This is a genomic window from Blautia sp. AF19-13LB, assembly GCF_003479105.1.
Classification (GTDB): domain Bacteria; phylum Bacillota; class Clostridia; order Lachnospirales; family Lachnospiraceae; genus Fusicatenibacter; species Fusicatenibacter saccharivorans.
In genome coordinates, this window is record NZ_QUGO01000007.1 from 1 (window position 1) to 115343 (window position 115343).

The following is a 115343-nucleotide window of genomic DNA, read 5'->3' on the forward strand; positions in this document are numbered from 1 at the left end:
AGTGCCAGCCTTCGGGCTGGCATATCTTTTTCGGGAGGACGAGTTATTTACCATATACTCTTGTTCTGCAAGACAGAACAAAAATGAACCATAAAAAGAGCAATGGTGGAGGAGAATGTTATGAAAAAGGAAAAGTATGCGTATTCATCACTGAAAAGCCGTATTCAGGCTGAGTGGAAGATCTATGTTCTGGCATTTGTGTTCATTCTGATCGCAGATTCCATCGGACAGGTCAAGATCCCGCTGGGACCGGGAAACTTTATTTTGTTCCCGATTTTTTATGCATTGATTCTTGGTGTGCTGTCCGGTCCGCAGGTGACTAAAATCGTAAAATCGAAGGAAGTAAAAGCAGCATCAAAACTCGTTATTGTGGCAATCTGTCCGTTTATTGCAAAGCTTGGCATCAATGCGGGAGCCAGCATTGAAACGGTCATTTCTGCTGGTCCTGCACTTCTGTTACAGGAGTTCGGAAACCTTGGAACTATTCTTCTTGCAATGCCGCTGGCACTTCTGCTCGGCTTAAAGCGGGAAGCGATCGGAGCCACTCATTCGATCAACCGTGAAACAAACCTTGCTCTTATCACCGATATGTTCGGACCGGATTCCCCGGAAGCGCGTGGCAGCCTTTCCATTTACGTGGTCGGCGGTATGGTCGGCACCATCTATTTTGGATTTATGGTTTCCGTAATCGCAATGTTGAATATTTTCCATCCGTATGCTCTCGGTATGGCCTCCGGCGTTGGAGCCGGCATCATGATGGCGAGCGCCACCGCTTCACTGACCGAGATTTATCCGACGATGGCGAACCAGATCTCTGCACTTGCCAGCGCCAGTGAAACGATTTCCGGTATCGACGGAATTTACATGGCTATTTTTGTCGGTATTCCGCTCTGCAACTTCCTGTATCGAAAACTGGAACCGACGCTTGGAAAATTTGCAGACAGAAGAGCAGAAAAACGTGCCGCAAAAAAGAAAGGGGAAGCATAAGCGATGAGATATATTGAATGGGGATTCTTATTTTTACTGTCCGGTCTTGGAATCGGACTTGCCAATCTGGTTGGATTTCAGGTAAACTTTCTGGATTCTCTTCCGGGGATTCTGATTCTGCTGGCGATTTCTTGTGTCGGTGTTGTGGTAAGCAAACTGATTCCGCTGAAGCTTCCGATTGTAGCATACGTTTCCATTCTCGGCCTGCTTGCTGCATCTCCAATTTCACCGGCAAGACAGTTTGTGATCGACGCAGTCGGCAAAATTAACTTTACAGCTCCGCTTACCATGGTAGGTGCGTATGCCGGAATTTCCATCGGCGACCAGGTAAAAACCTTCGCAAAACAGGGATGGAAAATGATTCTGATCGGCGTCTTTGTTATGACAGGAACCTTTATCGGTTCCGCTGTGATTGCACAGGTTGTCATGATGCTGACAGGAACGATTTAAACACTACGCAAGAGAAACAGAGCCCGGCTCTTCCCAGACAGAAAATGGGATGAGGCAGGCTCCTGCTGTTATAGAAAAAGAAAGGAAACCAGTTATGGGAAAACTGATCGTAACGAATACCTCTGTGCTTCTGCACGATATGACAATCGCCAGAGGGCAGATCGTCGAAACAGAGAACGGGATCATTTCTGCCATCCGTCCGTATCAGGAAGGAGAAGAAATAACGCTCTCCGGAAATAAGGAAACTGAGCTTCTTGACGGAAGCAGAAAGCTTCTGATGCCCGGTCTTTGCGACAGCCACATGCACACGGGGCAGCAGCTTTTAAAGGGACAGATTCTCGACGCGCTTCCGATGATCTGGACGCGCATTATGCTGCCGTTTGAGAGTACCCTGACGCCGGAAAAGATGGAACTTAGTGCCGAACTTGCGGCATTGGAGATGATCAAATCCGGAACGACGTCGTTTGTGGACGCAGGAAGCTACTTTATGGAGAGCGCAGCAGATGTCTATCTGCAGTCCGGGCTGCGTGGCCTGTTATCTGCATCTACCATGGATGATGCGTCACTGCCGGATGTTATCCGCCATACCGCCGATCAGAATGTGGCGCAGACAGATGCGCTGTATGACGCGTACCATGGAAAAGGGAACTTAAAAGTCGCCTATTCTCTTCGGTCTTTGATCAGCTGTACAGAAGAGCTGATTTTAAAGGCAGCCGGTCATGCGAAAGAGCGTGGCGCCCTGCTGCAGGCGCATATGAACGAATATCCGAACGAGATCAATTTCTTTCTGCAGCGTTTTGGAGTGCGGCCAATCGAGTACCTGGAAAAGCTTGGTGTGCTGGATGAGCGTTTTCTGGCGGCGCACTGCATTCTGCTCTCGGAAAATGAGAAGGATCTGCTGAAGAAGTATGAGGTAAAAACATGCCACTGCCCGTTCAGCAACTGTGGAAAAGGAGTACCGGATACGCCGGCTCTTTTGCAGCGCGGCATCACCGTCGGCCTTGGAACGGATGGCGCGGCGCATGGAGGACTCAGTCTCTGGAATGAGATGAAAATTTTCCGTTCCGTGATGAACGTCGGACGCGGTGTCGGTATCAGCGAGGCGGCAGTCATGCCGGCAGCGAAAATCCTCCGCATGGCGACACAGGGCGGATATGACTATCTGCATGAAAACGGCGGAAGTATCGCTGTTGGAAAAGAGGCGGACTTTATCACGATTTCGCTTCGCCAGCCGCATCTGTATCCGACCGGAAATCTTGTCAATACACTGCTCGAGTGCGTGACAGCAGCGGATGTCTGCGACAATGTAGTACATGGGAAGACTTTGATGAAAGACCGTGCCGTGCAGACTCTTGATGAAGCACGGATTCTTGCTAAGGCAGAGCGGTATTTTGAACAAGCTGAAAAAATTACACCATAAGGAGAATCTATAGTTATGTTAAATCTGATTCTGATGATCCTTCTGAATTTCGTGGTCGGCGGTTGTATCGGCCTGACGGGAATCGCAGGATTTCTGCTTCCGATGTTCTACGCCGGATTTCTGGATATGCCGTCCTACGCGTCCCTGGCACTCAGCTTTGCGGCATTTCTGATTTCCGGCATTCTGGGATCGGTAAATTATTATAAGAGCGGGAACCTTGACCTGAAAACGGCAGGTGTGCTTTCGGCCGGAAGTTTTGTCGGCGCGCTTGCCGGTGTCAAGATCAACCTTCTGATTCCGGCGGACACGATGAAAATAATTCTATATCTCGTTGTTCTGCTCTCCGGAATTTCCATCCTGCTTCGGAAAGACAAGCCGGGAAATACAGAGAAAAAAGCAGTCCAGAGCGTTCCGTTTTTCCTGGTACTTGGTGCTGTAACCGGTGCTGTCTGTGCCGCCTCCGGTGCAGGCGGGCCGGTGCTTGTAATGCCGATTCTGACACTGCTCGGTATTCCGGCGCACACCGCGGTCGGTATTTCCTTGTTTGATTCGATTTTCATCGCCGTACCGTCTGCGGCAGGCTATCTGATCGCGGCCGCCGGAAACAAAGAAGTCTTTTTGCTTTTACCGGTACTTCTGGTCGCACATGGCATCGGTGTCTTTGCCGGAAGCAAAAATGCAACGAAAATCAACCAGACGCTGCTGAAACGGATCGTGGCTGTGGCTTCGATTGCGATCGCGTGCATCAAACTCTTTCTCTGATTGAAAAACTAGAGTGTGTTTGAAAAACCATTTCCGCAGCCTGCACGCCCCAATTTGCGGTATATTTTGCCCTCATTCAGTCGCCGTAGCCCGCTACGCCTCCTTCATTCAGACAAAATCTCCCACAAATTGGAACATGCAGACTACGAAAAGCCTTTTTCAAACACACTCTAGCGCTTTGCACACAAACTTTAGTTAGAAGCGTATCCCAATTGTTCTTATTGACTAAATATTTCCTCAGGGAATACAATATAGAAAAAGTAAAAAGGAGGGATACCATGCAGGCACTTTCAAAGAAAAAAACCGGTGATATCTGTACCATCAAATGGATGTTTGGAATCCCTGATGTTCTGGATTTCCTCCGAAGCCGTAAAATCAAAGAAGGCAGCACCGTACAGGTCATCCAGAGAATAAACGGTGGATTGATCCTTGGCATGGATGGAAAACGGATTGCAATGTGTGATGCAGCTGCAGACCGGATTCAGGTATGAAAGGAAGAAAAATCAAAATGAGCGGAACCTTGGAAGAGGAGCCGCTCATTTTGATTTTCCAAATACCCACAAAAGAATTTTCGTAGATAAGTGTGCAGACTGCGGAAATGATTTTTAATAAATATGCGCCAGGAAGTTTTCAAACTTTTCTTTACATAGAACCGTTGCGAAACAGCCGCCAGATAGAGTAAAATAGAGCAGATCTTAAGAAAAAGGAAGTTGGAATTTTATGACATTATTAGAACAGATACAAAAAGAAAATGCCGCTGCTTTTACGCACGGCGGAAAATTTCATGCGGATGATGTGTTCTCTGCGGCACTGCTTCTGCATTTTAATCCGCAGCTTACCATCCAGCGCGGAAATCGTGTGCCGGAGGATTTTGACGGGATTGTTTTTGATATTGGGAGAGGAGAATACGACCATCACCAGAAAGACAGCCGGATCCGGGAAAACCAGGTTCCGTACGCGGCGTTTGGCCTTTTATGGGAGGCACTTGGCACAGAAATTTTAAGTCCGGAGATGGCCGCGCGGTTTGACGAGAAGTTTGTACAGCCGCTCGATCTCAATGATAATACAGGAGAAAAGAATGAACTCGCCAGTATGATCGGCATGTTCAATCCGGTATGGGATGATAACAGCGGAAGCGATGCTGCTTTCCTGGAAGCGGTGGCAGTGGCCGGACGGATTTTGGAACATAAATGGGAGCGTTTTCGTGCGGATGAGCGGGCGGAGCAGCAGTTTGCAGCTCTTCTTGCCGAACACAGGAAGCGGATCGCAGCGGAGAAAAAGGCAGGAACAATGGATGAAAAGATTCTGATTCTGTCGGAATTTTTTCCATGTCAGAAACAGCTTTCCGCGACTGAAATTGCATTTCTGATATTCCCATCGAATCGCGGCGGTTACTGCGTGCAGCCGGTTCGAAAAGAAAATTCATTCAATTACAAGTATGATTTTCCGGAAACATGGCTTGGCCTGGAAAAAGAAGCACTGCAGGAAGCGACGGGGCTTTCCGATGTGTCTTTCTGCCACAAAGGAGGATTTCTTCTCACCGCAGAAACGCTTGACGATGCCGTCGCTGCCTGTCGCATCAGCCTTGCGGGAATGCCAAAAGCACCGGTTCTGATCCACATCGGTACCGATGCGATTGATGCGGATGACGCGCTTTTGCGGCAGATGCCGGGCATGGAGCATGCAGTTATTCTTCATAAACCGCTGCCGGAGGCCCCGGAACTGAACATCTGTGGCAGTTATGCCGTGTCATCACTTGAAAAAGCAGAATGGAAGATACGCCTGCGGGAATACCTGTCGGACTTGTTAAAAGAAAAGCCGGAGGCTGTCTGTGTCAGCGGTGATCTCTTTGCGGCCTATCCGGTCATGCACCAGCTCCGCAAGAAACATATTCCGGTTCTGACGGTATCAGAGCAGAATGGAAAACGGCTTCTGATCCGCATTCCGTCCGGTTCCTGAGAATTTACAGAGAATCTCTCTCAATTTCACGCGTTAAACAGAAAAATTCCTCAATATGTGATTTGTTTCTTTGCATCTGCTGTTGTCTGTGATACAATATAGAAAATACGTGAAATTTTTGCACAATGAAAATGAATGATATCATTTTTGGTTTATCTTCAAAAAAAGAGGCCAGACTTTACAGGAACGATACATTTTCGTGATTTCATTCGAACGGCCTCAAAAGCAGAAAATGGCAGGCAGAAATCGACAAACAGCAGAGAGGAGAGCAAAACATATATGATTTCAAAGAAAAAATTTGGCACAACGGTAACAGCGTTCGGCGTGGCAGCCGGAATGCTTCTCGGTTCGGCTGCACCGGCGCATGCAGAGGAGACAGCGAAAACGGTGCAGGAAACGCAGAAAGATCAGGCGGATGCACCGGCCACGCAAAGTGAAACGGAAAACGGAAACACAGAAGAAGCCGTTGTTCCGGCTGTAGAAACACAGGAAACCGAGACACCAGCAGAAGAACCGTCCGTACCATCTCAGGATGAAAATGCCGCTTCCACAGAGGAGCCAAAAGTACCGGAAACGCCAGAACCGACAGAGGATCCGACTCCAACGGAGACACCGGAAGACCCGAATCCAGGCGAGATGCCGGAGCCATCTCCAAGTGAAACCCCGGAACCAACTCCAGGCGAAACTCCAGAACCGTCGGTAACGCCATCCCCAAGTGAAACGCCGACTCCAGCCCCGTCCGAAACCCCGGAACCAACAGAAACACCGGTGCCAACCGAGACGCCTGCACCAGCACCGACAGAAACACCGAAAAATGATGAGACACAGGCGGATGACTGGATTCAGACGATTGATTACGGAAAATATATCAGCTCCATGAAAAAAGATCTCCGCGCAGGTTTCGCACAGGTCGACAAAGCGTACGCCTACGCAAAGGTCGATACCAGATTAAACGTCCGCGAAAGCGGTTCCACCAGCGCACGGATCGTGGGAACACTTCCGGCAAAGGCACTCTGCTTTGTGATCGCCGATGCGGATCAGGAGTGGGTTTATATTGAATCGGGCGACGTCCGCGGTTTTGTCCGTACGGATTATCTGCAGCAGGGAAAAGAGGCGCTGGAATATGTAACCGGCACCGGAGAGGATCAGATGAAACTGGCGGATCAGGTGATCGATCCGTCTGAAAATGAAGCCTTTCCCTATAAAAAAGAAACGGTTTATGAAGTAAAAACCTCAACCGGAAACGGTATTATCACATTTGCAAAACAGTTCGTTGGCAGACCATACGTCTGGGGTGGAAACTCCCTGACGGACGGTATTGACTGCTCTCATTTTGTATGGCAGATTCTGACCCGTTGCGGTGCGTACGACGGTGAATATACGACCTCCGGCGGATGGCGCAGCCTTGGAACGGAGGTTGCAAGCCTGGATGAGGCACGCGCAGGCGATGTTATTTGCTATAATGGCCATGTGGCGCTGTATGACGGAGAAGGAAAAATCGTAGAAGCGCTGAATGAAAACGCCGGTATCACCTGCGACCGCCCGGTGGACTGTGACACGATTCTGACGATCCGTCGTTTTGCAGCCGACGATGAAATCGGCGGAACGAACGCAGAAAAGATCTGGAATTACTTCCTGATGCACGGATTTACAAAAGAAGGAGCCGCCGGTATTATGGGAAATATTGCAAACGAGGCATCCACAGACCTCAATCCGACACTGCTTGAGTATGGCTCTACCAGCCGCACAAGCCTGAGCGGAGAGCAGTACACGAACCTTGTTGACGCCGGAATCATTTCCCGTGACGAAGTGATCCGAAGTTCCCGTTTTGGCCTTTACAGTGGCGGAAGATATGGATATGGTCTCTGTGGTTTTACAGATCCAACGATCAAAGAGTATCTGTGCCGATATACCATTGATCTTGGAAAGAGCCTTGGAAGCCTGTCCGGCCAGCTCGACAGTCTGATGGCCTACCTTTCCGACTACAATCCGAATCTGCTGGACAGACTGAAAAATGCCGAAGATGTTGACACCGCAGCAACTGCCTTCATGCGTGAATACGAAAAATGCGCAAACCAGAGCACACAGCAGAAACTGCGTACAACAGCAGCAGAACAGATCTACAATGTTATGGAATCGTATGATTCGCCGGTAGATGTAGAATAAACGAACAGATGATGAAAACGTGTTAAAGAAAGTCCTCCGCAGCAGAAAGATTCTGTGTGGAGGACTTTCTTACAGTAAAATAATTGAATTTATGTATGATTTTTTACTTCCAGCTTTTCAGTTTGTCCGCTTCCGGAGTCTGCAGCAGAATTTCTTTACAGGTCAAAAGAGAAGGACTCACATAATCACAAAATGGAAAAAGCTCTTTTGTATACGGTGTCAGATCCGGGATCATGCAGGAGATGGCGCCAGCTGCACGCGCGGCCTTCAGACCATTGATGCTGTCTTCGGCTACCATGCATGCAGCAATCGGAACTTTCAGAAGAGACGCTGCTTTTAAGAAAATTTCCGGATCCGGCTTGCTGTTGATTACCTCATCCCCGCAGACTGAAGCATCGATATACTGGTCAATGCCAGACTGTTTCCAGTATCCTTCCGCAACGCGCCGTGTTGTGGAAGTGGCAACCGCAACTTTAATCGAATGTTCCTTCAGCCAGGAAAGAAACTCGTGAAGTCCCGGCTTTTCCGGTACACCATTTCGCTGAATATAATCATTCAGATACGCCGAGCGGATCGCGCGTCCCTCATCGTATGTCACCTTTCCGTGAAACCACTCCTCAAACAGCTTTCTGCTCCGTGGAAGCGCGCTGCCGCGCATCTGTGAGAGATGTTCCTCCGTGAGCGTAAAATTCAGCTCCCGGGCAGCTTTTTGCCAGCCCTCTTTCATTACAATCTCGGTGTCAAACAGGATACCATCCATATCGAATAATACTGCCTTTATCATAAATGCGACCTCCCAGGGAGTAAAAGAAAACAGACGGTTTTCGTTTACTCTGTACTCTGATTTTTTTAAAACTACCTTCAGTATACGAAAAATCCTGAAAAAAGACAAGTGCATGAACTTTACAGAATACTACAAATCTTCCTTTTACGAAGCAAAACTTTCTATGAGGACTGCAAATATTACAGATTGCTGGGTAGCAGTAAACTGTAACATTCGGGCATGACTGGATCCATGCATATTACAATCACACTTGACTTCAAGTAAGCTTAAAGTGCTATTCTGATAAAAAAGGACAAATTAGGAGGAATAACAGAATGGAAAAGTCAACGGTTTATTTTACCGACTTTCGATGTCCTGTGGGAACGAGTCAGCTTGACAAGCTGAAAAAACTCTGTATCGCTGCTGGCGTCAAAGACATTGATATGGAAGGTAAATTTGTTGCAATCAAAATGCATTTTGGCGAACTGGGAAACATGGCGTTTCTTCGTCCGAATTATGCGAAAGTGGTTGCAGATCTCTGTAAAGAGCAGGGAGGTCTTCCGTTCCTGACAGACTGCAATACGTTATATCCGGGCAGCAGAAAAAATGCCCTGGAGCACCTTGACTGCGCAAATCTGAACGGATTCAATACCATTACCACAGGATGCCAGATTATCATCGGAGATGGACTGCGAGGAACCGATGAAATTGAGGTTCCGGTTGTCAACGGAGAATACTGCAAAACAGCATTGATTGGCCATGCGATCATGGACGCAGATATTTTTATCAGTCTGAGCCATTTCAAAGGCCATGAAGCAACGGGCTTTGGCGGTGCACTGAAAAATATCGGTATGGGATGCGGAAGCCGCGCCGGAAAGATGCAGCAGCATGCCAGTGGAAAACCGGCGATCAATACGGATGTCTGTCGTGGCTGCCACCGCTGTGCAAAAGAATGCGGAAGCGATGCAATTTCCTATGTGGATAAAAAAGCAGTCATTGACTATGACAAATGCAAAGGATGCGGCCGCTGCATCGGTGCCTGCAGTTTTGATGCGGTTTATAATCCAAACAGCAGTGCAAACGAGCTTCTCGACCGGAAAATGGCTGAGTATGCACAGGCTGTCTGTCATGGACGTCCGTGTTTCCATATCTCTCTGGTACAGGATATCAGCCCGAACTGTGACTGCCATGGGGAGAACGATGCTCCGATCCTGCCGGATATCGGAATGTTTGCAAGCTTCGACCCGGTTGCCATTGACCAGGCGTGTGCCGATGCCTGCCTGAAGGCAACTCCGATCGAAAACAGTCAGCTTGGCGAGCATCTTGCAGAGCCGGGATGGCATTGCCACCACGATCATTTCAAGGATTCCAATCCGAATATTGAATGGCAGGCAACCCTTGACCAGGCAGAGAAAATTGGTCTTGGTACGAGACAGTATGAACTGAAACGTATCAAATAATAATACAAAAAAATGCTTTAGGGCAGATGAACAACAGCGGAAAGCTCCAGCTTCTCGAATGAAAAATCAACGAGAAGCTGGAGCCTTTTAAGGCCAGATTGTATTTTCTTCAGAAATAACAACGGTTTTTTTCATCCATTTGCGTGATCGCCACCGGATCAGATAATTTACACCACGGAACGCCTCATCCATGCCAAAAGCGATCCAGCATCCGAATAATCCGAATCCCATTTTTACACCAAGCAGATAGGAGAAGAATACACTCATCAGCCAGCAGGAGAGAATGGAAACACCCATAGGGAAAACCACATCGCCTGCTCCGCGCAAGGAATTTTCCTCAATGTGATTAAAGCCTCGAAAAATTTCCACGAAAATATCAAAAAACAAAATGGTATGTCCGATCGAAAGGATCGCAGGATCGTCTGTAAAGATCCGCAGCAGCACGGAACCAAAGCAGGCAAGGAGCGTGGATAGGCAGGCATTCAGCAAAATTGTGATTTTTAAATTCTGCAAATTCAGCTGATAAGCCTGTTCGTATTTTCCGGCGCCGGTAAGCCAGCTGATCAGCAACGAGGTCGAAAGACCAAGGGAGAGGCCTAGGACATACACGTAAAAAACAAGTGTGGAAACATAAATTTTGGCGGAAACAGCCTGCACACCGACAAGTGCAATAATGGAGGTTGTCACTACCTGGGATACAGAATAGGAAAGCGTACTGATACCGCCTGGAATTCCGATTTGAAGCACTTTTGGTAAAATCCGGAAACTGCTGCGTATGGACTTATGACGGAAGTCAAGGCCAAGCGGAAGAACCAGGAGCAGCAGAAGCATGGTAAAAGCGGCACAGCCCTCACTGAAGGCATAGGCACAGGCAATCCCTTCTACGCCGTGAAGCGGCAGTTCGACCGGCTGAAAGACGATCAGATAATTTAAAAGGGCATTCAGCGCATTCATTCCAAGGGTAACAAATACCGATATTTTGGGCTTTCCATAGCTTTTAAATATGGCACTGCAGATGGACACGAACGCGGCAAAAAAGGAAACACGAATGCAGATTCTCAGGTAAGAAGAGGCATATGTTAATACCTGGCCGGATAAATTCATCTGCCGCATCAGGGGCATGGAAAAGAACGAAAGTGTAGCACCAAGGAGAACGCTTAACCCGGCACCTGCAAACAGCGCACAGAAAGCAGCATCGGATGCATTTTTTTCCTTTTTGGCACCAAGATTCTGGCTGATTACGATGGACGCACCGGTACTGATTACGGAATAGAAATTCAGAATCATGCCCATAAACTGTCCGGCGGAACCAACGGCAGCAACTGCTTCATCGGAATAAAAGGACAAAGTAAAAGTATTGACGGTGCTCATCAGATTCATCAAAAACATTTCCAGAAACAGGGGAAGAAAAATCTTTGGGAGAGTCATCGTTCCCTGTGGCGTTTCTACTTTGCCCAGATCTGGATTGTAAAAGGATTTCCACATAAAGTCTGTCGTTACTCCTTTCAGAAAATAGTAACAGAATTGGATTTTAGCAGTTCTGAAGAAACCTGCACGGTAACCGGGTGATCTGCAAAAGAGCGGCGGACATAGAAAATCAGTCGTCCATGGTACAACCGGCGGCAGGAAGAAGCATACTCGGTGCAGTCTGCAGCATTTCCGTTTTCAATTCCAAGAAGGACGCCTCCGTCTGTCGTTACCTGAACCATGGAGGAATCTCCGAAGCAGAAAGCACCATCTCTGTCGGCGGCATAAACTTCGAACTGCAGAAGCGGATTTTCCGGTAAAACAGCGGAATTTTCTTTGGACGGCTTCCAGGGTCGGATCTGCAGGGCACAAGGCATAGAAGTCGTTTTCAGCTCATCCTTTGCTTCAAAAGTACAGGAAGCCCCGCCCTTTTGTGCCGCAAGCTTTCCAGAAGCAAGAACCATCAGCGTGCCCGGCTGAAAGGGAACGATCCAGCGAATCGAATCTTCAGTATAGGAAGCCTCCTTTTTGCCGAGACTGATTCCGTTTAAGAATAATTCCGCTTCGGAAAGGTTTGTGTAGCAGCGGACTTCGATATCTTCTCCATCACAGTAATTCCAGCTTTCGAATAATGGCTGCCAGCTTTCTCTCATGGAGTCTGCCCGCTGTGTGGAAAGATGGCACATCGGTTTGGATGACCAGAAGCTCATCCGCCGGTAAAACCCGGATTTTTCAAAGCCAGCCATCGTAAGAAGCCCGGCTTCAGAAGCTCGAAGCGGCCATCCGTGTGCCTCTCCCATATAATCAATGCCTGTCCAGAGAAACTGTCCGCTGATATATTCGTTTTCGGTTACCGCATGCCAGGCAGCAAGATCATGTCCGTTTTCGCTGCCTAAAAATGGGAGCGAAGGAAAATCACAGTGGCTTTCCTCGTATAAATGTTCTTTATAATTGTATCCGGCAACATCGAGGGCATCCAGAAAACCGATCTTTGCAGAGAGCTCCGGAAAAGCGGCAGCCAGTGTAACCGGGCGCGTAGGATCCACTGCGCGTACTTCGTAAGCAAGCATGGAAGCCAGTGCTTTTAATCGCTCTGCATTCGGCCGATCCGGATTGTATACGCGCTCTGCGGCAGGCTTGTTTGCATCATTGTTTCCGGTCATGGTCTGAAACAGAGGATGGCAGTAAGGATCATTTGGATAATCAATTTCATTTCCAATGCTCCAGAGAATTACACTTGGATGATTTCGGTCGCGCAATACCATAGCAGACAGATCTTCTTTCTGGTACTGAGGAAAGTACTTGTAATATCCCTGATGCTTTGGAGGATAAACATTATGACCGGTAGACCATTTGTTTTTTGGCCCTTCCCACTCATCAAATGCTTCATCCATAACAAGAAAGCCCATTTCATCACATAGATCGTACAGTTCCGGCATATGCGGATTATGGCTCATACGGATGGCATTGCAGCCCATTTCTTTGAGCTTTTCAAGGCGGCGTATCCAGATTTCTTTTGTAACGGCGGCACCGAGTGCACCGGCATCGTGGTGAACGCAGACCCCCTTAATTTTCATGGGGATTTCATTCAGAAAGAATCCATAATCGGCATCAAAACGGAAGGTGCGGATACCTACACGGAACTTGTCTGCAAGAAAGGCGGAGTCATCCTTGGCTTTGTGGAGCCATGTTTCGAGTGTATATAAAGATGGATGTTTCGGAGACCACAGTGTTGGCTGTGCTACCGTTCCTTCAGTCTTTAGTTTTGCGGTTTCTCCAGGAAGAAGAGTGGCTCTCTGCTCGGCGAAAAACACCGTGTTTCCATTTTGATCACGCAGATACTGGACCAGTGAAAAAGAGGTTTCCTGATCTTCCATATTACAGATCTCTGTTGTGATAGAAAGATCCGCTGAGATTTTATCTGCCCTGTTTATGGAAAAGCAGGTGCCATATGGTGTAACGTGAAGAAGATCTGTAACAAGGAGCGTTACCTTTCTTGTGATTCCGGAACCGGTAAACCATCGGGAATCTGAAATCTCTGTCCGGTCTACACGGACGCTGATTTCATTGATACCATCTGTACCAAAAACAGCCTGGGATGTTATGTCATAGAAAAAAGGTGTGTATCCATTGGGATGAAAGCCGTGATAATAACTGTTGAACCAGACCTGGCTTTCTTTGTAGACACCGTCAAACAGCAGCACGATGCGTTTTCCACGATACTTCTCAGGCAGGGAAAAGGTTCCACGATACCATCCGATGCCGCCGGCTGCATATCCGGTGCCGCTGGAATAGGATCTGGAAAATGGCATTGCAACAGACCAGTCATGTGGAAGCTCGACAGCTGTCCAGCCAGTATCATCATAGTCTTTTTTCCAGGCATCCGGCTCTTCGCCATAGTGAAATTTCCAGGAATGATGGAGATAAATTGTTTGGGTATTCATAGATTTATAACCTCCTGTTTTTATCATGATATTTCAATTTTTATACGTTCCTATGGTTTTTATTATAAAGAGTTCATCTGAAAAATCCATGGAAAAGAGAGGGATTTTTTGTAAAATAGCGACTTTAGGATTGACTTTTACGTGCAAAAAGTCTATCCTTGAATTTGAAATGAAAAGGGTTTCAAAAAATTGGAATAGAGTAAGAGTTTCAAGAGGGCGATTTATGAAAAAAGAAAAAAACATTTATACTATTGCAAAAGAAGCAGGCGTTTCGCCGGCGACGGTGTCTCGGGTCATGACGAAAAATGCCCGGGTAAGCGAGGAAAAAAGAAAAAAAGTGGAGGAAATCATACAAAAATATGATTATCGCCCCAATGCGCTAGCACAGGGGCTGACAAATGCAAGAACAAAAATCATTGGCATTCTTGCAGCGGATATGATGAATCCCTTTTATGCACAGCTTGTGGACGAATGCGTAAAGGAAATTGGTGCAAGTGGATATGTTCCCATGATATTTTCATCTCAGAGCAGTTATGAAATGGAAGAACAGTATTTGCAGAAGATGTTTGACCTGCGTGTGGATGCAATTATTTTAATGGGAGGAAAATCAGACCAGCTCGTTACAGATTTGGAATATGTGGATTTGCTTGATCGAATCACAGACACTACACCGATTATTACAACTGGAAAAATAGAAGGATCTCTTTGTTATCAGGTATGCATTGATGAAATGGCGAGTGTAGACCTTGCCATGGAGCATCTTTTTTCGCTTGGCCATCGGCATATTGCACTGATCGGCGGGAAAAATCACATCCGGTCAACATATGATAAACGAATGCGGTATCGTATGCTGCTTCGTAAAAATGGAATCACATACAGAGAACGCTATGTAACGGATTCGGATTACAACATCGAAGGGGGGTACCAGTGTATGGAAAAGCTCTTTCAGGAAAATCGTACGATGCCGACTGCCGTAATTGCAATCAATGATTTCAGCGCAATCGGAATTCTTCGGTGTATTGAGGAACATCATTTGTCTGTTCCGCAGGATATATCGCTTGTCAGCTTTGACGGAACCTTTCTGTCAGATATTGTTAACCCGAAGCTTACCAGCGTTTGCTATGATTATGCTTCTTTTGGAAAAATGCTGGCTGCGTCTGCGGTAAAACTTCTTTCAGGAGAAGAGATTCCGAAAATTCAGCAATGTGTGTCGCGTTTAATCGTACGCGAATCCACGATATTGCAATAATATCACATTATCGATTCAGAAGCATGTAATTTCATATAGCCAGATAATTCTTCTCTTTGATTTTAAAAGACCATCAGAGAGAAGAATTTTTTTGCACTAATTTTGGAATGTTTGCAGACATGGTGATATTGATCCTGGAACAGATTTTGGCTTTTGTAAGAGAGATACCGACAGATCAAAATGGCGGTAAATAGCGCGTTTTCAGAAAGAAAAAAAGTGGATATACATAGAGGAATAAAGGGGTGATTTGTCAAATTGTCAACTAATTCAGATGGCTTTAAAAAAAAGAAAGCAAATTATACAAAAAACAAGTTGACAAATCAAAGCGGAAGGAGTATAGTACGAAATATGAAAAGGGTTTCACGAAAGTGCCAATTAAAAAGATATGTGATTTGGAAAGATGTATAAGTTAAGTGCTTTTTAGATGGAATTATCGTTATAATATACAGGAAAAGCAGTAAAAACAAAGATACATTCATCATGATCACTTTTATTTTTGGAAAAACGTGAAAACGGTTTCATATAAAGGCTGCAAATTATGTGCAGACAAATTTTCACAAACTGCAAAATAGGAGGAACGCAACGTGAAAGGAAAAAGGAACCAAACGACAGCAGCTCTTCCGGCTGTCCCCAGTAAAAAGAATCGAGCATGGAAGACTTTTCGCAACAACAAAACACTTCTTCTGATGTGTTTGCCAGCAGTCATCTTTTTTATCGTGTTTAACTATTGCCCATTGCCGGGCGTATGGATTGCATTCACGAGTTACAATTTTCGGGATGGTATTTTTGGAAGCCCTTTTGTAGGATTATCAAACTTTGAATTTTTGATTTCTTCCGGTGAATTGTGGACTTTAACGAAAAATACAATTTTATACAATCTGGTTTTTATTCTTCTTGGAAATGTTTTTCAGATCGTAATTGCTCTTATGCTGAATGAAATCAGAAGTAAATTTTTTAAAAAGGTATCACAGACAATCATGTTCCTTCCGTATTTTATTTCTGCTGTACTGATTGGGGCGATCGCATTTAATATTCTGAATTATGACACGGGTGCATTAAATGCACTTCTTCGTGAAACGGGTGCTGACCCAATACAGATTTACAGCAAAGCTGGTTTATGGCCCTTCATCATTATTTTCTGTAACATGTGGCAGCAAACAGGTTATGGTTCTGTTGTTTATTTCGCGGCAATCTGCGGTATTGATTCCAGTATGGTAGAAGCAGCAGAGGTAGATGGCGCTACCAGCTGGCAGAGAATTCGTTACATCATTCTTCCTTCCCTGAAAGGAACCTTTATCATTCTGCTTCTGTTTGCGCTTGGCGGAATCATGAAAGGAAACTTTGGTTTGTTCTGGAACCTGACAGGTGGTGCGAATTCACAGTTGTTCCCGACAACTGATATCATTGAAACCTTTGTATACCGTACAATGACGACACAGAATAACTTTGCAACATCTTCTGCCGTAGGTTTGTATCAGTCTATTTTTGGATTTGTTCTGGTTATGTTCAGCAACTGGGTGGTAAAACGACTTGATCCGGACTATGCACTGTTTTAGGAGGAGAAGAAAATGAAAAATCGTAATAAAATCAAACTGGATCCAGGGACGCGAGCTTTACGAATTATCTCCTACGTATTTGTGAGTATTTGGGCGCTCATCTGCTTACTTCCATTTATCCTGGTTATTTCTGCATCTTTCAGTACCGAGAGTATTGTAGCGAAAGAGGGATTTGGGCTTTTACCCAAAGGGTTTACTCTGAGTGCATATGAACTGGTATTTCGTTCACCTAAAATGATTCTTGGCTCATACGGAGTTACCATTGCACTGACGGTATGCGGAACAGTTGTTGGTCTGTTTATCATTGCGATGACCGGTTATGCATTACAAAGAAAGGACTTTCCGTTTCGAAATGCATTGTCATTTTTTATTTACTTTACAACACTGTTTTCCGCCGGTATGGCACCAACCTATATCTGGGTTTCCAGGTACCTGAAATTAAACGGAAGTTATATGGCAGTATTTTTACAGCTGTTAATGTCTCCGTGGCTGATCATTCTGATGAAGAATTTTGCAAAATCGGTACCATATGAAATTACAGAATCCGGAAAAATTGACGGAGCGGGAGACTTTAAAATTTTCGTATCACTGATTTTCCCGATGTTAAAGCCGGCACTTGCAACGGTAGGACTTTTTCTGGCACTGGGATACTGGAATGAATGGTATCTTTCTTCTCTGTATCTGAACAGTTCTGTAACCTATAAACCATTACAGTACTACTTATATCAGATCATCAATACAGCAAATGCACTGAAAAACTCTGTAGCAGGTGCAAATGTCAGTGTGGCAGACCTTCCATCTAACACATTGAAAATGGCAACAGCAGTTGTTGCAACCGGACCGATCATCTTTCTGTATCCGTTTGTACAGAAATACTTTATCTCTGGTATTACAGTAGGCGCGGTCAAAGGCTGACCATGGAAAAAGTATGATGTGAGATTCCCCTGTGTTTTGATGGGGATTCACATAAAATTCCGAAAAAGCAGGAAAAGAAGGAGGACGCTATGAGAAAACGCGTAACAGGTAAAAAGGCAGTAGCACTGGTAATGGCTTCCCTGATGATTGCAAGTATGGCAGGATGCGGAAGCAGTGGGTCCGAAAGCAGCGGATCCGGCAACACAAGCGTAAAGGAAGATGGAAGTATTGATACTTCCAAGCATGAAGTAATTAACATGCTGGTGCTGGGAAACAAACCGACCAATGGCAGACTGGAAGCCATGCTGGACAAACTGAATCCGATTTTGACGGAAAAAGTAAATGCAGAACTCGAGTTTACGTACATAGAATGGACAGACTGGCAGACACAGTATAATCTGAAGCTGTTGAGTGGAGACAGCAGTCTGGATTTGATTTGTACGGCAACGGACTGGCTGTACGGATGGGAAAATACAAAGAAGGGCGCATTTCTTCCACTTTCCGAGGATATGCTGAAAACATATGCGCCAAAGACCTGGGAACAGGTATCCGCAGACGGAGACTGGGATATCTGCAAATATAACGATGAAATTTATTTCATACCGGAAGATCACTATACACAGTATACGAACCATGGTATGTTCTATCGTGGAGACTGGGCAAAAGAAGCAGGTCTGGAAAATGGAAAAATTACAAAATTTGAAGATCTGACGACGTATTTCCAGTATATTAAAGATAATAAGGAAGATGTTATTCCGTGGGATATCGCTGGCAAAAACCAGACGGGAGGTATTCTTGGCGGCTATATTACTTCGAAAAAGGAATATACGGCATTCAATTGCGCCAGTGTTGGTATTTACACAGACTTCTGGGGTGTTATGCAGGACGATCCGACAACCGTTATGTCTCCGTATGTAGAGGATGACAGCCTTTATGATGCGGCAGAGCTGATGAAAGAATGGAATGACATGGGTGTATGGAGAAAAGATGTCCTGAACTTTGACGGAGACACCAGAGAAGAGTTTTATGCCGGAACAACCGGTGCGGATCAGCATCATGCCCAGACCTATTATTCTACGATTGTTCCGAATATGGAGAAGAAACAGCCGGGTTCCGATCCGCAGTTCTATTACTGGGGCGAAGAAAATCAGAACGTACAGCATCCGCTGAAAGAGCATGGTGCATGTGCTATCAGTGCAAACTCCACACATCCGGAACGCGCCCTGATGGTATATGATCTGTTAAGAAATGATGAAGAGTGCTATCGTCTGTTAAACTATGGTATTGAAGGTGAGGATTATATTGTAACAGAAGATGGCAAGCTGGGCAGACCAGATGGATTTGATTCCAGTACAGATGCCCTGGATTCCAATTTCTGGATGGGACGTAATGATGATCTGGAACTGCAGGATGAAAGCTGGTGGGATGGAACCGATGATCTGATCAGTTCGCTGGATAAAATCGGTTATGATTATCCATTTGAAAACCTGATTGTTGATACAACTGCAATTGAGGCAAAGCAGGCAGCACTGGCTAATGTTCTCGCAAAATATATCCCGCAGCTGGCATATGGTCAGGTAGATGATCCGAAGGCAACTGTCGATCAGATGAGAGAAGAACTGAAAGCGGCCGGTTATGACGATGTAAAGGCAGCAATTCAGAAAGATTTAGATGCTTTTGTAGAGGAAAATGGAACACCGGATTTCACAAGAGGTGAATAAAAAAGGTGTTCACTTGACCGTAGAACAAGAAAGGTTAGCGACAAAACCTGGCAGATAATTCTGTGATTTCATGATAAGCAAGATAAGGGAGATACCGGAAAAGACATGATGCCTCTGGTGTCTCCCTTTTGCGAGTCAAATGTTTCCGTTCCGGTCACGGGAAATTTGGCAGACATATTATTTTTAACATAAAAAAGATGGAAATTTCAGAAACAGGAGGAACTATGAAGACGTTTGAAGTAAAAGAAGATTTTTATCTGGACGGAAAGAAAGTAAAAATCATTTCCGGAGGTATGCATTATTTTCGTACTGTGCCGGAATACTGGCGCGACCGACTGGAAAAATTAAAAGCTCTGGGCTGCAATACGGTGGAAACGTATATTCCATGGAATCTTCACGAAAAAGAGAAAGGAAAGTTTGATTTTTCCGGAATTCTGGATATTACCAGATTTGTAAAACTGGCCCAGGAGCTTGGTTTGATGGTGATTCTCCGGCCATCTCCCTATATTTGTGCAGAATGGGAGTTTGGCGGATTGCCATACTGGCTGCTGAAGGAAGACGGCATGCGCCTTCGCTGTTTCTATCCGCCATTTCTACAACATGTGAAAGAATATTATGAAAAATTATTTGAAGTGATCGCACCGCTTCAGATTACACGGGGCGGTTCTGTTATTCTGATGCAGGTGGAAAATGAATATGGATATTTCGGAGATGACAAATCGTATCTGGATTACATGAAACAGCTGATGATTGACTGCGGCTGTGAAGTGCCGATGGTTACATCGGATGGTCCTTGGGGAGATGCTTTTGACTGCGGAAAAGTGGAAGGTGTTTTACAGACCGGAAATTTTGGTTCCAAAGGAAAAGAGCAGTTTGCCGTCATGAAAAAGAAAATCGGCGATAAACCGCTGATGTGTATGGAATTCTGGGTTGGATGGTTTGATAACTGGGGTGTAGAAACGCATCAGACCGGTGATTTAGAAGAACATGCAAAAGATCTGGACGAAATTCTTTCCGAGGGCCATGTGAATATCTACATGTTTGAAGGTGGAACCAATTTTGGTTTTACGAATGGATCCAATTACTATGATGAGCTGACACCGGATGTTACTTCTTATGATTATGATGCACTGCTGACGGAAGACGGTCAGATTACGGCGAAGTATACGGCATTCCAGAATGTAATCCGGAAATATACCGAAATTCCGGAAGTAAAACTTAGTACAGAAATTCGCAGAAAATCATATGGAAAACTTCGTGTCAAAAGAAGCACATCTTTATTCGGAAACAAAGACCGGATTAGTAAAGCGATGGAGAGTGTATACCCGGTGTCAATGGAAAAACTGGATCAGGGATACGGATATATTTTATACGAAAGCCAGTTGAAAGATGAAGGGCCATTGGAAACACTGCGGCTGTGGGGAGCTAACGACAGAGCTAACATTTTTGTGGATGAAATCCCAACTGTTACACTGTATGACAGAGAACTTCTTGATGAAATAAAATGGGAGGAGAATAAACCGGAAGGACAGAAACTTTCTATTTTGATGGAAAATATGGGAAGAGTAAATTTCGGTCCGAATCTCGAAAGACAGAGAAAAGGGATTGATGGAAGCGTACAGGTTAATGGTCATAATCACTATTATTGGAAAGAATATACGCTTCCGATGGAACATCTGGAACATCTTGATTTTACAATTCCATCCGTTCCTGGTACACCGGGATTTTATGAATTTAGCTTCGAAGCAGATGAGACGGGAGATACCTTCCTTGATTTTACCGGATGGGGAAAAGGTTGCATTCTTGTAAATGGATTTAATATTGGAAGATTCTGGGAAATTGGGCCACAGAAACGATTATATATTCCGGGTCCGCTTTTAAAAAAAGGAACGAATACGATTCTGATTTTTGAAACAGAAGGAAAAGTGCCGGGAATCATTACACTCTGCGATGAACCGGATCTTGGCTAAAAGAATGAAGGAAAACATTTATTATCAGTATGACAGCAGTCAACTACCGGAAATTAGCCTGGCAGATACGGCGGTGATTGAACCGCCGTATATTCATAAAAGAAGAATGCCGTTGGAATACATTATTTATCTGGTGCGTCAGGGTGAGATGTTTCTTTTGGAGGATGGTGTACGGTATCATTTAACACCGGGGGATTTTTTAATTCTGGATCCGGATAAAATACATGTGGGGGAAAGAGCAACACATTGTGAATACCATTATATTCATTTCCATCAGAAATCCATAAAAAAAAACAAGATGACAAATGAGCAGACAACTGAGATAATTTTAAGAAAGAGAACGCAGTCCATGCAAAGTGATTCCTGTACCCTTTCCGGACAGGAACGCGTCAGTCTTTCGCTTCTTGCGTTGCCCAAATATATGCATCTTTCCGACACTTCTTCTTATTCTGAAATTCTGCAGAAAATCAATGATGGAATTACCTGTCAGAAAAATCGTATGGAAGGTTATTACAATTTGTGTGCCTGTCAGATTTTGGAGATGATGATTTTGGTTTCCAGACAGTTTGTAACATCGCTTGCCCAGGAAAAAACCGGAGTGGTCGGAAGCTACCGGAAAATATATGATCTTTTGGATTATCTGAATAACTGCTATCGCGAGCCAATTTCCGGAGTATTGATTGAAGAGCAGCTTGGTGGAAACTTTGATTATCTAAATCGGATTTTTCGTCAGACAACAGGAAAAACGATTTTTCAGTACCTGACGGAAGTCAGAATTTCCCATGCCAAGGAGCTTCTTGGTACAACTTCGCTTAAAATTTCGCAGGTCAGCGAAAAAGTCGGATTTTCCGATGAAAGTTATTTCAGTAAAGTCTTTAAAAAAATGACTGGAATGACACCTATGAACTATATGAAAAGCAGATAAGGAGAACAAAATATGGCAGGCTATTTATTTGTACATTTTACCGGAGAACAAAAGGATGGAGAACAGATTTATTTTTCCATCAGCATGGATGGACTTCACTGGGAGGATCTGAATGACGGACAGCCAGTCTTATATTCTCATCTTGGAATGCAAGGTGTTCGCGATCCGTTTCTGCTGCGTGATCCAAAGCAGAAGAAATTTTATCTGATAGCAACCGATTTACGGATCGAAGCAGGAGAAGGCTGGGATACGGCACAATATCGCGGAAGCCGTGATCTGATTGTCTGGGAATCGAAGGATCTGGTTCACTGGAGTGCGGAGCGTGCCAGTACCATAGGTGTTCCGGGAGCCGGATGCGTCTGGGCACCGGAAGGAATCTATGACTCAAAAAGAGAGCAGTTTCTGGTTTTCTGGGCATCTATGGTAAAACTTTCCGGTGATACGGAAGCCAAACAGCGGATCTATGCATCCTGGACATCTGATTTTCAAAGTTTTTCCGAGCCATTTATTTACATGGAGCGGAAAGAACATGTGATTGATACAACGATGGTAGAATCAGAAGGTGTATACTATCGGATTTCCAAGGATGAGACGAATAAATGTCTGCTGTTGGAGTCCTGTGACTCCCTGACGGGCAATTTTCAGGAGATCCCATCAGAAACACTTTCTTCGCTGTTTGGCGTAGAAGGACCGGAATGTTATCTGCTACCGGATCAGAAGACATGGTGTCTGATTGCGGATCAGTTTGCGGAGGGAAAAGGATATCTTCCTCTTTTAACGGATGATCTTTCTTCGGGAAAATTCCGTATTTTAAAGGAAAAGGAATATGCTCTTGGAAAAACAAAAAAACGCCACGGTGGCGTTCTTGCAGTTACTGACGAGGAGCTTGCCTTGCTGGAACGATTTTTTGATCACAAAAAGCCGGTCGTAGAAGGGCTCTTTGCAGATCCGGATCTTGCCTGTTTTGACGGAACGTATTACCTGTATCCGACAACGGATGGCTTTACCGACTGGTCCGGTACGAAATTTTCTGTTTTTGCATCGAAGGATCTGAGAAAATTTCAGAAGGCTGCTGATATTTTCGACATGGCAGATGGAGATGTTCCGTGGGCGGTAGGAAGTGCCTGGGCGCCGTGCATTGCAGAAAAAGATGGAAAGTATTACTACTATTTCTGTGGAAAGCGTGTTGATGGCAAATCCTGCATTGGAGCAGCAGTATCTGATTATCCGGAGGGAACGTTTGTGCCTGCAGCAGAACCCATGATCACCATGGAAATGATGGAAACGTATCAGATCCAGATGAGTCAGACGATTGATCCGTCGATCTATCAGGAAAACGGCGAAACATATCTCCTGTTTGGAAATGGTTATGCGGCCATTGCAAAACTGACACCGGATATGATGCATATTGTTCCGGAGACGATGAAAAATCTGGAAGGACTGTACGATTTCCGTGAGGCGGTTACGGTTCTGAAGCGGGATGAAATTTACCATTTTACCTGGTCCTGTGATGATACAGGAAGTGAAAATTATCATGTAAACTATGGAACGTCCGATTCCCTGTACGGACCGGTTCGGTTTGAAAAGACGATTCTTCAGAAAGATGTGCAAAAAGGTGTTCTTGGAACGGGTCATCACAGCATCTGTAAGGTGCCTGGAAAAGATGCATACTGGATTGCTTACCATCGTTTTGGCACACCGCTTGCGCAGTATCCGGAGGGAAAGGGATTCCACCGGGAAACCTGCGTGGCCCCGCTGGAGTTTGACGAAGCCGGAAAAATGATGGAAGTGATTGTCTAGGTTTACGGAGAAAAAATATATGAACGGAAGAACAGAACAAGAATTGCAGCAGTATCTTTTCTAATATGAAACAGAGCTTTCAAGAGAAGCCGAAACGCTTTCTCTTTTGGATTTCCCTGTTTTGACAGAGGAGCTTTTTTCTCTGTTTGAAAAGACGGGGAACCGGCTGCGGTATGAAGAAGCTTACTTTGGACGCCGGAAATACCTCGTTGCTTTTGCGTTCAATGCATTGTTTGCAAAAGAGAGGGACATTTCTATGGATCTTTCCGGCCTGGAATGGGTTCTGGAGCAGATTTGTGCGGAAACTTGCTGGGCGCTGCCGGCACATGTGAACCGGAAAAAGGATGAAAAGTGGAAGATTACATTGGATCTTTTTGCGTGCGAGACTGCACAGTCACTTCTGGAAATTGCGTTTCTACTTCGAAACGATCTGCGGCCGGAGTTACTGTGTCGGATCTGGAAGGAAAGCAGCAGGAGAGTGTTGCAGCCGTTTCTTATACAGGAAAACGGTGCATTCTGGTGGGAAACGAGTAAAAGTAACTGGAATGCTGTTTGCTGTGGATCCGTAGGAGCAGCCGCCTGCTATGCATCTGAGCTTTTTCCTGTTCTTTTTCCGAATGCGGAAAGCATCGAGAGTATCAATCAAAACTGTGAACAGATCTTGACGCGCGTGACCCGGGATCTTTCCTGCTTTCTTGCGAGCTTCGGCGAGGACGGCGCCTGCATGGAAGGTCTTGGCTATTGGGAATATGGAATGAGTTATTTTTCCATGTTCGCGGAACTTCTGAAAGAAAAAACGGGCGGGAAAACTGACTTGCTGGATGGAAAAAAGCAGCGGAAAATCATGGAATTTCAGCAGAAATGCTATTTCCCGGGCGGAAATACGTTAAGCTTTTCTGACGGAGACAGCAAAAGCCGTTACCGGATGGGACTTACCTGCCATTTTGCAATGCTGGATCCAAATGTTAAAATCCCGCCGCTGGTACGGGCAATGCATTTTGGGGAAGATCCGTGTTATCGCTGGAATGCCGCATATAGGGACTGGATCTGGACGAAGCAATATCTGAATGTGTTAAAAAGCAGGTCGGACGGTTCCGAGAATGCTGCAGAGGAACGGGTATGTTCCGGCACGTTTACTTATCTGGCGGATGCCGAATGGGCAATTGCAACTGGAAAGCATCAGACCGCATTCGCAATCAAAGGTGGAAACAACGGGGAGCCGCACAATCATAACGATGTCGGCAGCTTTCTGTATTTTATCGGGGAAGAAGAAATTATCAGTGATCTTGGAGCCGGAGAATACACGAAAGCATATTTTGGCCCCGAACGATATTCCGTACTCTGCTGTAGTTCACGTGGCCATAGCGTTCCGATTTTGGATGGAAAGGAACAGTGCAAAGGGGAAACATATCGTGCCGATGCAGTGAATTACTCCGAGACAGGAGAAATTTCGATTTCCTTTGCTGGGGCATATGAGAAAGAAAGCAGGAAAAAACTGATACGGACTGCTGTTTTTTGCAGGGAAACCGGTGAACTTCAGATCAAAGATTGCCTGAAGACCGCTCCTTTGGATAATGGCTTCACGGAAAATCTTGTCACACGGCAGAACGTAAGTCGGGAAAAAGACCGGATTCGAATCGGTGACAGGGGAACTCTGAAAATAGATGGTGTTTCTCCGGAAAAGATTCAAATTATTCCATGCATTCATAGAGATCATCAAGGAAAAATGGAAACTGTGTTTCTGATTCAATGGGAAGCTGACGGAAAAGAAAATATCTGGCGAAGCCGATTTGTACTTTGCCCGGAATAATACAAAAGCTCCTGACGTTGTTAGAAGGAAGATATTCAGTGAGGCTGCATTGCGGTACGAAAACAGAGCAAAAGACTGTGCAAATGAATTTATGATTTGCACAGTCTTTTGCTTTATACGTTGCTGATCATCGAAAGAAATGTCTTATGAATCCTCATATCCGGGTCGAGTTCTGGATGGAAGGAGAAGGCCATCTGGTTTTTATATTTTACACCGACAATCCGCTCTTCCACAACCGCGAGCACTTCCACGCCGTTCCCCACAGATGCAATATACGGCGCACGGATAAACGTCATCGGCACTGTTCCGATGCCCGCAACCGGTGCTTCTGTGTGGAAGCTGCCTAACTGGCGGCCGTAGGCATTCCGCCTGATGCACATCGGAATCGTGCCGAAATACTGTTCCGGCTGTCCCTTGATCTGTCCGTCGATCGTTTCGGCCAGAAGAATCGCACCGGCGCAGGTTGCGAGGACCGGCATGCCGTTTTCAATCTGGCTTTTCATGATATCGAACATGCCAAGCTCTTTTAAAAGCTTTCCCTGAACGGTACTCTCGCCGCCCGGTAGTACAAGTGCATCGTAAGGCTCGGCAAGATCGCGGGCCTGACGCAGTTCGATGCATTCGGCGCCAAGCTGCTCTAATACTTTTTCATGTTCTGCAAACGCACCCTGCAGTGCAAGCACTCCAATTTTCATTATTTTCCTCTTTCTGCCATCAGTAAGGCGATTTCCTGCTCGTTGATGCCGACCATAGCCTCGCCGAGATCAGCGGAGAGTTCTGCGATCAGTTTCGCATCGGTGTAGTTGGTAACGGCTTTTACGATGGAAGCCGCACGTTTTGCCGGGTTGCCGGATTTGAAGATACCGGAACCAACAAAAACACCCTCTGCTCCAAGCTGCATCATCAGCGCTGCATCGGCAGGAGTTGCCACACCGCCGGCTGCAAAGTTGACAACCGGGAGACGGCCGTTATCATGAACATACTGAACAAGATCGTACGGAACCTGCAGGACCTTGGCTGCCTCAAACAGCTCATCCTCACGCATTGAGGTCAGTTTCTGAATTTCGCTGTTCATTTTTCTCATATGGCGGACCGCCTGTACGATATCGCCGGTTCCCGGCTCACCTTTGGTACGGATCATAGACGCTCCCTCGTTGATCCGGCGGAGTGCCTCGCCGAGATCTTTTGCACCGCAGACAAACGGTACTTTGAAATTTCGTTTGTTAATATGGTAGACATCATCCGCCGGGGAGAGAACCTCACTCTCGTCGATGTAGTCGATTTCGATGGCTTCAAGAACCTGTGCCTCTACAAAGTGGCCGATGCGGCATTTTGCCATAACCGGAATGGAAACGGCTTCCTGAATGCCGCTGATCATCTTCGGATCACTCATACGGGAAACGCCGCCGGCTGCACGGATGTCTGCAGGAATCCGCTCCAGTGCCATAACGGCACAGGCACCAGCTTCCTCGGCAATATGCGCCTGCTCCGGAGTGGTAACGTCCATGATCACGCCACCCTTTAACATCTGTGCCAGTTCTTTGTTCAGTTTGTATCTCTCATTTGCTGCTGTCATAATAAGTTCCTCCGTGTCTGAAAAATTTTAGTTTCTGTTTTGGCTTTACTTTTGCTCTGCCTCACAGTATACTGGTAAAGTGACTATAAAAAAATTGCCAAAACAAATATATTCAGTAAGGTCAGATGAGAGGAGAGCGGTCGGATGCTGACGTATAATTTTTCCAATATAGGGTCAGATTCTCTGTATGAATATTTATATAAATGTATCAAAAATGACATATTGCTGGGAAATATCCGCCCTGGAGAGAAGCTGCCGTCGAAACGGACGTTCGCGAAAAATCTGGGTATCAGCGTCATTACCGTCGAGAATGCCTATGCGCAGCTTGTTGCGGAAGGCTATCTGTATTCCATGCCAAAGCGCGGATTCTATGCGGCTGATCTGGAAATTGAGGATTCCATGCGGGATGCGGTGCCAAAAGAGATCCTGCAGGTAGCAAACGGGGAGACTTCCTATTTTGCGGATTTTTCCAGTAACCAGACGGACAGCGAGATTTTTCCGTTTACAATCTGGACGCGGACGGTGCGTGCTGTCCTGAATGACAACCGGATCCAGCTCATGATCAATTCCCCGTGCGCCGGGATTTTAAAGCTGCGCAGTGCGATTGCAAAATATCTGCGAGAGTTTCGTGGAATGCAGGTGCTGCCGGAGCAGATTATTGTCGGCGCAGGAACGGAGTATCTGCATAACCTTCTGATTCAGCTTCTCGGAAACGATCTTGTTTATGGAGTAGAGGATCCCGGGTATCACAAAATTGCGCGGATTTATGAGAGCATGAAGGTACGGTACGAGCCAGTGCCGCTCGATCAGAACGGTGTTTCGGTGCAGGAGCTGGAAAAAAGATCGGTTGATATTATTCATACATCCCCGTCCCATCACTTTCCAACCGGGACAGTCATGCCGGTCAGCCGCCGTTATGAACTGCTCGGCTGGGCGGCAAAATCGGATCATCACTATATCATTGAGGACGATTACGACAGTGAGCTGCGTCTCGGCGGAAAGCCGTTTCCAACGCTGCAGAGCATCGATGTATCGGACAAGGTCATCTATATGAATACGTTTACGAAAACACTTGCCTCCACGGTACGGATCAGCTATATGGTGCTGCCGCAGACACTGGCAGAGAAATTTTACCGCGAGCTGTCGTTTTATTCCTGCACCGTTTCCAACTTTGAGCAGTACACACTGGCAGAGTTTATTGAGAACGGCAGTTTCGAAAAACATATCAACCGGCTGCGGAACTATTATCAGAACAAACGAGATCTGATTTTACGGGCGCTTGAAAAGAAGCCGCTCGGTGATTATGTGACCATCGAGGAAGAAGAAGCCGGCGTTCATTTTCTGATGCATCTTCGCACGGATTTGAAAGAAGAGTCGATTGTCACGCAGGCGAAATCCCGTGGTGTGAAATTAAAGCCGCTCTCCGGCTATTACGCGGATGCGGCGGAGGCAATAAAGCAGGAAAATACGTATGTCATGAACTATTCCTCTATCGATCCGGCTGCAATGGAGCGGGCGGCGGGAGTGCTGCTTCATATTCTGCGGGCGCATACGACGGAAAACACATTTGAGGCAGAGATGAAAAAGAGCCAGGAATAATCATAAATTGATCCACAGAAATAACTGCAGGGAATGAGCTTCTCTGATGCCCAGCAGTTTCTATTACAAACTCATAAAGGAGAAAAGCATATGACGAATCGTGAAATGATGGAGATTGCCATGAGGCAGTCTGCGGAAGATATGGGGTGCCGTGTGGAAGATCTCAAGGCGGACAAAAATGTTGTTGTTCCCATAAATTTAGGAAAGAAGGCCCGCAAATATTTGAAAGAGCCTATTACCTGCAATCTGGTTTCCTATGGAAGTAATATCATGGCGGCTTCCATACCGGAGACTATGGATCTGGTATCTGCGTATGTAGACAAATTCGAATTTTACCACTGTTTTGAGACACCAAACATGCATTGGCTGAATGAACGTTTAACTGAAAAAGGGCACAAAATATGTTTCATGGCAGAATACTATCTGCCGGACATCAGCCGGATACCGACTCTTTCCTGCGCCTATGAGACACGAGTATTGACACAGGAAGATTTTGCGGATTTGTATCGACCGGAATGGAGCAATGCGCTTTGCGAAGATCGGAAGAATCTGGATGTACTTGGCGTCGGCGCATATGATGGAAGTACGCTGGTGGGACTTGCCGCCTGTTCTGCCGATTGCGACGATATGTGGCAGATCGGTGTGGATGTCTTGCCGGAATACAGACGACAGGGGATTGCCTCTGCACTGACAAGCAGACTTACAAAAGAGATCATAAACAGGGAAAAAGTACCTTTTTACTGTACCGCCTGGTCTAATGTCAGATCTGTAAGAAACGCTGTTAAAAGCGGTTTTATACCAGCATGGGTAGAAATGACTGCAAAACCGGCAAATATTGTTGATGAGATGAATTTATGAAGGAACCTTTCCTGTCGATTCCCGCTGAATCAGCTGTGCATGCAACAAATACGTACTGATTGGGATGTGATTGAGAAGACTTGACAATGCAAAAAATCCACTTTTTCCGAGCTCCAGCCGATCTTGTCTGATGGTTGTAAGGGGCGGTGACGTACAAGCAGCAATCGGCAGATCATCAAATCCGATAATGCTGATATCATCAGGAATCTGGAATCCCAGCTGCTGACATTGCGTGAGCGTTGCACTAGCAAGGGTATCCTGGTTGCAAATAATAGCAGTGATTCCGTTTTCCAGAAAACGGGGAAGATGCTTTTCCATACATTCTGACAGATAATAAGAACAGCCGATCGCAGCAGGAGAAGTCTTCAGTCCATGCTGGTGCATGGAACGGAGAAAGGCAGCATGGCGTGCCTGGAGAACCCGGGCACCGAGGGAGCTGCTCAGATAGGCGATCTTCCGGTGTCCAAGTCCGGCAAGATAAGAGACGGCAAGCTCCATTCCCTCCTCATTATCAATACCTACATAAGCGGTGGAAGGATTCCCTACTATATAGTTGTCGAAAAGAACAGCCGGTGTGCGGCTGATTTTAAAGTCTTGAATCCAGGGATCGCTCAGGGAAAAGCCGACCACAAAAGCTCCTATATAATCATGCTCCAGCATAAAAACATCATAATGCTGGTTTCTTTGGGTCTTAATATCAACAGGCACAATTTCAACATCAAAGCCTGCTGGTTCTGCCATCTGACGAAAACCCACCAGGATATCATAGGCAAAATGATGCGGTTCCTGATACCGCATATTTTCTTTTTCTATTATAATACAGACTTTTTTCGTTGGTTTCTTATAACGCCGCAGCTTCGTATAACCCAGAGCTACGGCAGTTTCCAAAACCTGTTTCCGTAAAGCATCGCTGATATCAGGCGCGTCATTGAGCGCTTTGGATACCGTGCTCTTGGAAACTCCCATTTTATCAGCAATATCCTGAATGGTAGTCATAATCGGCAATCCTTTCACAAAACAAAAAATGTAAACTCCCAGCTATCATGATGGAGTTCTTTTAACGCTATTATATGAAGATTGCGGGAGTGCAAAGCACGTAGCAATCTGGTATCAAAGGGGTCAAAAAACCTTTTGCCCCCGTATCATTATATAAAAACATAAGATAAAAAGCAATCCATACCGTGAAAAAGAAATGTTTCGCTAAGTTTCGAAAAAAGAAAGCATCCTGCACAAAAATCATCCTGAAAATTATCTGAATTTTACGAAAGCGCAGGGAAAAATGGAAATTGATTGACGAAGAAATAAAAAAGGCTTATAGTAAAGTTACGAAACAATGCGAAACAAAAAGTGATCGTGTTTCTTACAAGGATGCAAAAAACAGCTTTAGAGCTATACGGGAGGAAAATGAGATGGAATTTAGCGGTGTATACCATAAAACTTCAGAACAGATGAGTTATGCCCTGGATGAGGACAGACTGATTGTCAATATCAAGACAGGATATGATGTAAAACAGGTTTTTATCCATTACGGAGATCCTTATGAAGCCGGAATTTTGGGCGGAAAAGAAAAGTGGATCGGAAAAAGAGAGGAAATGATATATAAAAAACGTCTGCCTTATCAGATCTGGTGGACAACAACGCTTCTTCCGGAATACAAAAGATGCAAATATTATTTCGAGCTGCGGACGGAAAAGGAAGTCTGGTATTATTTTGAGGATGGTTTCCTGACAGAAGAACAGCTCCGGATGGATGGCCGTATGCAGCAGTGCTTTATTGTACCCTGGATGAACCCGGCAGATATCAATCGCACACCGGCATGGGTAAACGAAACGATCTGGTATCAGATTTTCCCGGATCGGTTCCGCAACGGGACACCGGAAAAAAACGGAGATGATATCACACCCTGGAGAAATCACGGAACCGTAACAAACGAAGAAAAATTCGGAGGAAACCTGGAAGGGATCCGTCAGAGATTATCGTATCTGCAGGAACTTGGGATTACCGGTATTTATCTGAATCCGATCATGAAAGCAGAGTCCAACCACAAATATGACACGACCGATTATACAAAAATAGATCCGTTTTTTGGCGATGCGGATACAATGAAAGCGCTTTGCAAAGAAGCACATGAAAAAGGAATCCGCATTATGGTAGATGCAGTGTTTAATCATAGTGGAAGAAAATTTGAGCCGTGGATAGATATCCTGGAGCATGGAAAAGAGTCTCGTTATGCGGACTGGTTTATGGTAGAGGACTGGGAACAGGTTCAAAAAAGGGGAGACACCAGAGACCGACGGTTCTATTCCTTTGCATTTACAGACGGGATGCCAAAGCTGAACACAAACAACGAAGAGGTGATACAGTATTTCTGTAAAATCTGTGAGGACTGGGTACGGGAGTTTGATATCGACGGAATTCGTTTCGATGTAGGAAACGAAGTGTCGCACAGGTTCTTAAAGCGGATAAGGGAGCATTTAAAAACGATAAAGCCGGATATTTATCTTCTGGGGGAAATCTGGCATGATGCAAGCCAGTGGCTGCAGGGAGATGAATATGATTCTGTCATGAACTACCCGCTGCTGAGTGGAATCCATGATTTCTTTCTTGATAAAACAATGAAAAAAGAAGAATTTGAATATATGGTAAACCGTTGCTATACCATGTATATGCAGCAGAATAACGATGTACTTTTTAATCTCCTGGATTCCCACGATACCGAGAGGCTGATGAACCGTTTTCACGATCTGGACAAGTTCTACCAGCAGCTTGCAATCCTTTTTACGCTTCCGGGAAGCCCCTGTATTTATTATGGAACGGAGATTGCAATGGAAGGCGCTCATGATCCGGACTGCAGAAGATGTATGCCTTGGAGTGAAATTGAAAGCGAAGAGAATCAGAAAAAAATTGCAACGATGCGGAAACTGATCATGCTTCGAAGAAATGAAAAAGTGTGCAGAAGCCTGCATTTCCATTTTCCGAATGGTTATGAAAATGATCGGTGTGTAGAGTATATTAAACTAGACGAAGAGGGAAATAAAATCGAAGTTCTGCTCAACGCATCGGATGAGGAGATAAAAGTAAAAGGAGACGGGGAAGTACTTTTTGCCCGGGAATTTGATGGAGAGATACTTGGTGTAAATGGAACGTTAATTCGCAGGATGTAAGGGTTTCACCTGTTAGAAATATGTGCAGACAGGCACAAAAAAAGCATGTTTTCTGGAAAAGCCACCGGAAAACATGCTTTTTTGATCTCTTGCCTCGCCAAAAACATAAGTAAGGAGCCATTTTTCGAAGGAAAATGAGCGGATTACGAATGTTTTTGAAGATTGCGTGAGTGCAAAGCACATAGCAATCTGGTATCGCAGTGATCAGACGTTTAAAATACCGAACGACTGCAGCAGCAGTGCGGCAAGGAGCACGGGTGCAATAAACTTCACCATGACGATATACAGCCTCTTTCGACCGAACTTATATCCTCCCAGAGTCACCTCATCGATGATGACCTGCGGCTTTACAACCCATCCGATCAGAATACAGGAGAGAAGTGCGACAAGCGGCATCAGAAGGTTATTGCTGATGAAATCCATGACATCCAGGATCTGAGCCGTTGCGCCATTTGGAAGCTTCAGTTCAAAATAAAGCGCATTGTAGCCGAGGCATACGATGATACCGACGAGACATGCATAAACGGTTACAATAACCGTGCTTTTCTTTCTGCTGATGTGAAATTTGTCGATCATACAGGAAACAATGGATTCCATGACCGATACGGAAGATGTAATGGCTGCAAAGGAGACCATAAGAAAGAAAATGGTTCCGATTACGCCGCCTGCTGCTCCCATGGACTGAAAGACCTTCGGCAGGGAGACAAACATCAGACCAGGGCCGGCAGACATACCCTCTGTCCCCATAAAGGTAAATACGGCAGGAACGATCATCAAACCGGCGAGCAGCGCAACAATGGTGTCGAAAATTTCGATCTGGTTGATCGATTTCATCAGGTTTGTTTCTTTTTTTACGTAGGAACCGTAGGCAACCATGATACCCATCGCAACGCTGATCGAAAAGAAAAGCTGTCCGAGTGCATCGACAAAGACGGTGAAAAATTTCTGCGGCGTCATTCCTTTAAAATTTGGAACAAGATAAATTTTCATACCCTGCAGTCCCGTACGGACGACACCGTCTGCGTCGGTATGGGTCAGGGTCAGAGAAAAAACAGAAATTCCGATGATTAAAATCAGAAGGATCGGCATCAGAATTTTGCTGTAGTTTTCAATTCCCTTATTGACACCACGATATACAACGAATGCGGTAAGAAAAAGATAGATTCCCAACCACACAATCGGCTGCCATGTACCGGTAATATAGCCGGTAAAGTAACCATCCTCGGCAGCAGCAGTGCCATGTCCGGTGAGAAACACAGACAGGTATTTTAATACCCAGCCGCCAATGGAGCAGTAGTAAGGCAGGATGACAACCGGCACGATACTGGCGAGAAGGCCAAGACCGTTCCAGCCCGGGTGAATTTTACCGTAAGCGACAAGCGGACTTTGTCCGGTTTTTCTTCCGATGGCAATATCAGTTGTCAGCAGGGTAAATCCAAAGGTCAGAGCCAGTACGATATAAACTAAAATAAAGGTTCCGCCTCCGTCTTTTGCGGCAAGATAAGGGAAACGCCAGATATTTCCCAGTCCAACCGCGCTTCCTGCGGCAGCAAGCACGAAGCCGATCGATCCGGTAAAGCTGCCGCGCGTATGTTTCTTTTCCATATAAGATACATCTCCTTATTGATAGACTGACTGTTTTTAACAGCCGAATACTTCTATTATAAAGTTCGGACGATACTTCGTCAACCAGAAGATCTATAGATTGACAATTTCGATTAGTTGTACTATCATCTAATTAGTTGTATATGCATCTATTTGAAACAGATTGAGAATGGACAGGAGGAACAGAAAAATGGATCCAACAGAACGGAAAATAACAAAAATAGCGCGGGAAGCCGGGAAATTTACGGTTCAGGCAATGAAAGAAGAGGGCATCGGCACAGCAGAATTTGACTTTATCCATCTGGTGCGCCATCATCCGGGCATCACGCAGACGGAAGTGCGCGAACAGTTAAAGATTGATAAAGGAGCCGCTGCAAGACGCGCTGCAAGCCTTGAGGCAAAGGGATATCTGATCCGGAAACCGAATCCGTGGGACGGCAGAAGCCAGCTTCTGTATGCTACGGAAAAAGCAGAAACTTTGAAAAATTCCAAAGCAGAAATTGAAACGGTTTTTTATGAATGGCTGCTTTTGGAGCTTCCGGAAAAGGAGGCAGAAAGCTTCTGCGAAACACTGGACAAGCTGTACTGGAAATCGAAGAGAGAACGGCAGAATCATTTTGCGGAACTTTCAAAAATTTTAAGTGAAAAAGCAGATAAAACAATAAAAGCAACAGCAGAAGGAGGCAGCAGCGATGAAGGATGAAACCTTTCGCCCGAACCGGATGCTCTCTTACTTTCAGGAAGAATGGAAAATTCTCTTTTTTGTTACGGTTTCCGGTCTCATCTATAATCTGGGACTTCTTGCAGGCCCCTGGTTTGAGGGAAAAATGACAGGAAAGCTGGTTGATCTCCTCGGCGGCACAGGAACCTTCCACCAGATGCTGATGCTGGTCACGGCCTATGTCGTGAGTATTGGCATTGTGCAGGTTTCCCGCTATTTCAAACGGTTCTATGTCAGAAGATTTGCCAACAACGTCAACCGGCATATGAAGCAGATTCTTTACGGAACGCTGGTTCGCAAAAGCCGTTTGGAGCTGGAAGCGGAAGGTACCGGAAATGTACTGACGAAGGCCATTCTCGATGTAGACGATTGCGTAGAAGGAATGCGGAAATTTACAACGGAAATCTTTGATACCGGTGTTGCTCTTCTCGCCTATGCGTGTATGCTGCTCTGGTACGACTGGCGCCTGGCTCTTCTCTGCATGATTTTTCCACCCATTTCCTACGTGATTGCCGAAAAGATGAAGGTCATGGTACAGAAAACGGGCGCTGCCTATAAGGTACAGTCGGGTGCATTAAGTGCTGCAACCCTGGACCGTGCGACAAATGCCATCACGTATCGTGTCTTTGGCTGTGAGGAGGACAGAAAGGCCGCTTATGAGGAGAATCTTTCGGCTTACGAATCTGCCGCTGTGCGCGCCAATATCTGGAACACAGCTATGCCGCCGATTTACCGTATGATCTCGATGACGAGCATTCTGTTTATCCTGTATTTTGGAGGCAGAAACGTCCTGCATGAGGGTTGGACACCGTGGACCATTGCTGTATTTACCACATTTTTGTCCTGCTACACGAAGCTTGCCACCAAATCATCGAGCGCAGCAAAGCTTTTTAATGCGGTACATAAAGCGCAGGTTTCCTGGAAACGAATCAAACCTCTGTTGCAAAATTCGAAAGCCGAACCGGAGTTTCCGGCCGCAGCACCTGCAGAGCTTAACGTCGATCACCTGCATTTTGCCTATCCAAACGGAAAAGAGATCATCCATGACCTGTCGTTTCAGGCGGCTCCTGGCCAGATCATCGGTGTAACGGGACCTGTCGCATGCGGAAAGTCAACGCTTGGAAAGACTTTTCTCTGCGAGTCGCCGTATGAGGGAAGCATCACCTTCGGCGGAAAAGAACTTGGAAAAATGGAAAAAGCAGACCGGAACCGCATGGTCGGTTATCTTGGCCATGACCCGGAGCTGTTCCATGGAAGCGTGGAAGAGAATATCCGTCTCGGGGGAAAAGAGGGCGCAGAGGAGATGATCCGAGTCGTCTGCCTGGAAGATGAAGTGAAAGCAATGGAAAACGGAATCCATACTCTGGTCGGAACGGGCGGTATCCGCCTCTCCGGTGGTCAGGCGCAGCGCCTTGCCCTTGCGCGAACCCTGTACCACAAACGGCCGGTTCTGGTTCTCGACGATCCGTTTTCGGCACTCGACAAAGAGACGGAGGCACAAATTTTTTTAAATTTAAAGGAGCTGGCAAAAGACTCTATTATAATCCTCATTTCCCATCGCCTCTATCTGTTCGACCAGATGGATCAGGTCATCTGGATGGATGAGTGCCATACGAAGGTCGGCACACATGAGGAACTCCTTGCAACGGTTCCGTCCTACGCAGAGCTCTGCAGCAACCAGACGAAGGGAGGCAGCTTTTGATGCGAAAGAAAGAATCTGTATTGCGGGTAATCAAAGAAACCGTTCGAAAACACGGCGTTTTATCAGCCGCACTTTTGGGAGTCGTCTGCGGTGCGGTTATTTTCGCACTGCTCCCGCCTCTTGTGCTGGCACAGCTGATTGACCTTTTGACAAAGAAGCATACCCTCTGGATGGAAGGAATTCTGCTGTATTTCGGACTTCTTGCCCTGACGGGTCTTCTGGAGTCGGCACGAGAGAGTCTTCTGACGGTATTCGGCCAGAAAATTACACATGCACTCCGAAGCAGTCTGATGGAAAAGTTCGGACGCCTTTCCGCCAACGAGCTGAACCGCCAGGAGCCGGGCGCTCTCGTATCAAGATTTGTCGGTGACATCGACACAGTGGAAAACCTGTTTACCTCCGGGATCATCAGTATGTTTGCCGATGCGTGCAAAATCTTAAGCATTCTTGCCGTCATCTGGGTGACTAATCGTGGACTTACGATTGTTCTGATTATTTTACTCCCTGTTCTGTTCCTCTTTACCCGTTATGTTCAGAAAAACATGCTGGCCTCCCAGATTGCCAACCGCCGTGCAGTCAGCCGTGCTTCGGGTCACGTTCCAGAGACGCTGCACAACATCCGTACCATTCACTGTCTGCAGAAAGAGACGTATATGGAGCAGCAGTATGCGCACTATATTGATGACAGCTACAGCGCAATGGAGAAGACCAATTTTTACGATGCCGTCTATTCTCCGGTCATCCTGATTTTAAATGCCATTGTTGTTGCTGTTGTCATGCTGCTTTCGGCCTCCGGCAATCCGACCGTTTTAAAGCTGTTCGGCATGTCCGCCGGAACCGCCGTTGCTGTTATAAACTATATTTCCCAGATCTTTGCTCCGGTCGAAAGTCTTGGTATGGAAATCCAGACAATTCAGTCTGCGTTTGCCGGTATGGAAAGAATCAATGAATTTTACAGCCTGGAAGAGAAGAAAGAGCCGGCTGCGCTGACTGAAAATACAGATTACGGCATAGCGGCTGAGCTAAAAAATGTGACGTTTGGATATGACGAAAGCCAGGTCATCTTAAACGATGTAAGTCTGCAGATCAAAAAAGGCGAGCAGGTAACACTTTTGGGACGAACGGGTGCCGGAAAGAGTACTATTTTCAAACTGCTGCTCGGTTTATATGAACCACAGAAAGGAATGGTTCTGATTTGGGGTGTTCCATCTGTCGATCTGCCGGATGCAAAAAAACGAAAGGTTTTCGGCTATGTGGAGCAGTCGTTCCACATGGTGCCGGGATCGGTAAAAGACCAGATTACTTTGTATGATGCAAAGATTTCGGATACAGATGTAAAAAAAGCAGCAGAGCTGACCGGACTTGCAAAGACCATCGAGGCGCTTCCGGACCAATATGATACGATCTGTACACAGGATCTCTTCTCACAGGGTCAGTGGCAGCTCCTCTCGATTGCCCGTGCAGCCGCAGCGGAGCCTGAAATTCTGCTCCTCGATGAGATTACCGCAAACCTTGATGCAGAGACGGAAAAAATGGTATTAAATGCATTGCAAAGGGTTTCCAAAAACCGTACCGTAATTTCCATTTCCCACCGAACTATGGCAGAAACGGGACGCGTGATTCCAATTTCATAATTTCTTTTCGTTCATTAAATTTTTGAAACAAAGCGTGCCGGATGCATTCTGACAAAAAAAGATGCGCCGACACGCTTTCTTTGTCCCGCCAGGCAGAACAAAATAGAGCGGAGGAGCGAGTTTCAATTGACACAAAAAAGGGGAGCAAGTACAATAAAAGTAACGAAAAGAGAGGAGGCGGTATTCAGTTGAAAAAGAGAAAATGGAAATTCCGCATCGCAGGCGGCGCTGTCACGCTGCTGGGCATCTATCTGATGGCGGTCGGCTACGGAGAGACGATCACACTCACCATCGCCACGGTTGTCCTGATTTTCGGCATTGCCATCTGGTCCATGGCAACCCCGGAGAACTACAATTCCATGACGGATATGATTGCCATGATCTCCATGGAGAAGCCGCGGAAAATCGAAGAATTTTATGAGGCTTACAAGAACGTCGATACACCGTTCGGTTCTGCATGGCTTGCAAAATTCTACACGATGCGGCAGAAAGCACTCGTTTTCGGACCGGACGCCAAGGGAGAATATCTCTACTTCTGGCTGACCAAAGACGGTCATGTCGGTTATTTGGGATATTCCTTCATCGAAGGCTTTATCAAAAAGAAACTCACCACACCCGTGTATCCGATTCATGAAGATGTTGCAGAGAACCTCGCAGACCATCTAAGCTACCATTCCGATCTGATGATGTTCCAGAGCGAATTAAAAGCGAATCTGGAGCATTTCGTCAAAACCGGAACGGTACAGCCGTTTCAGAAGATTTCGGCGTCCCAGATTTACACTTTCACGGAGGATTACCGCCTGACGGGCCAGCATTTCGATCTGGAGGATACAGACGGAAACCTGGTTTACGAGATCGACAGCACCGTGCCGCTGAAAACATTTTATATCTACGATGCGATGCACACCGAAATCTTCCGCATGACGAAGGAACTGCTCCACGCGCTGCCGACCTACCGTTTTTATCTGTACGGCGAGCCGTATGGTGTGTTGAAAAAGCAGTTTGCACTCGTACGGGATCAGTTCTCGATGGAACTGCCGGAGGGAAAACTGGAACTCCGGGAATACGCCGGCTCCATCGGCCACAATTACTCGGTAAAACTGAACGGAACTATGATCGGCGCCATCGTCGACAATATGGATCTTACCGTCGGAAACATCATGTTCGACAATGCGTTTCTGATTGTCTACGATGCAAAATATCTGCCGCAGCTGACCGCACTCGCTGTGATGGCGGCAAGAGAACTGGCACGCGACAAGGACGGCGGTCTTTCCAATCGGTCCTGACAAAAGAAAGAGAGGGGAATCTATGAGAAAAACGACAAAATTGTTTTTGGGTTTTACAGCAGGACTTCTGCTTCTGTGCGGCTGCTCGGCGGCAGAAGAAAAGTTAGGGTATGAAAACGCGGATGTGGCAAAAGAAGCCCTTGCATCGGCTTCGTCCGTCCGCATGCGCTGTGATCTGGATAACGTTGACGCTTCGGGAAACATTTATGCGGATGAAAAGGCTGCCGCGTATATGAAAAACAGCGGTCTCTTTGATCAGACCTGGACGATCTCTATTTCCGGCGAAGAATGGTTCCATATGAAAATTGTGACGGACGAAGAAATCAATAAGATGACAAAATCCGCTACTACCTATGCATTCTATGATCCGGACAACAACCTGCTTGGCTATGCACAGGAGCGCGTGACGACACCGGATCAGATGCCGGAAGCGTATTACATTATTTTTCTCGATGCAGATCTGAACGAAAAACCATATTACGCATCAGAGGATGGACATACCATTTATACAGAGGGCGGAACGGTGATCGGTTCTGCGAAAAAAGAGATGGACTGGTCCGGTTCACAGTGCAATCTCTATGTGAACCTGGAGGATAACGGTACGCAGGTGATGGATTTCCAGGATAAATACGCCTTGCTCGATATGATGTACGATGAGGCAAATGAGTATTACAAAGATAACAAGTAAGGCGGAGGAAAAAGGCAGTTGAAAAAGAGAATATATACAGCCGCTGGTCTTTTTCTTGCCGCCGCTCTGGTGCTTGGCGGCTGCGGAAAAGAAAAAGTGCCGGAATCTGAGTTTGCAACTGCGGATGAGGCAAAAGAGGCGCTTACATCGGCAGAAACCATAGAAATCTACTTTGACCTGTATGGAAGTAAACGAAAGACGAAGATTGTGGCAGACGGAAAAGTGGCGGGCTATCTTCAGAAGAATACGGTCTATATCAACGAGGAGGAGTGGTTTTCGATTGACTATGTGGAGGATGAGCCCATCAATGACAGAGAAGGCTCCGGCACGACGTACGGCTATTACGACGCATCCGGTACGTGTCTTGGCTATGCGCAGGAGCAGTATGTGGATACCTCCTATGGAAAAGATACAAGACTGATTTTCCTTGATGTAGATGAAACGCCGCTCGATTACCAGAGTTCGAGAAGCGGCAGGATTCTGTATGATGAAAATGACGAGGAGATCGGCAGCGGAAAGATCGGGCGATCAGGGGTCAGTCTTCTTGACCAGTGGTACACGAATCTTTACTGTGCCGTCTTTAAGACCGAGACGGACGGCACGCGGCAGATTGATTTCATGGACCGGATGGCGATGCTGTGGCGTCTGGAGCGCGATTACCGCTCAATTGACGACAATCCTGTCAACACCGGCGTGCAGATTTATGAAACGGTTGCCGTTGTTTTTGTGCTGATCCTGTTGATTGGTTCGTCTTTCTCAAAATGGAGACAAAAAAAGAAAAATTAAAGGGAATGCTCGCTTCCTGGACGGCTGGTTTTGAGAAAAAACCACTGACAGGAAGGGGGCATTTTATACGCTTGTGAATCTTGCACAATTTCTGGTTTCATGCTAAAATTGTGCAGGTATAACGTTTGTTATACTTCTTATATTTATTTTTGAGAAAAGGTATGAAATACAAATGAACGATACAGAAACAAAAAACACAGCGGTAAAAGCGCCGGCACTGATGTCCACGCGGCCTGTGACAGCACAGGATGCGCTGGATCAGTGTGAGAAGCTTTCGCCTATGATGGTACATTATTGCCAGACGAAGACGGGCTTGACTGACCCGGCTAATACCATTTTGTTTTACCGCTTAGGTGATTTCTACGAAATGTTCTTCGAGGATGCCACCCTGGTATCCAAAGAACTTGAGCTTACGCTGACCGGAAAGGACTGCGGCATGGAGGAGCGCGCTCCGATGTGCGGTATCCCGTATCACGCTGCAGAAGGGTATATCAACCGTCTTGTAGAGAACGGCCATAAGGTTGCGATCTGCGAGCAGATGGAGGACCCGAAACAGGCAAAGGGCATGGTAAAGCGCGAAGTCATCCGCGTTGTCACACCGGGTACGACGCTGATCCCGCAGGGACTTGATGAGACGAAGAACAACTACATTATGTCGATCGTCTGCATGGAGGGATGCTTCGGTATCTCTACAGCAGATATCTCGACCGGCCAGTGCCTCGTCACGGAAATGGACAAGCCGCGCCGCCTTGTGGATGAGATCACGAAGTTTATGCCGGCGGAAATCATCTGCAATCAGTCGTTCCTGCTCTGCGGGATCGATGTGGAGGATCTTCGAACCCGCCTTCATATCTGCGTGAATGCATTGGAAGACTGGTATTTCGACGATGATATCTGCCGCCGTACGCTGCAGGAACAGTTCCATGCTGCTACGATGGAAGGCCTTGGCATCGCCGATTACAACTGCGGAACAATTGCAGCCGGTGCGCTGTTCCAGTATCTGCACGAGACACAGAAATCGGATCTGTCTCACATGAATTCGATTACACCGTATGTGACAGACAAATATATGCTGATCGACAGCTCCAGCCGCCGGAATCTGGAATTGGTGGAAACGCTGCGGGAGAAGCAGAAACGCGGCTCCCTGCTCTGGGTTCTCGATAAAACCCGCACGGCGATGGGCGCACGTCTTCTGCGAAGCTACGTAGAGCAGCCATTGATCGACGAGGAGGAAATCAACGCACGGCTCGATGCTGTAGAGGCTCTAACGGGGCAGGCGATGATCCGCGAGGAAATCCGTGAATACCTCCGTCCGGTTTATGACCTCGAGCGTCTCGTCGGAAGAATCAGCTACCAGTCCGCGAATCCGCGTGACCTGATCGCCTTTAAATCGTCGCTGCAGATGCTGCCTTACATCAAGCAGCTCTTAAACTCGTTTGACGGCGGCGCTTTGGCGCAGATTCAGGAGGATCTCGACCCGCTGGAAGACCTCTATCAGCTTGTCGATGCGGCAATCGTCGATGATCCGCCGTATCTGATGCGCGACGGCGGTATGATCAAGGACGGCTATAACGAGATGGTCGATAATTACCGTCACGCCAAGACCGAGGGAAAACAGTGGCTGAGTGAGCTGGAGGCAAGCGAGCGCGAGAAAACCGGAATCAAAAATATGAAGGTCAAATACAACAAGGTATTCGGCTATTATCTGGAGGTCACGAACTCGTTTAAAGATCTTGTCCCGGATTACTATACGAGAAAACAGACGTTGACGAATGCGGAGCGCTACATTACCCCGCGTCTGAAGGAACTCGAGGATACGATTCTCGGTGCGGAGGATAAACTGTATGCGCTGGAATACGATCTTTTCTGTACGGTGCGCGATACGGTTGCCGGTGAGGCGGAGCGGATTCAGCGCACGGCGCAGGCTCTGGCACGGCTCGATGTGTATGCATCGCTTTCCTACGTTGCCGAGCACAACCACTATGTGCGTCCGAAGCTGAACAGTCGCGGAAAGATTGATATCAAGGACGGCCGTCACCCAGTGGTCGAGAAGATGATTCCAAACGATATGTTTATCGCAAACGATACCCTGCTTGACAACGGTGACCACCGCGTTTCCGTCATCACCGGACCGAACATGGCCGGTAAATCGACGTATATGCGCCAGACGGCCCTCATTGTGCTGATGGCACAGATCGGTTCGTTTGTTCCGGCTTCGAAGGCAAACATCGGTATTGTGGACCGGATCTTTACCCGTGTCGGCGCATCCGATGACCTGGCAAGCGGCCAGAGTACGTTTATGGTTGAGATGACGGAGGTGGCAAATATTCTTCGGAATGCAACCTCGAACAGTCTGCTGATTCTCGATGAGATCGGAAGAGGAACGAGTACGTTCGACGGTCTTTCGATCGCCTGGGCTGTGATTGAGCATGTGGCGAATCCGAAGCTGCTCGGCGCAAAGACACTGTTCGCTACGCATTACCATGAGCTGACTGAGCTTGAAGGAAAGCTTCCGGGCGTGCACAACTACTGTATTGCCGTTAAGGAAAAGGGCGACGATATCGTATTCCTGCGTAAAATTGTACAGGGCGGCGCAGATAAGAGCTACGGTATCCAGGTAGCGCGTCTTGCGGGAGTGCCGGAGTCAGTGCTCTCCCGGGCGCAGGAGCTGGTGGAGCAGCTGAGCGATGCCGATATCACTGCTGCGGTCAAGGATCTGACCATGCAGAAAAAACCGAAGGCAAAGCCGGTTCACTACGACGAGGTCGATATGGCACAGATGTCGCTGTTCGATACGGTGCAGGACGATGATATCATCAAAGAGCTCTCGGAGCTTGATATCTCGAATATGACACCGATGGATGCTTTAAATACCCTGTACCGTTTCCAGGGAAAGGTGAAAAACCGCTGGAAATAGGGGAATACTGGATCAGAACATAAGTTAGAATCAATCCGAAACAGAAAGGAACAACATGGCTACCATAGCAGTACTGGATCAGAATACGATCGATAAAATTGCGGCCGGTGAGGTCGTGGAACGGCCGGCTTCCGTGGTAAAGGAGCTGGTGGAAAATGCAATGGACGCCGGTGCGACGGCGATCACCGTGGAAATCCGCGACGGCGGTATCTCGCTGGTGCGGATCACGGACAATGGAAGCGGCATTCCGGCCGAACAGGTGCCGCTCGCTTTTCTGCGCCACGCGACGAGCAAGATCCGTTCCGTGGAAGAACTCGTGCAGATTGCATCTCTTGGCTTCCGCGGCGAGGCGCTCTCGAGTATCTCGGCGGTTGCGCAGATCGAGATGATTACGAAAACGCCGGATGCGCTGACGGGAACGCGGTATGTGATTGAGGGCGGCGCGGAGAAGGCCAATGAGGAGGTCGGTGCCCCGACCGGAACAACCTTTCTGGTCCGGAATCTTTTTTACAACACGCCGGCTCGTCAGAAATTCTTAAAAACGCCGGTTACGGAGGCGAATGCGGTGACTTCCGTTGTGGAGCAGCTTGCGCTGTCGCACCCGGGGATTTCGTTTAAATATATGGTGAATTCACAGGTGAAGCTCCATACGAGCGGCAACCGGAATTTAAAAGAACTGGTCTATAATATTTACGGCCGCGACATCGCGCGGGAGCTGATCGAGATTCACTCGGAAAGCCCGCTGATGACGATCGACGGCTTTATCGGAAAACCGGTGATCTCGAGGGGAAACCGGAATTTTGAAAATTATTACGTGAATGGACGGTATGTGCGGAGCAAGCTGCTCGCCCGTGCGATTGAGGACGGATATCAAACATCGATGATGCAGCATAAATATCCGTTTACGCTGTTCTATGTCCAGATGGATGGAGAGGCGGTGGATGTCAATGTGCATCCGACGAAGATGGAACTTCGTTTTTCTCATCAGGAGGAGATTTACCGCCAGATGCGCGATATGATCTCAGGTGCGCTGAATCACAGGGAGCAGATTGTGAAGGTTTCGCTTTCTTCCGACAGGGAACGGAAAGCAGAGGAAAAAGCGGCACGGAAAGAACAGATTGTTGTTCCGGAACCGTTCGAGCAGAAACGGCAGGTAAAAGAAGGCTTTGCACGGCAGTCCCTTCCGGTGGAGCCGGTTTCCAGCCAGAGCAGAAGAATGCCAATTTTCCCGGAGGTGGAACGAAATGGATACCGCGCAGCGAAAACGTATGTGCCGGTTCAGCAGATGACGGGAATGACGCGGGAAGAGGAAGAACTGTTTGAGCCGGGGGCAGGAAACGTGCCAAAGACGGCAGACCTCTCAAACGCGGACGCAATACAGCATCAGCAGGAGCCAGATGTAGCTCCAACGGTATCTTCCATGCCGGAAGAATCCTCATCTGTATCTGCTTCGCCTGAGCCAGAAGGCCAGATGCAGCTCTTTGATGAGCAGTTTCTTACCCCGGAGGCAGAGAAATCGCACCGCATCATCGGCCAAGTTTTCGATACGTACTGGCTGATTCAGTACGGCGAGAATCTCTACATCATCGATCAGCATGCCGCGCACGAAAAGGTACTGTTCGAGCGGATGATGAAAAATTACCGGGAAAAGAACGTCACCTCCCAGATGGTGAGTCCTCCGCTGATCGTCTCCTTAACGCCGCAGGAAGCAGATCTTGTGACCCGTTACATGGACGTTTTCCAGTCCTTCGGCTACGAAATTTCCCCGTTCGGCGGAAAAGACTATGCGATCAACGCCGTGCCGCACAACCTGTACGGTATTGCGACGGAGGAGCTGTTTATCGAGATTCTCGACAATCTTGAGGAGGTCCGCGAAAAGCCGCTGGAGATTTTAAAAGACCGTCTGGCGACGATGTCGTGCAAGGCCGCCGTAAAGGGCAACAATCATCTTTCCTATGCAGAGGCGGAGCAGCTCATTGCCGAGCTTTTGACGCTCGAAGATCCGTATCACTGCCCGCACGGCCGGCCGACGATCATTTCCCTCTCGAAACGGGAACTGGAAAAGAAATTTAAGAGAATTGTGTAGGTGATTTTTTTGAAAAAACCTTTGATTATCCTGACCGGTCCGACCGCTGTCGGCAAGACGAAGCTGTCGATTTCGCTTGCCCAAGCGGTGAATGGGGCCATTATCTCCGCGGATTCCATGCAGGTCTACCGCCATATGGATATCGGATCTGCCAAAATCCGCCCGGAGGAGATGTGCGGCGTTCCGCATTATCTGATCGATGTGCTCGATCCTTCCGAAGAGTTTCACGTCGTGAAGTTTGTGGAACTGGCGCATGAAGCGATGGAAAAAATATACGCCGCCGGACAGATTCCGATCGTGACGGGCGGCACCGGCTTTTATATCCAGGCGCTTTTAAAAGAAGTTGATTTTACGGAATCGCACGGTGAACTGCCGATCCGGAAACAGCTGGAAGAAAAAGCAGCAACGGAGGAAGGCGCGGCAGAACTGTACCGGGAACTTTCCGAGGTTGATCCTGCTTCCGCGGAGACGATTCACCCGAATAATGTAAAACGTGTAATCCGGGCGCTGGAATATTATCACGAGACAGGACAGAAGATTTCGGAGCACAACGAGGAGCAGAAGCAGAAGGAATCTCCGTACTGTTCTGCTTATTTTGTGCTGAACGACGAACGTTCGATTCTGTATGACCGCATTGACAGGCGCGTCGATCAGATGATCTGCGACGGACTGGTTGATGAAGTTTTCCGTTTGAAAGAAATGGGATACACAAGAGATCTTGTCTCCATGCAGGGACTGGGCTACAAAGAACTGTTCCCGTATCTTGCGGGCGAATGCACGCTGGAGGAGGCCGTCTATATCATCAAGCGGGACACCCGTCATTTTGCCAAACGGCAGCTGACCTGGTTCCGACGGGAAAAGGATGTGATCTGGCTGAACAAGCCGGATTTTGACTACGACGAAGAAAAAATATTATCATATATGCTGGATCGCTGGAACGAAATCGTTTCGGCCGATGCAAAGGAAGAAGGAGAACAATCATGTTGACAGAAAAAGCTGCTATGTACAGCACACTTGGCATTTCCAAAGAGGTTTTCGCATTTGGAACGAAAATTGAGGAAGAATTAAAAGAGCGTTTTGCAAAAATTGATGAAATCGCAGAATACAACCAGTTAAAGGTCATCCACGCCATGCAGGCAAGCAAGGTCAGCGAGGCATGCTTATATGGAACCACAGGATACGGATACAATGACCTGGGACGTGATACGCTGGAGCAGGTCTATGCAACGTGCTTCGGCACTGAGGATGCACTGGTACGCCCGCAAATCGCCTGCGGAACCCATGCGCTTGCAACGGCGCTTTCCGGAAATCTCCGCCCGGGCGACGAACTGCTTTCTCCTGTTGGAAAACCGTACGACACCCTTGAGGAAGTGATCGGCATCCGCCCGTCCGTCGGATCTCTTGCGGAATATGGCGTAACTTACCGCCAGGTAGATTTAAAAGAGGACGGCTCTTTCGATTACGAAGGAATCAAAAATGCCATCAACAAAAAGACAAAGATGGTGACGATTCAGAGGTCGAAAGGATATCAGACCAGACCGACGCTTTCTGTTACCCGCATCGGTGAACTGATTGCATTTATTAAAAATATCAAACCAGATGTCATCTGTATGGTCGATAACTGCTACGGCGAGTTCGTGGAGACGATTGAACCGACCAATGTCGGTGCAGATCTGATGGTCGGATCCCTGATCAAAAACCCGGGCGGCGGACTGGCTCCGGCCGGCGGTTACATTGTTGGAAAGAAAAAGTACGTGGAAAATGCAGCATACCGTCTGCTCTCCCCGGGACTTGGAAAAGAGGTTGGCGCAACACTCGGTGTGAACGGTTCCTTCTACCAGGGATTCTTCCTGGCACCGACCGTTACCGCAGCGGCATTAAAAGGTGCTGTCTTTGCTGCAAATGTTTATGAGAAACTGGGATTTGCCGTTGTTCCAAACGGAACCGAGAGCCGTCACGACATCATTCAGGCGGTAACCTTTGGAAAACCGGAAGGCGTCATCGCATTCTGCCAGGGTATCCAGGCAGCTGCCCCGGTCGACAGCTTCGTTTCCCCGGAACCTTGGGATATGCCAGGTTACGACAGCCCAGTTATCATGGCAGCTGGCGCTTTCGTGCAGGGCTCTTCCATTGAACTTTCTGCCGATGGCCCGATCAAACCGCCGTACGCTGTCTATTTTCAGGGTGGGCTTACGTGGCAGCACGCAAAATTCGGTATTCTGATGAGTCTTCAGAAACTCGTCGATGCCGGTATGGTGACATTATAATGGCAAAAAATGTGGTAATTATCGGCGGCGGCGCGAGCGGACTGATGGCGGCAATTTGGGCCTCACGTCTCGGTGCCGCGGTCACCGTTCTGGAAAAGAACGATAAACCGGGCAGAAAGCTTCTTGCGACCGGAAACGGACGGTGTAATTTTACCAATCGTTATCAGGATGCATCGTGCTACCGCACGGGAAATCAGGAGCGTGCATCACGGGTTCTCGAACAGTTTACCGAACAGGACACCGAACAGTTTTTTGAACAGCTCGGCATCCGCATCCGGAGCCGTGAAGGCTGGCTTTATCCGGCCAGCGAGCAGGCACAGTCCGTTCTTGAGCTGCTGATTTTGGAAGCCAGATTCCGAAAGGTAAAAATCAAGACACGGGAAACGGCTGTTGCAGTGGAAAAAGCCGAAAATGGTTATCTGGTGCGCACCGAAGGATGGCAGTACCCGGCTGACAGCGTCATCATCTGCTGCGGAAGCTGTGCTTCCCAGATCGCCGGTTCCGACGGAGATACACTTCGATTTGCCGATCAGCTTCAGCTCGCTTCGATTCCGTTTTTCCCGGCCCTCTGCCCGCTCCGCTGCAAAGGAAACCAGTTTTCCTCCTGGGCGGGTGTTCGGGTGCGCGCGAAGATTACGCTTCTGGTTGAAAATCAGGAGGTTCTGACGGAACAGGGAGAGCTGCAGCTTACCGACTACGGTGTCTCCGGCATCCCGGTATTCCAGATTTCCCGGTTCGCTGTGCGCGCCTGCATGCAGAAAAAACGCGCTGAACTTCTCGTAGACTTCTTTCCGGAACTGACGGAATCGGAGCTTACTGCAGAATTTGTCAGACGGCAGGAAATCTGCCCGTATAAAGCGCCAAAAGAGCTTCTGATCGGCCTTCTTCCGGAAAAACTCATTCCGGTTCTGATCGGAAAGAAAAAGATTCCGGAAGAAATGGCAGGCGCCATCAAATCATATCGTTTACAGATCACCGGCCAGACCGACTTTGGAAAAGCCCAGGTGTGTGCGGGCGGCATCACGCTCGACCAGCTTACGGATTCTCTGGAATCGGTACAGCACCCTGGTATTTTCTTTGCGGGAGAAGCCCTGGACGTCGACGGCGTCTGCGGCGGCTACAATCTCCAGTGGGCCTGGTCCAGCGGAAGTGCAGCCGGAAGAGCTGCAGCAGGAGAACATTCATGATTCGGATACAGCAATTAAAGCTTCCAGTCACCCACACACAGGAGGAACTGGAACAGAAAATAAGAAAAACACTGAAAATCGGAAAACACGATCTGCAGGAAATTGAGCTCTTACGCCGCTCAATTGATGCCAGAAAGAAATCCGAATTAAAATACGTTTATCAGCTTGATGTAAAAGTAAAAGATGAGAATGCCGTACTGCGGAAGGCGAAAAATAACCAGATCGTAAAAGCGGAGAAAAAGCCATATGTGTTCCCAAAATCTGGAGAACAGACTCTTGTTCACCGGCCGGTTATTATCGGAAGCGGTCCGGCAGGACTTTTTTGTGCCTATGTTCTCGCAAAGCATGGCTACCGTCCGCTCGTTCTGGAGCGCGGCGAATCTGCAGAACAGAGAAAGAAAAGTGTCGATGCGTTCTGGAAAACCGGCGTTCTGAACCCGGAATCGAACGTACAGTTCGGAGAGGGCGGCGCCGGTACGTTTTCGGATGGAAAATTAAACACTTCGGTGAAGGATCCATCCGGCAGAAACCGTGAGGTACTCCGGATCTTCACGGAATGCGGGGCACCGGAAGAAATTCTGTACGATCAGAAACCGCACCTTGGCACCGATCAGCTCATCGGAATTGTGACAACGATGCGGAAAAAGATCGAGGCATGGGGCGGAGAAGTCCGTTTCGGAGCAAAAGTGACGGACTTTGGGATTGAAAACGGCAGACTCACTTCTGTAACCGTCAATGAAACCGAGAAGATTGCCGCGGAGACTGCAGTCCTTGCGATCGGCCACTCTGCACGCGATACCTTCTTTAAACTCTGCGAAAATAAGATCTCCATGGAAGCAAAATCCTTCGCTGTCGGCGTCCGCATTGAGCATCCGCAGAAGATGATCACGGAGGATCAGTACGGACCGGAGGCACCGGATTTCCTTGGGGCAGCACCGTATAAGCTCACCAATCAGTGTGAAAACGGAAGAGGTGTGTACTCATTCTGCATGTGTCCCGGCGGCTATGTTGTCAACGCATCCTCGGAAGCGGAACGCACCTGCGTCAACGGTATGAGTTATTCTGACCGGGAAGGTAAAAATGCGAACAGCGCTATGATTGTCACCGTAACACCGGAAGACTACCGCCCGTACCATGTAGAGGGAACGCCGGACGTACTCGATGGTGTGGCATTCCAGAGAGCGCTTGAACACGCTGCGTGGGAAGCCGGAAAAGGCAAAGTTCCGGTGCAGCTTTTTGGTGATTTCTGTGAAAACAGAGTTTCTACAGCACTTGGAGAGGTAACCCCTTCCATCTGCGGAGAATGGACTTTCGCCAATCTGCGGGAAGTTCTTCCGACGTTTATCGGAGACTCCCTTGTGGAAGGCATTCGTGCATCTGAGCGGAAAATCCACGGCTTTTCCCGTCCGGACGCCGTTCTTTCCGGCGTGGAAGCGCGTACCTCGTCACCGGTCCGCATTGTAAGAAATGAAACGCTCGAAAGTCCGTCGCTTACCGGTCTTTACCCGTGCGGAGAGGGCGCAGGCTATGCGGGAGGCATCACTTCCGCAGCCATGGACGGATTAAAAACGGCAGAGGAAATTGCAAAAAAATATATGAATTTTTCATAATTCCTATACATCTGCGGAAAGTTGTGCTAGAATGATGGGTGATTCAAACCAATGTATTCCATGAAAATTCCCGGAAGAGTGGTGGGAGGAATACATGAGAAAAAATGGATTACGAAACCTGCCGACGATGGAACAGCCATATGAAAAATGCCTGGAAAACGGCCCGGAAAGCCTTTCCGACGCGGAGCTTCTGGCTGTCATTTTACGATGTGGGGCAAGGGGAAAAACATCCCTGGAGCTCGCAAGAGAAATTCTTTCCCTTCCCGGAAAAGAGGAGGGCCTGTTAGGACTCTATCACTGTACAAGACAGGAACTTCTGCAGATCCGCGGAGTCGGGGAAGTAAAAGCGATCCAGCTCCAGTGCATCGGTGAGCTTTCCAAACGAATGGCCGCGGCCGGAGCAAGAAAAGGTCTCTGCTTTCATGATCCGGCTTCCATTGCGGATTATTACATGGAACGTCTCCGCCACGAGGATCAGGAGGTTCTTCTCTGCATGATGCTGGACACAAAAAATCAGCTTCTCGGAGAAAAGGAAATCACAAGAGGAACGGTCAATGCGACGATGATTTCGCCGCGGGAGCTTTTTCTTGCGGCACTGCAGTTCCGTGCGGTTCATATTCTGCTGGTTCACAACCATCCAAGCGGAATCCCGGAACCAAGCGGTGACGATATTACCGTGACACGGCAGATCCGGCGGGCGGGCGAAATGCTCGGCATTACCCTGCTGGATCACATTATTATCGGGGATCACTGTTATACCAGTATGCTGGAACAGGGAATCTGATCCCGAAAATCCGAGGCAGAAATGCCCAAAGGAAGGGAACAAGTTAAAGGAGCACGATGCAGATTCGAAATGTATACGGCATAGACCTTGGCACCAGTACCGTCAAAATCTATGACCTGAAGAAAGACACAATCACAAAAGAAAAAAATATGATTGCCATACGCAACCGCGAACAGGTGATTGCCGTTGGAAATTACGCATATGAAATGCACGAGAGAACGCCTTCCAATATCGAGGTAATTACCCCCATGAGCAACGGACGCATTGCGAATGTATTGATGGTAGAAGCCGTTTTGCACACGCTTCTCCATCGCTGTACGCGCCACATGGGATACCGCCCGGAGCTGTATTTTTCAGTTCCCTGCGATATGACAGAGATTGAACGGCGTTCTTATTATACGATTGCACATAAGGGAGCCTTAAAAAACTGCCGCATGTATCTTGTGGATAAACCAATCGCGGATGCGCTGGCACTTGGCATTCCGATCAACCGCACGAAGGGTTCCATGATTGTCAACATCGGAGCGCAGAGCACAGAGATTTCTGTTATCGCCAACGCGAGGGTTATTTTTTCCAGAATCATCCCGGTAGGCGGAAAACAGTTCAACGAATCGATATGCAATCTGAACCGCCGCAAAAACAATTTCCAGATTGGCTCCAAAACAGCCAAACGTGTCAAGATTGCGCTGGCGGATCTTGGAACAGACAAAAAAGAGGCGCGGAAGGTGCGCGGCGTAGATGGTGCATCCGGTCTTCCAATGGAAGGGATCATTACTTCTTCCCTCGTAAACGAAGCACTCCTTTCCGGTGTTAATGAGATCGGCGAGGAAATCAAGCATGCGCTGGAGCGTACACCGCCGCAGATCCACGATCATATCCAGAAAGAGGGTATTTACATCACCGGCGGAAGCACAAGGATTCCGAACATTGACCGCTATCTTTCGAGACAGCTCGGCTGTCCGGTGCAGCTTTCCCAGTATTATGACCTCTGTACCATCTGTGGGCTCAAGGAACTGATCACGCACGATGCGCTGCATCGCTGGGCTTACACGGTAAATAAAAAGAAGTAAATCTATCAAAAAGGACCCGCTATGAATAAGAAGAAAAAATTTCAGCTAAAAAGCAAACATTTACTTTTCATCATGACGTTCCTGTGTCTCTCCGGCATTTTAGGCAGTGCAGCAGACAAAATGCCGGTCACGCCGATCCGGGAAGCCGCAGGCTTTGTGATCATCCCGTTTCAGAACGGAATTAACCAGATCGGTGCGTATTTGACAGACTGTCTGACCGGTTTCCAGAACGTCAAAAAACTGTCTGCCGAGAAAGAGGAGCTTGAACAGAAGGTCACGGATCTGACTGAGGAAAACAATCAGCTTGTACAGGAGCAGCAGGAGCTGCAGCGTCTTCAGGAGCTGTATCAGCTGGACCAGTCCTACTCGGAATATGAAAAAGTAGCAGCACAGGTCATCTCAAAGGATCCGGGCAACTGGTATGATACCTTTGTCATCAACAAAGGATCAAATGACGGGATTCAGAAAGATATGAACGTTATTGCAGACGGCGGCCTTGTTGGACTTGTTGAGGAGGTAAGTTCCAATTCCGCTACTGTCCGCTCTATCATTGATGACTCCAGTTCCGTGAGCGCCATGACAGCATCTACCTCGGATACGTGTATTGTATCGGGTGATCTGCGCCTGATCAGCGACGGAAAGCTTGCCTTTTCCCAGCTGAATACAACCGACACGGTAGCTGAGGGCGAAAAGATTGTGACATCGAACATCAGTGATAAATACCTCCGCGGTATTCTGATCGGCTATGTCAGTGAAATCACCGAGGACTCCAATCACCTGACGAAAAAGGGATACATCATTCCTGTTGTGGATTTTCAACATATTCAGGAAGTTCTCGTGATCAAAGAATTAAAACAGCAGGGAGGAGAGTAAATGCGCAGAAAAATCACGCTTGCCTTTCTGATTCTGGCAGCTTTCCTGTTACAGACAACTGTATTTCAGTATTTTCAGATCGCGTCCGTAACGCCGAACCTTCTTCTGATTCTGACGTCCGCCTTTGGGCTGATGCGCGGAAAAAAAGAGGGACTGATGGTCGGATTTTTCAGCGGCCTGATGATTGATCTGTTCTACGGCAGCCTGTTTGGATTTTACGCACTGCTCTACATGTATATCGGTTATCTGAATGGCTTTTTCTGCAAAGTCTTCTATGACGATGATATTAAGGTACACATTGTACTGGTCGCTGCCAGCGATCTTGTCTACAGTCTGCTGATGTATGTGCTGCAGTTCCTGCTGCGCGTGCGCCTGCACTTTTTCGATTATCTGGCGCATATTATTCTGCCGGAAATGGTATACACGGTAGTGCTCTCCATTCTGCTTTACCGGCTTTTATTTATCATCAACCGTAAACTGACCGAAAATGAAATGGAAGGACAACAGTCGCCATGGCTAAGAAGATAAGAAAACTTTTCCGCAGACTCGGTGAAAACCGCACCCTATTGCTTGGTGTGGTTTTCCTTGCTATGTTTGCCGTCCTGATCGGAAGACTTTTTATCCTGCAGGTGGTGCATGGAGAAGAGTATGCGGATAATTTTGAACTGCAAATCACAAAAACCAGAACCCTTGATAGTACAAGAGGAAATATTTATGACCGGAACGGAAAACTGATCGCTGGAAATAAGGTTTCCTACTCCGTAACCATCGAGGATAACGGAACGTACAACACGACAAAAGAACGTATTCTCTCTCTGAACGCAGAACTCTATCGTCTCTGTAAGCTGATTCGTGCAAACGGAGACTCGATTGACACCAGCACCTTCCCGATTGAAGTGGATGAGAACGGTGCGTTTGTTTTTACAGGTGAAGAGGGAACAACCCGCGACCGTTTCCGTGCAGACATTTATGGACAGAAGAAAATCGACGATATGACGGCAGAACAGAAGAGTTCCAGTGCCGAAACGCTGATGACATTTCTTGCCGGACCGGACGGCTTTGGCCTGGATGCCTATTCTGACGATGAAAAATACGCATATTCTGCCAAAGATTTTGAAGAGTATGGTCTTCCATACCAGACAGACGAATCCGGAAATGCGGTCCTTTCTCTTTCCAATCAGGAGCGTCTGGAAATTCTGGTGATCCGCTATAAGATGAAACAGACGAATTATCAGAAGTATGTCCGCGTGACAGTTGCCTCCGGCGTCAGCAGCAATACAACTGCATCGATTGCAGAGAATGAAGATGTTCTGCAGGGTGTCAGCATTTCGGAAGATTCCGAGCGTGTATATTATGACGGAAAGTATTTTTCCTCTCTGATCGGTTATACGGGCCAGGCGTCCTCAGACGAGCTGACAGAACTGAATGAAGAGCTGAAGAGCCAGGGAAAAGAAGAAACGTATTCCACGGAATCCATCGTCGGAAAATCTGGTCTGGAACAGTATATGGAGACAATCCTTCAGGGAACCGACGGATCAGAAGAGATTATCGTTAATAACGTCGGAAAAGAGCTGGAAACGGTAGAAGGATCCCTGGTTGAGCCAAAACAGGGAAATAACGTCTATCTTTCGATTGATTATGACCTGCAGATTGCGGTATATAAAATTCTGGAACAGAGAATTGCCGGCATTCTGAAACAGTATCTGAGTGATGTAAAATCCGTTGATACCTCAACACTTGCCAATACGGATGCCGTTCCGATTCCAATTTACGATGTATACAATGCACTGATCGAAAACAGCACGATTGATATTTCCCATTTCTCGGCGGCGGATGCCACGGAGCGTGAGCAGCGGATCTATGCACTGTTCCAGCAGAAGCTCCAGCAGGTGCTTGCCGAGATTACGCAGGAACTGACCGTTGAAACAGCAACCGTTTACAACGACCTCAGCGATGAAATGCAGGAATATGAGACATTCATCGTGGATAAGCTGCTTTCCAGTACGATGGGTATTCTTTCTTCAACAGCAATTGATGAGAAAGACGCCACCTATCAGGCATGGAATGACGGAACGATTTCTCTTCGTGATTATCTGACGTATGCGGCAAGCCAGAACTGGATTGATGTCTCAGCACTGACGCAGGATGATGCCTACCTGGATTCTCAGGAGGTTTATCAGAAGCTGACGGAGGTTATTCTGGACCGTCTGGCAAACAATACAACATTTGCAAAAAAGATGTATCACTATATGCTGCTGCAGGATATGCTCGATGGCTATGATATCTGCAATCTGATGTATGATCAGAACCTTCTGACGAAAGAGGATGACGATTATGCCGCTTATGTTGCAGGAAATATGACACCGTTCCAGCTTCTGTCCGATAAAATCGCCAAACTGGAAATCACCCCGGCACAGCTTGCACTCGATCCGTGTTCCGGTTCTGCTGTCATTACGGACCCGAATACCGGTGCTATTTTAGCCTGTGTTTCCTATCCTGGCTACGACAACAACCGCCTGGCAAACCAGATGGATACCGCATACTGGGCAAAATTGAATACCGATGAATCCAGCCCGCTGTACAACAAAGCAACCCAGCAGAAGACGGCTCCTGGTTCCACCTTTAAACCGCTGATGGCGGTTGCCGGATTAAGCGAAGGCATAATTACTCCGACCAGTACCATCAACTGCAACGGTCTGTTCGGGGAAGGACTTGTCAACGAATCTGACTATGTCCACTGCCATCAGTTGAGCGGCCACGGAGATCTGAACATTGTCGGTGCCATCCAGAACTCCTGCAACGTGTTCTTCTGTACGCTTGGATATCGTCTGGGACTCGATGAGAACGGCACCTTTAAACAGAAGCGCTCTCTGGAAATGATCCAGAAATATGCCGATATGTTTAAGCTGGATGAAAAGACTGGAATCGAAATTTCGGAAACCGATCCGAATGTAACCGATTCCCTCCCGATCCCTTCCTCGATTGGTCAGGGTACCAACAACTATACGACGACACAGCTTGCACGCTATGTCACAACGATTGCAAATTCCGGTACGGTTTATAATCTTTCCCTTCTGCAGAAAGCAACGGATTCGGATGGCAATGACATCGATATGGGCGCAGATTTCGGCCCGACGGTAAATTCAGAAATGGATGTTGATTCCAACATCTGGGATCTGGTACACGAAGGCATGCGAAAAGTAATCAGCGTATCCAATGCGACCATTTTCCCGGAATCCTGGCCGGTAGAGCTTTCCGGAAAAACTGGTACCGCGCAGGAAGACCGTACACGTGCAAACCATGGACTGTTTATCGGCTTCTCTCACTATGAGAGCAGAGACGATATTGCTCTTGCCGTCCGCATTCCGTTTGGATATTCTTCTATGAACGCAGAGTTGGTAGCTAAGGATATCTTAGATTATTACTATGGCCTCTCAGACGATATTCTGTCCGGTCAGGCAAACTCCAACGGTGTTGCAAGCGTGAGAGCAGACTAAGGAATTTTTCCGGCAGAAACGAAGCCTGGGAAGAAAGCTGCAAAAGAGAAAGGATGCGTTTTTAAACAAAGGTTTGGACGCATCCTGCGGCATGAAAATGCAGAACAGTTTTCAACAAGGAGGTTCCAGATGAGTGAAGTCATTGTAATTACATCAGGAAAAGGCGGCGTCGGAAAGACGACAACCGCAGCAAATATCGGAATCGGGCTGGCACAGCTTGGAAAGAAAGTTGTGATGGTAGATACCGACATCGGTCTTCGAAACCTGGATGTCGTGCTCGGCCTTGAAAACCGGATTGTCTACAATCTTGTGGATGTTGTGGAGGGCAACTGCCGGATGAAGCAGGCGCTAATCCGCGACAAACGGTACGAGCAGCTCTACCTTCTCCCGTCTGCCCAGACGAGGGACAAGACAAGCGTAACGCCCGAGCAGATGAAAAAACTCTGCGATGAATTAAAACAGAGCTTTGATTTTGTTCTTCTTGACTGTCCGGCAGGCATTGAGCAGGGATTTGCAAATGCAGTTGCCGGTGCCAATAAGGCAATTGTTGTGACTACGCCGGAGGTTTCGGCCATCCGGGACGCGGACCGCATCATCGGCCTTCTGGAGGCGCAGGATCTGAGGGATATCTCTCTTGTCATCAATCGTATCCGGCCGGATATGGTAAAACGCGGTGAAATGATGTCGGTGGATGATGTACAGGAAATTCTTGCTGTTCCGCTGCTCGGCATTCTGCCCGATGATGAGCAGGTAGTAATCGCCACCAACCAGGGCGAAGCGATCGCTGGAAGCGGTTCCAAGGCAGGAGAAGCCTTTACGAATATCAGCCACAGGATCCTCGGGGAGAGTGTTCCCTACTTGGATCTTGACAGCAAAAAGGGATTTTTCCGCCGCGTATTCGGGCGATAGGAGGGAACTGGTATGGGTTTATTTTCAGGCAGAAAGCCGCACTCCGGCCTCGTTGCAAAAGAACGTCTGTCCAATCTTTTAATGGCAGAACGTCTGAACTGTTCTCCGGCATCGCTTCAGATGCTGAAAAATGATCTTTCTGCTGCTGCAGGAAAATACCTTACCGTTGAGGCGGATGAAATTTCCGTCACCATTACACAAACAACCCCTGTCATACTGACAGCGAAAATACCATTGAAAAGAAACGAGGAGTATCATGTTAAGACGATATAAGCTGAAAAATTATAATTTCCGGCTGGTCATTCTTCTGATTGCCATCAGCATTATTGGTGTGTTTCTGATCGGAAGTGCAGACAGTGCAGACCAGAAAAAACAGGCCATCGGAGTCGTATTGGGCGTAGTCATCATGATTATTGTCTCTTTACTTGACTATAGCTGGCTTCTGAATTTTTACTGGGTTCTTTACATCGGAAATCTGATGATGCTTGGCGTTCTTTATCTCGGCGGTTCTACCGCAAAAAACACGTTTGGTGCGACCCGTTGGATTCAGATCGGAAGCTTTCAGTTTCAGCCGACCGAGCTGTCAAAAATCTTTCTGATCATGTTTTTTGCGATGTTTCTGATGAAGCATGAAGAAGATCTGAATACGGCGAAAACCATTTTTACCGCGATCGGGCTTCTGATTCCGCCGCTCGTTATGATTTACCGTCAGCCGGATTTGAAAAATACGATTACGGTCATGGTTCTGTTCTGCTTTATGATGTATGTGGCGGGCTTAAGCTACAAAGTTATCGCCGTTGTTCTGGTTTCCGGTTCAGCACTGGTACTTGCGCTTCTGCTTGTCATTACGCAGGTGAATTTCCAGCTTCCGGCGGCTCTTGACAAGACGATTGGTTATCAGCTTGGGCGAATTCAGGACTGGTTAAGCGATGATGCCGACAACGCCGACGGCCGTCTCCAGCAGCAGAATTCCATTACAGCCATCGGTTCCGGAAAGCTGACCGGAAAAGGACTCAACAACAATAAAGTTTCTTCCGCAAATAAGGGAAATTTCGTTTCCCAGAACCATAATGACTTTATTTTTGCAGTGGCAGGAGAGGAACTTGGTTTCTTTGGATGCTGCGGAATCATCCTGCTCCTGTTCCTGATTCTCGTCGAATGCATCCGGACTTCCCGGAAAGCAAAAGATCTGTCAGGAACGTTGATCTGCTGCGGTATGGCAGGACTCATTGCCTTTCAGAGCTTTCTGAATATCAGTGTTGCAACCGGAATCCTGCCGAACACCGGTACACCGCTTCCGTTCGTCAGCTATGGACTGACCTCCCTTGTAACACTTTACATCGGAATGGGGCTTGTCCTGAATGTCGGACTGCAGAACCGGGATTTTGTAACCAGAAACTATGAATTACTAAGGAGGAAAACCATCAATGAACATCGGATTGATCGCGCATGATGCAAAAAAAACGCTGCTTCAGAACTTGTGTATCGCCTACCGCTCGGTACTTGCCAAGCATACTCTTTACGCAACCGGAACTTCCGGCCGTCTGGTAGAAGAGGCAACCGGACTTAACGTCCGCAAATATCTGGCTGGACACGTTGGAGGCGTTCAGCAGATGGGTTCTCAGATTGAACAGAATGATCTGGATCTTGTGATTTTCCTGCGGGATCCGGAACAGCCGAAACAGCATGAGCCGGATGTCCATCGGATTATCCGTCTCTGCGACGTACACAGCATTCCGCTTGCCACCAATCTTGCAACGGCAGAAATGCTGATCAAATCATTAGACAGAGGAGAAATGGACTGGCGTGAAATCTACCGGAGAAACGACTAATACTACAGAAAAAGAACAGAAACTGCCTGTAACGGAGAAAAACGGGACTGCTCCGGAAAAAACCGAACATATTTTAAACCGCCTGATCATCGGCGCGGGTGTCTGTGTTGCTGTTATTGCGGTTCTGATCGGTGTGAAACTGTACCGTCAGGACCGCCAGATGGACATTACAGAGCCGTTTGCGCGAAGTATGGTGCTCGCCTCCGATCCGCTTTCGGCAGAAAAACGGTTTCAGGCTGAAACGCTCTCTGCCGATCTCTGTGTCGGTGAGACGAGCGTACCGCTGAATGATATCTCGTTTTCTTCACAGGTAAAGGCCGGACTGTTTGATCTGGATCACAAAAAAGTATTGTTCGCGCAGAATATGTATGATCAGATCTACCCAGCCAGCATCACGAAGATCATGACGGCTCTCCTTGCCATGGAATACAACCAGCCGGATACGCAGGTAACGATCACAGAAGAGGATCTTGCGCTGGAAGATGGATCCCAGATGAGTGGACTGGCCGTGGGCGATACGGTAACGATGGATCAGCTTTTCCATGCATTGTTGATTTATTCTGCCAACGATGCTGCTATGGCGATTGCTCGCCAGGTAGGCGGAAGTGTAGAGAATTTCGTTCAGATGATGAACGATAAGGCAGCTTCCCTTGCCATGACCGGTACGCATTTTGCAAACCCGCACGGTCTTCACAATGAGAATCATTACACTACTGCATATGATGTTTATCTGATGCTGTATGCTGCCTATCAGCATACGGAATTCCAGAATACGATGTCAATGTCTTCCTACACGCTGAACATGACGCATGCGGACGGTACGGCGGGAACGATCTATTTAAGCTCCACGGACAAATATCTGACCGGAGAGAAAAACGCACCGGAAAATGTGACGGTGCTCGGCGGAAAAACCGGAACGACCGATGAGGCCGGTTCCTGCCTGGCACTGGTATCCCAGAATGCATACGGAGAACCGTTTATCTCTGTCATTCTTCATGCATCAACAAAAGTGGAACTGTACGAGGACATGAACACTCTTCTTTCCAATATCAACTCCTGACGTAATCTTTTTGCAATCCCCCGGACGGCGTTTTTTCTGCCTATCCGGGAGATTGTCGTATCCGTTTAGAAAAACAGAGCTCCTTTCCCTGCGAATTAGAAGATTTTTCAGAATTTTTTCATTTTACCATTGAAAACGTTGGTGAATTGTACTATAATTAAACCATGAACTTAAAGGTTTTTGGTGAAAATATCTTATTCTAATCTAAGGAGGAAACTGCTATGGTTCAATTAATTGTAGGCAAGAAGGGAAAAGGCAAAACAAAACAGCTGTTAGACAAAGTAAATGCAGAGGTAAAAACCGCAAACGGAAATATCGTGTATATTGACAAGAGCACAAAGCACATGTTTGAATTAAACAACAAAGTACGTCTGATTTCCGCAACCGACTATCCTCTGAAAAACAGTGATGAATTTATCGGATTTATCTGCGGTATCGTTTCTCAGGACCACGATCTCGCAAGCGTTTATCTCGACAGCTTCCTGAAAGTAGCAAAACTGGAAGGAGAGGACATCACAGATTGTGTTGAACAGCTGGAAGGCATTGGCAAGCAGTATAACATTACCTTCGTATTAAGTGTCTCCATGGATAAAGAAGAGCTTCCGGAAGGCATGCAGGATAAGATTATCGTTGCACTGTAACCAAAACTGTATTATAATAATTGCATAGCGACAAAACCAAAGGACGGCGCTTACGGCACCGTCCTTTTAGCGCATGGATTAAACAATAAAAGGAGCATACATTTTGTCTAAGCAGAAAAAGAACAGCCGCCGGCATTCGAGAATCCGTTTCCCTTTTCCAGCGTTGAATATTGGAAATATCATCTTTGGAGCCCTTTTTTTCTATATGGCAGTTTCACTTTTCTTTTACCTGACCGCCGATCATATCAAATCTTTTCAGGTTGTGCAGGGAACTTTATCCCGGAATGATACCTATACCGCATTCGCCATGCGGACAGAGAGTGTGCAGCTTTCCTCCGGCAGCGGATATGTTCAGTTCTATACCCCAAATGCATCGAAAATCAGCCGCGGAAGCGCTGTTTATGGGATTTCCGCAACAGAAAATGCCGATACCTCTGGTATTTCGGCAGATGCGGCAACGAGAACGTCGCTTCGTTCCTCGCTCGCACGTTTTTCTTCTGATTATGATTCCAGTTCCTTTTCCGGCATTTATCAGCTGAAAACAGAACTTTCCGCAAAGCTGCTTGCCGCTGCCGCTGAAAACGGAGATTCCTCATCACAGACGATATTTTATGCAGATCAGGACGGTGTTGTCGTCTACGGCAGTGATGGATATGAAAGCTATACGGAGGACAGCCTTACGCCGGAGCTTTTCTCTACGAAAGCCTCTGTGGTTTCCTTTGATTCCGGCGCGCAGACGGAGCCTGGAAATGCAGTATACCGTCTGGTGACAGATGAGCAGTGGGAAATTGCCGTTCCGGTGACGAATAAGCAGGTCGTTACACTTTCCAATTTCAGTACGATAAAAGTTAAATTTCTGAAAGACGGAAAAACACAGACGGGAACACTGAATCTAAAGTCCATTAACGATCAGAACTATGCTGTCATTTCGTTTACAAGCGGGATGATCCGTTATGCGGAAGACCGTTTTCTTTCAATAGAGCTGGTCACAAACACTGGAAGCGGACTGAAAATTCCAAATACTGCCATCACGGAAAAAGATTTCTATAAAATCCCGGCGCAGATGCTCGTACAGGGCGGAGACAGCAATTCTTCCGGTTTCCTGCGGGAAAAGACCGATAAAAAAGGAAATGTCATGCTGGATGATAACGGACAGCCGGTGACAGAATTTGTAAACGCCACGATCTATGAGCAGGTCAATGATGAAAATGATAATCCGGTCGAATATTACGTCGACATGGCCGCTTTTAATGATGGAGATATACTTCGTGCACAGGATTCCGCCACAACGTATCAGATTGGAGAAACGGTTCCGCTGCAGGGTGTTTACTGCATCAACAAAGGATATGCTGTATTCCGCAAAATTCAGATCATCGATCAGAATGCGGAGTATTCTATCATAAAAAAACAAACGCAATACGGCATTTCGCAGTATGATTATATTGTGGAAAATGCATCCACCGTCAGTGAAGAAGATATTGTGCATTAAATACTGGAGGTTAGAAAGATATGCTGAAAGAGAACTATGAAGAAGTCCAGAAGAAAATTACAGAAGCCTGCAAAAGAGCCGGACGGAACCGGGAGGAAGTTACCCTGATTGCGGTCAGCAAGACAAAACCGGTCGAAATGCTTTCCGAAATCTATGATCTTGGCGAACGCAATTTCGGTGAAAACAAAGTGCAGGAGCTGACAGAAAAAGAGGAAGTGCTGCCAAAGGATATCCACTGGCACATGATCGGTCATCTGCAGCGGAATAAAGTAAAATACATTGCAGGAAAAGTTGCCCTGATTCATTCTGTCGATTCTCTTCGTCTGGCAAAAACGATCAGTGAGGAAGCGGTAAAGCACAACTGCGAAATCCAGATCCTGATCGAGGTAAACGTTGCCGGCGAGAAAAGCAAGTTTGGTGTCTCCGTAGAGGAAACCCTTCCATTGATTGAAGAAATCGCAAAACTTCCGGCAATTCATGTGGAGGGACTTATGACCATTGCACCGTATGTGGAAGATCCAGAAGAAAATCGTCCGGTTTTTCGCAAATTAAAGGAATTAAGTGTTGACATTGCCGCCAAAAACATTAATAATGTACGTATGGCCATTTTGAGCATGGGCATGACCGGCGATTACGAAGTAGCAGTAGAAGAAGGCGCCACTTTAGTACGGGTTGGAACCGGAATCTTTGGCGAACGGGATTACAGTAAAAGATAACAGGAAGTCTTTCCAAGAAGAGTGACCCCGCGCATTCTGCACGGCTGTCTGGCCAAATGCCACAGGACTAAAAATAGGAGAGTATAAGAATGAGTGTTTTAGACAAATTTCTGGATGCCATCCGGCTGAACGACGATTACGAGGAAGAGGATGCTGATTCGGATAGCTTCTTCGATGAAGAAGACGATGATATAGAAGAAAAACCAAAGAAACGTTTCTTCCGTAAACTGGAGAACGAGGATGAGGACGAAGAGGAAGAGCCGCAGGCGAAACCGGTTCACACTGCACCGCGTAAACAGCCGGCGCCAAAGACCACCGCTTCAAGCCAGGCTGCTGCTGCACGAGCTCCAAAGCCAGCTGCTCCGGTTTCCTCGAAAGTTACTCCAATGAGAAAGAAAGCAGGTGCATTAAATATGGAAGTATGCGTCATCAAACCGGCTTCCATGGAGGATACCCGTGAAATCGCGGATACGCTTCTGGCCGGATGTACCGTTGTCCTTAACTTAGAAGGCATTGATGTGGATATTGCCCAGAGAATCATTGATTTCTGCTGTGGTGCATGCTACTGCATGAGCGGAAGTCTGCAGAAAGTTTCCAGCTATATTTTCATCCTGACACCGTCCAGCGTAGAAATTTCCGGCGACATCCAGGATATCTTAAGCGGAGCTTTTGATCTTCCAAATATCCGTACCGATTATTAAAGAAATTTATCTTTGCAGTAAATTAAAATGGATCTACTGGATCAATTATTGATTTACTTAGTAACAAAGGAAAAGCATCAGATGCAGGATTCTGATGCTTTTTTCATGAAAGAACATACAGGAGGCATAATTTATGAAAACACTTACCGTTAAAAGAGAAGGCACATCTACTGAATTTTCTTATGAAATTGTCTGGGACGGCAGCTACGAACGCCTCGCCGGCTGTGTGGAGAACTTAAAACTCCCTGCAAAAAAGGCCTGCATTGTCACAGACAGCACGGTTTCAGAACTGTATCTGGAAGAGGTAAAAAATGTACTGTCCCCGCTGTTTGAGACCGTAACCGCATTTGTTTTCCCGGCTGGTGAAGCAAGCAAAAATCTGGATACCGTCAAAGATCTGTACACGCATCTGATTGAAAACCACTTTGAGAGAAAAGACATTTTATTCGCACTCGGCGGCGGTGTCGTTGGGGATCTGACCGGCTATGCGGCGGCAACGTATCTGCGCGGCATTGATTTCATCCAGCTTCCGACGACACTGCTTGCACAGGTAGATTCCAGCGTTGGAGGAAAAACGGGCGTCGATTTCGACCAGTACAAAAATATGGTCGGTGCATTCCATCATCCACGTCTTGTCTATATGAATATGGCAACCTTAAAATCCCTGAACGGCGAACAGTTTGCCTGCGGTATGGGAGAAGTCCTGAAAACAGGTCTGATCCGCGATGAAAAATTCTACATCTGGACCATCAATCACATGTCTGAGATCGAAGAGCGGATTGAGCCGGTATTAACGAAAATGATCCAGAAATGCTGCGATATCAAACGCCAGGTTGTAGAAAATGACCCAACAGAACAGGGAGAGCGTGCCGTTTTAAATCTTGGCCATACGATCGGTCATGCCATTGAAAAGCTCAAAAACTTCGAACTGCTCCATGGCCAGTGCGTTGCACTTGGAACCGTTGCTGCTGCCTATATTTCCTACAAGAGAGGTTATCTCTCCGATGAAGAGTTTTACGAGATTCGTGATATGAACGTCGGTTTCTATCTGCCAATCACCGTGGACGGCCTGAGATCGGAAGATATTCTGGCTGCAACAAAATCGGACAAGAAAATGGAACAGGGTACGATCAAATTCATCCTTCTGGAGTCTGTCGGCCATGCTGTGGTGGACCGCACGGTTACAGATGAAGAAATGCTGGAAGCTATCAATTCTATTAATGGAGATCTGATCGATGAAGAGTAAAAAACTTTCTCCGCTGGCCGTTTATCTGGTTTGCGCGGCAGCGATTGTCCTTCTGCTTGCAGCAGATCAGTATACAAAATCACTGGCAGTGCAGTATCTGAAGGATCAGCCGTCGATCGAGCTCATTCCGGGGGTTTTGGAGCTGTTTTATCTGGAAAACCGCGGTATGGCATTCGGACTTCTGCAGGATCAGTACTGGCTGTTTGCTATGATGACAGTATTGTTTCTGATCGTCATGGTGATCGTCTTTTACAAGCTTCCAAAGACACGCCGCTTTTTACCGCTTTTTGCCGTGCTGACTGTTCTGACGGCTGGTGCAGTCGGAAATTTTTACGATCGTTTTCTGAATCACTATGTCGTTGATTTCATCTACGTTTCGCTGATCAACTTTCCGGTTTTTAACGTAGCTGATATTTATGTCACCGTATCGGTCGCTGTCTTTTTACTGCTGTATCTGTTGTACTACAAGGACGAAGACTTCGCATTTCTGCATAAAAACGCCAAAAAGGAGGAGTCCGATGGCTGAAGAAGAACGGATTTTGGAAGTTACACCGGATTTTGACGGAAAACGGATTGATCAGTGCCTGGCCGCATCTTTTTCGGACTGTTCTCGTTCTTTTCTGCAGAAGCTTTTAAAAGACGGAAAGGTTTCGATCAACGGAAAAACGCAGAAAGCAAGCAGTAAGGTTGCCGCCGGTGATGCTGTTCTGGTGCTTCTGCCGGAACCGGAAGAACTGAACGTGGATCCAGAAAACATTCCGCTTGATATTCTGTACGAGGATGATGATCTTCTGGTCGTCAATAAGCCCAAGGGGATGGTCGTACATCCGGCGGCAGGCCACAGCAGCGGAACACTGGTCAATGCGGTTCTGTATCACTGCCGCGGAAATCTCTCCGGCATCAACGGCGTTCTGCGCCCCGGAATCGTCCACAGAATCGATATGGACACAACGGGTGCCCTGGTTATCTGTAAGAGCGATTTCGCCCACCAGAGCCTCGCAGAACAGCTCTCTGTACATTCCATTACCCGAAAGTACCGGGCAATTGTCCATGGGAATCTGAAAGAGGACGAGGGAACCGTGCGCGGTGCAATCGGCCGCCATCCGACAGACCGGAAAAAGATGGCGATTAATGAACGGAACGGAAAACCGGCGGTCACACATTACCGTGTGCTGGAACGCTTTGGAAATTATACGTATATTGAATGCCAGCTGGAAACCGGCCGGACGCATCAGATCCGTGTCCATATGGCAAGTATCGGGCATCCGCTGCTTGGCGATGCGGTTTATGGCCCGAAGAAATGCCCGGTGAAAAACCTGCAGGGACAGACGCTGCATGCGATGGTACTTGGATTTATCCATCCACGGACCGGTGCCTATATGGAGTTTGAGGCGCCGATTCCGGAATATTTTTCCAATCTGTTGCTGCAGTTTCGAAAAAATGTCTGAAACTGCTTAAAAAGAATGATATTTCAAAAAGTATATAGTTAATTTGTATAAGTTTTATCAAAATGTTCTGTACTTTCTGTGAATTCTGTAGTATACTGGATGTAACGAAAAAACGCGAGTTACTACATCTGTGAAAGCAGATTATTGTGACGGAATGGAAAGGAGCGGATTATATGAAAACTATCATAACGATTGGACGTCAGTACGGAAGCGCCGGACATTCCATTGGTAAGATTTTAGCGGATGACCTGGGAATCAAGTACTATGACAAAGAGCTGCTGGAGAGAGCAGCAAAGGACAGCGGATTATGCCAGGAATTGTTCGAAAACCACGATGAAAAACCAACCAACAGCTTTTTATACTCTCTGGTTATGGACAGTTACTCCTTCGGCTATGGATCTACCATGATGGATATGCCGCTGAACCAGAAGGTATTTCTGGCACAGTTTGATGCCATCAAGAAGATTTCGCAGGACGGTCCGTGTGTCATCGTAGGCCGCTGTGCAGATTATGCACTGGAGGAAAATCCGAACGTGCTGAGCATCTTTATTAAAGCAGATATGCAGGATCGCATCCGCCGTATCGCAAAGCTGTATGATCTTTCCGATGCAAAAGCAAAAGACAAGATCACAAAGATCGACAAACAGCGTGCAAGCTACTACAATTACTACACCAGCAAACGCTGGGGCGAGGTAGACAGCTACGACCTGTGCCTGAACAGCAGTGTATTCGGTATCGATGGAACCGTAGATATGATCAAACAGGCAATTGAAGTTAAAGAAGCGGGAATCCGCAAGATTTTCAGCACCTGATCAAAACAGAACATAGGAGAAACGACCCTCCTCTTAAAAATAAGAGGAGGGTCATTTTATGAAAGGATTTTAAAGATGAGAATTGTTATACAACGTGTAAAAAGAGCAAGTGTTTCGGTGGAAGAGAAGGTTGTCGGATCGATTCAGAAAGGTTTTCTGGTTCTGATCGGTGTCGGCCAAGGGGACGATGAAGCAACAGCAGACAAGTATATGAAAAAACTGCTGGGACTGCGTATTTTTGAAGATGAAAATGGAAAGACGAACAAGTCCCTGGCAGATGTGGATGGACAGCTTCTGATGGTTTCACAGTTTACCCTGTATGCCAACTGTAAAAAGGGAAACCGTCCAAGCTTCACGGAAGCAGGCGAGCCGCACAGAGCAGAAGAACTGTATGAATATATGGTCGCGAAAGCACGGGAACAGGTTCCTGTTGTCGAAACGGGAGTGTTCGGGGCTGAGATGGAAGTATCACTGGTGAATGATGGGCCGTTTACGGTGATCTTAGAGGATCTGTAAATAAAATTTTTTTGTTTGCCGAATCGGTAAAACAGAACGTGGTTTGCGAGATCTGTGAAACCTGTTTTTGTCTAGAGATAGTGTACCATCATCGTACTGAATTGTTTGTATTTATATAGTTTACATAAAATGATTATGTGAACTTGTGAAGAGGAGAAAATCTTTTATGCCGCAATTTGACTATCAGCAGCTGTGTCACTTTGTCCTTCCGGAACAGGGGGGACTGTCGGTGGAAACAATTCTAAAACGTTTTCTGCACCTGACACCACGTGAAATCCGCCATGCCAAATATATTCCGGATGGAATTCAGAAAAACGGTGTTTCCTGCCGCACAAATGCAGTCGTCCAGACTGGAGATACGATCACTTTTCGATATGAGCAGAAGTGTCCCCACCTTTCCGAAGATCAGGTTCTGCCGGTATCAGGTGATTCTGCCGGCGTACGGATTCTCTATGAGGACAGTGATCTCTGTGTCGCAGACAAGCCATCCGGTATGGTCTGCCACGCTTCCCACGGCCATTATTTCGATTCCCTGACACATGCTGCCGCATCCCTGTTAAAAACACCGACAGCGCCTTCTGAACTCCGCTGCATCGGCCGTCTTGACAAAGATACATCGGGTCTGGTACTATTTGCAAAGAATCAGCTGGCTGCTGCCAGACTGTCCCGGCAGCGGGAGAGCGGCGCGCTGAAAAAAGAATACCTGGCTCTGGTACACCATCCCTTTTCCGAAGAAACGCAAAAAGAAACCATTCGTCTTTCCATGGAGCAAATTCCAGGAGATGACCCTGATTCTTTCGATCCGTCTGGGAAACGTATCACTAAAATGCGTATCTGTAAAGAAGGGAACGGCCTGTGGGCTATTACACACTACGAGGCTGTCCTTCAGGATCCTTTCTGGGCCGTCGTGTGCTGCCGTCTGGAAACCGGCCGCACGCATCAGATCCGCCTTCACATGGCATCTATTGGACATCCACTTTTCGGAGATCCGCTCTACGGAGTCCGCGACGGCGGTACCCGTGCCGCGCTCCATGCCTGGAAACTGCACTTTCTGCAGCCGATGACAGGAGAACCAATTGATCTGGAAAATATTCGAACGCACATGTTCGATTAAATATATTTGAAGTATAAGGAGAACATTTTATGGAAGAACAGAAAGAACACAAACGCCGCGTCCGCTACAAAGGCACACATCCGCGGAATTACAATGAGAAATACAAAGAACTGAATCCGGAGAAATATCAGGGGACCATTGAGCATGTGATCCAAAAGGGAAGCACACCGGCCGGCATGCATATCCCGATTCTCGTAGATGAAATCCTCGATTTTCTCAAGATCGAGCCGGGACAGAACGGACTTGATGCAACACTCGGATACGGCGGCCACAGCTCCCGTATGCTTGCATGCCTGCAGGGAAAAGGGCATCTCTGTGCGCTGGATGTCGATCCGATCGAGATGGCAAAAACAAAAGAACGACTGGCCGCGCAGGGGTACGGCCCTGAGATTTTAACGATTCTTCATCAGAATTTTGCCAATATTGATCAGGTTGCTGCCGAATACGGCCCCTTTGACTTCATTCTGGCGGATCTTGGTGTTTCCTCCATGCAGATTGATAATCCGGAGCGCGGCTTTTCCTACAAATATGATGGACCGCTGGATCTTCGCCTGAATCCGGAGGCAGGAATTTCCGCGGCCGAGCGTCTGCGCACGGTTGCACGCGATGAACTGGAAGGCATGCTCATTGAAAACGCCGATGAACCGTATGCAAAAGAAATTTCCCAGGCTGTTACGCGGGCACTTCGGAAAGGAAAGAAAATTGACACTACGTTTGCACTGCGTGATCTGATCGCTGAAGCACTGGATTTTCTTCCGAAAGACGAGAAAAAAGAAGCCATCAAAAAATCCTGCGCCCGCACCTTCCAGGCACTGCGGATCGATGTAAACAACGAATATGAGGTTCTGGAAGCATTCATGGAAAAACTTCCGGATGCTCTTGCTCCGGGCGGCAGAGCGGCAATTCTGACGTTCCATTCCGGCGAAGACCGGCTTGTGAAAAAGTCCATGAAGGGACTGTATCAGATCGGTATTTATTCCGAATATTCAAAAGAAGTCATTCGTCCTTCCAAAGAAGAATGCATCCGCAACAGCCGTGCAAGTTCAACGAAAATGCGCTGGGCAATTAAGGCGGAGTAACTAAAAAAAGCAGGAGAGAAGTCGTCTCCATAAAAAAGAGGAATCAACGAATGGGATATAATCCCTGTTGATTCCTCTTTTGGTTTCTGATATGTTTTTATTCCTCATGCTCCGGCATGGACTCCCGCAGCCGTACCGCTGTGGCAGCCTGACGGCGCCTTGCATCGTCCATGGCAGCATAATGTTTCTTCGTCGTATTGACATCCTTATGGCCGAGAACATCCGCAACAAGATAAATATCGCCTGTTTCTTGATACAGCGTCGTACCGTACGTACTACGCAGTTTATGCGGCGTAATTTTCTTCGTTGTCGTCACCTGGGACGCATATTTCTTCACCAGATTTTCCACTGTCTTGACGTTGATCCGTTTTCTCTGCGCCGAATAGAAGAGTGCGTGTTCGTGTCCTGCCACAGGCGTAATACCTGCGCGGACTTCGATATACTTTTTCAGTGCCTCGGCAACTTCATCTCCAAAGTAGACAAACATTTCATTTCCACCTTTTCGAAGCACTTTGATGCCATTGTTTTTAAAATCGACATCCTCAATATCTAACCCGACACATTCCGACACACGGATTCCCGTGCCAAGCAGAAGAGTAATGATTGCAAAATCACGTTCCTTTGTTTTTTCATAGTAGGCCCGCTGATGATTGCTCAGCCCGTCGCCGCAGGATTCAATAAAATCGAGAAGCTCCGCAACCTCATTTGGCTCCAGACGGATAATTTCTTTTTCATGGAGCTTCGGCATATCGATAAGCAGCGTAGGATTTGTCTCAATCAGTTCCTTTTTGAAATAATAGGAATAGAACGTCCGAAGTGCCGACAATTTTCGTTTCAGGCCTTTTTCCCCGTTGGTGGTATAAGATTCCTGGGAACCGATATAAGCCTTTAAATATTCTGTGTATTCCTCAAGATCAAGTGCAGTGACCTGGTCAAGCACATCAACGGACATCTGATCCATGGGAATTTTGGCAAGTTCCGGATTTTCTTTCTGCAGATACTGAAAAAAGATCCGAAGGTCATATGCATATTTGATCCGTGTGCTGGTCGATGTCGTTGTGCTGATGCCGCGGAAAAATTCGGAAGTAAAAGAGGGAAGCGTCTTCAGAACCTCGCGGAGCTTCAGTGTATTTTCCATATCGGTTTGTTCGTGATACGTAATTTTTGATTTCATAACTGCAAATGAGCCTTTCTAAACAGAAAAACCGGGAAAATGAAAGAAGTATTTCTTCTATATAACTATTCGGGAAACGCAGGTTTTTCGAATAGTTGAAGAGTTACTTTCAGAAATCACCGGTTTTTCCTCTGAAACCGCCGAATTTTACAGGCCGATTTCTTGTTCGTTTTTTCACAACATTTTTTATTTTCTTCTTTTATTTTTCAGGATAAAAATCTTAATACTCCGATTACCTTTCCTACGATCTGCAGATCATTCACAAGGATCGGATCCATCTCATCGTTTTCCGGCTGCAGGCGGAAATAACCGTCTTCCTTGTAGAATGTTTTTACTGTAGCGGAATCATTGACCAGAGCGACAATTTTTTCTCCATTTTCCGCAGTTGCCTGTTGTTCCACAAGAACAAGGTCACCGTCTAAAATACCTGCATTTACCATGCTTTCGCCCTGTACCTTTAAAAGGAACGTTTCTGCGTTTGGCAGACGGTCTACCGGCATCGGAAAATATCCTTCAATATTCTCTACCGCAAGAATCGGTTCTCCGGCAGCTACTTTGCCGATCAGCGGAATCTGTGCAACCTCGCTCTGGGATGCGGTGTCTTCCGATGCAATTCCCTGGATTGCACCAAGGCGGCCGGTATGGAATCCTTCATCGCAGATTTCAATGGCTCTCGGTTTTGTTGCATCTCGTTTGATATAGCCTTTCCGCTCCAGTGTTTCCAGATGTGCATGTACCGAGGATGTAGAACGAAGGGAAACCGCTTCGCAGATCTCACGCACAGACGGCGGGAATCCTCTCTGCAAAATTTCCTGTTTTAAATATTCGAGAATCTGTCTCTGTTTCTCTGTCAGTTTATTTTTGTCTCCAGCCATCGTATGTTCCTCCTGTCGTTTCGTTTTTTATATGAATTAGGGTAGTCCCCTCTTTCTATACGATATTTGCTTAAAATATACCAAATAAATTTTACCATAAATCCAACCGGAACGCAAACAAAAGTTCCGAAAATTTGTTCGTATTTCGTATTGACAAACATACGTTCTTTTATTATAATGAACATATATTCGAAAGAACAAATGTTCACGTAGCACAACTACTCTTCTATCACAAATCAAGGGGGAATTTTACATGAGTACCAATGCAAAGAAAAGAAAATCACTGAGAGAAAGACGAAAAATCCAGAGAAGAAAACTGCAGATCCGCGCAGCCGCCGCTCTCCTGTCTCTGGTTGCCGTCACATTTCTTTTAATCTTCCACTTCACGCCGCAGAATACGCAGGCAGACAGTGAGCCGAAAGCTCCAACCTACAAATACTACACCAGTATCCGCGTTTCTTCCGGCGATACACTGTGGGATATCGCCAAAGAATACCGTACAGAAGAATACTCCGATATTTCCAGTTACATTGCTGAGGTCCGTGAGATCAATCACCTGAGTTCCAACCAGATCACGGACGGTATGTATCTCTGCATTCCGTATTACTCCGAGGAGTATAAATCATGAAATTCAAGAAATACTTTACATAATTCGGTTATGTAAACAAAGTAAAAAAAACAGCTTCCAAAATGCACGGAACCTTCTAAAACAGCATGTTCGGGAAGCATGGTTTACCAAATAAAGAATGAATGTGAAAAGCAGAAACGTCCCGCAAATGAAATTTCTCATCTGCGGGACGTTTCTGCTATCTTATGCTTTTTTTAATCCTCTTCAATATGCTCCTGTCCCTGTGCGATGATTGTCCGTACATGACCATCTGCAAGAGAGTAGAACACCGATTTTCCTTCTCGTCTGCTCTTTACCAGCTTATTCTGCTTCAGAATGCGAAGCTGGTGGGAAATTGCGGACTGTGTCATGTGCAGTGCTTCTGCCAGGTCGCAGACGCATACCTCTGCCTCAAACAGGACAAACAGGATCTGGATCCGCGTGGAATCACCAAATACCTTGAAAAGCTCTGCCAGATCGTAAAGCTCTGTTTCATCCGGCATGGTCTCATTGACAATCTTTACCAGATTTTCATGAACCTCACAGGAGTCACAGCACAGATCAGCTTCTTCCGGATTGATTTTTGCCATTTTGTGTCCTCGTCTTTCTATAAATTTTTCACAAACAGAGCACGAATTGCATTCAGAACCGCCAGAATCATAACTCCGACATCTGCGAAAATTGCCATCCACATGTTAGCGATACCGATGGCTCCCAGAAGCAGGAACAATACTTTGATACCAATTGCAAAATAAATATTCTCATAAACAATGTGAATACATTTTCTGGAAATGTGAATTGCTTTGGAAATCTTGAGCGGATCGTCGTCCATCAGAACGATATCAGCTGCTTCAATTGCTGCGTCGGAACCAAGTGCTCCCATCGCAATACCGATATCGGCACGGGACAGTACCGGTGCATCGTTGATGCCGTCACCTACGAAGGCAAGTTTTTCTTTTTCTGTCTTTGCGGCAAGCAGCTCTTCCACTTTACTTACTTTGTCACCAGGAAGCAGTTCGCTGTAAACTTCATCAATTCCAAGATCTGCAGCTACCTGATCGGCTATCCGCTTGGAGTCTCCGGTCAGCATAATCGTCTTTTTAATACCGGATTTCCGCAGCGCCTGAATCGCCTCTTTCGCATGCGGTTTGATCATATCACAGATCAGGATATGTCCGGCATACTTGCCGTCTACAGCAACATGGACGATGGTGCCGACGCTGTGGCAGTCGATATAATCAACGCCAAGGCGCTCCATCAGTTTTGCATTTCCGGCAGCGACATTTTTACCGTCTACCTTTGCTGTTACACCGTTTCCGCTGATCTCTTCGATGTCCGTGACACGGCTTCGGTCGATCAGTTTTCCATATGCTCTCTGCAGACTCTTGCTGATCGGATGGCTCGAAGCACACTCAGCAAGTGCTGCGTATTCCAGAACATCTTCCTGACTGATCGTATTGTGGTGAATACCGGCTACTTCAAAGACACCCTGTGTCATGGTACCGGTTTTATCGAATACAACGTATTTGGTCTGGGAAAGTGTTTCCAGATAGTTGGAACCTTTCACCAGGACACCTTCATGGCTTGCGCCGCCGATACCGGCGAAGAAGCTGAGCGGAATACTGATGACCAGTGCACAAGGGCAGCTGATAACCAGGAAGGTCAGCGCACGGTAAATCCATACGTTCCACTCAGGAGCGGCACTTAAAAACAGCATCCGTACCAGCGGCGGCAGAATTGCCAGTGCCAGCGCACCGTAGCAGACGGCCGGTGTATAGTATTTCGCAAATTTGGAAATAAAGTTCTCGGATCTTGATTTCTTGGAGCTGGAGTTTTCCACAAGGTCCAGAATTTTGGATACGGTGGACTCTCCAAACTCTTTCGTTGTTTTTACTTTAATCAGACCGGACATATTGATACATCCGCTGATGACTTCGTCTCCCTCCCGGGCGTCACGCGGAACACTCTCTCCGGTCAAGGCACTGGTATTCAGTGTGGTGTTTCCTTCTTCGATCACACCATCGATCGGAATCTTTTCACCAGGCTGTACAACGATGATTGTGCCAACCTCAACTTCATCCGGATCAACCTGCTCGAGTTTTCCGTCTACCTCGATATTTGCATAATCCGGGCGGATATCCATCAGTTCGCTGATGTTCCGGCGGCTCTTTCCGACAGCATAGCTCTGGAACAGTTCGCCGATCTGGTAAAACAGCATAACGGCTACGCCCTCCGGATACTCGCCAAGCAGAATGGCACCGACCGTTGCAACAGCCATCAGAAAGTTTTCATCAAATACCTGTTTGTTCAGGATTCCCTTCCAGGCCTTTTTCAGGATATCGTATCCGATGACCAGATAAGGAACCATAAAGGTTGCAAATCGCACATAGCCGGTTGTCGGCAGTACCGTGCAGAGAATCAGAAGAACCGATGCAACGATGACGCGGATGAGAACCTTTTTCTGTTTCTTATTCATACATATGCCTCCTTTGTTCTTACCGCCGGATGAAAAAATCCAGCATTTCATCCCAGAGATTTACAGATCCAAATCCGCTGCTCCAGAGAGAAAATACTGGATTTTTCTCGAGCTGAACCGCAGACAGGTTTTAGAATCTATTCTGCTCCAGCTTTTTCTTCCATCCGCCGATGAAAGTTTTTTATTTTAGAGGAAGATCTCGCAGTCATCCTCAACTTTTTTGCAGTTTTTCAGAACATCCTGCATAACGCTCTTTGGATCCTGTCCGTCTTCGAACTCAACGATCATTTTGAGCATCATAAAGTTTACGGTAGCATCCTTTACACCTGCTGTGTTTTTTGCAGCCTCTTCCATTTTGTTTGCACAGTTTGCGCAGTCAACATCGATCTTATACGTTTTCTTCATCGCTTTTGATCTCCTTTTTCATTTTCACTGTTCATATGAACATTTATTCATATGTTTGTTTTTATTATAGCACCAGTGATGCAATTGTCAATGGAAAACTGAAAAAAATCAAAAAAATCTGCCCGTCGGATTTTTTTGATTCCTGCGGGCAGATAGATCTGTTATTTATTCCTCATAAAGAAACGTTATGTTCTGCTATTTTTCACTTTTCCGAATCACAATCTGTCCGAACCGTGCACATCCGTCCAGAACCTCTATTTTCAGAATGCCTTCTCCTGTAACGGTACCGAGTGTGAACCGTTCGAGTGTGTTCGGTGCTGTTTCATATGCAAAATATGGATGAACATCCGAAGTTACTTTCTCACCGGCAGGAGGCATTACCCCTTCAAAAAGAGTCTCTCCCTGAATAGCTGCCTGTACCTTCACCTCTTTGTCTGCACAGTAAGTTACAGAAACGGTATAGGTTTCTTTTTCACGGATTGTATAGGAAGCATACTCTCCTGCTCCCAGCTGAAGCTGTACATGATCTCTCGGATGTTTGATCGGACCCGGTGCGGCAAACCCGGCCGGTTCAGGATGATATCCTTTTTCATAAACCAATTCAAACCGGTCATACAGACGATATCCTGTAGCATTCGGAAGATCACTAAGACCACGGTGTGAATCCATCGGCAGCGCGTTGTAGCCGATCGCCGGGATCTCAAAATTGCCCTCTCGAAGCAGATAAGGATGATACTGCGTATTTTCTTTGCATTTATCGACCGCCAGGCATTCCAGGTAGCTGTCCCAGATGGCCTGCGCATGCTCGTAGGACGGTTTTGCAGCTCCATTAATTGCATAATCGGTAATCAGATGCCATTCATCCGGAACATTAAAGTTCAGAATCGAAGCACATCCTGCTCCCTCTACCGTTTTCCAGCACCACAGATTATAACCGGCGTGGTACTCGGCAAGAATCTCATACATCGTTGTCTGCCATGCGTGCTCATTTCTTCCTCCTGTCTCGCCCATCCACAGGCAGATCTTCTGTTCCCGGCAGGTACGGAGAACGCTGGCAAGAGAAGCATAAGTGTTTCTGGTCGATCTTTCTGCAGCGGCGGATCATTTTCTCGTAAAAATAGACCAGCTTCGGTGTCAGCTCCTCGCGGCGCGGCGTCATGGAGATCGGCTCGTTGATACAGTCATATGCGCCGATGATCCAGCGGTCTTTGTATCTTCTCATAAACTCTTCCATCAGAAGAAACATCCGCTCCATCGATTCTTCATCGTCATACAGATGCTGTCCATTGTCCACGCCGTCATCACACGGAATTCCGGACTGGCCTGCCGTTGCCGCATGGAAATCTACGACAGCATAAACCTGATACGTCTCACACCAGTCGAGAACATCATTCAGCATGGCAAAGGAATCTTCATTATACGTAATCCCCGGCTCCTCATACAGAAAGCTTCCTGCGCGGATCGGCAGACGCACGGAATTGTAACCGCGTCTGGAGAGAAGTGCAATATCCTCCTCCGTCAGATACAGCCGTCTCCAGCGTTTCCAGAACTCCTCCGCATATTTCGTTCCGCAGGTCTCCCGTAGAATCTGGTCCATACTTCTTCCACGGTCCATGCGTCCCATCGGCGCATATTTTCCAGGCTCGAACAGTCCAAAGCCGCTCTGGGTGCCGAGCATAAATCCTTCCGGATTATCCCAGTTTCCCATGCCCCAGCCGCGGAGAATCACCTCTTCTCCGAAATCATTCACAATAATACCGTCCTGATTGTGCAAAAATCCCCTTACACGTTCTTTGTCATAATACCCCATACAAAAATACCACCTTTCCGCAGAAGCCTTCTGGTTCTGCGCTTTTTCTTCTATTATAAAAATTTTGGTTTTCTGTGTCAAGAAATAGATTTTTACTATTTTCAGGGAAAAAACATGATATTTTTTTTAAAATTGCTTGACAAACCGAAAAATGAGACTATAATGCAAAGTGTTCAAAAAAAAAAAGGGATCAGAAAAAAGCAATGAGCAGGACAACATTTTTCGGGTGAGCCTTTGCAGAGAACCATCGGCTGGTGCGAGATGGCAGGTATCCCAAAGAACAATCCCCTGTGAGCTGTACAGACGAAACCAGAAATGGAAAGTAGTCCGGACCGGCCTCTCACCGTTAGCAGAGAAGAGATTCACCGGAAAGTGTATCAAATGGTTTCGGGGATCTTGTCTGAGTGATCGACCAAAAGAAACAGCCGATAATTAGAAGTGGTAACGCGGAGCGTTTTTTGAAAGCTTCGTCTTCTTGCATAAGTCAGGGAGACGAAGCTTTTTTTGTTTCCAAGCATACCAACACAATTGCCTTTTCCCTTTTCTTTTTCCATTTGAAATCCATGTAAACTGGAAATATCATTTTTGAACGAGGAGGAATTTTATTATGAACACGTTGGTTATTGTACTGATCGCCGCTGTATGTCTGATAGCAGGTTATACCTTCTACGGAAGCTGGCTGGCAAAGAAATGGGGCATCGATCCCAAAGCAAAAACACCTGCCGTTGCAAAAAATGACGGTCAGGATTACGTCCCTACCGATGGATGGACCGTATTCGCCCATCAGTTTTCTTCAATCGCAGGTGCAGGCCCTGTCACCGGTGCCATTCAGGCCGCTGTCTTTGGATGGGTTCCCGTCCTTTTATGGATCCTGATCGGCGGTATCTTCTTTGGTGCTGTTACCGATTTCGGTGCGCTGTATGCGAGTGTCAAAAACGAAGGAAAATCCATGGGACTTCTCATTGAGAAATACATCGGCAAAACAGGAAAAAAACTGTTTCTTCTCTTCTGCTGGCTCTTTACACTGATCGTTATCGCCGCCTTTGCAGATATGGTTGCCGGAACATTTAATGCTTACGAAACGGTTGACGGCGTCACAAAGCTTTCTGCCCAGGCAACTGTAAACGGCGCTGCCGGAAGCATCTCCCTTCTGTTTATCGCTTTTGCTGTTGTCTTCGGACTGCTCCAGAAAAAACTGCAGTGGAAAGGCTGGAAAGAAATGGTACTCGGCCTTGCATGCACCGTTGCAGCTTTTGCAATCGGCATGAATGTACCGCTTGTAACAAGCAAAGCAACCTGGACTTATCTGGTATTTGCCTACATCTTTCTTGCCGCTGTCCTTCCGATGTGGCTTCTGATGCAGCCGCGTGACTTTATGACAACCTTTATGTTTGCCGGCATGATCCTTGGCGCTGTTGTCGGACTTGTTGTTGCACACCCGAAAATGAATCTTCCAATGTACACCGGTTTCCACAATGCGGCATCCGGAGATCTGTTCCCGATCCTGTTTGTCACCGTTGCCTGTGGTGCTGTTTCCGGATTCCACAGCCTGGTATCGTCTGGAACCTCTTCGAAAACCATTGCGAATGAAAAAGATATGCAGAAAGTCGGATACGGAGCTATGGTTCTGGAGAGCCTGCTTGCCGTCCTCGCCCTCTGCGTTGCCGGTGCTGCTGCTTCTGCAGACGGTACGGCTGCTGTCGGAACGCCATTTGCGATCTTTTCTTCCGGTGTTGCCGGATTTCTGGAAATGTTCGGCATCCCGGTATACGGAGCACAGTGCTTCATGACGATGTGTGTATCGGCGCTGGCACTTACCAGTCTTGACTCCGTTGCACGAATCGGCCGTATGTCCTTCCAGGAACTGTTCACTGTCGATGATATGGAACATGCTGCCGGATGGAGAAAGCTGCTCTGCAATAAATATTTCTCTACCATTGTTACTCTGCTCTGCGGCTACATCCTGACCCAGATCGGATATGCCAATATCTGGCCGCTGTTCGGAAGTGCAAACCAGATGCTGAGTGCACTCGTTCTGATCACGCTCTGTGTCTTCCTGAAAGTCACCGGCCGTGAAAACAGAACCCTGTTCCCGCCGCTTATCATCATGCTCTGCGTCACCTTTACCGCACTGGTAGAGCGTGTCATCGCACTTGTAAAAGCGTATGGAGCAGGAACCGCTGTCTTCCTCGTTGAGGGACTGCAGCTCATCATCGCCATTCTGCTGATGGTTCTTGGTGTCATCATTGTCATCAGCTGTGGAAAAGAACTGTTCCGGAAGAAAGCGGGACAGGAAACGAAATAATATAGATGTTTCTTCAAAGAGCTTCCTAACGCAAAACGCCGTCAGACTTGTTGTAGTCTGACGGCGTTTTACATGCCATAATTTTTTACGAAACAATTGCCGCCTTGGTCGCACCGATAATCGGGGAGCTGACTCCCTTCGCCCATTGCCATGCCAGTGCGGTCATACATTCAGGGCTTCCATTGTTTCCTCAATCGGAGTTTCGTAGTCAAAACGGTGAATGATATACAGATCCAGATACTCTGTTCCCAGCCGTTTCAGTGTACCGCCAATCTCTCTGTGAATGGCTTCTGCCGACAGATTGCCAAAATTTTACTCCGTATAATACTGTGCCTGCGCATTCCAAAGCTCATAGTATTTGCCGTTTGTATCCACAAATCCCCTGTTCCATAAGGTAGCATCCAGATACTTCGGGATCTCCCGGTTGACCGCCATAAAGGTTAAATGACCCCGGCTGTCCTGCTGTAAAAGTGACATCCTCCACCACCTGTAGAGGTGGGGGAGGATGTCACACTTCATGACCTTATTCCTTCTCCAGAAACATACTCTTCAACAGATGCGTTCCCGCTTCCGTCCGAAATACTTTTCTGCAGAAATTTTCAATCGCCTGTTTTGAATATTCGCTCTCGCCGGCATTGACCAGAAAATCGGCTTCCAGCAGGATCTGGTAATCCATTCCCTCTACATTTGTATAGGTATGATGATGCGTAACCAGCCATGTGATGCGTTCGACATCCAGTTCTCCTGCCGGTACATCTTTGAAAAATCCTGCAACGAGCGGCGCACTTTCCTCTTCCTGATGCTTTCCGCTGGTATTTCCGTATTTTTCCCGACACAGCGGGCAGGCAATATCATGGACAACAGCTGCCATCTCCAGCGTTTCCTGTGTTTTTGGATCCAGTCCTTCCGCCTCGCCGATGTTCTTTGCAAAGGCCCATACCTTCAGAAAATGATAAATATCATGAATATTTCCCTTATAAAAATCTGTCATTTTTTCAATTGCAGCAGCAATTTTCATATCGTGTTTCCTCCTTCGCATCCTGTCTTTCTTCCCATTATATCACATGTTTCACGCATTTGAGTATCAGATTATCATCTGATCTTATCACAAAATATGCAAAAACAGGAGGCAGAACCTGCCTCCTGTAGCTTTTTAACACTATGATGTTCTTTATGCCAGCGGTTTTCCTGTCAGCATCTCATATGCCTGAAGATATTTCTCGATCGTCTTGTCTACGATTTCCTGCGGCAGAGTCCAGTCGTGGTTTCCATCGTTGGCTTTGAGCCAGTCGCGCGCGAACTGTTTGTCAAAAGATGGCTGACCATGGCCTGGTTCATAACCATCTGCAGGCCAGAAGCGGGAGCTGTCCGGAGTCAGCATCTCGTCGCCGATTACGATATTTCCGTTTTCATCAAGACCAAACTCAAATTTTGTGTCTGCAATGATAATGCCTTTGCTTAAAGCATAATCGGCACATTTTTTATACAGAGCGATGGTGTAGTCGCGAAGCTTCTCTGCATACTCGGCTCCTTTTCCCGGGAAGTATTTTTCCAGATGGGCGATGCTCTGCTCATAAGAGATATTTTCGTCATGATCTCCGATTTCAGCCTTTGTGGACGGAGTGTAGATTGGCTCAGGAAGCTTGTCAGATTCTTTTAATCCTTCCGGAAGCTCGATGCCACATACTTTTCCTGTTTTCTGATAGCTTGCCCAGCCGCTTCCGGTAATGTAGCCGCGGACAATGCACTCGATAGGAAGCATTTCCAGCTTACGGCACATCATGCTGTTTCCGTCAAATTTCTCCTGCTGGAAAAATTCCGGCATGTCTTTTACGTCTACAGAGATCATATGATTCGGAAGGATGTCTTCTGTCAGATCGAACCAGAATTTGGACATCTGGGTCAGAACGGTACCTTTTTTTGTTACCACATTGTTCAGAATGACATCAAAACAGCTAATACGGTCGGTTGCTACCATGATCAGGCTGTCGCCGTTATCATAAATCTCGCGTACCTTACCCTCTTTGATTGGCTTTAATTCTTTCATCATGAATACCTCTTCTTTTCGTATAGGATAGTGAACGGAATTACACCCGATCCGGTGAAATTCCTTTGACACCTTTACCCTACACCACTCCTTATAAATTGTCAAGTATTTATTATTAACGCTACTAAATAAAACAGGCAAAATGATTGCTGCTCCGGTGCGCAAAAAAGTGCTTCAGGCGTGTGCAGTTCTCCTTTTGCGAAGCAAAACTTTTCATGATGGCTGCGAATGAGCAAATAAAATCGGCCGTCTGCCTTCCGAAAAATAAACAGTTGGCCGATTTCTTTCTTTTATGCGAAATGGAAACGGAACGTATAGCTATATCTTCCCTTGCATACGCGATATTCCGGATGGATGTTTTTCGTCCAGCCGGTATCTCCGCCAAGGCCTGCGTGTGCTGCATCCAGGATCAGCCAGGTTCCTGTCGTATGCTCCGGAAGTTCTTCCTCATATGCGGCTTTTCGATATTCTGCCATAGAATATGGAAGCGCACTGAAATGGAAATCATCACTGCCTACAATCTGAACGGTATGTGTTCCATCTGAAAGAACGGCAAATCGCGTATCCTCATGGCCACCGCATTCGCACGGTACTGCAAACGGAACGTGCTGTTCTGCTACAGAAGATGTATAAAGTCCAATCAGTGCTGCGTCTTTTCGGTCTGCATACGTCTCCCAGGGACCTTTTCCATACCAGCTGAGCGTATCAAACGCTGCAGGAAGGCAGAACGACTGTCCGACTCTTGCGATGGTCTCAAGGCCGCTGTTGTTTGTTACTTCGTTTTTCAGCTCCATTCCCTCACTGCCGATGCGATACAGAGTATGAGCGGTAAAGAGTACTGCGTTGTCCGGCTCCGCGGTATAGGAAGCCTGCACTTCAAGAAGCACCTGATTTCCGGCACTGACAGCCGATACTGACTGTACTTCCTTTTTCAGACGATCCAGACCTTCCGCGCGCCAGATATCATCGTAATCACTTTCATGGGTTCCCTCATCAATACCGGTTGGGGCACGGTAAAATTCATCTTTTCCGCCGGTCATAAAAGAAACGCTCTTTGCCTGATATCTGGTAAATTCACCTGTCTTTTTATCAAAGATAATTTCGGTCTCTTCGCCGGTGATGCGAACATGATTTTCATCCTCCGATACGGTCAGTGGTTTCCCGACAATCGTTTTCTCGTCTGCCAGATAAACACCTGAAGTAACCGGAATCTGACGGCGGTATAGTTCTGTTCCCGCCGGTGCATAGAAGGTATCTTGGGCAAGCTCAACGTAATAATTTACATACGCCTCGCCATGCAGTTTCGCCGGAAGCTCCGGAAGCGGAAGCGTCTCTGTTGTTCCGGCTGCCGTGTAAAATGTCGGATAGCTGCCTTTGGCAAGCGTTTCGCCGTTCTGCACAATTTCATAACGCACCTGCAGATGAGAAAGATCGAGGGTATGGTAGCGGTTTGCCAGCACCCATATAGTTTCGCCGGTATATGGATTTTTCACCTGCTCAATCGTAACCGGGGACTGGCCGTTTCTCACCTCATAGGCGCCCGGTTTATAGGAAAGATCGGCAAAGACAACACCATTCAGACACATATCCGGAACCGGATCGGTCACATCCTCTCCGAACGCTCCGCCGTAGCCGTATTTGATATTTCCGTCCTCCTCGTGGATCGCAATCGCCTTGTCCGCGAAATCCCAGATAAAGCCGCCCTGGAAACGCGGGTATTTATTGACATAGTCCCAGAACTCCCTGAAGTTTCCGTTGCTGTTGCTCTTTGCATACGCATATTCGCACATGATGAACGGGCGGAGATCGGAATCGTCTGCCATCACATCCTCAAGCCAGCTCATCGTCGGATACATTGGGCAGATAACGTCGGAAATATTACTCTTTGGGTTGCCGGACTCATACTGAACGTATCTTGTCTTGTCGTATTCGCGGATCCAGCCGTGCATCGCGGCATGATTCGCCCCGGCACCGGATTCATTTCCAAGGGACCACAAGACGATGGAAGGATGGTTTTTATCACGCAGTACCATACGGGTTGCACGCTCCAGATAAGCGGCTGTCCACTCAGCGGATGCACTGAGCTGTCCGCCGTAACCGTGCGTCTCAAGATTTGTCTCATCGACAAGGTAAATGCCAAGCTCGTCACACAGATCATACCATTTCACGGAATTCGGATAATGGCTGGTACGAACAGCGTTGAAATTCAGGCGTTTCATCACAGCAATTTCTTTTCGCATCTGCTCCTCAGAAACGGTACGTCCCGTCTCGGCGCAAAAATCGTGGCGGTCAACACCTCGGATCACAAGGCGTTTGCCATTCAGGGTCAGAACACCGCGGCTGTTGATTTCCACCTGACGGAAGCCGACCTTGCAGCTCTCGATATCAACCGTCTCATTCTCTTTGTTCTGTAGCTCGACAACGAGGGTGTAAAGTGTCGGAGTCTCTGCAGTCCAGAGTGCCGGGTTCTCTACCGGAGCAGTAACGGTTGCGATGAATTTCGGCATCAGATAGAAGCCGCACTCAGCAAACGGTCTCGAATCCATCTCGGTTACTTTGTTCTGTTCTGCATCATACAGCGTCACTTTGGCATGATACTCGCCGTACAGCGGTTTGGAGTTGTCCGGCCAGATCGTGACAGAAAGGGTAGCTTTCGTGTAATCCGGGTGTGTGAACAGTGTCTCTGCCTTATAGTCCAGGATGTGCTGCACCGGTTTCGATACGAGGCGGACATCGCGGTAGATACCGGACAGATGCCAGTAATCCTGATCTTCCAGGTAAGTACCGTCACAGTAGCGCATTACCTGTACGGCGAGGGTGTTCGTTCCCTCCTGCACATATTCAGTGATGTCAAATTCCGCGTTCACTTTGCTGTCCTGGGAATACCCCACCTGTTTTCCGTTGACCCAGAGATAGAAGCAGGACTCCACACCGCCGAAATCGATGAGAAGCTGTCGGCCGATATAGTCTGTTGGAACCTCGAAGGTTCTGAAATAGCAGCCAGTCAGATTTTTCTCCGGTACGTACGGCGCATTCAGCTCGTAGGTGCCTTCGATAATCTCGATCTCAAATGCTTCGCCGTTTGCCTCCCGTTTGAACGGATACAGCATATTGGTGTAAACCGGCTTTCCATATCCCTGCAATTCCCAGTTGGACGGCACCGGAATCGTATCCCATGCTGCGTGATCGAAATTCTCTTCATAAAATGCTTCCACCGCTTCCGGTGACGGATACATTTTGAATTTCCAGTCTCCGTTCAGATCCATTACAAAGCGGGACGCGTTCCGATTTCCGGCGAGCGCCTGCTCTACCGTCTCATACGCACCGTACGGCGTATGCATCGGATAACGATTTTTCTGCGTTATATACTGATTTTCCCAGTCTCTTGTCTGTCTCATGTTCTTGAAACCCTCCTTGTCTTTGCTTTCGCATTTTCCGACTGCCTCTCTTCTTTTTATCCAGATTGGTGTTCCTTTTTTGCTTTCCTGTGATATAATACATCTGTGGATTTTCAAAAGATTCATGCAGTTATCTTATGATTCAGTATAAAACACTGCACGCGGATGAGAAATAGTTGATCTGGTGTTTCTTTTATCCAAAATGGGAAAGCAAAGGAGAAGTCGTATGATACCGGAATATCTGCTTGCAAAAATAGAAAAGAGCGATGTTATCTATCGCTGTATTGGAAATGAAATGAAGAACGGGATTCTGGCGTGCGGTTTTATGCGGAAAGAGACAGCGGACCGCTCGCAGTATCATTTTTCGAACGAGTATTACAGCTGTTTCGTGCTGCTGCGCGGGAGCGGGGAATATATTGCCGAGGACGGCACCTCCTATCCGCTGCAGGCGGGAAGTCTGGTCCAGCGTCTGCCGGGTGTGCCGCATTCCACACGCGTAGACCCCGATGGGAAATGGCTGGAATTTTTTATTTCGATTGGGAAACCGTTTTTTGATTTTTTCTGCTCGCTTTCGGTTCTGAACCGGGAGCCGGTGTTAAAGGCAGAGCTGCTTCCCGGCGATCTCGAGCGGTATCAGAAGCTTCTGCAGTCGTTAAAGGCCACACCGGACAGTCTGCTGCCTTTGCGGATTCCGGAGATGGAAAAAGAGATTCTGCGAATGTACGGCTACCATGCGCACCGGGTGAATCTGCAGCGGGATCCGATCGAGGCCGCCTGCGATATGCTCTCGCAGAATCTTGATGAAGAAATTTCTCTCGAAGAGCTTGCCCGGTCACTCCAGATCGGTTATGAGACGTTTCGAAAAGTATTTAAAAAACAGACCGGCGTCTCTCCTGCACGGTACCGCACCAGGAAGAGAATGGAGCAGGCCCGTATTCTTCTCGAGGGCGGCGTACCGATGAAGGAAATTGCCGGTCTTGTCGGATATGGCGATGTCTATGCGTTCAGCAAGCAGTTTTCCCGGTTCTTTGGATTCCCGCCTGGAAAGTACCGCGCACGTCTTCACACGGATGCGCCGGATTTAGAACAGTTTTAAGATATCGTCCACGGTTTTACGTTTCGGCTTGTCCGGGTTAATGGCACGGTAGCCGACAGCAATGACAGCACCAAGGAGCTCATTCTCCGGAATGGAGAGGGCTTCACGGATAGCTTTCTCATCACGGATTCCCATAATCAGAGTATCAAGGCCGAGTTCTCTTGCGCGCAGGATCAGGTTTTCGTCATGCAGGCCAAGATCGTAATAGCCCCAGCCGTTTCCGACTTCATTGTCCGGTGTTCCGTCCTGCGTGAAGCCGGAGCGGTCTTTTACGAATGCTGTTACGACAAGTGCGGCTCCCTTTGAACTCTTCTGATTGAATTCTGGAAGGCATTTTGCGGAAAATTCTTCGACTTTCTCCGGTGTTACAAGGGCATAGTACCGTGTTGTCTGTGAGTTTTTCCAGGATGGTGCCTGAATCGCTGCCTGTACGATCTCCTGGATCTGCTCTGCGGTTACGTGTTTCTCCGGATCAAACGCGCGGATGCTTCTTCTTTCTTCCAGCAGTTTTGTAAATTCCATGGTGTATATCCTCCTTTTATTTATAAAGCCTCGTAATCTTCCCGTGAAAAACGGTGATACGTCAGGCCGAATTCATTTTCTTCGACACAGTAACAGTATTCATCTACAGACGGGTCTGAAAAAGAAAATACATGGCCCATCTCATGCTCCTCGGATGCGTTTTCTTCCACGGTAGTATGCATTTTCTCTGCATAGGAAGAAAAGCAGTTTCGAACCTGTTCCATTGTGTTTCCAGGCGTTGTGATCACCTGCAGAAGGTTCTGCAGGAGCTCCGGAACAGGAATTTTCCGCTCGATATAAGAACATCCCTCCTCCGGGATTTCCATGCAGTAGCGGTCCTTGACCGCTGAAATCGCAAGTGTTCCAAGACGCGGCTGTACTTCCTTACAGAACGCGGCAAGTGCCGCATCCAGGTCTTCTGTTTCGTCTAAAGAAAGGGAACGGCGCAGGGACTCCGCCGGGTAGTAGAGCTTCATCGTACCGCCCTCATAGCCGATCTTCACCTGCCATTCCCGAATCGTATCGGTAATATGTTTTTCCAACAGTTTTGCTGTCATGTTTTCTAAGTCACCTCCATTGTGCTGCATGTGCAAAAAACACAGTATTATTATCGCACGAATTGGGCATTGTGTGAACACTTAATTTTTTGTTTTTTACAAAAAGAAAAGAATCACTTTTTTACTCCTCGAAACGGCAGAAACCTCCGCCAGAAAAGCTGGAACAGAGGTTTCTGTGATTTCTTATGTCAGAAGAATTTCTCAGTTATTTCGTTCTGAATTACTCTTCGTCTTCGTTTTTCTTTCTGCCGCGGAGTTTGAATCCAAGTCCGCCGGCACCAAGAGATGCAACTGCCATGCTTACCCATCCCCAGATGTTGGTAGCATCACCGGTCTTTGCATTATCGCTCTTCTTGGAAGTAGAAGTATTGGATACTTTATTACTTGCAAGCGGAGTAGATGTTGCTTTCGGGGTGCTTGTCGGGGTCTTCGTCGGCTGCGTCGTAGGTATTGTGGTAGGAGCAGTCGTCGGGGTTGTGGTTGGTGCTGTTGTAGGTGTAACCGTCGGAGTCTCAGTTGGGGTTACGGTCGGGGTTTCCGTCGGGGTAACAGTCGGAGTCTCGGTCGGGGTTACGGTTGGGGTCTCTGTAGGAGTAGGAGTCGGCTCTTCTGCTGATTTCTTCCAGGTGAAGCTAAGATCCTGATATCCCAGTGAAGAAACTGTAATTTCAAAGGAATCGCCCTCTGCGAACGGTGCTGCATCTGTCTTTAAGGAACCATCCTCATTGAACAGTACAACAGCTCCTCTTCCGCTTGCTGCATATGCTTTTCCATTTACAGTAACAGAGGTAATGTTCTTCAGATAATCTGCAAACTCTTCATCTGTTGCATCCCCGTTCTTAAACAGACCCGGTGTTGTCGTATCTTCGTTAAATGCTGCCGGCATCTCTTCCGTGTAAAGGATAAAGTCTGCGGAAAGATCTGCATATTTACCATTCTTATCGCTGACAGTCAATGTATAAGAACCTTTCTCTGCATTCTTGAAGTACAGAGTATCACCGGACACGGTTCCCGTCAGACCTTCTACTGTATAGACAGCATCGTAATCATCCGGCAGGCCTTCCAGTTTAACAGAAGCATTTCCAGATGTGACAGACGCATTTTCTACAGAAAATTCATATGCAAACTTAACCGGTACATATACATCTGCGTCGACTTCGTAAATTCCCTTGCTGGTGTAATAGGTAATTTTGTTGATGGTCTGTCCCATCATGCTCTTGTAATGTTCCGAGGAGGTCGGGCAGTTATGAACGCTTGTCGTAAATCCAGTGCTCCATGCCAGCTCAGACACTCTCCAGATATTCTCCAGATGACGCATTCCGTAATCGTTGCCCTCTTTTGTGCTGACAACAACACCATATACGGTATCTTCGCCTGCTTTGATGGTATCAGTAAGACCATCCAGATCCAGCTGATAATCACCGTATTTGCTGTTAGTGGAGAGCTCTGCCGTTACATTTTCCAGCTTTGCTGCCTCGGTTCCCTGAACAGCACCAAAGGTTACATTGCCGTCTGCATCTACAGATGCTTCTTTGTAATAAGACGGAACCTCATGTAAAGTGTAATATGCATAGCTTGCATTCTCATACAGTGCATCTTTTCCGGTATACGTTGTGGTGGATGTTTGTCCACGGTTGGTAACGGTGATTTCTACAGAATCCTCATCTGTCACTTTCGTGTATTTGCTCAGATCCATATCCTCTGTTACTTTTACTGGGAAGGTGATACCTGTAATATCGCTTCCGTCTGCATTCACATGGTAAGATCCGCCGGAAAGTGAGGCTGTTCTTGTTTTGTTCTTGGTTGCGGAAGTAAATGCATCTACTGGAATATCGTTATGAACCTCTGCCTGATAGAACTCAGCATACGGAATGTTCATTAATACATACTGGGACTGAAGTGCTTCGATTGCTGCATTCAGATGCTCTGTTGCTTCGTCTACGGTTCCCTGGCTCTGTTTTTTCTCCAATGCTTCTTTTGCTTCTGCCAGTTCTGTCTGCATATTATTCCAGGAAGTTTCCGTGTAAAGCTCTTTATTCAGTGTATCTGCCTTTGCAATTGCCTCTTCCAGTGCTGCTGTGCTCTCTACCGGATCAGCTCCTACAATATTCGCTTTAGTTGCTTCAAAAGTGTAGGAAGCATCTGCATAGCCAAGTGCATGAATCGTAATCTTCCAATAACCGGTTCCATCCGTTCCCTCCGGTAAAGTGCAGCGCAGGGAATCGGTAAGGCCAAGCTGAATTCCCATTACTTTATGCATCCAGTTATCTGCTGCGAATTTTGTTCCATACGTTGCTTTTGCATTCGTATAAGTGGAATCATCACCGTAATAAGTCCAGGTTACGGTCTGCAGATTAGCAGCCAGATCGCCGTAATTTCCCGTTAAATCTACGCGAAGGAATTCTCCATAAGAACCTTTGGCTTCTTTCACGGTCAGTCCTACGGTCTCAGCATCCGGAGCTGTCTTCAGCGCCTGATCTTTGATTCCGGATTCACTTCCTGTTGTTCTTGCAGAGAAGGAGAAGCTTCCATCTGCATTTTTCACTGCTATCTTCAGACCGTTTGTGTTTTCTGTTACATCTGCAACCAGGCCTGTATAGCTCTGCAGTTTATTTTCAGAAAATCCACCGGAAAGTGTTCCGCCGTTTTCTACCACAACATACTTTTTGCAGAAATCTTCGTAATCATCTTCCGAAACTTTTACAGGCACATATTTCAGACCTTTTACTTCATAATGATCAATCTGGCTCTTATCGTAAGTTACGGTCTCGCCGTTGGTCAGAACTGCCGTGGTTGCTGCGGTATAATATGCCACATCATAGGTTGTGCCATCTTTCATGTAGATAGTCGCTGCGCACTGGAAGCTTCCTCTGTGCAGTCCATGGTTTGTGGTCGCACGGGTTACAACATCAAAAGCGCCTTTATCACTTTCTTTGCGACTGTCAGTTTCATCCGAACCAGCGTCGCTTCCTGCCGCCTGAACTCCTTCTGCTGCCCAATACTCAGCCCAGGTAAGACCTGCATATACATATTTATATGTTGTTTCTTTCTTCTCATAAGTAAAGGAAAGCGTCTTGTAACCTGTTGCAGTTACTTCGATTTCAAATTTATTTCCTTCTGCAAAAGCGGCAGCTGTCAGATCAAGCGTACCGTCTTCTTTGATCAGAATTATTTTCCGTTTTCCAGTTGCTGCATATTCTTTTCCATTTACTTTTACCGAAGTGATGTTCTTGATATAATCAGCAAAGTCATCTTCTGATGCATTCTCTGCTTTTACAAGCGCCGGAGCACTTCCTTTTTCGTTGTAAGCAGCCGGCATTGCATCTGTATACAGAGTAAAGCTCTGTGTCAGATCTGCATAAACACCTTTTTTATCATGAATCGTCAGAGTATACATTCCTTTTTTCGCATTTGCGGAATAAGAAATGGTATTTCCGTCTACTGCAAATCCATCCAGACCATCTACGGAATATTCTGCATCATAATCAGCCGGAAGTCCGGTTACGGTCATCGTTGTCTTTCCAGTGGAAAGAGAAGCGTCTTCTACGGATACACTTGCCTCAAATTTTGTTGGAACAAAAATATCATTCACCGGAATCGTGTAGATTCCTTTGCTGGTATAATAAGTAACCTTATTGATATGCTGTCCCATCATGCTCTTGTAATGTGCAGAAGAAGTCGGGCATCCATGCACCTGTGTTGTAAATCCAGTTGACCATGCCAGCTCTGTTCCGCGCCAGATATTTTCCACATGACGCATACCATAGTCATTGCCTTCTTTTGTGCTGACAATAACACCATAGATCTGATCGGTTCCAACATCAATCGTGTTCTCCAGTCCGTCGAGATCCAGCTGATAATCTCCATATCTTGATTCAGTCATAAATTCCGGAGATACATTGGTCAGTTCAATTGCAGTTCCAACTGTTTTTCCAAAAGAAAGAGAGCCATCTGCATTTACCGTTGCTTCTTTGTAGTAAGAAGGTGCTTCGCTTAATACATAATATGCATAGTCTGAGTTTTCAAATAAGGCGTCTTTTCCAGTGTATGTCTGTGTAGATGTCTGACCACGGTTTGTTACTGTAATACTTACAGAGTCAGAATCTGTTACTTTCTTAAATTTGGAAAGATCCACTCCTGTTACTTTAACCGGGAAGGTAATTCCATTGATTGCACTTCCATCTGCATTGGTATGATAAGAACCACCGGCAAGAGTGGCTGTTCTTGTTTTGCTCTTCGTTGCGGAAGAAAATACATCCACTGGAACAGAGTTGTTTACATCTGCAGCATAAAATTCATCATACGGAATGTTCATCAGAACGTAAGCCACCTGCTCAGTTGGAGTCTCGGTCGGGGTCGCCGTTGGGGTTGCGGTTGGCGTTGCTGTCGGGGTCGCCGTCGGAGTCGGTGCTTTAACAAGGCCTTTTACTGCAGTATTCAGCGCATCTTTCGCGGTATCAACAGCGCTCTGGGATTCTTTTGCAGAAAGAGCAGATTTTGCTGCGGTAAGAGCAGTCTGGACAGCTTTCCAGGAGTCTGCGGTGTAGTCAGCTTCCTTTAATGCTTCGGCATCTGCGATTGCTTTTTCAAGTGCTGTGGTGTCTACTGCTTCTGGAGTCGGGGTTGCTTTTTGGGTTGCTGCAAGAGCCGCGGTTTTTACTGCATTCGAAGTTCTGGTTGCACCCGATACAATATCCCATCCTTCAATGTTTTCAATCGTTGCATCTTTTCCAAGAAGTTTCGTTTTGAATCCTTTGCTGTTTGTAGCTGCTTTTTTAAAATATGTAGCATTTTCTGTATTGTATCCAGAACCAGGTGTTACTGCAATATCAGAAAACTTACCGTCTGCAACTGTGATTTTGACATTAACGTCATATTCATCCCATGCATTCTCATCCTCATCGTCTTCTGCAGTTCTGGTAACATGAGCCGTAGACTCATAAGTGCCATCTGCCAGCACGCCACTTGTAGCATCCGCCAGTGCGGTTCCCGGGAGCAGGCTCATGGTCATGGAAGCTGCCATTACGGCTGCTAATGATTTTTTCTGAAGTTCTTTTCTTTTGATCATAACTTCCTCCTTTTTCCTTTTCCACAGTTTTGCAGGAAAAACAGGGGCAAAACTGTCCTTCATTATTATATTAGTTTTCACTAATCAATAATTGTTTTAACTAACCGTAGATTATTCTACTAATTTTTGATCGTTTTGTCTAACTCTTAACTGATTATTTTTTCTCAAAAGAGGCACAGATTCTGCTTATTGAGTATTTTTACTATTTAATGATCCGATACTGTGAAGTTTGTGGGATGATTTTCGTTCCCACACAGAAAAAATTCCGTAGATATGGAGTTTTCACCGCGAAGAACTCTTTCGTCCATCGCGTTTTACCGCAGAAAGAATGCGGTCCGAAAGGATTCCGATCAGCATTCCGGTGATGACTCCGGCCACGAGAAGCGCCGGCAGATAATAGAACAGTTTGCGGTTCTGCACCACGAGAGCCGCCACGCAGATCTGCGCGACATTGTGCGTCACGCCTCCTGCAATACTTACGCCGGTGATACTAAAGCCCTTGATGTGTTTCAGCAGAAGCATCACAAGAAAGCTCAAAAGCCCGCCGGCAAGGCTGTAAAGGATGGACATTCCATTTCCGAACAGATACCCCATCAGAAGAATGCGGGCGACGGAAATCATCAGGACTTCCCCTGCCGGAAGGAAAAAGAGGCCGACGACTACAACCAGATTGGCAATGCCGAGTTTGATTCCAGGAACACCGAGGTTGATCGGGATCAGTACCTCCACATAACTGAAGATCATGGCAAGTGCCATCAGCATGGCGCATAAGGCAATTTTTCTGCTTGCAGTGCGGCTGTCTCTCATAAATTCCAATTCCTTTCTTCTAAGCTGGTATTATTTTACAATCACATCCGGCGCATCGTCGGCGTCGTCCGTTGTGGATCCGTCACTTTCTACCTCCGCAACCAGCTTATGCGGCAGGCACACGATCGTCTCATTTACCTGGGAAATCGTACCCTGTCTTTTGCAGTAGCCGTCCGGGCAGTCAGCTTCTTCCATATGGGCACTTCCGTTTTCGATCACCAGGACATTCGTTCCGTGACCCGTCTGAATTTTCACGGTCTGATTTTCTGCGAGTGAATACGTTCCGTAGACCTCGCCGTCCACCGTGACTTTCATGGTATTTCCATTTTCCGTTTTCGGCAGCCGAAGTGCCAGGGCAAGGATTCCAGCCAAGAGCAGAACGGCGCCTGCCAGAATCAGATCTTTTTTCTTCATATAGTTTTCCTTATTCTGAATCAGATGCCAGCCCATAACAGCAGTGTCAGCAGGAATACAGCACGGAACAGCGTAAAGAGGATTTCATTTCCGTGAAATTCCTTTACCCCGCAGCGGATATTACCTTTCGGACACGTATCAATACATTTCTGGCACTGGAAACAGTCGCCGGAGATCTCCACGTATCCATCGGATGGCAGTTCCACCGCTGACGGGCACTGTCTCGTGCAGGCGCTGCAGCCGCGGATGCAGTTTTCGCGTTTCCGGTGCAGAGTAAAGAACGGCAGGATCGGAAGCAGAGAAAAGACAGCTCCCATTGGGCACAGGAAACGGCAGAAAAAGCGCTCCTCAAAGAACATGCCGACCAGGATCAGCACCAGAAGAACAATGCCTGGAATATAAGAGGAAAGTCGGAAATTTCCCGCATGCAGCATGGAAAAGACATCCCACGGGCTTGTTCCTCTTGCTTTCTGATAAACTCCTGCAAAGCAGCAAAGAGCAATCAGAAGCAGAATGCCGTATTTGACCAGCGCCAGTTTTTTTGCCAGCTCCGGTTTGATGCATCTGGGCTTCTTTTTACGTTTCTTACAGATTATACCATAAATTGCGTGCATTGCATCCCCCAGACTTCCAAAAGCGCATGCAAAACCGCAGAAAAATCTGCCGAAAACAATCGTAAATGCACAGACAAGAAGCAGAGCCGACACAAACGCGGTCATCTCAATTTTTTCACCCTGTCCAAGCTGCGTAAAAATGTATTTCACTCCGTTAAATGCAGCGGTAAATACTGACGGAAGAAACAGGAAATATAAAAGCTGGATTCCGGCACGCAGGCAGGAAACGATCTGTTTTCTCTTCTTTGCCGGTAATGTGGATAGATCTAAATTTTTCATGTTATTTCTCCGCCTTTTCTATTGCTTCCTGCGCCGCATTTCTGATACCGGTGGAGCTGAATGTTGCTCCGCTGATCGTATCAACATCGGCGGACTGTGCCTCAATAATCTTTGGAATGATCGCCTCCGCGTTTGACAGATACGCACTGTCCTCGCCGTCGGCGGATGTGATGGCAAGATCGGTAATCTGGCCGCCCTCTACGGTTACTTCAACTGCAATGGTGCCGCCGAAGCCGTCAGCTTCACCGTCATACGTACCGTCCACGTACTGCCCTTCTGCTTCTGCTGCTTCACTTGCGGCCGTATCCGCCGTGTTGGATGCAGCTGCTGCGGCCTGCAGATTTTCCTTCTGAAGCTGGGTCGTCTCAAGCTCTGCCGAGAGCCGCGCGATCTGATCCTCTTTGTCTCTTTTATCGAGTACGGTATTGTAGCCGATCAGAACAGCAGCAATGACAGCGACATTCAAAAAACGAACAATCAATTGTCTCATCTGTTTTCCCCTTTATTGCGTTACTTTCGCAGCATCCAGCGCATTCCGGCATGCCTCAAGAATGGCTTTTGAGGAGCAGGTTGCACGGGAAACGGTGTCGATGTTTTCAAGCGTTCCGGTTTCCAGAATCTGAGCGGAAACGCCTTTGATTTTGGAGGTTCCTTCGGATGCGCGGCGGATGTAGGAGGCATTCTGACTGTCTCCGTCACCGGTGATGTTGCTTAACGCTACGATTTTATCGTTTTCAATTGTTACCGTCACAGAAAGCTGATAAGCGGTAAAATCTTCATCTTCATCCGGCTCGCAGACGGCAATCGCTGTGTATTCGCCGTCCTGATAGATCTTTTGTTCCGGAGTTTCCGTCGGGGTTGGTGTTGGCGTCTCAGTTGGCTCCGGGATTTCGGTCGGGGTTGGTGTTTCCGTCGGTGTCGGGGTTGGATTTTTCTTTTCCTCAGTTACGCGTTCTGCCTCTTTTAAAGCTTCCTCGATTGCCGCAAGAATTCCCCTGGAGCTGTAGGTTGCGCCGGAAACGGTGTCAACTTCCAGTGTCTGGTTTTTCACAACGTCCTTTGCTGTCTGTTTTGCGCGTTTTAAGAATGCTTCGTCATCTTCACTCTCGGTCACGAGAATTGCCTTGATCGTCTCATCCTGAATGACAACTGCCGTTGTAATGTCTCCCAGATAGCCCTCGCCGGTTCCGTAGTAAATGCCTTCCTCGTATGGGAATTTTCCTTCCGGAATCGTTGTGGTTCCGCCGCTGCTCGTTCCGTTATCCGGAACGGTCTCGCCGTTTGTTGCCTTCTTCGCATTTTCCAGCGCCTGTTTTACTGCGTTCTGGATGCCGCGGGAGCTGTACGTTGCGCCGGATACGAGATCCACATCGGTTTTCTGTCCGTCTACGATGCGGTCCGCTACGACTTTGGCACGGTTGAAGAATGTCTCGTCATCTTCGTTTTCCAGAATCAGTACCGCTTTGATCGTCTGATCCTGCAGGGCTACCGCCACTTTGATGTCTCCCTGGAAACCGGCGGCCGTGCCGTAATAAATTCCGTCCTGATAAGGGAAACTTCCCTTGGATGCAGACGAATTGTTATTGTTCTGATTATTATTCTGGCTGTTGTTTCCGTTGTTTGTATTGCTCTGGCTTCCTCCGTTTGTACTGGAAGACCCGTTCACTGCCGCCTGACTTAAGGCACTCCGCACAGCTTCAATAATACCGCGGGAGCTGTATGTCGCGCCGGAGACCGTATCCACATTCGTACTCTGTGTTGAGATAATCGTCGAAATCAGAGAGGAAGCACTGGAAAGGTAGCTTGGCGTATCGCTGTTTTCCACAATATCAATCGAAGCAATTTTTCCGCCGCTGACAACAACGCAGACTTTCATTGTGCCGCCAAATCCTGTTCCGGTTCCGTAATACGTTCCATCCCGGTAGGCAGCCGGTTCTTCGATTTTAGATACTGTAACGGTTCCGCCGGCAGAGGCTCCGCCGCCTGCCGCTCCTGATGCGGATGCCGGTTCTGAAGTGTCCTCCTGACCGGTCAGTGCATTTTTCACGGCTGCAAGGATACCTTTTGAACTGAAAGTTGCACCGGAAACCGTGTCCACATCCACACTCTGGGATGCGATGATACGGTCGATAACTCCCTTCGCACGGTTCAGGAAAGCTGCGTCCTCGCCGGGAGCGCTTACAATCGAGATCGACTGAATCGTTTTGTCTTTCAATACGACAGAGACTGTAATCGTACCGCCAAAACCTGTTCCGCTTCCTTCGTACGTTCCGTCCGCCAGCTCAAAGCTGCCGGAACCGACGGCTGCGACAAGTTCTGCTTCGGTATCGGTTGTCTTTTTGGTATCGTCCTTCTTTTTTGTATCATCTTTCTTTTCCGCTGCATCGGTATCCTGTTCCGGCTCCGGTGTCACCAGTGCCTCCGGCTGCTCTACGGCGTAAACCGGTGCAGTGTAGCCGTTCAGCGAAATACCGGCACAGGCTGCTACGATAACTGCCGCGAGAGCCGGTGCAAATGCTGTCAGTTTTTTCCATTTTCCCATGGTTATGTATCACCGTCTTTCCTGATAATGTTTGTCTCGTGATCGGATGTGAAATCGTCAGCAATTCCTTCGGTTACATACAGAACGCCGTCCGCATCCTCCAGAATGGTGTCAAATTCATCGCTGTGTGCACGCCAGTATTCGGCCGCCTTGTCCTTCCCCATGATGAAAAGAGAAGTAGAAAGGCCATCCGCCAGTGTTCCGTCAGCACTTACGATCGTCACCGACACCAGACCGTTATTTGCCGGATGACCGGTCGATGGATCGATGATGTGATGATATTTCATGCCGTCCTGTTCGAAATACCGCTCATAGCCGCCAGAAGTAATAACCGCCCGGTTGGCCGTCGAGAGAATGCCGAGATAATCATCCTCTGCCTCCGGACTCTGCACGGCAACGCGCCATTTACTGCCGTCCGTTTTCGTGCCGACAACCTGAACGTTTCCGCCGAGGTTGATGAGCCCGCTCGTCACACCGCATTCCCGGTAAATATCGGCGATTCTGCCGGAGGTATAGCCCTTTGCGATTCCGCCGAAGTCAATTTTCATGCCGTCCTTGGCAAAGCTGATGGATGCGCTGTCCTTGTCGTATAGGATATCATTGGCATCGGTCAGCGGAAGGAGGCTTTCGATCGTCTCATCCGAAGGAATCGTATAATTTCCGGTTGTAAAACCCCAGGCGTCCATGATCGGATAAATTGCGATGTCGAAAACGCCGTTTGTGCTGTCATACAGATCCAGCGAGCGTTCCAGCAGATAGGTGGTATCCTCCGATAAGGTTCCGCCGCCGTTTGCATTGATCTGCGCTACTTCACTCGTCTTCTCTCCGGTCGACAGAAGTGCATCCAGCCGCTCAATCTCCTGCTGCGCCTGATCCACCGCCGTTTCTGCATTCGGACCATAGGCAGTGACCGTCATGTACGTATCCATCGCAAAAATATCTCGGCTGCTCGATGCATCTGCGGCATCGGAAGAAGCTGTGGATGATGCGGATTTCTGCGTGGAATTCTCTTCCGAAGCGTCAGAACTGCTCGAAGACTCCGAAACAGACGCCGGCTGTGTCTGACTTTCACTGCTCTCCGGCTGCGCTGCTGTCCCCGCACCGGAACATCCGCCGACCGTCATCACCATGGCAAGACAAAATGCTGCAACAATTTTCTTTTTCATAAATAAAACTCCATTTTTTCTTATGTTAGGAAATCCTAACTTTGGTATTATAACATTAACTCGTAACTTACGCTATGAATTACTTGATAAAAGTTTTTCAATTAGCGTTCTGCATCTGATAAATTTTCTCATTTTATGTACTCTAAATCAAGTGGATTTTACTGGAATTCAAGCAGCGATATACAAAAAGCCCCCACAGCCGCATTGCTGCGGCCGCGGGGGCTTTAGAAATAACATTTTCAGAAATTACATATGATCGTGGCAGGTACGTGCAATTACGTCCATCTGCTGCTCTTTTGTCAGGTCGATGAATTTAACTGCATAGCCGGATACACGGATTGTGAAGTTTGCATACTCCGGTTTCTCCGGGTGCTCCATTGCGTCGATCAGTTTTTCGGTTCCGAATACGTTTACGTTCAGGTGATGTGCACCCTGCTCGAAGTATCCGTCCAGAACGTGTACCAGGTTCTCGGTACGCTCTTCGTCGTTGTGGCCAAGTGCGCCCGGGTTGATGGTCTGGGTGTTGGAGATTCCGTCCAGAGCGTCCTCATACGGCAGTTTTGCTACAGAGTTCAGGGAAGCAAGAAGTCCGCTCTTCTCTGCGCCGTAAGACGGGTTAGCTCCCGGAGACAGAGGCTCACCGGCTTTTCTTCCGTCCGGCAGAGAACCAGTTGCTTTACCATATACAACGTTGGAAGTAATGGTAAGGATAGAGGTAGTCGGCTCAGAATCACGATAGGTATGGCAGTATTTCAGTTTGTCCATGAAGGTACGAAGCAGCCATACAGCGATCTCGTCTGCTCTGTCATCGTCGTTGCCGTATCTTGGGAAGTCGCCGGTTGTCTCGAAGTCAACAGCCATTCCTTCTTCGTCACGGATAACTTTAACTTTAGCGTATTTGATTGCGCTTAAGGAGTCTACTACGTGAGAGAATCCTGCGATACCGGTTGCAAAGGTACGTCTTACATCGGTGTCGATCAGAGCCATCTCTGCTGCCTCATAGTAGTATTTGTCATGCATGTAGTGGATCATGTTCAGAGTTCCAACGTACAGATGAGCCAGCCAGTCCATCATAACGTCGTATTTCTTCATAACCTCATCATAGTCCAGATACTCAGCAGTGATCGGCTGATATTCCGGAGCAACCTGCTGTTTTGTCTTCTCGTCTTTACCGCCGTTGATCGCGTACAGAAGGCATTTTGCAAGGTTTGCACGAGCGCCGAAGAACTGTATCTCCTTACCGGTCTCGGTAGCAGATACACAGCAGCAGATGGAGTAATCATCGCCCCATACCGGACGCATTACATCATCGTTCTCATACTGGATGGAGCTTGTCTGTACAGAAATATGAGCTGCATATTTCTTGAAAGCTTCCGGAAGATTCTCAGAGTACAGAACAGTAAGGTTCGGCTCTGGGGACGGTCCCATGTTTTCCAGTGTATGCAGGAAACGGAAATCGTTCTTTGTAACGATAGAACGTCCGTCGATTCCCATACCGGCAACTTCCAGAGTAGCCCATACCGGGTCACCGGAGAACAGCTGATTGTAAGACGGAATTCTTGCGAATTTAACCATACGGAATTTCATTACCAGATGGTCGATCAGCTCCTGAGCCTCTTTCTCGGTCAGGATTCCTTTTTCGATATCTCTTTCGATGTAGATGTCAAGGAAAGTAGATACACGGCCAACGCTCATTGCAGCACCGTTCTGAGTTTTGATAGCTGCAAGGTATCCGAAGTACAGCCACTGAACAGCTTCTCTTGCGTTCTTAGCCGGCTCGGAAATGTCATAGCCATAGGACTGTGCCATAACTTTCATATCCTGCAGTGCTCTGACCTGGTCAGCGATCTCTTCTCTTAACTGGAAGTCACCACGACGCATTCCCTGACGATTTGTTGCAGCGAAGTCTGCTTTTTTGCGCTCGATCAGGTAATCAATACCGTACAGAGCAACACGACGGTAGTCGCCTACGATACGGCCACGGCCATAGGTATCCGGCAGACCGGTCAGGATTTTATTATGACGGGCTTTCATCATCTCTGGTGTGTAGATGTCGAATACACCCTGGTTATGTGTTTTGTGATATTTAGTGAAAATTTCATGAAGCTTCTCACTTGGTTTGTAGCCGTAAGTCTCGCAGGACTGCTCAGCCATTTTAATTCCACCATACGGCATAAATGCACGTTTCAGCGGTTTGTCTGTCTGAAGACCAACTACCTGCTCCAGATCTTTCATGCTGTCATCGATATATGCTGCGCCGTAAGCTGTGATTCCGCTTACAACGTCTGTCTCCATATCCAGAACGCCGCCTTTTGCACGCTCTTCTTTCTGGAGTTCCTGTAATTTGCCCCACAGACGGTCTGTAGCCTCTGTTGGTCCCTCCAGGAATTTCTCATCTCCGTCATATGGAGTATAGTTGTTCTGAATAAAGTCACGTACGTCGATGCCTTCTTTCCAGAGTCTTCCGGTAAAGCCATCCCACTGTTCAAATTCTCTCATTTGCTTTGTTCCTTTCTGGTGTTATTTTGTTTCGTCACGCTCCGGCATCTTCTTTGCACCGGGCATGAACACCTCCGCATGCATAATATAACAAATCTCTGCTTTCCGCGCAAGATATGCACTTGAAAAAATACAAGGAAAACCACAAAATCTTGTATTTTTATAAGAACAAAATCTACATGTGGCGCTTTTCTTTTATGCCCCGTATCCGATTTCATATATCTGCTCTGCAAAGTCACAAATAACATATGTTCCATCGGAAAATTCACTCTTCTGTACGCTTCCGTCCACCGTCATACACTCGTGGCGTACCAGTTCCAGGAGTGCCGTTTTTTCATGCAGCTCCGTTACAACGCGGCATCTTTCTGTCATCTCTTCCAGACTGATTTTCTCCCCGTCAAATGCACCATCTGTATTCGGATATGCGCCGTCCCGTACAAGATACGGTGCACCGCCTGCAAGAAGCGCATACAGCATATAGTCCTCGTCTTTTGAAACACGGTCCATCATCCACGGCTCGATCACACAGTCATGATACACAAGATTAAAGAGCGGCACCGGGATTCCTTTTTTCGGTGTCTCTGCCGGGCGCAGCATAAAGTCGTACGGCGCATAATGGCAGAATACCAGATACGGAACGGCCCAGTCGCTGACCTCCTCGGAGCTTGAGAGAATCCCCTGTGATAGCAGCCAGGAGAAGCAGTTTCCGCGGTACGTATAGCAGTCTCTTCTCGTCATCACATGCTCCGGATTTGCGCACTCGTCGCCCTCGTTGCACGTAAACACATCGAGGTATGCACCGTCAAGCCGGATTCCGTTTTTCTTCAGCTCGGCAAAATTCCGTTTCACATAGAACGGTGCCTGCGTTGCACAGAGATAGCTCTGCGGTCCGCCCGCCCAGTAACTGTGTCCCGGTATCGTTCTATCCGGAAGGCGGCAGGCATAATTTTCATCGTAGCTCGGCGCTGCATGGTAATAATCGCGGTACTGGTCGTGAATACCGAATTTGTAGCCGAAATCATGCATCGTATCGACAAGCGATTTCATGTCTTCCCATCCGCCGGCCGCTTGGCATGCCGGTGTGTAGTCCGGATGCTGGTTGTCATACCCCGGTTCTGCCCAGCCGTCCAGATGAAGATAGACTTTCTCTACGCCGAGATCATGAATTTCGCGGATCTGCTGTTCGCGCACGGAAAACGGCACTACGCGGTTATTTTTCTCCGGATTCTGCGGATCGAAAAAGCCGGACTCCGGCTGCACAACCGTCTTGATTCCCGTATGAACAAAACACGTTCCCACAAGATCGTGAATGGACGGATTCTGTACTGCCTTTTCTTTCAAAGTGCGCAGATGGCCCTGTTCCCGTACATACTGACGGTATGTTTTGCAGAGGTCGTTATAATCGCAGTTATTTAAAAACGTATAACGGAATACGCGGCGGTAATTCATTGTTCCAAGGCTTGGCTCCAGCCATGCCCCCACGCTGGTATACGGGCCGCCTGCCGGGTGCTCTGCCTGATAACCGACGTTCCACGGTGTTGTACAGATCGCTGTATAGCCGCATCTTTCCTTCACCTGGCCAAACCACGGCATATAGCCGCCGGAGGTCTCAAATCTGCCGTCAAACGAAAGCTTTCCAAGTTCCGTCTTCCAGGTATTCGGAATCAGAAGTCCCTGTCCCTCGGTAAGGAGTGTATACCAGTCATCGCGCCCGTTTGTAAACTCCATTGCCGTCGGCCACAGCACCTTTACCGGATGCAGTCCCTCCTCGCAGAGCGGAATCCACTCCATCCAAAATGTTTCATCCACAGCTTCGATCCAGATAATCGTCTCGAAGGCATACGGTGTTCCCGCAAATCCCGCATAACGGCTCCGGATGCCGCATCCGACGCCGAAGGAATAGACCTCATGGGAAATCTCCTCTGCATCCAGGAAACGGTATGTTCCCTCTGCAAAAATCAGTTCCGGTGTCTTTTTCGGATCCGTATTCCAGACAACGCCGTCTTTTTCGATCCTAAGTCCCAGCGTCTCTTCATCGAGCATCACAGCAAGCGATCCGCTTTCTATTTTTTTCATCGTGTGATATTCCCCTTTTTCTTTATCATATGCGTTCCAAACACCAGAAAGGCGCAGAGAACCCGTCCGCCTTTCTCTGCACGGTTCCGGATTTTCTGCGCCTTTTTCCACCTAACTTACATAATCTCTTCTTTTTCTACGACTTTACCGTCTCTCCAAATTCTCTCCAGATCGTAGAACAGGCGGTTCTCCTCATCAAAGATGTGGATGACAACATCGCCGTAGTCCATCAGAATCCAGTTTGCGGTCTGATAGCCTTCGATCTGTTTTGGATGTACGCCGGCCTTTCCGAGTACCTCCTCCACGTTGTCTGCCATTGCCTGCACCTGGTTACGGTTGCTTCCGCTGGCGATCATGAAATAATCTGCCAGGGTAGAAACATGGGTAATGTCCAGAATGCGGACATCCATTGCTTTTTTATCTTCCAGTGCTTCCAGTGCAAGTTTTGCAGTCTGTTTTGCTTCGCTCATTTATACTTCCTCCTTTGCCGTCCGTTCCCGGTGCAGTGCCTCATAGAACTGATATGCCTGCTCCGTCATCGGGTCCATCGTCTTCGGGTTTTCCGACAGATACGCCATACTGTCTTTTAAAATTTCATACATGCATTCGTCGATATCGGTGAATGCCAGCTTCCGAAGGCGGGTAAGATGAGGCGCCTTGTTTCGTGCCGGCTCGATATAATCTGCGATATAGATGATCTTCTCCAGCAATGTCATATCTTCTTTTCCTGTCGTATGCCAGGTGATGGCGCTTAAGATCTCCGGATCTTCCACCTTATACTTGTCCTTCGCCAGAAATGCACCGAGCTTGGCATGGATCAAAAACGGATTGTTCCGCTCAAACTCAGTGATTTCAATCTTATTTTTCTCACACATGGTGATTTTTTTCTTATTCGGAATGCATTTTGCACAGTCGTGAAGCAGTCCCGCGACACGGGCTTTTTCGAGATCCTCGCCCCATACCATCGCCATGGATGATGCGGTAAACATCACACCGAGCGTGTGATGATAGCGGTCTTCATCGACTTCCTTCTGGAGTTTTTTGTCCAGTTTCCATAAATCGTACTGTTCCATCCTGCTCTTCCTCTAATCCTGATAGATTTTCTGCTCCTGAATGTAGGAAATCACAGAATCCGGCAGATAGTATTTCACGGATTTTCCTTCCCGGATCCATTCCCGCAGTTCGTGGGAAGAAACATCCAGATTCGGTGTGTCGAGTTTCAGAAAGGTACCGTGAAGTTTTTCTGCATTTCGTTCCATACAGGCCAGAAGCTCTTCCTCTTTTGCCAGATCCCTGGTCGCCACAAGGATCTTTGCCGCGGCGCAGATCCGCTCTGGATTTTTCCACTCATCAAAATAGAACAGGGAATCCGCTCCAATGATAAAGTAAAACTCCGTGCCCGGATGTTCCTTCCGCATCGCCTCAAGCGTCCGATAACTGTAGGTATAGCCCTCATCTTTCATCTCTTTGGTGCAGAGCACAAAATGCGGATTGGATGCGATGGCACGGCGCACCATCTCGACACGCTGTGCATCCTTTGCCTGTCCCGCCCGGTTCCGCTTATGTGGCGGATTTCCGGCCGGAAGAAACCAGACTTCATCAAGCCCGAACTGCTCGTACGCCGCCTCGCCAAGGATCAGATGACCGATATGAATGGGATCGAATGTGCCTCCCATAATGCCAATTTTTCTGTTTTTCTTTTCCATACGTTTTCCTCAAAAAGCGCCGGAACTGCAGCGGTATGCTCCGGTCCCGGCGGTTCTTTCCTGCGGATTATTTCGGAAGCTGAATTTTCTTTTTCTCTTTTTTGCCCTCTTTGTACAGCACGATCTTTTTGCCGATCACCTGTACGACCTGGGAATTGGTGCGTTCTGCCAGAACTTCTGCGATCTCTCTTGGATCATCGAGGCAGTTCTGCAGTACATTGATTTTAATTAGTTCTCTCGCCTCAAGTGCCTCTGCTACAGCAGCGGTATGCTCCGGCGTGATGCTGCTTTTTCCTACCTGCAGGATCGGTTCCATGGTCATGGCAAGGCCTTTCAGGTATGCTCTCTGCTTGCTGGTCATACGTCTCCTCCTTCGTTATTTATTCGTTCTATTTATAATAATCAAATTCAAATCCATACATCTTGACGGTATCGCCTTCCTGGATGCCGGCCTGCTCGAGTTCGTCTAAGATACCGGTATCTTTTAAGAACCGCTGGAAGAAAGCAAAACCTTTCTCGGAATCCAGATTGGTGTAGCCGAGCATTTTCTCGATCTTCGGTCCCTCGATGATGAAGCGGTGCTCGTCCTCCGGGTCCTGCTCGACGGTGTACGGCAGGTTCTCGGCAAGAAGCATATCCTCCGGGAAGAATTCCTGCTCGAAGACCATACGCTCTTTCGGAAGCTCATCGAGTTTTTTCTGTACGGCATATAAAAGCTCTTTTAAGCCTTTTCCGCTGACGGCAGAAATCGGATAAACCGGGATGCCTTTCGGCTCGAACTCTTTTTTCAGACGTTCCACCGGATCCTCTTCGCCCTCTTCTACATAGATCGCATCGGTCTTATTGGCCGCGATGATCTGCGGGCGTTTTGCGATCTCCGGGTTATAGGCTTCGAGCTCTTTGTTGATCTTGTTGATATCATCCACCGGATCTCTTCCCTCGGTCGATGCAACGTCTACTACATGGATCATCACGCGGGTTCTCTCGATGTGGCGCAGGAATTCATGGCCGAGGCCGACTCCTTCCGATGCACCCTCGATCAGTCCCGGGATATCTGCGATAACAAATCCGCTGCAGCCCTCAAGGTCTACGACACCGAGGTTCGGGGAAAGTGTGGTAAAGTGATAATTTGCAATTTTCGGTTCTGCATTTGTCACGCGGGAAAGCAGGGTCGATTTTCCAACGTTCGGGAAACCGACGAGTCCGACGTCCGCGATGACTTTCAGTTCCATTCTTACTTCCAGCTCCTGTGCCGGCTGGCCTGGCTGGGCGTATTTCGGAACCTGCATGGTAGCGGTTGCGTAATGCATATTTCCGTTTCCACCTTTTCCGCCTTTTAATACAACCTGACGGCGGTTTTCACCGGACATATCTGCGATGACTTTTCCGCTCGCAGCGTCCATAATGACGGTTCCTTCCGGTACTTTCAGGACAATATCTGCGCCGTTTCCGCCATGGCATCTGCGTTTTCCGCCCGGCTCGCCGTCGGTAGCAGAAAACTTTCTTCTGTGGCGGTAATCAACCAGTGTATTCAGTCCTTCGTCAACTTCAAAAATAACGTCTCCGCCTTTGCCGCCATCGCCGCCGTCCGGCCCGCCGTTCGGTACAAAAAGCTCTCTGCGGAAACTGACATGTCCGTCTCCGCCCTTACCGGAGCGGATCAGAATTTTTGCTCTGTCTGCAAACATGGTATTCTCCTGTCTTGTTTTATCTAAATCCCAATCGGTCTGCTGGACCTTTAATTATTATTAACAAAAACGGCTTCAAACCTCTTAAGATTTGAAGCCGCACCTTTGTCTTACTCTTCTGTTGCTACCGGATATACGGAAACCTGTTTTTTGTCACGTCCTTTTCTTTCGAAAGCTACGCGTCCGTCAACCATAGCGAATAAGGTATCGTCTTTTCCGATTCCTACGTTCACGCCTGGATGAATCTTGGTTCCACGCTGTCTGTAAAGAATGTTTCCAGCCTTTACAACCTGTCCGTCAGCTCTTTTTGCTCCTAATCTCTTGGACTCGGAATCTCTACCGTTCTTGGTAGAACCAACTCCTTTTTTATGAGCGAAAATCTGAAGGTTCATATTTAACATGGTATTACACCTCCTTGAATGCGATCTCTAAGTATTGTGCTCCATAATCGCGGCGGATACTTTCGAGGCCCAGCAAAAGTGATTTTACAAGAAGTGCGGTACTTTCAGAATACCCATTCGGGAATGAAAAATACACGTATCCATCTCCAGCCTCACTTATAATCAGATCCTCTGTCAATGTTTCCACGGAATTTACGGTGTTTACAATCAATGCGGAGACAGCGGCACAGATGATATCCTGCCCTTCCTCTGCATAGCCTGCATGACCGTTTGACTCCACGGAGATGTACTCGCCGTCAGACTCTGTTACGGTTATACAAATCATAAGACTTAAGCGTTGATTTTTTCAATCTTCACTTCAGTGTACTGCTGTCTGTGACCGTTTTTCTTATGATAACCAGTTTTTCTCTTATACTTGTAAACGATAACTTTTTTGCCTTTACCGTTTCCAACTACAGATGCGGTTACGGATGCATTTTTAACGTCCTCGCCAACTTTCAGTCCGTCATTGCTTACTGCAAGTACCTGATCAAAAGTTACGGTTTCTCCAGCTTCAACGCCAAGTTTCTCTACTCGGATAACATCGCCTTCAGCTACCTTGTACTGTTTACCACCTGTTGCAATAATTGCGTACATATGGCACCTCCCTATCAATTACTCGCCAGATTCGGTGGTCTTTCGACTCTTTTACCTCTCTGTGCGGCATACTTCTACAATATATCATCACGTCTGCTGTTTGTCAATAGTATTTTTCAGGAAATTGCAGATTTTTTTTCACATGCAATTGCCAGTGCGCCAGGTCCGATGTGGCAGGCAACGCTTAAGGACAGTGGATGCGCATCGACTTCAAAATCCGGGAAGGCTTCTTTTACTTCGACAATCCATCCATCGATTACTTCTTTGTCGTTTGCGGTATAGGCAATGTGAAGTCCCATGATGCCGGCTGCACGCTCTTTTGCGAAGCGTTTGTCCATATCTTTTTTCATAGCCTTGATCATGGCTTTCTTTGCCTGTTTCACACCGCGCGCTTTTTCAAACGCGTCAAGCTTCTCTCCCTGGATCGTCAGCACCGGTTTGATATTTAAAACGGTTCCGATCATGGCTGCTGCCGGCGTAACGCGGCCGCCTTTTTTCAGGTATTTTAACGTATCTACCATAATATAGATACTTGCATCCAGCGCATCCTCTTCCAGAATTGCTTTGATGTCTTTTGCTGCCACGCCGCGGTTTGCCATTTTCTTTGCATCCAGAACAGACTGCTGCTGCGTAACGGAGATTCTCTGGTTGTTGACAACCTGCACTTTTCCTTCATAGTCCTCGGACAGCACGGTCGCTGTATCACAGGAGGTGGAAAGGCCGCTTGACATCGGAATGTAAACAATGTCATCGTACTCTTCGAGAATTTTGTTCCAGAAATCCATCAGATCTCCCGGAGACGGCTGAGATGTGGAAACAGCCGCATCCTCTGCCAGAATCTCGTAAAACTGTTCCTGTGTCAGGTCGATATCCTCAAACTGGATTTTTCCGCGCATGAAGAAAGGCATCGGAAGGACAAAAACGCCCAGCTCTTTCGCCTGACTCTGTGTAATACCGCTGTTGCTGTCGGTAGCAATAGCTGTTCTTGCCATAGTTCTTATTCCTGCTGTCTCTTTTTAGAGAAACAGCTTTTCCTTTCTGTAATATCGTGTAACGCTTGATTTGCTGTTATTCTATCATAAATCGTACCTGTTTTCTACCCGGCTTGGACATTTCTGCAAAATTGCTCAAACTGCTTTTGATTCTTTTTACATCATACCAATACCAAGAAAAAACAGTCCGCCAAGGATCAGCAGAATGGTCGGAATTACGATTTTTGCAATGGTCTTTTTTCTTCTCTCCTTCGGGAAAAATCCTTCGCTTTTTGTCTGCTGGTACATCAGAAGACGGCTTCCCATATAAAGACCGATCGGCATCAGCGCCGCTTCGATCAGATACATGCCGATGTACGTTTCCGTTGCGTATCCGCTGCCTGCTGCTGCGTTCCCCTGCGAGAACATATAGAGGAAGCTTGCCGCAATGCTCGCCACAATCGTCGATGCGTTATGGACGAAATGAAACAGCGAGCTGTAAAACATGTTGTCGGTCTTCATCCGAACATACGAGAGAACGATTCCCATCATCATCATCGGAAGAAAACGGACGATGCTCATGTGGAAAGCGCCAAAATAAACGCCCATCAGAAGCAGCATCACCCATTTCTTTTTGATTCCGCGCAGGCTGTACTGCAGAAGACCGCGGTGCAGTGCTTCTTCACAGATGGCCGGTGTCAGCGCAACGACAAGCAGCTCGCCGAAATAGGAAAGGCCCGCCATACTGCTGTCCATGGATTCCGAGAGGCTTGCGTATTCCTGCGGGAAAATCCATTCCATCAGAAGGAAAAGGGCAAGCACACCGCGGTACGTCACATACCACATCAGAATGGTTCCGAGGATTCCGGCTCCATCCGGCTTTTTTAATGGGAACACTTCTTTTAACGGAATATGAAGTGCCCGTACGACGAGAATGGATCCGATCAGGAATACAATGATCTCGTCCAGCGCATTTCCATACATCCCGCCTGCAAGAACCAGCGGGATTCCGGCGAGATTAAAAAGAACCATCAGAAAGGCAAACACCAGCAGGCCCTGCCATGGTTTCAGTATCTTTTCTTTTTCCGCCGGATGCGGCCGTTTTGCCGGCATCTGGTTTCGAAAGGGTTCGTAAAGATATGGGGTATCATTTTCATTGAGGTGAATCGGTTTCTTTTGTGGTTCCATATTCATTCCTCCTTTGTAAGGTCACCGTCATTTCATCTGTTCTGCCAGCGGCCGGCGGATTTTCTTTCTCGTCAGTTCCACGAGATGAAGCGCCGTCATATCCACAACTTTGGTCTGGACGGGATCTTCCCGCACAAGACCCTGCAGGAAGCCGAGAAGGCGCTCCTCCTGCTCTTTTTCCGGCATGTTGATAAAGTCAACCAGGATCAGACCGGAAATCCCGCGCAGGCGGATCTGGCGGGCGATTTCGCGGGCTGCCTCCTGGTTTACGCTGTACAGAAACGTATTTTTCCGTCCGCCGAGCTGCTTTCCGCTGTTCACATCGATCGCGGTCAGCGCTTCGGTCGGTTCGATCACGAGGAATCCGCCGGAAGGCAGATCCACACGTTTGTCGAGTGCCTGTTTTACGTGATTTTCGAGATTTTCTTTCTTTGTCAGTGTGGTAAGCTGATCCTCATACCAGGTCAGGCGGCAGTCGTGAAAATCATGGCGCTCCAGATATTCTCTGCAGATCTCATACGTTTCTCTGTCATCTGTCACAAGTTCTGAAACTGACGGTGCATACCGTTTGACGAGCTCCGGCACGGCATCTGACGCCCGATACAGGCAGGAGTACAGGCTCCGCATCGTTCCATACTGGACAATCCGCGCGAGTTTTTCGGACAGCTCGAGATATTCCTGCCGGATCTCTTCTTCCGAAGCATCAGCGGATGCGGTGCGGAAGATCACGCCAAACGGAAGGCTTCCGCCGGAAAGCTCTGGAAACATCCGGCTTCCCAGTTCTTTTAACCGTTTTTTCTGCTCCGGCAGAAGGCGTCCCGAGCATGAGATTTCCGGCTTTCCATAATAGAGCGCCAGGGCACTTCCCGAAAGAGAAAGTTCTGCTGTCGCCGACGGAAGCTTCGTTTTCTGCGCTTCCCGCTGGATCTGCACGACAATTTCATCTCCGACATGCAGTTCCGTTCCCGGTGCTTTTTTCAGAAGATACCCTTCTTTTACACGGGACAGATCAAGAAAACAGCTCTGCTGCTCCGCAAACGAGACAAATGCCCCGCGGATCCCGGGCGCCAGTTTTTCCACCCGGCCGACATAGATATTGCCAAGCAGCGTTTCCTTCTCCCTGCAGAGGGCCGTCAGTTCGACCGGTCTTTCTCCTTCCACCAGCGTGTGTACCAGGTAATCTTTTCCCTCCCACGGCAGATGGGCAATGACAACTCGTTTACTCAACTTCTTCTCCTAATGCTTCCAGCGGAACCAGCTTTCGCTCTTCTTCCGTTCCGATGTCTGCGTAAACTTCCTCGCGCAGAATCGTGTATGCAAACGGCGGCAGTTCAACCCCGCACCATTTGCAGAACGCTTCCATCACGAGCTCCGGTTTCAGGTTCGAAACACTTCCGGTGGAGAGCTGCATCCAGACACCGCTTTTCTTTGCTTTCATATCGTAAATCCATGGGCGGATATCGGTCAGCTTTTCGCTTCGTTTTGTCTTTCGCATGATCTCAATCTGCGGAAGTGCAAAAAACACCGGTACTTTCGTTTCCAGATCAATCTCCGGCATTTTTCCCTCGCGGAACTGCACGAGATAATCGGCTCCTGCTACGAGAGACATTGCCTTGCTTGCTTTTCCATCCGGCACATGGCGGGCGGAAAGCACTTCCATTCCCTCAACCATCGTCGCATTCAGACGTTTTACAATCTCGTCGGTTTTCATATCTTCCGCGAGCACCATATCGAAATATTCACCGGTGCTGCTGATGCCGACACCGAGCGGAGAAGCAAACGACAGCAGCATGTGCGGGCTGAAGCCCTCGGAATAAGCGATCGGAAGTTCCGCACGGCGGATTGCTTTCTGGAAGTAACGCATCACATCCAGATGACCCACAAATTTCATCACACCTGTTTTGGCAAACTTAATTCTGATTTTCATAGCAGACACCTCCTCCGAATGATTTTGCTCCGCAGCCGGAACACTGCATCTTACAGTTCGGGGTAACGGTTTCCTGCTGTGCCCGCTCCCATTCGCGGATCAGGAATTTTTTCGTCACGCCGATATCAAGGAAATCCCACGGAAGGATCTCATCGGTGCTGCGCTTACGGCAGGCATAGAACGAAACGTCAATGCCGGTCTCTGCAAACGCTTCTTCCCAGGCATCTTTCCGGAAATACTCGGACCAGGCATCGAAAATAGCACCTTTTCTGTACGCTTTTTCAATAACTTCGGCACATTTCCGGTCACCGCGTGCAAGGAATCCCTCCAGAAGGGAAATATCTGCCTCATGATAAATGTAACGGATGCTCTTCTGATTCAGCTGTGCGCGGACCTCTGCCTTTACAATCGCCGCTTTGTCAAGAAACTCCCTCTCCGTGTTCATCGGTGCCCACTGGAACGGAGTGAACGGCTTCGGAATAAAGAACGAGGAGCTTGCCGTAATCTGGCATTTTCCGTTTCTCTGGTCTTTCGGAATCTCATAGTAACGCTCTGCGATCTTTTCCGCCAGATGCGCAATTCCTTTGATATCATCCTCGGTCTCGGTCGGAAGGCCCAGCATGAAATACAGTTTTACTTTATTCCAGCCGCCCTCAAACGCTTTTCCGGCTCCGTCGAGAATGACTTCCTCGGTCAGACCTTTATTAATAACATTCCGCATCCGCTGGCTTCCCGCCTCCGGTGCGAAGGTCAGGCTGCTCTTTTTGATATCCTGTACCTTGCTCATGACATCGAGGGAAAATGCGTCGATTCGAAGAGACGGAAGGGAAATATTGACACCTTTTTCCGGGCAGCTGTCGATCAGATAGTTGACAAGCTCCGGAAGATGGCTGTAATCACTCGAGCTCAAAGAACTCAACGAAATCTCATCGTGGCCGGTATTGCGCAGCATATGGGTCGCAAGTTCTTTTAACTTCTCCACATCGCGCTCTCTTGTCGGACGGTACACCATACCCGCCTGGCAGAAACGGCAGCCGCGGATACAGCCGCGCTGGATCTCCAGAACGACACGGTCCTGTGTTGCCTTGATAAACGGCACGACCGGTTTCTCCGGATACGTTGCCTCGGTCATATCCATGACGAGCTGTTTTTTGATCTTTTCCGGCGCTTCCGGGATGGACGGCGTAAAGGCTGCAACGGTTCCGTCCTCGTGGTACGTTACTTCATAAAACTGCGGTACGTAAATGCCCGGGATCTGGCATGCCTTTTTCAGAAAATCCAGACGGGTTCCGCCGTTCTTTTTATTTTCCAGATACGTGTCGAAAAGCTGGTCGTACACAACCTCACCCTCTCCGATGTAAAACAGGTCGAAGAACGGAGCGATCGGCTCCGGGTTGTACGTACACGGGCCGCCGCCGATGACGATCGGGTCCTCGCCGGTACGCTCCACCGCATGCAGCGGGATTCCGGCAAGGTCGAGCGCCTGCAGAACGTTTGTATAACACATCTCATACTGCAGGGTGATGAACAGGAAATCCTCGTTTTTCACCGACTCCTGGGATTCCAGGCCGAACAGCGGAATGTTCTGTTCACGCATCACGCGGTCCAGATCCGGCCATGGGGAATAAACTCGCTCGCACCACATGTCCTCGCGTTTGTTGAACATATCGTACAGGATCTGGATGCCAAGGTGGGACATACCGATCTCATACACATCCGGGAACAGGAATGCGCCGCGCAGGGCTACTTTCTCTTTGTCTTTTACGACACTGTTGAATTCATTTCCAATGTATCGCGCAGGCTGCTCAATCTGGAGCAGCACTTCTTCTGGCAATGCTAATTTTCTCATGCAATTCTCTCACTTGTTCTTATTTTTATTTGTCCAGATACGCCGCAAGCAGTTCCAGCGTATTCTTCACGCCGTCCACATGGCTTCTCTCATATCCATGGGATGCGTACACACCGGCGCCGATCAGGGCATGGCGTGCGTCTGCGCCGCCGCGGAGCGTTGCCTCCACGTCAGAGCCGTAGTGCGGGTAAACATCCGCCGCATAGTCGATTCCGTTTGCTTTTGCTGCCGCAATCAGCTCACCGGTAAAATCGTAGCTGTAAGGGCCGCCGCTGTCTTTGACGCAGATGGATACCTGATGCTCTTTACACTCCAGTCCGTCGCCGACACAGCCCATATCAACAGAAAGGATATCCGTCACACCCTCCGGCACGGAAGCAGATCCGCCGTGGCCGACTTCTTCGTACACGGTGATGTGCTGATAAACCGGACGGGACGGTGTGATATTTTCTTCTTTTAAATACTTCGCATAGCCGAGCAGGATTGCAACGCTCAGTTTATCATCGAGAAAACGGCTCTTGATGTATCCCTTCTCGGTGATGCGGGTTCTCGTCTCAAAGCAGACGATATCACCGGTCTCGATGCCGAGCGCTTTTGTCTCCTCTTTGGAGAAGACCATCTCATCCAGAACGACCTCCATATTGTCGTAGGTGCGGTCCTGCTGGTCGTAGGAACCGTTGACATGGATCGACGGGTTGTTCATCTGGAAGCAGCCCTCGTACCGTTTTCCGTCTCTTGTGATGACAACGCAGTTTTCCGTCTCCGCATTGTTCGGATTCATACCGCCGAGCGCGGTGAGACGAAGACGGCCGTTTCCTTTCACTTCCGCTACCATGCCGCCGAGCGTATCGGTATGTGTCTCCACAAGGACACCGCCGTTTCCTTCACAGCCTTTGGCAAGCTGCACCAGAAGGCCGCCCTTTGTGGTGATCACCGGCGCATA

Annotated in this window: 98 protein-coding genes and 3 pseudogenes (1 of these 101 running past the window's edge); 56 read left to right on the top strand and 45 right to left on the bottom strand. The window is 47.5% G+C overall.

All coding sequences use genetic code 11. From position 1 onward, the window contains the following. The first annotated feature begins 120 nt into the window (after positions 1-120). From DWX32_RS08380 to DWX32_RS08395, 4 genes are all read left to right on the top strand, one after another. On the top strand, positions 121-987 hold the full coding sequence (locus tag DWX32_RS08380) for a DUF3100 domain-containing protein (RefSeq protein ID WP_118594458.1): 867 nt from the start codon (positions 121-123) through the stop codon (positions 985-987). 3 nt (positions 988-990) lie between these two features. Further along, positions 991-1437 (top strand): hypothetical protein, encoded by a 447-nt coding sequence (locus tag DWX32_RS08385; protein ID WP_118594457.1) that lies wholly within the window; start codon positions 991-993, stop codon positions 1435-1437. 94 nt (positions 1438-1531) lie between these two features. Continuing rightward, complete coding sequence (locus DWX32_RS08390; RefSeq protein WP_118594456.1) at positions 1532-2857, top strand: amidohydrolase family protein; 1326 nt, start codon at positions 1532-1534, stop codon at positions 2855-2857. 15 nt (positions 2858-2872) lie between these two features. Further along, entirely contained in the window at positions 2873-3619 is a 747-nt protein-coding gene (locus DWX32_RS08395) for a sulfite exporter TauE/SafE family protein (protein WP_118594455.1), read from the top strand. Here DWX32_RS08395 and DWX32_RS20715 read toward each other — a convergent pair. Then, positions 3603-3749 (bottom strand): annotated as a pseudogene (locus DWX32_RS20715) (DUF6783 domain-containing protein). The gene DWX32_RS08395 and the pseudogene DWX32_RS20715 overlap by 17 nt on opposite strands. On the opposite strand from DWX32_RS20715, the pseudogene DWX32_RS20720 reads away from it, so the two are divergent. The 4 genes and pseudogenes from DWX32_RS20720 to DWX32_RS08415 form a co-directional block, all read left to right on the top strand. Further along, positions 3699-3818 (top strand): annotated as a pseudogene (locus tag DWX32_RS20720) (DUF6783 domain-containing protein); the annotation flags it as partial. The pseudogenes DWX32_RS20715 and DWX32_RS20720 sit on opposite strands and share 51 nt — an antisense overlap. Before the next feature lie 79 nt (positions 3819-3897). After that, positions 3898-4110, top strand: a complete 213-nt coding sequence (locus DWX32_RS08405; protein WP_022461118.1) for a ferrous iron transport protein A — start codon at positions 3898-3900, stop codon at positions 4108-4110. Between the two features lie 229 nt (positions 4111-4339). After that, positions 4340-5578 carry an MYG1 family protein gene (locus DWX32_RS08410; protein ID WP_118594453.1) on the top strand — a complete coding sequence of 413 codons (1239 nt, stop codon included), beginning with the start codon at positions 4340-4342 and terminating at the stop codon, positions 5576-5578. A 279-nt stretch (positions 5579-5857) separates the two neighbouring features. Continuing rightward, on the top strand, positions 5858-7744 hold the full coding sequence (locus tag DWX32_RS08415; protein ID WP_118594452.1) for a phage tail tip lysozyme: 1887 nt from the start codon (positions 5858-5860) through the stop codon (positions 7742-7744). 103 nt (positions 7745-7847) lie between these two features. Here the strand turns inward: DWX32_RS08415 and DWX32_RS08420 are convergent, their stop codons facing one another. After that, on the bottom strand, positions 7848-8528 hold the full coding sequence (locus DWX32_RS08420; protein ID WP_118594451.1) for an HAD family hydrolase: 681 nt from the start codon (positions 8526-8528) through the stop codon (positions 7848-7850). A gap of 314 nt (positions 8529-8842) precedes the next feature. On the opposite strand from DWX32_RS08420, the gene DWX32_RS08425 reads away from it, so the two are divergent. Then, entirely contained in the window at positions 8843-9967 is a 1125-nt protein-coding gene (locus DWX32_RS08425) for a DUF362 domain-containing protein (RefSeq protein WP_117804955.1), read from the top strand. Positions 9968-10054: 87 nt separating this feature from the next. Here the strand turns inward: DWX32_RS08425 and DWX32_RS08430 are convergent, their stop codons facing one another. Both DWX32_RS08430 and DWX32_RS08435 read right to left on the bottom strand, forming a co-directional pair. Next, positions 10055-11452: an MATE family efflux transporter gene (locus DWX32_RS08430; RefSeq protein ID WP_117508901.1), complete on the bottom strand. Its 1398-nt coding sequence runs from the start codon at positions 11450-11452 to the stop codon at positions 10055-10057. A gap of 20 nt (positions 11453-11472) precedes the next feature. Continuing rightward, positions 11473-13878, bottom strand: a complete 2406-nt coding sequence (locus DWX32_RS08435; protein ID WP_117804956.1) for a glycoside hydrolase family 2 TIM barrel-domain containing protein — start codon at positions 13876-13878, stop codon at positions 11473-11475. Positions 13879-13966: 88 nt separating this feature from the next. Here DWX32_RS08435 and DWX32_RS08440 point away from each other — a divergent pair, with 88 nt between their 5' ends. The 8 genes from DWX32_RS08440 to DWX32_RS08475 all read left to right on the top strand — a co-directional run bounded on the left by DWX32_RS08440 (position 13967) and on the right by DWX32_RS08475 (position 25824). Next, positions 13967-15127 (top strand): LacI family DNA-binding transcriptional regulator, encoded by a 1161-nt coding sequence (locus DWX32_RS08440; RefSeq protein WP_242991094.1) that lies wholly within the window; start codon positions 13967-13969, stop codon positions 15125-15127. 686 nt (positions 15128-15813) lie between these two features. Further along, complete coding sequence (locus DWX32_RS08445) at positions 15814-16683, top strand: ABC transporter permease (RefSeq protein WP_118700447.1); 870 nt, start codon at positions 15814-15816, stop codon at positions 16681-16683. A 12-nt stretch (positions 16684-16695) separates the two neighbouring features. After that, complete coding sequence (locus DWX32_RS08450) at positions 16696-17598, top strand: carbohydrate ABC transporter permease (protein WP_117508905.1); 903 nt, start codon at positions 16696-16698, stop codon at positions 17596-17598. A gap of 89 nt (positions 17599-17687) precedes the next feature. Beyond that, positions 17688-19319 carry an extracellular solute-binding protein gene (locus tag DWX32_RS08455; RefSeq protein ID WP_117508906.1) on the top strand — a complete coding sequence of 544 codons (1632 nt, stop codon included), beginning with the start codon at positions 17688-17690 and terminating at the stop codon, positions 19317-19319. A 224-nt stretch (positions 19320-19543) separates the two neighbouring features. Beyond that, positions 19544-21289, top strand: coding sequence for a glycoside hydrolase family 35 protein (locus DWX32_RS08460; protein WP_117508907.1), 1746 nt, complete (start codon positions 19544-19546; stop codon positions 21287-21289). After that, the gene (locus DWX32_RS08465; protein ID WP_158554945.1) at positions 21282-22214 is read left to right on the top strand and encodes an AraC family transcriptional regulator; all 933 of its coding nucleotides are present in this window, start codon (positions 21282-21284) and stop codon (positions 22212-22214) included. Before DWX32_RS08460 ends, DWX32_RS08465 begins: the two co-directional genes overlap by 8 nt. Positions 22215-22226: 12 nt before the next feature. Further along, on the top strand, positions 22227-24014 hold the full coding sequence (locus DWX32_RS20120) for a family 43 glycosylhydrolase (RefSeq protein ID WP_118659642.1): 1788 nt from the start codon (positions 22227-22229) through the stop codon (positions 24012-24014). Between the two features lie 121 nt (positions 24015-24135). Then, on the top strand, positions 24136-25824 hold the full coding sequence (locus tag DWX32_RS08475; RefSeq protein WP_117804958.1) for a heparinase II/III domain-containing protein: 1689 nt from the start codon (positions 24136-24138) through the stop codon (positions 25822-25824). Positions 25825-25937: 113 nt separating this feature from the next. Here the strand turns inward: DWX32_RS08475 and pdxT are convergent, their stop codons facing one another. Both pdxT and pdxS read right to left on the bottom strand, forming a co-directional pair. Further along, positions 25938-26519 (bottom strand): pyridoxal 5'-phosphate synthase glutaminase subunit PdxT, encoded by a 582-nt coding sequence (pdxT, locus tag DWX32_RS08480; RefSeq protein ID WP_118594449.1) that lies wholly within the window; start codon positions 26517-26519, stop codon positions 25938-25940. Continuing rightward, positions 26519-27400, bottom strand: a complete 882-nt coding sequence (pdxS, locus tag DWX32_RS08485) for a pyridoxal 5'-phosphate synthase lyase subunit PdxS (RefSeq protein WP_118594448.1) — start codon at positions 27398-27400, stop codon at positions 26519-26521. Before pdxS ends, pdxT begins: the two co-directional genes overlap by 1 nt. A 144-nt stretch (positions 27401-27544) precedes the next feature. On the opposite strand from pdxS, the gene pdxR reads away from it, so the two are divergent. Both pdxR and DWX32_RS08495 read left to right on the top strand, forming a co-directional pair. Next, positions 27545-28999 carry a MocR-like pyridoxine biosynthesis transcription factor PdxR gene (pdxR, locus tag DWX32_RS08490; protein ID WP_118594447.1) on the top strand — a complete coding sequence of 485 codons (1455 nt, stop codon included), beginning with the start codon at positions 27545-27547 and terminating at the stop codon, positions 28997-28999. Between the two features lie 90 nt (positions 29000-29089). After that, a complete protein-coding gene (locus DWX32_RS08495) occupies positions 29090-29857 on the top strand; it encodes a GNAT family N-acetyltransferase (RefSeq protein ID WP_118594446.1) in 768 nt (255 codons plus the stop codon). On the opposite strand, the gene DWX32_RS08500 is transcribed toward DWX32_RS08495, so the two are convergent. Further along, positions 29852-30853, bottom strand: a complete 1002-nt coding sequence (locus DWX32_RS08500) for a LacI family DNA-binding transcriptional regulator (protein WP_117804963.1) — start codon at positions 30851-30853, stop codon at positions 29852-29854. The genes DWX32_RS08495 and DWX32_RS08500 overlap by 6 nt on opposite strands. A 413-nt stretch (positions 30854-31266) precedes the next feature. Between DWX32_RS08500 and DWX32_RS08505 the strand changes: the two genes are divergently transcribed. Further along, entirely contained in the window at positions 31267-33021 is a 1755-nt protein-coding gene (locus tag DWX32_RS08505) for a glycoside hydrolase family 13 protein (protein ID WP_118594445.1), read from the top strand. Between the two features lie 204 nt (positions 33022-33225). Here the strand turns inward: DWX32_RS08505 and DWX32_RS08510 are convergent, their stop codons facing one another. Continuing rightward, positions 33226-34626: a sodium-dependent transporter gene (locus tag DWX32_RS08510; RefSeq protein ID WP_118594444.1), complete on the bottom strand. Its 1401-nt coding sequence runs from the start codon at positions 34624-34626 to the stop codon at positions 33226-33228. Between the two features lie 190 nt (positions 34627-34816). On the opposite strand from DWX32_RS08510, the gene DWX32_RS08515 reads away from it, so the two are divergent. From DWX32_RS08515 to rsmH, 33 genes are all read left to right on the top strand, one after another. Further along, the gene (locus DWX32_RS08515; protein WP_022461532.1) at positions 34817-35329 is read left to right on the top strand and encodes a MarR family winged helix-turn-helix transcriptional regulator; all 513 of its coding nucleotides are present in this window, start codon (positions 34817-34819) and stop codon (positions 35327-35329) included. Then, the gene (locus DWX32_RS08520) at positions 35319-37049 is read left to right on the top strand and encodes an ABC transporter ATP-binding protein (RefSeq protein WP_117812798.1); all 1731 of its coding nucleotides are present in this window, start codon (positions 35319-35321) and stop codon (positions 37047-37049) included. The genes DWX32_RS08515 and DWX32_RS08520 overlap by 11 nt, the downstream gene beginning before the upstream one ends. After that, a complete protein-coding gene (locus DWX32_RS08525; RefSeq protein ID WP_117812797.1) occupies positions 37049-38683 on the top strand; it encodes an ABC transporter ATP-binding protein in 1635 nt (544 codons plus the stop codon). Before DWX32_RS08520 ends, DWX32_RS08525 begins: the two co-directional genes overlap by 1 nt. Positions 38684-38871: 188 nt before the next feature. Then, positions 38872-39969, top strand: coding sequence for a hypothetical protein (locus DWX32_RS08530; protein ID WP_117508921.1), 1098 nt, complete (start codon positions 38872-38874; stop codon positions 39967-39969). A 22-nt stretch (positions 39970-39991) separates the two neighbouring features. Continuing rightward, positions 39992-40657 (top strand): hypothetical protein, encoded by a 666-nt coding sequence (locus DWX32_RS08535; protein WP_055228134.1) that lies wholly within the window; start codon positions 39992-39994, stop codon positions 40655-40657. Between the two features lie 18 nt (positions 40658-40675). Then, a complete protein-coding gene (locus tag DWX32_RS08540; protein WP_022461039.1) occupies positions 40676-41443 on the top strand; it encodes a hypothetical protein in 768 nt (255 codons plus the stop codon). A gap of 280 nt (positions 41444-41723) precedes the next feature. Then, the gene (mutS, locus tag DWX32_RS08545) at positions 41724-44360 is read left to right on the top strand and encodes a DNA mismatch repair protein MutS (protein ID WP_118640618.1); all 2637 of its coding nucleotides are present in this window, start codon (positions 41724-41726) and stop codon (positions 44358-44360) included. 55 nt (positions 44361-44415) lie between these two features. Further along, positions 44416-46446: a DNA mismatch repair endonuclease MutL gene (mutL, locus tag DWX32_RS08550; RefSeq protein ID WP_118640617.1), complete on the top strand. Its 2031-nt coding sequence runs from the start codon at positions 44416-44418 to the stop codon at positions 46444-46446. Positions 46447-46455: 9 nt separating this feature from the next. Beyond that, on the top strand, positions 46456-47433 hold the full coding sequence (miaA, locus tag DWX32_RS08555; protein ID WP_117509148.1) for a tRNA (adenosine(37)-N6)-dimethylallyltransferase MiaA: 978 nt from the start codon (positions 46456-46458) through the stop codon (positions 47431-47433). Beyond that, positions 47427-48713, top strand: coding sequence for a methionine gamma-lyase family protein (locus DWX32_RS08560; RefSeq protein WP_055228136.1), 1287 nt, complete (start codon positions 47427-47429; stop codon positions 48711-48713). Before miaA ends, DWX32_RS08560 begins: the two co-directional genes overlap by 7 nt. Beyond that, entirely contained in the window at positions 48713-49900 is a 1188-nt protein-coding gene (locus DWX32_RS08565; RefSeq protein WP_173827227.1) for an NAD(P)/FAD-dependent oxidoreductase, read from the top strand. Before DWX32_RS08560 ends, DWX32_RS08565 begins: the two co-directional genes overlap by 1 nt. After that, positions 49897-51510, top strand: a complete 1614-nt coding sequence (locus DWX32_RS08570) for an NAD(P)/FAD-dependent oxidoreductase (RefSeq protein WP_055228138.1) — start codon at positions 49897-49899, stop codon at positions 51508-51510. The genes DWX32_RS08565 and DWX32_RS08570 overlap by 4 nt, the downstream gene beginning before the upstream one ends. A gap of 94 nt (positions 51511-51604) precedes the next feature. Continuing rightward, complete coding sequence (gene radC, locus DWX32_RS08575; RefSeq protein WP_022462847.1) at positions 51605-52294, top strand: RadC family protein; 690 nt, start codon at positions 51605-51607, stop codon at positions 52292-52294. A gap of 56 nt (positions 52295-52350) precedes the next feature. Further along, positions 52351-53364, top strand: coding sequence for a rod shape-determining protein (locus DWX32_RS08580; RefSeq protein ID WP_055217830.1), 1014 nt, complete (start codon positions 52351-52353; stop codon positions 53362-53364). Between the two features lie 21 nt (positions 53365-53385). Next, a complete protein-coding gene (mreC, locus tag DWX32_RS08585; protein WP_055228139.1) occupies positions 53386-54237 on the top strand; it encodes a rod shape-determining protein MreC in 852 nt (283 codons plus the stop codon). Beyond that, positions 54238-54765, top strand: coding sequence for a rod shape-determining protein MreD (gene mreD / locus DWX32_RS08590; RefSeq protein ID WP_022462850.1), 528 nt, complete (start codon positions 54238-54240; stop codon positions 54763-54765). Continuing rightward, positions 54750-57734, top strand: a complete 2985-nt coding sequence (locus DWX32_RS08595; protein ID WP_118659644.1) for a penicillin-binding transpeptidase domain-containing protein — start codon at positions 54750-54752, stop codon at positions 57732-57734. Before mreD ends, DWX32_RS08595 begins: the two co-directional genes overlap by 16 nt. A gap of 129 nt (positions 57735-57863) precedes the next feature. Further along, positions 57864-58643: a septum site-determining protein MinD gene (gene minD, locus DWX32_RS08600; RefSeq protein WP_022462852.1), complete on the top strand. Its 780-nt coding sequence runs from the start codon at positions 57864-57866 to the stop codon at positions 58641-58643. Positions 58644-58655: 12 nt separating this feature from the next. Next, positions 58656-58916 carry a cell division topological specificity factor MinE gene (locus DWX32_RS08605; RefSeq protein WP_022462853.1) on the top strand — a complete coding sequence of 87 codons (261 nt, stop codon included), beginning with the start codon at positions 58656-58658 and terminating at the stop codon, positions 58914-58916. Then, entirely contained in the window at positions 58900-60096 is a 1197-nt protein-coding gene (locus DWX32_RS08610; protein ID WP_118659646.1) for an FtsW/RodA/SpoVE family cell cycle protein, read from the top strand. The genes DWX32_RS08605 and DWX32_RS08610 overlap by 17 nt, the downstream gene beginning before the upstream one ends. After that, entirely contained in the window at positions 60071-60475 is a 405-nt protein-coding gene (gene mgsA, locus DWX32_RS08615) for a methylglyoxal synthase (RefSeq protein ID WP_022462855.1), read from the top strand. Before DWX32_RS08610 ends, mgsA begins: the two co-directional genes overlap by 26 nt. Then, complete coding sequence (locus DWX32_RS08620; protein ID WP_226906396.1) at positions 60450-61535, top strand: D-alanyl-D-alanine carboxypeptidase family protein; 1086 nt, start codon at positions 60450-60452, stop codon at positions 61533-61535. Before mgsA ends, DWX32_RS08620 begins: the two co-directional genes overlap by 26 nt. Before the next feature lie 221 nt (positions 61536-61756). Then, a complete protein-coding gene (locus tag DWX32_RS08625) occupies positions 61757-62176 on the top strand; it encodes a hypothetical protein (protein ID WP_022462857.1) in 420 nt (139 codons plus the stop codon). A gap of 205 nt (positions 62177-62381) precedes the next feature. Next, entirely contained in the window at positions 62382-63665 is a 1284-nt protein-coding gene (locus DWX32_RS08630) for an HlyD family efflux transporter periplasmic adaptor subunit (RefSeq protein WP_147398221.1), read from the top strand. A gap of 20 nt (positions 63666-63685) precedes the next feature. Further along, positions 63686-64381 carry a YggS family pyridoxal phosphate-dependent enzyme gene (locus DWX32_RS08635; RefSeq protein ID WP_118659648.1) on the top strand — a complete coding sequence of 232 codons (696 nt, stop codon included), beginning with the start codon at positions 63686-63688 and terminating at the stop codon, positions 64379-64381. 89 nt (positions 64382-64470) lie between these two features. After that, a complete protein-coding gene (locus DWX32_RS08640) occupies positions 64471-65082 on the top strand; it encodes a cell division protein SepF (RefSeq protein WP_055217838.1) in 612 nt (203 codons plus the stop codon). 133 nt (positions 65083-65215) lie between these two features. After that, complete coding sequence (gene aroB / locus DWX32_RS08645; RefSeq protein WP_118659650.1) at positions 65216-66328, top strand: 3-dehydroquinate synthase; 1113 nt, start codon at positions 65216-65218, stop codon at positions 66326-66328. After that, positions 66318-66854, top strand: coding sequence for a signal peptidase II (lspA, locus tag DWX32_RS08650; RefSeq protein ID WP_022462862.1), 537 nt, complete (start codon positions 66318-66320; stop codon positions 66852-66854). Before aroB ends, lspA begins: the two co-directional genes overlap by 11 nt. Further along, entirely contained in the window at positions 66847-67776 is a 930-nt protein-coding gene (locus tag DWX32_RS08655; RefSeq protein ID WP_117812789.1) for an RluA family pseudouridine synthase, read from the top strand. Before lspA ends, DWX32_RS08655 begins: the two co-directional genes overlap by 8 nt. 173 nt (positions 67777-67949) lie before the next feature. Continuing rightward, positions 67950-68588, top strand: a complete 639-nt coding sequence (locus tag DWX32_RS08660; RefSeq protein WP_117508930.1) for a cytidylate kinase-like family protein — start codon at positions 67950-67952, stop codon at positions 68586-68588. 75 nt (positions 68589-68663) lie between these two features. Next, a complete protein-coding gene (dtd, locus tag DWX32_RS08665; RefSeq protein WP_022462865.1) occupies positions 68664-69104 on the top strand; it encodes a D-aminoacyl-tRNA deacylase in 441 nt (146 codons plus the stop codon). Between the two features lie 166 nt (positions 69105-69270). After that, positions 69271-70218, top strand: a complete 948-nt coding sequence (locus DWX32_RS08670) for an RluA family pseudouridine synthase (protein WP_117812787.1) — start codon at positions 69271-69273, stop codon at positions 70216-70218. Between the two features lie 29 nt (positions 70219-70247). Next, on the top strand, positions 70248-71297 hold the full coding sequence (gene rsmH, locus DWX32_RS08675) for a 16S rRNA (cytosine(1402)-N(4))-methyltransferase RsmH (protein WP_055266069.1): 1050 nt from the start codon (positions 70248-70250) through the stop codon (positions 71295-71297). 97 nt (positions 71298-71394) lie between these two features. Here rsmH and DWX32_RS08680 read toward each other — a convergent pair whose 3' ends face one another. Both DWX32_RS08680 and lexA read right to left on the bottom strand, forming a co-directional pair. Continuing rightward, a complete protein-coding gene (locus DWX32_RS08680) occupies positions 71395-72471 on the bottom strand; it encodes a tyrosine-type recombinase/integrase (protein WP_022462868.1) in 1077 nt (358 codons plus the stop codon). Between the two features lie 206 nt (positions 72472-72677). Further along, positions 72678-73346 (bottom strand): transcriptional repressor LexA, encoded by a 669-nt coding sequence (gene lexA / locus DWX32_RS08685; protein ID WP_055217843.1) that lies wholly within the window; start codon positions 73344-73346, stop codon positions 72678-72680. A 253-nt stretch (positions 73347-73599) separates the two neighbouring features. Here lexA and DWX32_RS08690 point away from each other — a divergent pair, with 253 nt between their 5' ends. Beyond that, positions 73600-73974, top strand: a complete 375-nt coding sequence (locus DWX32_RS08690) for a LysM peptidoglycan-binding domain-containing protein (protein ID WP_022462870.1) — start codon at positions 73600-73602, stop codon at positions 73972-73974. Positions 73975-74168: 194 nt separating this feature from the next. Here DWX32_RS08690 and DWX32_RS08695 read toward each other — a convergent pair whose 3' ends face one another. From DWX32_RS08695 to DWX32_RS08720, 5 genes are all read right to left on the bottom strand, one after another. Beyond that, positions 74169-74543 (bottom strand): ArsR/SmtB family transcription factor, encoded by a 375-nt coding sequence (locus DWX32_RS08695; protein ID WP_055217845.1) that lies wholly within the window; start codon positions 74541-74543, stop codon positions 74169-74171. Positions 74544-74560: 17 nt separating this feature from the next. After that, positions 74561-76429, bottom strand: coding sequence for a heavy metal translocating P-type ATPase (locus DWX32_RS08700; protein ID WP_118600971.1), 1869 nt, complete (start codon positions 76427-76429; stop codon positions 74561-74563). A gap of 186 nt (positions 76430-76615) precedes the next feature. Beyond that, positions 76616-76834, bottom strand: a complete 219-nt coding sequence (locus DWX32_RS08710; protein ID WP_055266075.1) for a cation transporter — start codon at positions 76832-76834, stop codon at positions 76616-76618. A gap of 195 nt (positions 76835-77029) precedes the next feature. After that, positions 77030-77845 (bottom strand): hypothetical protein, encoded by an 816-nt coding sequence (locus tag DWX32_RS08715; protein ID WP_118659652.1) that lies wholly within the window; start codon positions 77843-77845, stop codon positions 77030-77032. Then, complete coding sequence (locus DWX32_RS08720) at positions 77820-78644, bottom strand: glycoside hydrolase family 5 protein (RefSeq protein ID WP_118659654.1); 825 nt, start codon at positions 78642-78644, stop codon at positions 77820-77822. Before DWX32_RS08720 ends, DWX32_RS08715 begins: the two co-directional genes overlap by 26 nt. Before the next feature lie 607 nt (positions 78645-79251). Between DWX32_RS08720 and DWX32_RS08725 the strand changes: the two genes are divergently transcribed. Further along, positions 79252-80949 (top strand): carbon starvation CstA family protein, encoded by a 1698-nt coding sequence (locus DWX32_RS08725; protein ID WP_022462875.1) that lies wholly within the window; start codon positions 79252-79254, stop codon positions 80947-80949. 168 nt (positions 80950-81117) lie between these two features. On the opposite strand, the pseudogene DWX32_RS08730 reads toward DWX32_RS08725, so the two are convergent. From DWX32_RS08730 to DWX32_RS08745, 5 genes and pseudogenes are all read right to left on the bottom strand, one after another. Beyond that, positions 81118-81261: pseudogene (locus DWX32_RS08730) on the bottom strand (aldo/keto reductase); the annotation flags it as partial. Beyond that, on the bottom strand, positions 81262-81426 hold the full coding sequence (locus tag DWX32_RS19565; protein ID WP_022462877.1) for a hypothetical protein: 165 nt from the start codon (positions 81424-81426) through the stop codon (positions 81262-81264). A gap of 46 nt (positions 81427-81472) precedes the next feature. After that, on the bottom strand, positions 81473-81967 hold the full coding sequence (locus tag DWX32_RS08735) for an HD domain-containing protein (RefSeq protein WP_118659656.1): 495 nt from the start codon (positions 81965-81967) through the stop codon (positions 81473-81475). 153 nt (positions 81968-82120) lie between these two features. Further along, a complete protein-coding gene (locus tag DWX32_RS08740; protein ID WP_055217859.1) occupies positions 82121-82996 on the bottom strand; it encodes a phosphoribosylaminoimidazolesuccinocarboxamide synthase in 876 nt (291 codons plus the stop codon). A 290-nt stretch (positions 82997-83286) separates the two neighbouring features. Further along, a complete protein-coding gene (locus DWX32_RS08745; RefSeq protein ID WP_158579563.1) occupies positions 83287-86394 on the bottom strand; it encodes a glycoside hydrolase family 2 TIM barrel-domain containing protein in 3108 nt (1035 codons plus the stop codon). Positions 86395-86620: 226 nt separating this feature from the next. Between DWX32_RS08745 and DWX32_RS08750 the strand changes: the two genes are divergently transcribed. Continuing rightward, positions 86621-87490: an AraC family transcriptional regulator gene (locus tag DWX32_RS08750; RefSeq protein WP_158579564.1), complete on the top strand. Its 870-nt coding sequence runs from the start codon at positions 86621-86623 to the stop codon at positions 87488-87490. Here the strand turns inward: DWX32_RS08750 and DWX32_RS08755 are convergent. The 25 genes from DWX32_RS08755 to DWX32_RS08870 form a co-directional block, all read right to left on the bottom strand. Beyond that, positions 87476-88012, bottom strand: a complete 537-nt coding sequence (locus DWX32_RS08755) for a nitroreductase family protein (RefSeq protein WP_117508939.1) — start codon at positions 88010-88012, stop codon at positions 87476-87478. The two genes, DWX32_RS08750 and DWX32_RS08755, sit on opposite strands and share 15 nt — an antisense overlap. A 20-nt stretch (positions 88013-88032) precedes the next feature. Further along, positions 88033-88569 carry a DUF3877 family protein gene (locus DWX32_RS08760; RefSeq protein WP_055266095.1) on the bottom strand — a complete coding sequence of 179 codons (537 nt, stop codon included), beginning with the start codon at positions 88567-88569 and terminating at the stop codon, positions 88033-88035. 220 nt (positions 88570-88789) lie between these two features. Beyond that, complete coding sequence (locus DWX32_RS08765; RefSeq protein ID WP_118659662.1) at positions 88790-93637, bottom strand: penicillin-binding Tp47 domain C-containing protein; 4848 nt, start codon at positions 93635-93637, stop codon at positions 88790-88792. Positions 93638-93919: 282 nt separating this feature from the next. Continuing rightward, entirely contained in the window at positions 93920-94444 is a 525-nt protein-coding gene (locus DWX32_RS08770) for a Gx transporter family protein (protein WP_055266099.1), read from the bottom strand. 30 nt (positions 94445-94474) lie between these two features. After that, a complete protein-coding gene (locus tag DWX32_RS08775; RefSeq protein WP_117804978.1) occupies positions 94475-94858 on the bottom strand; it encodes a NusG domain II-containing protein in 384 nt (127 codons plus the stop codon). Between the two features lie 20 nt (positions 94859-94878). Further along, complete coding sequence (locus DWX32_RS08780) at positions 94879-95751, bottom strand: 4Fe-4S binding protein (RefSeq protein ID WP_117761496.1); 873 nt, start codon at positions 95749-95751, stop codon at positions 94879-94881. A 1-nt stretch (position 95752) separates the two neighbouring features. After that, positions 95753-96241: an FMN-binding protein gene (locus DWX32_RS08785; protein ID WP_055228158.1), complete on the bottom strand. Its 489-nt coding sequence runs from the start codon at positions 96239-96241 to the stop codon at positions 95753-95755. Between the two features lie 12 nt (positions 96242-96253). Continuing rightward, on the bottom strand, positions 96254-98293 hold the full coding sequence (locus DWX32_RS08790; RefSeq protein WP_117761495.1) for an FMN-binding protein: 2040 nt from the start codon (positions 98291-98293) through the stop codon (positions 96254-96256). Positions 98294-98295: 2 nt separating this feature from the next. Beyond that, complete coding sequence (locus DWX32_RS08795; protein ID WP_117804979.1) at positions 98296-99459, bottom strand: FAD:protein FMN transferase; 1164 nt, start codon at positions 99457-99459, stop codon at positions 98296-98298. A gap of 246 nt (positions 99460-99705) precedes the next feature. Continuing rightward, positions 99706-101958 carry a formate C-acetyltransferase gene (gene pflB, locus DWX32_RS08800; protein WP_117508947.1) on the bottom strand — a complete coding sequence of 751 codons (2253 nt, stop codon included), beginning with the start codon at positions 101956-101958 and terminating at the stop codon, positions 99706-99708. 195 nt (positions 101959-102153) lie between these two features. Then, positions 102154-104034, bottom strand: a complete 1881-nt coding sequence (locus DWX32_RS08805; protein WP_055267920.1) for a DUF5696 domain-containing protein — start codon at positions 104032-104034, stop codon at positions 102154-102156. A 116-nt stretch (positions 104035-104150) separates the two neighbouring features. Then, positions 104151-104504 (bottom strand): ribosome silencing factor, encoded by a 354-nt coding sequence (gene rsfS, locus DWX32_RS19830; RefSeq protein WP_022462899.1) that lies wholly within the window; start codon positions 104502-104504, stop codon positions 104151-104153. Continuing rightward, on the bottom strand, positions 104505-105107 hold the full coding sequence (gene yqeK, locus DWX32_RS19835) for a bis(5'-nucleosyl)-tetraphosphatase (symmetrical) YqeK (RefSeq protein ID WP_117801121.1): 603 nt from the start codon (positions 105105-105107) through the stop codon (positions 104505-104507). A 12-nt stretch (positions 105108-105119) separates the two neighbouring features. After that, a complete protein-coding gene (nadD, locus tag DWX32_RS08815; protein WP_118640606.1) occupies positions 105120-105740 on the bottom strand; it encodes a nicotinate-nucleotide adenylyltransferase in 621 nt (206 codons plus the stop codon). 67 nt (positions 105741-105807) lie between these two features. Beyond that, entirely contained in the window at positions 105808-106101 is a 294-nt protein-coding gene (yhbY, locus tag DWX32_RS08820) for a ribosome assembly RNA-binding protein YhbY (protein WP_022462902.1), read from the bottom strand. Between the two features lie 28 nt (positions 106102-106129). Then, a complete protein-coding gene (obgE, locus tag DWX32_RS08825) occupies positions 106130-107428 on the bottom strand; it encodes a GTPase ObgE (protein ID WP_022462903.1) in 1299 nt (432 codons plus the stop codon). A gap of 110 nt (positions 107429-107538) precedes the next feature. Next, positions 107539-107829 (bottom strand): 50S ribosomal protein L27, encoded by a 291-nt coding sequence (gene rpmA / locus DWX32_RS08830; protein WP_022462904.1) that lies wholly within the window; start codon positions 107827-107829, stop codon positions 107539-107541. Between the two features lie 4 nt (positions 107830-107833). Continuing rightward, a complete protein-coding gene (locus DWX32_RS08835) occupies positions 107834-108154 on the bottom strand; it encodes a ribosomal-processing cysteine protease Prp (protein WP_055228163.1) in 321 nt (106 codons plus the stop codon). 5 nt (positions 108155-108159) lie between these two features. Next, positions 108160-108465 (bottom strand): 50S ribosomal protein L21, encoded by a 306-nt coding sequence (gene rplU, locus DWX32_RS08840; RefSeq protein WP_022462906.1) that lies wholly within the window; start codon positions 108463-108465, stop codon positions 108160-108162. Between the two features lie 116 nt (positions 108466-108581). Next, on the bottom strand, positions 108582-109457 hold the full coding sequence (locus DWX32_RS08845) for a DegV family protein (RefSeq protein WP_055267903.1): 876 nt from the start codon (positions 109455-109457) through the stop codon (positions 108582-108584). 156 nt (positions 109458-109613) lie between these two features. Continuing rightward, positions 109614-110624 carry a type II CAAX endopeptidase family protein gene (locus tag DWX32_RS08850; RefSeq protein ID WP_055267901.1) on the bottom strand — a complete coding sequence of 337 codons (1011 nt, stop codon included), beginning with the start codon at positions 110622-110624 and terminating at the stop codon, positions 109614-109616. A 27-nt stretch (positions 110625-110651) separates the two neighbouring features. Further along, positions 110652-111851: a ribonuclease E/G gene (locus DWX32_RS08855; protein ID WP_118594426.1), complete on the bottom strand. Its 1200-nt coding sequence runs from the start codon at positions 111849-111851 to the stop codon at positions 110652-110654. Beyond that, a complete protein-coding gene (locus DWX32_RS08860; protein ID WP_117508951.1) occupies positions 111844-112551 on the bottom strand; it encodes a TIGR03936 family radical SAM-associated protein in 708 nt (235 codons plus the stop codon). Before DWX32_RS08860 ends, DWX32_RS08855 begins: the two co-directional genes overlap by 8 nt. After that, positions 112535-114400 carry a TIGR03960 family B12-binding radical SAM protein gene (locus DWX32_RS08865; protein WP_118594425.1) on the bottom strand — a complete coding sequence of 622 codons (1866 nt, stop codon included), beginning with the start codon at positions 114398-114400 and terminating at the stop codon, positions 112535-112537. Before DWX32_RS08865 ends, DWX32_RS08860 begins: the two co-directional genes overlap by 17 nt. Positions 114401-114425: 25 nt before the next feature. Further along, on the bottom strand, positions 114426-115343 hold the 3' portion of the coding sequence (locus DWX32_RS08870; RefSeq protein WP_117509152.1) for a M42 family metallopeptidase. It continues 129 nt past the right edge of the window; only the last 918 of its 1047 coding nucleotides appear in the window; its start codon lies beyond the right edge, outside the window; the stop codon is at positions 114426-114428.

Coding starts and splice junctions, on each gene's coding strand:
- DWX32_RS08420 (WP_118594451.1), bottom strand. CDS start 8,528: ATGATAAAGGCAGTATTATTCGATATGGATGGTATCCTGTTTGACACC.
- DWX32_RS08775 (WP_117804978.1), bottom strand. CDS start 94,858: ATGAAGAAAAAAGATCTGATTCTGGCAGGCGCCGTTCTGCTCTTGGCT.
- DWX32_RS08450 (WP_117508905.1), top strand. CDS start 16,696: ATGAAAAATCGTAATAAAATCAAACTGGATCCAGGGACGCGAGCTTTA.
- DWX32_RS08505 (WP_118594445.1), top strand. CDS start 31,267: ATGGAATTTAGCGGTGTATACCATAAAACTTCAGAACAGATGAGTTAT.
- DWX32_RS08380 (WP_118594458.1), top strand. CDS start 121: ATGAAAAAGGAAAAGTATGCGTATTCATCACTGAAAAGCCGTATTCAG.
- rsmH (WP_055266069.1), top strand. CDS start 70,248: ATGGAAGAACAGAAAGAACACAAACGCCGCGTCCGCTACAAAGGCACA.
- DWX32_RS08660 (WP_117508930.1), top strand. CDS start 67,950: ATGAAAACTATCATAACGATTGGACGTCAGTACGGAAGCGCCGGACAT.
- DWX32_RS08515 (WP_022461532.1), top strand. CDS start 34,817: ATGGATCCAACAGAACGGAAAATAACAAAAATAGCGCGGGAAGCCGGG.
- pdxT (WP_118594449.1), bottom strand. CDS start 26,519: ATGAAAATTGGAGTGCTTGCACTGCAGGGTGCGTTTGCAGAACATGAA.
- DWX32_RS08435 (WP_117804956.1), bottom strand. CDS start 13,878: ATGAATACCCAAACAATTTATCTCCATCATTCCTGGAAATTTCACTAT.
- DWX32_RS08755 (WP_117508939.1), bottom strand. CDS start 88,012: ATGGAATTTACAAAACTGCTGGAAGAAAGAAGAAGCATCCGCGCGTTT.
- DWX32_RS08405 (WP_022461118.1), top strand. CDS start 3,898: ATGCAGGCACTTTCAAAGAAAAAAACCGGTGATATCTGTACCATCAAA.
- DWX32_RS08580 (WP_055217830.1), top strand. CDS start 52,351: ATGCAGATTCGAAATGTATACGGCATAGACCTTGGCACCAGTACCGTC.
- DWX32_RS08780 (WP_117761496.1), bottom strand. CDS start 95,751: ATGAAAAATTTAGATCTATCCACATTACCGGCAAAGAAGAGAAAACAG.
- rpmA (WP_022462904.1), bottom strand. CDS start 107,829: ATGTTAAATATGAACCTTCAGATTTTCGCTCATAAAAAAGGAGTTGGT.
- DWX32_RS08860 (WP_117508951.1), bottom strand. CDS start 112,551: ATGAAAATCAGAATTAAGTTTGCCAAAACAGGTGTGATGAAATTTGTG.
- DWX32_RS08715 (WP_118659652.1), bottom strand. CDS start 77,845: ATGGGCGAGACAGGAGGAAGAAATGAGCACGCATGGCAGACAACGATG.
- mutS (WP_118640618.1), top strand. CDS start 41,724: ATGATGGTACATTATTGCCAGACGAAGACGGGCTTGACTGACCCGGCT.
- DWX32_RS08605 (WP_022462853.1), top strand. CDS start 58,656: ATGGGTTTATTTTCAGGCAGAAAGCCGCACTCCGGCCTCGTTGCAAAA.
- DWX32_RS08410 (WP_118594453.1), top strand. CDS start 4,340: ATGACATTATTAGAACAGATACAAAAAGAAAATGCCGCTGCTTTTACG.
- DWX32_RS08655 (WP_117812789.1), top strand. CDS start 66,847: ATGGCTGAAGAAGAACGGATTTTGGAAGTTACACCGGATTTTGACGGA.
- DWX32_RS20120 (WP_118659642.1), top strand. CDS start 22,227: ATGGCAGGCTATTTATTTGTACATTTTACCGGAGAACAAAAGGATGGA.
- DWX32_RS08735 (WP_118659656.1), bottom strand. CDS start 81,967: ATGAAAATTGCTGCTGCAATTGAAAAAATGACAGATTTTTATAAGGGA.
- DWX32_RS08845 (WP_055267903.1), bottom strand. CDS start 109,457: ATGGCAAGAACAGCTATTGCTACCGACAGCAACAGCGGTATTACACAG.
- DWX32_RS08790 (WP_117761495.1), bottom strand. CDS start 98,293: ATGGGAAAATGGAAAAAACTGACAGCATTTGCACCGGCTCTCGCGGCA.
- DWX32_RS08455 (WP_117508906.1), top strand. CDS start 17,688: ATGAGAAAACGCGTAACAGGTAAAAAGGCAGTAGCACTGGTAATGGCT.
- DWX32_RS08495 (WP_118594446.1), top strand. CDS start 29,090: ATGACGAATCGTGAAATGATGGAGATTGCCATGAGGCAGTCTGCGGAA.
- DWX32_RS08510 (WP_118594444.1), bottom strand. CDS start 34,626: ATGGAAAAGAAACATACGCGCGGCAGCTTTACCGGATCGATCGGCTTC.
- DWX32_RS08395 (WP_118594455.1), top strand. CDS start 2,873: ATGTTAAATCTGATTCTGATGATCCTTCTGAATTTCGTGGTCGGCGGT.
- DWX32_RS08725 (WP_022462875.1), top strand. CDS start 79,252: ATGAACACGTTGGTTATTGTACTGATCGCCGCTGTATGTCTGATAGCA.
- DWX32_RS08385 (WP_118594457.1), top strand. CDS start 991: ATGAGATATATTGAATGGGGATTCTTATTTTTACTGTCCGGTCTTGGA.
- DWX32_RS08610 (WP_118659646.1), top strand. CDS start 58,900: ATGTTAAGACGATATAAGCTGAAAAATTATAATTTCCGGCTGGTCATT.
- DWX32_RS08520 (WP_117812798.1), top strand. CDS start 35,319: ATGAAGGATGAAACCTTTCGCCCGAACCGGATGCTCTCTTACTTTCAG.
- lexA (WP_055217843.1), bottom strand. CDS start 73,346: ATGGCTGGAGACAAAAATAAACTGACAGAGAAACAGAGACAGATTCTC.
- DWX32_RS08850 (WP_055267901.1), bottom strand. CDS start 110,624: ATGGAACCACAAAAGAAACCGATTCACCTCAATGAAAATGATACCCCA.
- rplU (WP_022462906.1), bottom strand. CDS start 108,465: ATGTACGCAATTATTGCAACAGGTGGTAAACAGTACAAGGTAGCTGAA.
- DWX32_RS08460 (WP_117508907.1), top strand. CDS start 19,544: ATGAAGACGTTTGAAGTAAAAGAAGATTTTTATCTGGACGGAAAGAAA.
- DWX32_RS08865 (WP_118594425.1), bottom strand. CDS start 114,400: ATGAGAAAATTAGCATTGCCAGAAGAAGTGCTGCTCCAGATTGAGCAG.
- DWX32_RS08630 (WP_147398221.1), top strand. CDS start 62,382: ATGGCAGTTTCACTTTTCTTTTACCTGACCGCCGATCATATCAAATCT.
- DWX32_RS08635 (WP_118659648.1), top strand. CDS start 63,686: ATGCTGAAAGAGAACTATGAAGAAGTCCAGAAGAAAATTACAGAAGCC.
- lspA (WP_022462862.1), top strand. CDS start 66,318: ATGAAGAGTAAAAAACTTTCTCCGCTGGCCGTTTATCTGGTTTGCGCG.
- DWX32_RS08740 (WP_055217859.1), bottom strand. CDS start 82,996: ATGAAAGAATTAAAGCCAATCAAAGAGGGTAAGGTACGCGAGATTTAT.
- DWX32_RS08785 (WP_055228158.1), bottom strand. CDS start 96,241: ATGAGACAATTGATTGTTCGTTTTTTGAATGTCGCTGTCATTGCTGCT.
- minD (WP_022462852.1), top strand. CDS start 57,864: ATGAGTGAAGTCATTGTAATTACATCAGGAAAAGGCGGCGTCGGAAAG.
- DWX32_RS08670 (WP_117812787.1), top strand. CDS start 69,271: ATGCCGCAATTTGACTATCAGCAGCTGTGTCACTTTGTCCTTCCGGAA.
- DWX32_RS08765 (WP_118659662.1), bottom strand. CDS start 93,637: ATGATCAAAAGAAAAGAACTTCAGAAAAAATCATTAGCAGCCGTAATG.
- DWX32_RS08700 (WP_118600971.1), bottom strand. CDS start 76,429: ATGAATAAGAAACAGAAAAAGGTTCTCATCCGCGTCATCGTTGCATCG.
- DWX32_RS08565 (WP_173827227.1), top strand. CDS start 48,713: ATGGCAAAAAATGTGGTAATTATCGGCGGCGGCGCGAGCGGACTGATG.
- DWX32_RS08770 (WP_055266099.1), bottom strand. CDS start 94,444: ATGAGAGACAGCCGCACTGCAAGCAGAAAAATTGCCTTATGCGCCATG.
- dtd (WP_022462865.1), top strand. CDS start 68,664: ATGAGAATTGTTATACAACGTGTAAAAAGAGCAAGTGTTTCGGTGGAA.
- mreC (WP_055228139.1), top strand. CDS start 53,386: ATGAATAAGAAGAAAAAATTTCAGCTAAAAAGCAAACATTTACTTTTC.
- DWX32_RS08525 (WP_117812797.1), top strand. CDS start 37,049: ATGCGAAAGAAAGAATCTGTATTGCGGGTAATCAAAGAAACCGTTCGA.
- mreD (WP_022462850.1), top strand. CDS start 54,238: ATGCGCAGAAAAATCACGCTTGCCTTTCTGATTCTGGCAGCTTTCCTG.
- yqeK (WP_117801121.1), bottom strand. CDS start 105,107: ATGGAACAGTACGATTTATGGAAACTGGACAAAAAACTCCAGAAGGAA.
- DWX32_RS08390 (WP_118594456.1), top strand. CDS start 1,532: ATGGGAAAACTGATCGTAACGAATACCTCTGTGCTTCTGCACGATATG.
- DWX32_RS08430 (WP_117508901.1), bottom strand. CDS start 11,452: ATGTGGAAATCCTTTTACAATCCAGATCTGGGCAAAGTAGAAACGCCA.
- DWX32_RS08500 (WP_117804963.1), bottom strand. CDS start 30,853: ATGACTACCATTCAGGATATTGCTGATAAAATGGGAGTTTCCAAGAGC.
- DWX32_RS19565 (WP_022462877.1), bottom strand. CDS start 81,426: ATGTCACTTTTACAGCAGGACAGCCGGGGTCATTTAACCTTTATGGCG.
- DWX32_RS08835 (WP_055228163.1), bottom strand. CDS start 108,154: ATGATTTGTATAACCGTAACAGAGTCTGACGGCGAGTACATCTCCGTG.
- DWX32_RS08690 (WP_022462870.1), top strand. CDS start 73,600: ATGAGTACCAATGCAAAGAAAAGAAAATCACTGAGAGAAAGACGAAAA.
- obgE (WP_022462903.1), bottom strand. CDS start 107,428: ATGTTTGCAGACAGAGCAAAAATTCTGATCCGCTCCGGTAAGGGCGGA.
- DWX32_RS08535 (WP_055228134.1), top strand. CDS start 39,992: ATGAGAAAAACGACAAAATTGTTTTTGGGTTTTACAGCAGGACTTCTG.
- DWX32_RS08710 (WP_055266075.1), bottom strand. CDS start 76,834: ATGAAGAAAACGTATAAGATCGATGTTGACTGCGCAAACTGTGCAAAC.
- DWX32_RS08760 (WP_055266095.1), bottom strand. CDS start 88,569: ATGACAGCAAAACTGTTGGAAAAACATATTACCGATACGATTCGGGAA.
- DWX32_RS08750 (WP_158579564.1), top strand. CDS start 86,621: ATGATACCGGAATATCTGCTTGCAAAAATAGAAAAGAGCGATGTTATC.
- DWX32_RS08680 (WP_022462868.1), bottom strand. CDS start 72,471: ATGAAATCAAAAATTACGTATCACGAACAAACCGATATGGAAAATACA.
- DWX32_RS08720 (WP_118659654.1), bottom strand. CDS start 78,644: ATGGGGTATTATGACAAAGAACGTGTAAGGGGATTTTTGCACAATCAG.
- DWX32_RS08425 (WP_117804955.1), top strand. CDS start 8,843: ATGGAAAAGTCAACGGTTTATTTTACCGACTTTCGATGTCCTGTGGGA.
- mutL (WP_118640617.1), top strand. CDS start 44,416: ATGGCTACCATAGCAGTACTGGATCAGAATACGATCGATAAAATTGCG.
- DWX32_RS08640 (WP_055217838.1), top strand. CDS start 64,471: ATGAGTGTTTTAGACAAATTTCTGGATGCCATCCGGCTGAACGACGAT.
- pflB (WP_117508947.1), bottom strand. CDS start 101,958: ATGAGAGAATTTGAACAGTGGGATGGCTTTACCGGAAGACTCTGGAAA.
- pdxS (WP_118594448.1), bottom strand. CDS start 27,400: ATGACAGCAGCAAATGAGAGATACAAACTGAACAAAGAACTGGCACAG.
- DWX32_RS08445 (WP_118700447.1), top strand. CDS start 15,814: ATGTGTTTGCCAGCAGTCATCTTTTTTATCGTGTTTAACTATTGCCCA.
- pdxR (WP_118594447.1), top strand. CDS start 27,545: ATGCTGACGTATAATTTTTCCAATATAGGGTCAGATTCTCTGTATGAA.
- DWX32_RS08440 (WP_242991094.1), top strand. CDS start 13,967: ATGGAAAAGAGAGGGATTTTTTGTAAAATAGCGACTTTAGGATTGACT.
- rsfS (WP_022462899.1), bottom strand. CDS start 104,504: ATGAGCGAAGCAAAACAGACTGCAAAACTTGCACTGGAAGCACTGGAA.
- DWX32_RS08805 (WP_055267920.1), bottom strand. CDS start 104,034: ATGAAAAAAATAGAAAGCGGATCGCTTGCTGTGATGCTCGATGAAGAG.
- DWX32_RS08570 (WP_055228138.1), top strand. CDS start 49,897: ATGATTCGGATACAGCAATTAAAGCTTCCAGTCACCCACACACAGGAG.
- DWX32_RS08795 (WP_117804979.1), bottom strand. CDS start 99,459: ATGAAAAAGAAAATTGTTGCAGCATTTTGTCTTGCCATGGTGATGACG.
- DWX32_RS08745 (WP_158579563.1), bottom strand. CDS start 86,394: ATGAGACAGACAAGAGACTGGGAAAATCAGTATATAACGCAGAAAAAT.
- DWX32_RS08695 (WP_055217845.1), bottom strand. CDS start 74,543: ATGGCAAAAATCAATCCGGAAGAAGCTGATCTGTGCTGTGACTCCTGT.
- DWX32_RS08560 (WP_055228136.1), top strand. CDS start 47,427: ATGTTGACAGAAAAAGCTGCTATGTACAGCACACTTGGCATTTCCAAA.
- DWX32_RS08595 (WP_118659644.1), top strand. CDS start 54,750: ATGGCTAAGAAGATAAGAAAACTTTTCCGCAGACTCGGTGAAAACCGC.
- mgsA (WP_022462855.1), top strand. CDS start 60,071: ATGAACATCGGATTGATCGCGCATGATGCAAAAAAAACGCTGCTTCAG.
- radC (WP_022462847.1), top strand. CDS start 51,605: ATGAGAAAAAATGGATTACGAAACCTGCCGACGATGGAACAGCCATAT.
- DWX32_RS08625 (WP_022462857.1), top strand. CDS start 61,757: ATGGTTCAATTAATTGTAGGCAAGAAGGGAAAAGGCAAAACAAAACAG.
- DWX32_RS08415 (WP_118594452.1), top strand. CDS start 5,858: ATGATTTCAAAGAAAAAATTTGGCACAACGGTAACAGCGTTCGGCGTG.
- aroB (WP_118659650.1), top strand. CDS start 65,216: ATGAAAACACTTACCGTTAAAAGAGAAGGCACATCTACTGAATTTTCT.
- nadD (WP_118640606.1), bottom strand. CDS start 105,740: ATGGAAAAGAAAAACAGAAAAATTGGCATTATGGGAGGCACATTCGAT.
- yhbY (WP_022462902.1), bottom strand. CDS start 106,101: ATGACCAGCAAGCAGAGAGCATACCTGAAAGGCCTTGCCATGACCATG.